The sequence below is a fragment of the Ramlibacter sp. WS9 genome (assembly GCF_003797765.1).
GTDB lineage: Bacteria > Pseudomonadota > Gammaproteobacteria > Burkholderiales > Burkholderiaceae_C > Ramlibacter.
Genome location: NZ_RKMB01000001.1, coordinates 392,371 through 507,713 on the forward strand (window position 1 = coordinate 392,371; position 115,343 = coordinate 507,713).

The following is a 115,343-nucleotide window of genomic DNA, read 5'->3' on the forward strand; positions in this document are numbered from 1 at the left end:
CCTTCGCACGGTCAAGGCCGTGGCATGGTCGTTCGTCGGCATCCGCCAGAACAGCGAGTACGAGCAGGACCAGGGCCGCCTCAACCCGTTCCACATCATCGCCGTCGCCCTGGTGGGCGTTGCGCTGTTCGTGGGCGCGCTGGTGCTGCTGGTGAACTGGGTCGTGGCCAAGTAAGAAATTAAAGAGAGTTTCGGAAATCAGGAGTTAGAGATGAGTACAAGCACACCAGGCACCACGCCCTACTACTTCGTGCCCCAGCCGTCGCGGCATCCGGTGATGGCCTCGTTCGGGCTGCTCTGCATCATCTTCGGTGCCGGGCAATGGATCAACGGCGCCGACTGGGCCAAGTGGGTGATGTTCTTCGGCTTCCTGTGGCTGTTCTTCGTGCTGTTCCAGTGGTTCAGCCAGGCCATCGGCGAGAGCGAAGGCGGGATGTACGGCCACAAGGTCGAACTGTCGTTCCGCTGGAGCATGAGCTGGTTCATCTTCTCCGAAGTGATGTTCTTCGGCGCCTTCTTCACCGCGTTGTGGTGGATGCGCGCGCACTCGGTGCCCGCGCTGGGCGGCCTCGAGAACGCGCTGCTGTGGCCTGATTTCAAGGCCGTGTGGCCGACGGCGGCGGCAGGCGCCACCGCATCGCCGGCCGGCATCATCGAGCCTTTCGAAACGATGACGCCGTTCTGGCTGCCGACCATCAACACCGCGCTGCTGCTGACGTCGGGCGTCACGCTGACCATCGCCCACCACCTGCTGCGCGACAACAAGCGCGGCCCCACCATCCTGTGGATGTGGATCACTGTGCTGCTCGGCGCGACGTTCGTCGGTGTCCAGGCCTACGAGTATTACCATGCCTACACGGGCATGAACCTGAAGCTCACCTCCGGCGCGTATGGCTCGACGTTCTTCATGCTGACCGGCTTCCACGGTTTCCACGTGCTGGTCGGCATGCTGATGCTGCTGTTCATCACCCTGCGCCTCATGAAGGGCCACTTCACCGCGGACAAGCACTTCGGTTTCGAAGGTGCTGCCTGGTACTGGCACTTCGTGGACGTGGTCTGGCTGGGCCTGTACACCCTGGTTTACTGGCTGTGACCTGCGGCACCACCGCCCCCACAAAAAGCGCCGCAAGGCGCTTTTTGTTTTGTGTTCCGGCCGGCTACTTGCCCACCGGAATTCCGGTCGGCTGGATGTAGCCGAACTTCCAGGCCAGCAGGATGCAGACGAACAGCAGGATGGAAAAGCCGACGCGAAACGCCAGCGCGCGGGCCATGTTGCTGGTCTTGGGCTTGCCGTCCCGGCCGTCGCGCATCATGAAGAACAGGGCCGAACCCAGGCTGCCGATGATGGCAATGAATGCGAGCAGCACGAGGTATTTCATGCCGGAGATTATCCCGTGAGTGCGCGCGGCACCAAGCGCTGGTGGATAGCCACCTTGGCCGCGCTGGCGGGCATCGCCGCCACGCTGGCCCTGGGCGCGTGGCAGTTCGGCCGCGCGCATGACAAGCTGGCGCTGCAGGCCGCGATCGAGCAGCGAAAGGCCATGGCGCCGATCGCGCAGGAGTCGCTGCCGGCCACCGGCCCGTCGGGCGAGCTGCTCCACCGCCCGGTCGTTCTGCGCGGGACGTGGGTGGCAAAGCACACGGTGTTCCTCGACAACCGCCAGATGCAGGGCAAGCCCGGCTTCTACGTGGCGACGCCGCTCAAGCTCGAAGGCAGCGACCGCGCCGTCCTGGTCGAACGGGGCTGGGTCCAACGCAATTTCATCGATCGCGAGAAGCTGCCGGCCATCGAAACACCCGACGGGCCGGTTGAGCTGCACGGGCGCTTGGCCCCGCCTCCCGCCAAGCTATATGAGTTCGCCGGCGCAGGCCGGGGCCCCATCCGGCAGAATCTCGACTTGGCCCAATTCCGGGCCGAGACGGGCTTGGCTTTGCTGGACCTGGCCGTGCAGCAGACGAGCGCTCCTTCCGAGGGCTTGCTGCGCGACTGGCCGCGGGCCGCCAGCGGCGTCGAGAAACATTACGGGTACGCCTTCCAGTGGTGGGCCTTGAGCGCCCTCATCGCAATCCTTTATGCCTGGTTCCAATTCATCGCCCCGCGCCGGCGGGCATCACGTGGCTGACGAGCCGCTGGGCCTGACCGTGCATTCGCTGCCGGTGCCTCAGGAGGCGCTGGCAGGCGACGCGCAGCGCACTGTGCGCGGTCGCGTGCGCATGTTCGCCGTGCTGCTGGTCTGCGCGGCGCCGGTGATCGCGTCTTACTTCACCTACTACGTCATCCGTCCCGAAGGCCGGCGCAATCACGGCGAGCTGGTCGAGCCGCAGCGGCCCGTGCCGCAACTCGCGGCGCAGGCGCTGGACGGCAAGCCGGTGCCGCTGCCATCGCTCAAGGGCCAGTGGCTGCTGGTGAGCGTGGCCAGCGGCGACTGCGATGCCGCGTGCGAGCGCAACCTGTACGTGCAGCGCCAGTTGCGCGAGGGACTCGGCAAGGAGAAGGATCGCCTCGACCGGATTTGGCTGGTTCCCGATGCGAGGCCGATCCGCGAGGCGCTGCTACCGGCGCTGGCCCAGGCGACCGTGTTGCGGGTGAATGGCGAGCAGCTTTCGCAATGGCTGCAACCGGCGCCCGGCCACCAGTTGACGGATCATCTGTACCTGGTCGACCCGATGGGCAACTGGATGATGCGTTTCCCCGTGCCGGTTGCGCAGCCCGACGCCGCGGCCGTGCCCGGCGTTCCGCAGGGTATCGACACGGTTGCTGCCGCCAAGACCAAGCGCGACATCGAGCGGGTGCTGCGCGCTTCCGCTTCGTGGGACCGCGCCGGCAGATGACGATGAACCCGCAACCGCTCTACGATCTTTCGCCCGCGCTGCGCCTGATGTTCATGGGCGTGGTGGTGGCGCTGGGTCCGCTGGCCTGGGTGTGGCTGCGCAATGCGCAGGCCGCACCCGCGCGCCGCCTGCAAGCGCTCACGGTGCTCACGCTGTTCCTCACTTTCGACCTCGTGGTGTTCGGTGCATTCACGCGCCTCACCGATTCCGGCCTGGGCTGTCCGGACTGGCCTGGCTGCTACGGCAACGCCAGTCCCAGCGGCGCGCAGGCGGAGATCAGCCGCGCGCAGGCCGAAATGCCCACGGGCCCGGTCACCCATGGCAAGGCCTGGATCGAGATGGTCCACCGCTACCTCGCGACCGGCGTGGGTGTGCTGATCCTGACGCTCGCGGCGGCGACCTGGCTGCAGCGCAAACGCGGGGCGCCGGTGAACCCGTGGTGGCCGACGGTGACGCTGGCCTGGGTCTGCCTGCAGGGCGCTTTCGGCGCATTGACGGTCACAATGAAACTCTTCCCCGCCATCGTCACCCTGCATCTGCTCGGCGGCATGGTGCTGCTGGCCTTGCTGTGCCGGCAGACCGTGGTCTATGAACACGTGCAGCGCGGCAAGGGGCCGTCAGCCATCTCGCCGCGCGCGATTGCACTGCTGTTCGCGGCCGTGGCCCTGCTGTGGCTGCAGATCGCGCTGGGCGGTTGGGTCAGCACCAACTACGCGGTGCTGGCCTGCCGCGAGTTTCCGACCTGCCAGGGCAGCTGGTGGCCGGCGATGGATTGGCGGCACGGTTTCGAGCTGTGGCGCGAGCTCGGCAAGACGGCGGCCGGGCGGCACCTCGACTTCGCCGCGCTCACCGCGATTCACTATGCGCATCGATTGCTGGCCTATCTCGTGCTGGCCGTTCTGCTGGTGACCGCTTGGCAGCTTCACGCCGGTGGTGCATTGCGTAGGCAGGCACGCTGGATCGCCGGCCTGGCGCTGTGGCAGCTGGCGAGCGGCCTGTCCAACGTCGTCCTGGGCTGGCCGATCGTGGCCGCGCTGGCGCATACCGGCGGCGCCGCGGCACTGGTGGTGGTGTTGACCTGGTCGCTCTGCGAGAGTCGCGTGGGGTCCATGCGTGCCAGCCCTCACCCCCACCTGCACCCCGGGAAGCAAGCTTCCCGGGGACCCCGCGACCCTCTCCCAGAGGGAGAGGGAGTAACTCAATGAACCGCCTACGCCAATTCCATGCCTTGACCAAGCCGCGGGTCATCCAGCTCATCGTGTTCTGCGCGTTGATCGGCATGGTGCTTGCCGTGCCGGGCCTGCCCGCCTGGCCCCAGGTGCAGCTTGCGCTCATCGCGTGCTTCGGCATCTGGCTCGTCGCCGGCGCGGCGGCCGTCTTCAATTGCCTCGTCGAAAAAGGCATCGACGCCAAGATGCGCCGCACGGCCTGGCGTGCGACGGCCAGCGGCGAGCTGAGCGACTGGCAGACTTTGCTGTTCGCCGCGGTGCTCTGCGGCATTGGTTCGTGGGTTCTGTACCGCTGGGTGAACCCGCTCACGATGTGGCTCACCTTTGCAACGTTCGTCGGGTACGCAGTGATCTACACGGTGATCCTCAAACCGCTGACGCCGCAGAACATCGTGATTGGCGGCGCCTCGGGGGCGATGCCGCCGGTGCTGGGCTGGGCGGCGATGACGGGCGACGTGGCGCCGGAGGCGCTGATCCTGTTCCTCATCATCTTCCTGTGGACGCCGCCGCATTTCTGGGCGCTGGCGTTGTACCGCGTCGAGGACTACCGCAAGTCCGGCCTGCCGATGCTGCCGGTGACGCATGGCAACGAGTTCACGCGGTTGCAGGTCTTCCTGTACACGCTGGTGCTGTTCGCAGCCTGCCTGATGCCCTTCGCGTACGGCATGAGCTCGTGGCTGTACCTCGGCGCCGCGGTCCTGTTGAGCGCCGGGTTCTGCTGGTACGGCTTCCGGTTGTGGCGCAACTACTCCGATGCGCTGGCGCGCAAGACTTTCCGCTTTTCGCTCATTCACCTGAGCCTGCTGTTCGCCGCGTTGCTGGTGGACCACTACATCTACTGAAGGCACCATGAACCGCCGCAATGCACTTCAATCCATCGCATCCTGGGCGCTCGCAGCGGGTGGCGCGGGCCTGCTGGCCGCGTGCTCGGAGTCCAAGCCCCAATTCAAGTCGATCGACCTGACGGGGGCGGATTACGCGAAGGACTTCCAGCTCGCCGACCACAATGGCCAGCCGCGCAGCCTCAAGGATTTTCGCGGCAAACTGGTGGTGCTGTTCTTTGGCTACACGCAGTGCCCCGACGTCTGTCCGACCACGATGGCCGAGCTGGCCGAAGCGAAGAAGCTGATGGGGCCCGACGGCAACAAGGTCCAGGGCATCTTCGTCACCGTGGATCCCGAGCGCGACACCGCCGATGTGCTGAAGGGCTACATGGCCAATTTCGACCCGACGTTCCTCGCGCTGCGCGGCACGCCCGATCAGGTTGCGGTCCTGGCGAAAGACTTCAAGGTGTACTTCAAGAAGGTCGACGGCAAGACGCCCACCAGCTACACGATGGACCATTCCGCCGCCAGCTTCGTCTACGACACGCAGGGGCGGCTGCGCCTGTACACGCGCTATGGCAGCGGCGCGCAATCGCTGGCGTCGGACCTGCAGCTGCTGCTCAAGCACAGCGAAGCCTGACTCCGTGGTCCGGCATCTGCTCGGAGGCAAAGGTGAAGGTTTGCTGAGTCGCACAGGTGAAGGCTTGTTGAGTCGCACGGGTGCTCCACGGATCGCGCTGATCCCGCCCGAAGTGCTGGACGCGCTGAACGACGGGCTGGTGCCCACGGTCAACCTGAACGAATTCCTGGCGCTCGATTTGCCGCGGCTGGCACGCAACGTCGCGGGCCACATCGGTCTTGATCCCGCGCATGAGCGCATCACCGATACGCTGGCGATGCTGGGCGCATTCAAACCCGTCAAGCGCCACGAGCACGTCGCGCGCGCCCTGTACGACCTGACCGAGCCGCGCCCGGACCGCGATGACGTGGCGCAAGCCCTGGCCGACCATCCCAGCGACATCGCGCGGTGCTGGGCCACGCAGTGGATCATGTTCTCGGCGATGCCCTTGCAGGACAAGCTGCACTCGGTGGGGCGCTTCGCCGCCGATCCGCATTTCGGCGTGCGAGAGATGGCCTGGATGGCGGTGCGTGACGAGATTGCGGGCGCGGTCGACGATGCAGTCGGCCTGCTGCTTGCCTGGGCCCAGGACGCGAACCCCAATATCCGCCGCTTCGCCAGCGAGGCGACGCGCCCGCGGGGCGTGTGGTGCGCGCAAATCGAAGCGCTGAAAGCCGAACCGTGGCGCGCGTTGCCGCTGCTCGAACCCTTGAAGGCCGATCCCAGCCGCTACGTGCAGAACTCCGTCGCCAATTGGCTCAACGACGCAAGCAAGACGCAACCCGAGTGGGTCCGCGAGGTGTGCGAGCGGTGGAGCGCGGAGTCTCGTGGGGCCGAGACCGTGTACATCGTCCGCCGCGCGACCCGCAGCCTGACGTAAGGCGCGCGCGTCTTTCTACTCCGCCTTGATCCCGCGCATCGCGATGACGCCGCCGAGCAGGGCCGTGTCGGCCTTGATGCGATTGGCGAGGCCTTCAGACGAAGTGCCCGCAACCTGCCAGCCCTGCTGGAACAGTTTTTGCCGCACTTCCGGCGTGCGCGCGATCTCGCTGATCAGCTTCGACAGCTTGGCCACGATCGGCTTGGGCAGCGATGCCGGGCCCGCCGCCGCGGTCCAGATCTCCAGCTGGAAGCCACGGGTCACGCCGCCCTCGTCCAGGCTCGGGTACTCCGGCACCAGCGGGCTGCGGCCGGACGAAGTCACGCCCACCGCCTTGAGCTTGCCCGCGCGAATCTGTGCGGCGGCCAGGCCCGGCGGCAGCAGCGACAACTGGAGCTGGCCTCCGAGCAAGCCGTTGATCACCTGCGGGTTGCCGGGGTAGGGCACGTGCACAGGGTCGATGTTCGTCTTGGTCTTGAGCAGTTCCATGCCGATGTGGCCCACGGTGCCGATGCCGGGCGTGCCGTAGCTCCACTTGTTGCCCGCGTTGCGCGCGGCCAGGAAGAACTCCTGCGCGTTGCTGCCCGGCGCGTTCGCGGGCGCCGTGAGGAGCAACGGTGCCGTGCCGATCAGGCTGATCGGCGCGAGGTCCTTCAGCGGGTCGAACGGCGTCGCCGGGTTGAGCAGCTTGGCGATGGTCATGTTGCCGTTGATCATCACGCCGATCGTGTGGTCATCCGTCGCCTTGGCCACGATGTCGGCCGCGATGTTGCCGCCGGCGCCGGGCCTGTTCTCCACGACGACCGGCTGGCCGAGCGCCTTGGACAGCGGCTCCGCGATCGTGCGCGCGACCAGGTCGGGCGTCGAGCCACCCGGAAACCCGACCATGATGCGCAGCGGCTTGGTCGGCCACGCGGGAGCCGTTGCCCTGGTGGATTTCTGGGCGAATGCGCCGGCGGAAATGGCGGCGAGCGCGAGTGCGAGGACGGTGCGGCGCACCGGGTGCTTCTTCATGGGTACTTCCTTGTGGTGCCCGCGAGGGCGCTGCCGCAATGCTATTAGAAATTGAGCGGCCGGATCAGCTTGCGGGCATCCGGCGGCATTGCATTCACGCCTTCGAGCAGCCACTGCAAGCTGCCTGCGGCGTCCAGGTCGCGATCGGGCAGCATTGCCACGGCGACGTGAAACTTGAGTGCCGTGCCCGGCGGCAGCGCGCCCGGCGTGCGCAGGCCGCTGGCGACCAGTTGCTGGGCCCGGCTGAGCACGTTGTCGGTGGTGGTGGGGCCTTCGAGCAGCAGGATGAATTCGTTGTCGCCGGCTCGCGCGGCCAGGTCGATGTCGGTGATGGCGCGTCGCAGAAGCGAGGCCGTGACGACCAGCGCACGGTCGGTGGTTTCGCGCCCGAACTCGGCCGTCAGGGCGTCCAAGTTCGAGATCTTCACGGCCATCAGCGCGCAGGCATGCCTCAGGCTGCGAGCGCGCACGATCGCGCTGTCCAGCCGCTGCAGCAGCGATAGGTTGTGGGCCAACCCTGTGAGCGGGTCGTTGTGCGATAGCGCGGCGGCGCGAACCTGGGCTTCGCGGCGGCGGCTGCCACGCAGGCTCAGCGCGTAGAACAGGATGGGCATCTCGATCGCCGCGCCGATCGACAGCCCATAGCGCGTGAGGCCGCTGGCGGGAATCAGGTTCAGGCCGCGCGCCACCGGGAACACGGCCATCACGAGCACCGGCAGGAAGCCCAGTGCGATGAGGCGAATGTACGGGTCTTCGCCCTTGGCCCAGACCAGCACGATGAGCAGGGCCACGACCGCCATGCCAACGATCATCAGCACCATCACCAAGGCAAACGACGTGCGTGACGCGAGGAAAGTGTCCAGGGCGACTGCGGAAAGAAGCGCGGCAATCAGGCTCCACACCGCCAGGTCGAGCGCCCTCGAATAGCGCCCCGGTTCCGTGACGGTGCGTGTGAACCACAGCGCCGCCGCGCCCGAAATGCCCGGCAGCAGGAAGGTTGCCATCTCGTTCCATTGAAGCGCGTGGTCCCACAGGTGCTGCGCGCCCACGCCGAGGTAGGCGAGCTGGCCGGCAGCCAGCGTTGCCACGTAGACAGCGTAGACCGCGAAATTGCGATCCCGGTGGCCGACCGCGTTGGCCAAGGCCACCAGGGCGACCAGGGCCGCCAGCCCGAAATAAGCGCCCAGCAGGAACTGCTCGCGCTCCCGCGAAGCCAACAAGGCCGATTGGTCGTAGAGCGCGATGGGGGTTGCGAAATCGACGCGGACATGCTCGATGCGCAGCCAGTAGCGGACCGGTTTTCCCACTTCCGGGGAAAGCTCGAAAGCAGGGAAGCGCCCCGGCAGCGGCCAGTGCGATACCGGCTGACTGTCGCCGGCCTCTTGCTGGACCCATTGGCCGTTTGCACCGCGGTAGAAGAGCTGCACGCGGTCCAGGCCGGACGAAGCCAGTTGCACGAACCAGCGATGCCCGCTGCTGTTGGTTGCGTCGAACTGCAGCCACAGCGCCTTGCCGTCGATGTTGTGGCTCGTGCCCGGTTCACGGGGAGCCCATGGCAAGGTCTCGCCGGCAGCTTCCACCTGGTCGGCGGTGCGCACGCCGACGGGGTCGACCCAGAAGCGGCTTTGCCGGTCCAAGGGGACGACGGGCTGGGCCGCCGCCAGCATGATGACGCGGGAAGGCGGCACGGTGGGTGCGGGTGCGGGTGCGGGTGCGGAAACCGGTGCGGCTGCCGAAGCGGTTGTGGCTGGACTCGCCTCTTGCGCCACGGCGCCGCCGAGGCCCACAAGCCAGACTATCCCCGCCGCCAATCCGTGAATAAATCCCCGCACCGTTCGATTGTTGCAGCAAATGCATCCCTCATCCGGTGTGCATGCCAACAACGCAAAAGGCCCGGGGTTGCCGGGCCTTTCGAGAGGAGGGTGCCTGGGTTCAGGCGTAGGCGGCCAGCGCCTTCTTCATCTTCTTCATGGCTGCCGATTCGATCTGGCGGATGCGCTCGGCGCTCACGCCGTATTCGGAAGCCAGGTCGTGCAGCGTCAGGCCGCCCGAGCCGTCGTCATTGACCTTGAGCCAGCGTTCTTCGACGATGCGGCGGCTGCGCGGATCGAGCTCTTCCAGGGCCGCCGCGATGCCGTCGCTGGCCAGCGAATCGCGCTGGCGCGACTCCATCATGGCCGTCGGTTCGTGGCTCGCATCGGCGAGGTACGCGATGGGGCCGAAGGCCTCTTCGCCATCGTCGCTGGGCGATGGGTCGAGCATCACATCGCCACCGGACATGCGCGCTTCCATCTCGATGACTTCCTCGCGCTTGACGTTCAGTTCGCGGGCCATCACCTCGATCTGAGCGTCCGTCAGGCTGTCGCGATGGGTCTGTGCATCGGCGTCGTCCTTGAAACCCTGCTTCATCGAACGCAGGTTGAAGAACAGCTTGCGCTGCGCCTTGGTCGTCGCGACCTTGACCATACGCCAATTCTTCAGGATGTACTCATGGATCTCGGCCTTGATCCAGTGCAGCGCGTAGCTCACCAGCCGAACGCCCTGGTCGGGGTCGAAGCGCTTCACGGCCTTCATCAGGCCGATGTTGCCTTCCTGGATCAGGTCGCCGTGGGGCAAGCCATAGCCGAGGTACTTTCGGGAGACGGAGACGACGAGCCGCAGGTGCGAAAGCACCAGCTTACCGGCGGCCTCCAGGTCGTTGGCGTCGCGGAATTTGCGGGCGAACTCCTGCTCTTCCTGCGGGGTGAGCATGGGAAGGCGGTTGACCGCGGAAATATAGGCATCGAGATTGCCCAGGGACGGAACGACGGCCCAGGGGTTGGCCATCGCCAACGCGGTGCCAGGGGATGCCAGTGAGGTCATGCCGGGTTCCTTTCCAGATTTCATATATGGGTAATTTTAGCACTCTCGTCCAGGGACTGCCAAATGGTAAAAGGTCACCGCTTTAAGGATACCAATCTGCCGATATCGGGAGTGTCAAACGGTATGCTCATCCTTTTCGAGCCAGTTTCCGGTAGCATCTGATATACATGTAGTAACAATCGGGGCTTCCGCTCCGGTCAGGGCAGGAGGCAGTCCATGAAGGCGATGTTCAGCCGAGTTTTCTCTAAAAAAGAGCGACCTGTTCACAGGACGCCTGGCCATTCGGCCGTGTCCTCCGAGTTAACCACGGGCGACATCGAAAACTATTACCTGAAAATTATTGTCGACTGCCTCCGGCGCATGCTGGTGCCGGTGGACTACGTCGAGGTAGGCGTCAAGCGCGCGGGCACCGGCCCGACCGGCTTGATTGCGTTCGCAGGCTACGTCCGCATCAAGAAATGGGACCCGGTGATGACGCCGGTGCTGCTGCAGAACATGCCCGTGATCGACGGGCGCATCCGCAAGGTCGTCCGCGCCTCGGTGATCCTGGAAGGAACCCATTTCGCCGGGCTCTGGTTCCAGGCCACCAGCGATACGGAAGGCGCGCCCAAGGCGTTGCTGGGCCTGCCTTGCGAGCTGATCCACCAGCCCGGCGGACCGGTCGCCGCGTAAGGGCGCTTACCAGCGCACGCCGAGCTTGATGAACAGCCGGCTGGAAGGGCCCCTCATGCAAGACTGTAAAGAATTAGACATTGTGAGCATCGCCACGACCGTGGGTTCGCTGGCGGACGCACAACGGTTGGCCCGTGAAATCATCGCGCAACGCCTGGCGGCCTGCGTGCAAGTCGAGCAGGGAGTGGCGTCGTTCTACCGCTGGAAGGGCGAGCTGTGCGAAGAGAGCGAGGTGCGGCTGGTGATCAAGACCTTGCCTGGTTGCGAGGCCGCTTTGCAGGCGCTGTTCGCCAAGCATCACCCGTATGAAGTGCCGCAATTCCTCGCGGCAAGACTGATCGCCAGCCCGGCCTACGCGCAGTGGGCGCGGGCCGAAACCGAGGTCCCGCAGGCGTAATTCAGGACACCGAAAGGCGCACAGCCTCGCCGCGCGCCCCGACATGTCCGACCACCGCCGCGCCATCGAAGCCGTGCCTGCGGAACACCGCCATCACGCTGTCTAGAGCTTCAGGCACGCACGACACCAGGAGCCCGCCGCTCGTCTGGGGATCTGACAGAAGCGCCTGGTCCGGTGCCGCAAAGCCCGCCGGCAAAGTGATGTCGGCGCCATAGCCCAGCCAGTTGCGCCCGGAAGCGCCGGTGACCATGCCTTGCGCGGCCAGCTCGCGAACGCCCGGAAGCAAAGGCACGCCTGACCATTCGATATGGACCGGCAACTGCGCGCCGCGCGCCAGCTCGAGTGCATGGCCGGCCAGGCCGAAACCCGTCACGTCCGTCAGTGCGTGGACGCCGTCAAGCGCCGCGAGCTCCGGCCCGGGCGTGTTGAGCTTCGTCGTCGTCGCGATCATGCAGGCGTAGCCGGCGGCATCCAGTGCCTCCTTCTTGAGCGCGGCCGAGAGAACCCCGACGCCCAGGGGCTTGCCCAGCACCAGCACGTCGCCGGTCCGCGCATCCGCGTTGCGCTTGACACGGCCCGGGTGTACCAGGCCCAAGGCCACCAGCCCATAGATGGGTTCCACCGAATCGATGGTGTGCCCTCCGGCAATGGGAATACCGGCCTCGCGGCAGATGGACTCGCCCCCGGCCAGGATCTTGCCGATCGTCTGCGTGGAGAGCACATTGACCGGCATGCCGACCAGCGCCAGCGCCATGATCGGCCGGCCGCCCATGGCGTAGACGTCGGAGATAGCGTTCGTGGCAGCGATGCGCCCGAAGTCGTACGGATCGTCGACGATGGGCATGAAGAAATCCGTGGTCGCGATCAGCGCCTGCTCGTCGTTGAGCTTGTAGACGGCCGCATCGTCCGCGGTCTCGATGCCGACTAACAGCTCGGGCGGCATGGGCATGCGCGCCGTGCCTTTGAGGATCTCCGACAACACGCCCGGCGCGATCTTGCAGCCGCAGCCGCCGCCGTGCGAAAGCGACGTGAGACGCGGTTCGGCGGCGGCGCTCATGACAGTAATGCGAGGGCGAACTCGCGCGCGTTGAAGGTTTCAAGGTCTTCGAGTTTCTCGCCGACGCCAATGAAGTACACGGGTATCGGCCGCTCCTGCGCGATGGCCGCCAGAACGCCGCCCTTGGCCGTACCGTCGAGCTTGGTCACGATCAGCCCCGTCAGCTGAAGCGCATCGTCGAACGAGCGAACCTGCGCCAACGCGTTCTGGCCCGTGTTGCCGTCGATCACCAGCAGCACCTCGTGGGGTGACGTGGAATCAGCCTTCTGCACCACACGCTTGATTTTCTTGAGTTCTTCCATCAGGTGCAGCTGCGTGGGCAGGCGGCCGGCCGTGTCGACCAGTACGACGTCCTTGCCGCGCGCCTTGCCGGCCGTCACCGCGTCGAAGCTCACGGCGGCCGGATCGCCGCCTTCCTGGCTCACGATCTCCACTGTGTTGCGATCGGCCCATACGGTGAGTTGCTCTCGCGCCGCCGCGCGGAACGTGTCCGCCGCCGCCAGCAGCACCGACGCGCCTTCGCCCGCCAGGTGCTTGGTGAGCTTGCCGATGGACGTGGTCTTGCCCGCGCCGTTCACGCCGGCCACCATGATCACCGTGGGCTTGTACTCGCCGATCACCAGAGCTTTCTCCAGCGGGCGCAGCAGTTGCGCCAGCGAGTCCGCGAGGATGTTCTTCACCTGCACCGGCCGCGTCGCGCCGCTCGCCTGCACGCGGCGCTTGACCTCGTCCAGCAGGTATTGCGTCGCCTTGACGCCCGTGTCCGCCATCAGCAGCGCGGACTCGAGTTCTTCGTAGAGCTGGTCGTCGATCTGCCCGCCGGTGAACACCTGCGAGATGCTGGAACCGGTCTTGCGCAGGCCCGAGCTGAGCTTTTCGAACCAGCGCTCGCGCTCCGGAGCCACCGGCGCGAGCACCGGAATTTCCATCGGCTGCACCAACGCGCTGCCGATGAGGCTGCGTTCCTCTTTGGCGGGTGCCGGCGCTGCAGTCGGTGCGGGTGTGGCCGCGGGTTTTTTCTTGAAGAAGCTGAACATTGGGGGGTTCTTAGAATCACAGGATTCTATGAAACACGTCCTTCAACTGGCCCTGTGCTGTTTTTCCCTTCTGGGATTCATCCCCGCAGCGCACGCGCAAGCCCCCGCCCCGGTAGAACAATTCAAGCTCGGCAACGGGATGTCGGTCATCATCAAGCCGGACCGCCGGGCGCCCACGGCCGTGCACATGGTGTACCTGCGTGTGGGCTCGATCGACGAGGTCGACGGCGCCAGCGGCGTGGCGCACGTGCTCGAACACATGCTGTTCAAAGGCACCAAGCAGCTCAAGCCCGGTGAGTTCTCGCAGCGGGTCGCCGCCCTGGGCGGGCGCGAGAACGCATTCACGATGCGCGATGCCACGGGCTATTACCAGCAAATTCCCGCGGGCAAGCTCGAAGACGTGATGAAGCTCGAGGCCGACCGCTTCGCCAACAACCAGTGGCCCGACGACGAGTTCAAGCGCGAGCTGGAGGTGGTGAAAGAAGAGCGGCGGATGCGTACCGAGGACCAGCCGCGGTCCCTGATGTGGGAGGCCCTGAACGCCACGATTTTCCAGGCATCGCCGTATCGACGTCCCATCGTCGGCTGGATGAGCGACCTTGATGCGATGACGCCGCAGGACGCGCGCGACTTCTACAAGCACTGGTATGTGCCCGCCAACGCGGTCGTCGTCGTGGCAGGCGACGTCGAGCCGGCTCAGGTCCGCCGGCTGGTGGAAAAATACTATGGCGCCATCGCTGCCCGGCCGGTCCCGCCTCGCAAGCCCCGCACCGAGCCCGATCAGGTGGGCGTGCGCCGGCTGGAGTTCAAGGCGCCCGCCGAACAGTCGTACGTAGCGCTCGCATTCAAGGTGCCGCAGTTCACTTCGTTCGAGCCGGGCGCCGCCAACGACGATGCGCTTGCGCTCACGGTGCTGGCAGCCGTGCTCGACGGCTACCCCAACGCCCGGCTGGACCGCGCGCTGACGCAGGGTCCGGACAGGCTCGCCGACAGCGTTGGCGCGGGCAACGGCTTTTCCGGGCGCGGCCCTCAGATCTTCACGCTAGACGGCGTGCCTGCCAAAGGCAAGACGCCCGAGCAGCTGGAAGCGGCCTTGCGCGCCGAAGTGGCCAAGGTCGCACGCGACGGCGTCAGCGAAGCCGAGCTCACGCGCGTCAAGACGCAATGGATCGCCGCCGAGGTCTACAAGCTGGATTCGGTGATGAACCAGGCCAGGGAATTGGGCGAGTACTGGGTGGAGGGCCTGCCCCTGGACTCCAGCGAGCGCCTGATCCAGCGCCTGCGCGCCATCACGGCCGAGCAGGTCAAGTCGGTCGCCGCGCGCTACTTCGGCGACGACCAGCTCACCGTCGGCATCCTGCGGCCGCAGCCGGTCGATCCCAATCGCAAACCCCGCACGCCGCCTCCGGGCTCGCGCCATTGAACGGTTTGCACACCATGACTCATTCCATGACCAGCCCCCGCCATTCCATACGCGCCCTTGCCGCCGTCCTGCTGATGATTTGCGGGCAGGCGATGGCCGCCATCCCGATCCAGCATTGGACCCAGCCCAGCGGCGCCAAGGTCTACCTGGTCGAGAGCCCGTCGATCCCGATGGTGGATTTTCAGATCGACTTCGACGCCGGCAGCCGCCGGGACCCGGCCGACAAGGCGGGCCTGGCCCGCGTGACGGCGACGATGGCTTCCAAGGGCATTACCGCCGCGCGCACGCCGGGCGCCGGGGCCTATGACGCCGCGCTCGACGAAAACCAGCTGAGCGAAGCCTGGGCCGACCTGGGTGCGGGCTTTGGCGCCAGCGCCAGCAGCGACCGCATGAGTTTTTCGCTGCGATCGCTGAACTACCCGGACTTGCTTCCCAAGGCGATCCAGCTTGCGTCGCGGCAGCTGGCCGATCCGTCGTTTCCCGACGCGGTGTGGCAGCGCGATCGCCAGCGCATGTCGGCGTCGATCCGGGAAGCGAACACGAAGCCCGCCACGATCGTCGGCCACGCCTTCGCGGCCGCCGTCTACGGCACGCACCCGTATGGCTACGAGACGACCGAGGCGACCTTGGCGCGCATCAGTGTCGACGACATGCGCCAGGCGTACCGCGGCGGCATCGAGCCTTGCCGGGCGAAGATCAGCATCGTGGGCGCTGTCACCCGCGCCCAGGCCGACGCGATGGTCACGCAGTTGCTGTCGCGGCTGCCCGACGCGACCACCGGCCGCTGCGAGCCCCTGCCGCCCGTGGCGGAGGTGGTGACACTGGCCGACCCGGTGGTTCGCGCCATCCCGTTCGCGTCGGCCCAGGCCCACGTGCTGATCGGCCAACCCGGCTACAAGCGTAGCGACCCCGACCATTTCGCGCTGGTGGTCGGCAACTACACCCTCGGCGGCGGTGGATTCGTCTCGCGGCTGACGGAGGAAGTGCGCGAAAAGCGCGGGCTGAGCTACAGCGTCTACAGCTATTTTTCTCCGGGCCTGCACGCCGGTGCCTTCACCGTGGGGCTCCAGACCCGCCCAGACCAGACCGCACAGGCGATACAGGTTTCTCGCGACGTGTTGGCGCGGTTCGTCGCCGAAGGGCCGACTCCGGCGGAGCTCAAGGCCGCCAAGGACAACCTGATCGGCGGATTCCCTCTCCTCATCGACAGCAACCGCAAGCTCCTGGACAACGTCGCCAACATCGCCTGGAACAATCTGCCGCTGGACTACCTGGACACCTGGACGCGCCAGGTGGAGCGCATCACGGCGGCCGACGTCAAGGCCGCCTTCGCGCGCAAGCTTCAGCCGCAGCGCATGGTCACCGTGACCGTCGGCGCTGCAGCCGCGCCCCAACAGTAATCGTCTGTTACGTTTGCTACCCTGTCAAGGTTGACAGGGGTTGGCAACACAGGTCTTTTTTCTGCCTCCAGAATGGCTTCATCGCTGTCACACGATGCCAGAAGCGCCAGGGAGGCGTAGAAAAAGAGGGGCAAGCCGGTCGCGCGGCCGCGGTTCAAAAGACCGCGCCGCGTCGATCCGGGCATATCGGCAAACATCCTTGCGGGTGCCTCTTCTATGATCGGCGGGCCATGAATCGACGCCCCCCGCCTGCCAAAAAAGTCCCCACCCGCCGCCCCACACAGGTTCCACGCGAAGTGCGGATCATCGGCGGCCAATGGAAACGCACCAAACTGCCGGTGGCGGACAAGCCCGGGCTGCGGCCCACGCCCGACCGCGTGCGTGAAACCCTTTTCAACTGGCTGGGGCAAGACCTCACCGGCTGGCGCTGTGTCGATGCATTTGCCGGCACCGGCGCGCTGGGGCTGGAGGCCGCCTCGCGCGGCGCGGCCGATGTGCTCGTGGTGGAGCAGGACGCACAGCTCGTCGACCAATTGCGCGCAATTCAGGCCAAGCTCGGCGCCGCGGCCGTCAAGGTGGAGCGGGGGAACGGGCTTTCCGTGCTGGGCCGGCTCGCGCCGGGCTCGACCGAGCTCATCTTCCTGGACCCGCCGTTCGACGCCGGCCTCTACGAAAAGGCGCTCGCCGCTGCGGCACAGGCACTCTCGGCCGAGGGGCTGATCTATCTCGAGGCGCCCGTTGCGTGGGACGATGCCGCGCTGGCGCCCTATGGCTTGGCAGCGGTGCGCCACCTGAAGGCTGGAGCCGTGCACGCGCACCTGCTGCGCCGGGCTGCATAATGCACCGCAGCAAATGGCGAAAAGCCGACCGTTGAGGAGACAACATGGCGCAGAGCGTGATTGCCGTCTATCCCGGCACCTTCGACCCGATGACCCTGGGACATGAAGACGTGGTGCGGCGCGCCACCCAGCTGTTCGACAAGGTGATCGTCGCCGTTGCGGCGGGCCACCACAAGAAGGCCATGTTTTCGCTGCAGGAACGCATCGACATGGCCAAGATCGTGACCGCGGGCTACCCGCAAGTCACGGTGGAAAGTTTTTCGGGCCTGCTGCGCGACTTCGTCGTGGCGCGCGGTGGCAAGGCCATGGTGCGCGGCCTGCGCGCGGTGACCGACTTCGACTACGAGTTTCAGCTGGCCGGCATGAACCGCAGCCTGATGCCCAACGTGGAAACGGTCTTCCTCACGCCCAGCGACAAATACCAGTTCATCAGCAGCACCTTCGTTCGCGAGATCGCCGTGCTGGGCGGCGAAATCGAAAAATTCGTTTCGCCGAAGGTGCAGGAGCGGCTCATGGAAAAGGTCCGGAACCTGGCCCAGGATTAGTTTCTGTCATTGCGGGCTTGACCGGCAAACCATGTCCCGGTTCCTGCGACCCTCCACGCAGGCTTAAGTCTTTAACGACTTTAACGACAAGCTTTCCAGCCACGCCACGAGCTCGGCGTTCACGACATCCGGCCTTTCCATCGTCAGCATGTGGCCGCAGCGCGGCACCCATTTCAACTGCGCACCGGGAACCAGCGCCGCGATCTCCAGTGAGCATTCCGGCGGTGCCAACTGGTCGCTGTCGCCGCACATCACCAGCGTCGGGCAACGCACTGCCGCAAGGTGCGTCCGCGCATCGGGCCTGACGATCACCGCGCGGTTTTGCCGGATTAACTGGTCCGCGCCGGCGCGCAGCACGAAGTCGATGTAGGAGCGCACCAGCACGGCGTCGCGCGCCTGGTCCGGGTGGAAGGCAAAGGCGACGTTGGGTTCGATCACTTCGGCGACGCGGCCCTGCGCGAACAGCTCGATGGCCCCTTCGCGCAGCTTGCGCATGTCGGGCGTTTCGGGCCGTGCGGATGTGCCCAGCAGTGCGAGGCCGGTGATTCGCTGCGGCGCCTGGCGCGCGGCTTCCATCGCGATCATCCCGCCCATGGAAGCGCCGCAAAGAACCAGCGGACCTTCGTGAGTCACCAAAAGGGCCGCGGCCATTGCCTCGATGGTTTCGTGAGGCTGGGCGTGCACATCTGCGACGATCGGCGCCCACGGGGCCAACGCGGGAACCTGCGCCTCCCACATGGTTTCATCGGCGGCCAGGCCTGGGAGCAGGATCAAGCGGGTCATCTGTTCGCGCGCTGCGCACGTGCCACCGCGTCTCGATGCACACGGACGAACAGGTCGCGCTGGGCGTGGCTGCCGCCGATCTCGGCCAGCCTCGGCAGGGCTTGGCCCAGCTCGTCGGCTGCACGCTGATAGTCACCTCGCGCATGCGCGAGCAGCCCCCGGCTGGCCGGCACGCAAACCTGCTGCCATGCCGGCGTGGCGTGGTCGGGCGCGTTGGCCGCGTGCGCCTCAATGTTGCGCATCAGTGTGTCGGCCTCCGGCCGTTTTGCACGAGCAAGGCCATAGAGGTACTGCATGTCGAGGAAGGGCAGCGCATGATCGTCCAGGCGCCCGGCGAGATAGCCGGCAACATCCTGCCAACGATCGCCCACGTCGGCGCCCGCCAGTTCCAGGCGGGCGAGCAGCGACACGGCGTTGATCTGGTCCTGCGAGTAGTCCTTGGCCACGCCCCACACCTGCTGGTCGTACAGCGCCAGCACTTCATCGTGGCGTTCCAGTTCGAGCGCGAAGAGCGCCTGGTGCCACCAGTTGTGCGTGACCATGAAGGAGTTGAGGCCGGTCCAGGTCTCGCTCACATCCTGCATGAACGCATGGCCTTCATCGATGCGGCCTTGGGTGAGCATCACGTGCGCCAATGCGTGATGGGCCCACGGTTCCTTGCGCCGCATCGAGATGGCTCGGCGCGCGGCCACCTCCGCCTCGTCCAGTTGATGGCACTGCTCATGCGCGAACGCCAGCATGCCGTGCAGGTAGGGGACGTCGCCCGAAGCGGGCGCCGCAGCGCTGGCCATGCGCAGCATGCCCGGCGAATCACCCACATTGAAGAGGTGGTAGTGGCCGAGCTTGAGCGATGCCAGGTCGCGAGGGAACTCGCGAGCCTGCTCGTCGTGCAGGGCGATTGCGCGCGGGATGTCGCCTTCGACCCAGGCCTTCACCGCATGAATGAAGCGGCGCTCGCGCGGCGTGCAGCGGGACTCGCCCGCCAGCGCACGATCCAGGAACGGCTTTGCGTTGGCCGACGCATCCCGCGACTCCGCAAACATGTGGACCGCGGCCGAGCAGGCCTGGACGATGGGGCTGGGGTCGCGTTCAGCCGCGGCCAGGATGTTCACCGCCCGCGCTTCGCTCGCGATGAATCCTTCGACGAAGTCGTTGAGCGCCGCGAGGCTGCTCTCATCCTCCAGCGTCGCGGCATTGCCCAGGCTGTCAGTCCACATGGTGCAGCGCTTCGGACGGCGGCTGCGGCCAGGGCCGTTGCGGATCGCGGATGATCTCGAACGCGCGCGAGACTTGCAGCACGCCCAGGTCGTCGAAGCGCTGGCCGGCGATCTGCAAGCCGATCGGCAACCCGGTCGACGTGTAGCCGCAGTTGATCGACGCCGCCGGCTGCTCCGACATGTTGAACGGAACCGTAAAGCCGATGTGCTCCAAAGGCCGCAGCGGATCGTTGGTCGGCGATGGCAATTCGGCCGCGAACGCGGGCATCGGTGAAGTGGGCGAGATCACGTAGTCGAATGCGCGGCAGGCATTCACCGTCGCCACGCGCGTCGCATGGAACTGGCTGGTCGCCTTGTACAGCGCTTCGCCATCCATCCCCGCGGCGCTGTCGGCCCACTGCTGGATGTAGGGGAGCACCTTGGCCTTGTTCAGCGTTGTCAGGCTCTTCATGTCCACGTGCGAGCGCATGCGCCAGAAGTGGTCCATGCCATCGAGCATGGTCTGTGTCATGAAAGGCTTCATCGGCGCGACCACGGCGCCCGCCCGTTCGAAGAGTCGAGCGGCGTGCTCGATCGCCGCGCGCACCTCGGGCTCCACCGCCAGGCCGCAACCGGCTTCCAGCAGCAGGCCGATGCGCAGGCCCCTGAGCTTTTCAACGCCCGCGTCGAAACGGTCCCAGGCAATCTCCTGGTGCGGCAGGCTCATGCTGTCGCGCGGATCCGGCAGCGACAGCACCTGCATGAACCAGGCCGCGTCCGCAACGCTGCGCGTCATGGGGCCGGCTGCGCGGCCGGTATACGGCGGATCAATCGGGATGCGGCCCAAGCTGGGCTTGAGGGTGTAGATGCCGCACCACCCCGCCGGCAGGCGAAGCGAGCCGCCGATGTCCGTGCCGATGTGCAGCGGCCCATAGCCCGCAGCCGCTGCCGCGCCGGCGCCGGCACTCGACCCGCCGGGCGTGCGCGACAGGTCCCAGGGGTTGCGCGCCAGCTTGTGGAAGCTGGACAAGCCCGACGAGAGCATCCCGTAGTCGGGCATCGTGGTCTTGGCGACGACGACGCCGCCGGCTTCGCGCACGCGAGCCGCGGGTGGTGCATCCGCGGCAGCGGGCACCAGATCGGCGGCGGCAGTCCCCAGCGGGGTCGGGTCGCCGTGCGTGGCGATGTTGTCCTTGATCGTGACGGGCACGCCGTCCAATGGCCCCATCGGCTCACCGCGATTCCAGCGTGCTTCGCTGGCGCGCGCCTGCTCGAGCGCGAGCTCGGGCCGCAACAGGTAGAGCGCGTGAACATGGTGTTCCCAGCGCTCGATGTGGCCGAGTACCGATTGCGTCACTTCCACCGGCGAGAGGTCGCGCCGGCGGTACGCGTCGATCAGGGTAGGGGCCGAAAGCTCATGCAATGCACCGTGGTACTGCTCAGACATGCACGCAACCCATCATCCCCACGAAAGCAAGGAAAGGTCGTTGCAGAAGATCGGCATGTCCTTCCACAGGCCCTTCACTTCCTTCTTGGCGATGGTGGGGAACTGCGGCTGGAACAGGAAGCCGTTGGCGGCGTCGGCAGCCAGCAGCTTCTGCGCGTCGCCCAGCAGCTTGGCGCGGTCCTTGGCGTTGCCCGTGGCCTTGATCTTGTCGAACAGGTCGTTGAAGGCCTTGGACTGGTAGCCCCAGTAGTAGCCGGGCTTGGCGTAGTTGCCCAGGTCGAACGGCTCCACGTGCGAAATGATCGTCAGGTCGTAGTTGTTGGGGCCGCCGTAGGTGTTGGACAGCCACTGCGCCCACTCGACGTTCTGCGTCTTCACCGTGATGCCGATCTTGGCGAGCTGCGACACAATGACCTCACCGCCTTGGCGCGAATAGGGCGGCGGCGGCAGCGTCATCGTGAGCTCGAGCGGGGTCTTCACTCCGGCCTCGGCCAGCAACTGCTTGGCCTTTTCGACGTTGTAGGGATTGACGCCCGTGGTGTCGACAAAGCCTTCAGCGCCCGGCACGTAGTGGCTGCCGATAGGCGTGCCGAAGCCGTCCGCGGCGCCGTCGATCACGGCCTTGCGGTCGATGGCCGAGAGGATCGCGCGGCGCACCCGCGGATCGTCCAGCGGCTTCTTCTTGCTGTTGATGGCCAGGATGGTCTTGGCACGGGAGCCGCCCAGGATCACCTGGAACTGCGGGTTGTTCTTGAACTGCGGAACGATCCGCGTCGCAGCGCGCGGGAACGCATCCACGTCACCCGACAGCAGCGCCGCAGCTTGCGCGGCAGGGTCCGAAATGAACCGGAAGGTGACCTTGTTCAGCTTGGCCTGGCCGGGGTTGCGAAAGCCCTCCCATTTGGTCAGCACCACCGATGATCCCTTGGCCCAGCTTTCCAGCTTGTAGGGGCCGGTGCCCACGGGCTTGGTGGCGTTGGTGTCGGCACTCTTGGGGTCCACGATCACGGCCGTGGCCTGGCCCAGGATGAACGGCAGGTCGGGGTCGATTTCCTTGTTCAGCAGCACCACGGTGTAGTCGTCGATCACCTGCACGCCCAGGTTGGCGAAGGTGCGCTTGTCCTTGTTGGTGCTCTTCTCGCCGCCGGCGCGGTCGAACGAGAACTTGACGTTCTGGGCCGTGAACGGCTCGCCGTTCTGGAACTTCACGCCCTTTCGCAGCTTGAAGGTGTAGGTCTTGAGGTCGGGCGAAACCTCCCAGCTTTCGGCCAATAGCGGGGTCACCTTGCCGTCGGAGTTGATCTTGGTGAGCGTCTCCAGCACGTTGTACTGCACGATCTCGGCGATGGCCGCGGCCGCGCCCGCCGTCGGGTCCAGTCCCGGCGGCTCTAGCGCCATGCCCAGCACGATCGCGTTCTTCTTGCCCTGCGCCAATGCGCTTTGCGAAACCGCCAGCGGCACGGCGGCCCAGGCGGCCACGGTGGCCGATTGCGTGAGGAGGGTGCGACGTTTCATGATTCTTGACTCCAGAGAGGGACCACAACGAAAGTTCGACGTCCCTTCTTCGGGGGCGCGCTTGCCATCATCCCCGAGATTGGCCGGACGTGGCAAGAGGGGATTGCTGGGGCGGTGCCGCGCGCGTGCGGCGTGCCGGTTCGGCCTTCGGCACCGCTTCCAGCAGGGCCTGCGTGTAGGGATGCTCGGCCGCATGAAAGAGACGCTCGGGCGGCCCCTGTTCGACAATGCGGCCCTGCCACAGCACCGCGACGTCGTCGCAGAGGTGGTGCACCACCGCGAGGTCGTGGCTGATCAGCATGTAGGTGATGCCGAATTCGGTCTGCAGGTCCTGCATCAAATTCAACACCTGCGCCTGCACGGAAACGTCCAGGGCGCTCACCGGTTCGTCCGCCACGATCAACCGCGGGCGCGTGATCAGCGCGCGCGCGATGGCGATGCGCTGGCGCTGGCCGCCGGAAAATTCATGCGGATACTTGCCCAGGTCGTTGGCGCGCAGGCCGACGGAGGCCAGCGTGTCGATGGCCCGCTCATGCCGTTCGTCGCGGCTGGTGTCGCCTTGCGCGGCCAGAGGCTCGGTCACGATGCGCTCGATGGTCTGGCGCGGATCGAGCGAGCCGTACGGGTCCTGGAACACCATCTGGATGTCCCGCCGGGCTTCACGCAGTTCTTCGCGGGGCAGTGCATGCAGGTCGCGGCCCAGCAGCTGGACCGTTCCCGACGTCGGCGTATCCAGCGCCATCACCAGCCGCGCCAGCGTCGACTTGCCCGAGCCCGACTCGCCGACGATGCCCAGGCTGCGCCCCGCCTCGATGCTGAAGCTCACGCCGTTGAGCGCGTGCACTTTGGGCGGCGGCCCGAACAGCTTCTCGCGCGGCATCGTGTACTCGCGCACCAGGTTCTCGACTCGAAGCAGCGGGGCTTCCGTCATGCAGCGGCCCCCTCGCGCTTCGCCGCCTCGACGGCCTCGAGGCGGATACAGCGTGCGCGGTGATCCGGAGCCACCTCGATCGGCGGAGGCGCGGTGTCGTGGCACGCTGCAATGGTGAATTTGCAGCGGCCCGCGAACGGGCAGCCGGCAGGCAGGTCCACCAGCTCGGGCACGGTGCCGGCGATCGTTGCCAGCCGCTGGCCCTTCTGCGAGCGCAGCCCGGGCCGCGCGGCGAACAGGCCCAGCGTGTAGGGATGCATACGATTTTCGAAGACCGATTCGGTGGGCCCGTTTTCCACCACGCTGCCCCCGTACATCACCAGCATGCGATGCACGTTCTGCGCGATCACGCCGAGATCGTGGGAAATCAGCATCAACGCCATGCCGCGCTCTTCCACCAGGTCGGCGATCAGGTCCAGGATCTGGCGCTGGATCGTCACGTCGAGCGCCGTGGTGGGCTCGTCGGCGATCAGCAGGTCGGGTCCGCAGGCCAGCGCCATCGCGATCGTGATGCGCTGGCGCTGCCCGCCCGAGAACTGGTGCGGGTAGGCGTCGATGCGGCGTGCCGCGTCGGGAATGCCCACGCGGTCCAGCAGCGCGATCGCTTCCTTGCGCGCGGCATCCGCCGACAGGCCGCGGTGCAGGCGCAGCGGCTCGCCCACCTGGCGGCCGATGCTGTGCACCGGATTCAGCGCGGTCATCGGCTCCTGGAAGATCATGCCGATGCGGTTACCGCGGATGCGGCACATCTGCGCGTCCGTTTGCGTGGTGAGCTCCTGCCCGTCGAAGCGGATGCTGCCCGTCACCTCGGCGTTCTCGGGCAAAAGGCCCATCAGCGCCATCACGGTGATCGACTTGCCGCAGCCCGATTCACCCACCAGCCCCAGCGTTTCGCCACGCTCCAGTGAGAAGCTCACGTCGCGCACTGCATAAGCCGGGCCGCGGTGCGTTTGCAGCTTGACGTGGAGGTGTTCGACTTCGAGCAGTGCCATCAAGACTCCCGACGGGCCGCCCCTAGGGAGGCTTGCGCCCCCTCGGGGGGCAGCGAACGAATGTGAGCGTGGGGGCCCATTTATCGTTTCCTTGCCAAGCGCGGATCGAACAGGTCGCGCAGGCCGTCACCGAGCAGGTTGAGACCGAGCACCGCGAGCGCGATGGCCACGCCGGGCCACACCGCCAGCAGCGGCGCCTGGAACAGCATGGATTGCGCTTCGCTCAGCATGCGTCCCCACGACGGCTGCGGCGGCTGCGTACCCAGGCCCAGATACGACAAGGCCGCTTCCGCCAGGATGGCGATGGCAAAGCGGATCGTCGCCTGCACGATCAGCACCGACAGGATGTTGGGCAGCACGTGTTCCATCGTGATGCTGAACGAGCCCTTGCCGCAGGCGCGCGCCGCCAGGACGAATTCGCGCGACCACACGGCGTTCGCGGACGCGCGCGTGATGCGCGCAAAGGTCGGGATGTTGTAGATGCCGATGGCGATGATGGCGTTGACCATGCCGGCGCCGAACACGGCCGTGAGCATGATGGCCGAGAGGATCGTCGGAAATGCGAAGCCGAAGTCGGCCAGCCGCATGATGATTTCTTCAACCCACCCGCGGCGCGCGGCGGCGAGCAGCCCGAATGCGGTGCCGATGATGAGGCCGATGCTCACCGCAATCACGCCGACGACGATGGAAGCGCGTGCACCCACTAACAAGAGCGAGACGACATCGCGGCCGTACGGGTCCGTGCCCAGCCAGTGACCGGGGCCGGGCGGCAGCAGCTTGTTGCCCATCACCACTTCGTAAGGCGAGTGCGGCGTCCACACCAGCGACAACAGTGCCGCCAGCACCAGCAGCAGGCTGAGCACGGCGCCGACGACGAAGCTGCGATGGCCAAACGCGCGCTTCCAGAAACCCGGGGCATGGATCACTGGTGGGTTCGCGACGGGCACGTCGTTGGCGCTCATATGTCGCTCGCCTTCACCCGCGGGTCGATCACGGCGTACAGCATGTCGACCACGAAATTGACGATCACCACCATGGCGGCCAGCAGCATCACGCAGTTGCGCACCACGATCAGGTCTCGGTTGGAGATCGACTGAAAAATCAGGCGACCGAGGCCCGGCAGGTAGAACACGTTCTCGACCACGATGGTTCCCGCCAGCAGCTCGGCGAACTGCAGGCCCATGATGGTGATGACGGGGATCAGCGCGTTGCGCAGCACATGGCCCCACATCGCGCCGCGCTTGGACACGCCCTTCGCGCGCGCGGTGCGCACGAAGTCTTCGCGCAACACTTCCAGCACGGCCGAGCGCGTGATGCGCGCAAGGATCGCCGACTGCACCACGGCCAGCGAGACCGCCGGCAGGATGAGCGCCTTGACGCCTTGCAGGATGCCTTCGTCCCAGCCCGAAAACCCGCCGGCGGAGAACCACTTCAGGTGCACCGAAAACAGCAGGATCAACAGGATGGCGAACCAGAAGTTGGGAATGGCGATGCCCACTTGCGACAGGCCCATCACGCCCACGTCGCCGAGCTTGTTGTGGCGCGCCGCCGCGTAGATGCCGGCGGCCAGCGCCAGCACGGCTGTGATGCTCATCGCCATCAAGGCCAGCGGCACGGTAAGGGCCAGCCTTTCGAGAACCAGTTCCGAGACGGGCGTACTGTAGGCGTAACTCACGCCCAGGTCGCCGGTCAGCATGCCGCTCACCCAATGCCAGTAGCGCTCGAGGGGCGGCCGATCGATGCCGAGCTTGGCGGCCAATGCGTGGACTGCTTCTGGCGAGGCATCGGGGCCCATGAGGATCTGGGCCGCGTTTCCGGGCAGGATTTCCAGCACCAGGAACACGACCACCGATGCACCTACCAGCGTCGCAATCAGGGTGATCAGGCGCTTGAACAGGAAAAGGCTCATGAAGCCGCCGATAATGCCAGAACTATGCCAAGCAATCGTGCAGAGGTTCCAGCATGGCGTTGATGATCACCGACGAGTGCATCAATTGCGATGTGTGCGAACCCGAATGTCCCAACCAGGCGATCTACCTGGGGCCGGAGATCTACGAGATCGACCCGGCGCGGTGCACCGAGTGCGTGGGCCACTTCGACGAGCCGCAATGCGTGCAGGTGTGCCCGGTGTCGTGCATCCCGCTGCATCCGCAGCACATCGAGGACAAGGAGACGCTGTGGCAGAAGTACCAGCGTCTCACGGCGCAGGCCAAGCAGGAAAGCGGGACCTGACGGCCGTCATTGGTCCTTCTTCGCCTTCTTCTTGACGGGCTCCTCGCCCGGCTTCTTCGGCGCGACAGCGGTGAAGTGTTCGTCCTTCTTCGATTTTGATTTCTTCGTTTTGCGCTCGGACTTCTTGGTGTCTTTCTGCGCTGATGCCGGCTTGTCCGCCGGCATGCCCACCGGCACGGGCTTGGCCTCTTCCTTGACGCGCGCCTTCTCCATCGCGTCCGCCGCCTTGGAGTCGCGTTTGGTGGCTTCGTCGGTTTGGGATTTCTGGGCGGCGCTGCGCGAGTCGCTCGCGGCTACCAGCTTTCCGTCCGCGCAGGGTTGCTGGCTGTACGTGTTGCCGCAACGGTAGACGTTTTGCGTTCCTTGCGCCGCCGCGGGCGCCACCCAGGCCAGGGCAGTGCAAACCAGGGCGACAGTCATGTAGTTGTTCATCTTTGCCTCCTCCTTGTGTCAAACGCTCAGACGCCTTCGGGCCGCGGTGGCTTGGGCCGGGGCGGCTTGCTGGTGTGCACCAGCAGCGTGGCCTTTTCCATTTCGCCGGCCAGCATCGCGGGCACGGCCTTGAGCGTGCGGTCCATGCATTCCTCGATGGCGGCGCGCTGTTCCGGCGCCGGCTTCTTCAGCACCCAGTTGACCACCTCGGCCTTGACGCCGGGATGCCCGATGCCCAGACGCAGCCGCCAGTAGTCACCGGTGCCCAGTTGGGCGTGGATGTCGCGCAGCCCGTTGTGGCCGGCATGGCTGCCGCCGAACTTGAGCTTGGCCTGGCCGGGCACAACGTCCAGCTCGTCGTGGATCACCAGAATCTCTTCCGGCGCTATCTTGTAGAAGCGGGCGAGTGCCGCGACGGACTTGCCCGAAAGGTTCATGAACGTCTGCGGCTCGAGCAGCCACACGGTCTGGCCGTGCAACGCGGCGCGCGCGACGAGGCCGTGGTAGCCGCGGTCACTGACGAGGTTGACCTTGAGGTCGCGCGCCAGCGCGTCCACCCACCAGAAACCCACGTTGTGCCGGGTTGCTTCGTACTCGGTGCCGGGGTTGCCCAGGCCGACGAACAGTTTGATCATGGGTGGGGATTATCGCGGCGTCTCGCCAAAGCAAACGGCCCACCGAGGTGGGCCGCGAGATGGGTCGTTCAGGTTGCCGTTGCGAAGAAGTTACTTCTTCTTGGCGGGGGCGGCTGCCTTGGCGTCCTTGGCCGGGGCGGCCTTGGCGTCCTTTGCGGGAGCAGCTTTCGCGTCCTTGGCCGGAGCGGCCTTGGCGTCAGCGCCAGCAGCAGCGGCTGCATCGGCGGCGCCCGCCTCGACGGCTTCTTCGCCACCGATCTGCACCACGGACACGAGCACCGGGTTCGGCTTGCCGCGCGTCACGGCCGTCACGCCCTTGGGCAGCGTGATTTCGTTCAGGTGCAGCGACATGCCCTTCTTCATGCTCGACAGGTCGACTTCGATGAACTCGGGCAGGTCGGCCGGCAGGCAGGAGATGTCGAGTTCGGACATCACGTGGTTGACCACGCAGCTCTCGAACTTGACGGCTTGCGATTCCTCGGCCTTCACGTAGTGGAAAGGCACCTTCATGTGCAGCTTGGTCTTGGCGTCGACGCGCTGGAAGTCGATGTGCGTAACTTGCTGCTTGTACGGGTGGTACTGCACGTCACGCAGAAGGACCTTGGCTTCCTTGCCGGCCAGTTCCATGTCCAGGATGGACGAATGGAAGGTTTCCTTCTTCAGGGCGTGCCACAGCGCGTTGTGATCGAGTTCGATCAGTTGCGGTTGGCCTTCGCCACCGTAGACGATGCCCGGGGTCTTGCCCGTATTGCGGAGACGGCGGCTCGCACCCGTGCCCTGCTTTGCGCGCTCAAAAGCGACGAATTTCATAATCAAACTCCAATATAGGAATCCACCGCGACCAGTGTGATTCCGCCTTTAAAAGGCCCGCGCTGAATGCACGAGCCGCTCGATGCCTCAGAACAGGTTCTCTTAAAAGAGATTTTCCTGGTCGGAGAACAAACTCATCACCGACTCTCCCTTGGCGATGCGCTGGATCGTCTCGGCGATCAGCGGGGCCACGGAGAGCTGGCGGATTTTCTTGCAGGTATGAGCGGCGTCGGACAGCGGAATGGTGTTGGTCACCACCACTTCGTCCAGGGCCGAGCCCTTGGCGATGCGCTCGATCGCCGGCCCCGAGAAGATCGGGTGCGTGCAATAGGCGTAAACCTTCTTTGCGCCGCGCTCCTTGAGCACCTCGGCAGCCTTCACCAGCGTGCCGGCGGTGTCGATCATGTCGTCCATGATCACGCAGTTGCGGCCGTCGATCTCGCCGATCACGTGCATCACTTCGCTCACGTTGGCGCGCGGGCGGCGCTTGTCGATGATCGCGAGGTCAGTGTCGAGCTGCTTGGCCAGGGCGCGGGCCCGGACCACGCCGCCGACGTCGGGCGACACGACGATCAGGTCTTCGTAATTCTTCTGGCGCAGGTCGGCCAGCAGCACCGGCGACGCGTAGATGTTGTCGACGGGGATATCGAAAAAGCCCTGGATCTGGTCGGCGTGCAAGTCCATCGTGAGAACGCGCGACACGCCCACCGTTTCCAGCAGGTTGGCCACGACCTTGGCCGAGATCGGCACGCGCGACGAACGCGGGCGGCGGTCCTGGCGGGCATAGCCGAAGTAGGGGATGACGGCGCTGATCCGCTCGGCCGAGGCGCGCTTGAGCGCATCGACCATGATCAGCAGTTCCATCAGGTTTTCGTTCGTCGGTGCGCAGGTGGACTGGACGACGAAGACGTCTCGTGCGCGAACGTTGGTGTTGATCTCGACGGTGACTTCACCGTCGGAGAAGCGGCTCACGCTGGCGGCGCCGAGCGAAATGCCCAGATGCCCCGCAATCTCCGCAGCCAGGGCGGGATTGGCGTTGCCCGTGAACACCATGAAATCGGGATGTGGAACAACCTGCATTGCAGAACCCAGCGCTTAGTAACCTGTCTTTGCCTTGACGCCCGGCACCGCGGCGGCTGCCGCGTGCCTCACATTTTGGCAGGGGAGGAAGGATTCGAACCTTCGAATGCCGGAATCAAAATCCGGTGCCTTAACCAACTTGGCGACTCCCCTACACGGGTTGACGGCTGAAATCAGCCGCCCACCGATGAATCGTCGCTGGGTGCCCACCCTAACAGAGGATGAGCCTCCAAATTACTGCATATCCGCACTTGCCAACCTGTTGGCGCCTTGATCAAGGTCCGCTCATGAGCGATTTTCGCGAAAACCGCACTGCCCGAGCCCGTCATCCGCCCCTGCAACCCCTGCGATTCCAGCCATTCGAGGGCCTGGGTGACGCCGGGACAGAGACTTTGCGCAACGGCTTGCAAATCATTGTGGCCAAAGCCCCAAGGGTTTGCAGCAAAGCCTGAAATTATAGCAGGCTCACTGTCTCGCTTCAGCAGTGGGTCGGCAAAGATTGCCGCGGTGGCCAGGCCTTCGGCCGGTTTGACCACCAGGAAACGGGCGCGCGGCAGCGCCAGAGGCTGCAATTCTTCGCCGATTCCCTCGGCCCAGGCATTGCGGCCACCCAGGAAAAACGGCACGTCGGCGCCCAGTTGCAGGCCGATTTTTGCAAGTGCCCGCACCGGCAGGCCCAAGCCCCACAACCGGTTGAGCGCCAGAAGACAGCTGGCGGCGTCCGAAGAGCCGCCCCCCATCCCGGCTTGCTCGGGAACGCGCTTCTCGATGGAGATGTGGGCGCCGTGAGCACAGCCCGAGGCGGCTTGCAGGAGCCGTGCGGCCCGTAGTACCAGATCATCGGCCGGTAGCGGGCGCGTGACGTCTTCGCGGCTCAGCGCGCCGCCGGGCCGCAGCTCGAAATGCAAGGTGTCGTGCCAGTCGATAAGCATGAAAGCCGACTGCAGCAGGTGCATGCCGTCCGCGCGGCGGCCGGTCACATGCAGGAAGAGGTTCAGCTTGGCCGGGGCCGGGACATCGTAGATCGCCTTCATGCGTGACGGGCCCTAGCGGTCGAGCACCACCCGCAGGTCGGCCGGCGGCGTCGGGTGCAGGCGCTGCGCGCGCAGCCGGCCGCTTTCCAGCTGCGACAAGTCGGCTTGCCAGCCAGCAACGGGGGTATTGGTTCCGCGCAGCCAATCGAAAAGGGCCGCCACCGGAAGGGCGGAGCCGGTGGCCTGGGCCACAAGGGTTTCGACCGAATCGAATTCCTGAGCCGGTCCGTTGGTGCGCAGCGTGGCCGACCCGGGGGCCCAGGCCAGCACGGCAAGGGTGCCGCCCAACGGGTGAGACAGCGTCAGCTCGCCGGTGCGCGCGTCGCCTTTGAGCTGAAAGCTTGCCGAAAACGATTGGCTCTGGCGGTCTTCGACCTGCAGCGCCAGCCGGCCGCTCCAGGGGCCCATTTCCGCAGATACCGCCTCCGCGGTCTTGGGCGGCGGGCTCGCGCAGCCCGCCAAGAGCACGGCGGCCAGGAGCCAGCCCAGCGACCCCACAGCGATACGGATCATGGCTTGACGCGCAGGCGCTTCAGGGTTTCCTGCAAGGTCTCGTTCTCGGCATTGAGCAGCAGGCCCTCCTTCCAGATGGCGTGTGCGCGCTCGCGCTGGCCCAGGCTCCACAGCACTTCACCCAGGTGGGCGGCGATGTCGGCGTCCGGCCGGGCCTTGTAGGCGATGTCCAGGATGCGCAGCGCTTCCGCGCGATTGCCCATGCGGAACTCCACCCATGCCAGGCTGTCGCTGATGAAAGGGTCGTCGGGCGCAAAGGTCAACGCCTTCTGGATCAGCTCCTTGGCCTCCGGTAGCCGCACATTCCGCTCGGCGAGCGAGTAACCCAGGGCGTTGTACGCGTTGTGATAGTCCGGTTTGGCGGCGATCACCTGGCGCAGGAGCTTTTCCATCTCAACCATGTTGCCCATCTTTTCGGCGAGCATTGCCTGGTCGTACACCAAGTCGGCGTCGAAGGGCTGCTTGGCAAGGGCCTGGGTCATCACCTCGTAAGCGGCCTTGTACTGCTTGTTCTCGCGCAGCAGTTGCACCTCGGCCATCATCTTCATCCGCCCGTCCTCGGGGGTACGCTCCGGCAGCGCGCGCAACAGTTTGCGGCCCTCTTCCAGCTTTCCTTGGCGAGCCAGCAGCGATGCGCGGCGGTTCTGCGCGGCCACCAGGTCCTGCGGGTTCTCGATCTTGTCGAGCCAGGCGCCGGCCAGCGTGAAATCCTTGCGCTTCTCGGCGATCCGCGACAGCGACAGGTAGGCCTGCGCCAGGCCACGGCTGCGCTCGTCGCCGCTGCGCTGCGCCTGCACGAGTTCGATGTAGCGCTTGAGCGACGCCTCGGCCGCTGCATCGCGGTTGTCCTGCAGCTGCAGCGTGCCCTGCACCAGCCACGCTTCGGGATAGTCGGGCTTTTCGGCCGTGACCACCTGCAATTGCTGCGACGCTTCGGCGTAGCGCTGCGCATCCAGCAATGCCCGCGCATAGCCCATCCGCAGTTCGGGCAAGGGCTTGCCCTCCATGTACTTCTTGACGATGGGTTCCGCTTGGGGCAGCTTGGGGTCCATCAGTTCAAGTGCCAGCAGGGCAGGGCCCTCGGCCGTTGGGCTGCTTGCCTGGCCGCGCCGGGCGGCGTCCAACGCACCGGCGCTGTCGCCAGCAGCCAGGCGCATGCGCCCGATGGCCGTCCACGCGGCAGGGGCCATGGCCGGCTGCGCCAGGTAATCGGCCAGAGCCTGTTCGACCACTGCGGCGGCCAGCTTCTTGTCGCTCACCCGCGAGTACGCGCGCGGAATGACCGCCAGCACGGCGCCGCGGTCTTTGGCGTCTGCCAGGGCGAGGTCGGACTTGAGCGGCTCGGCCGTGTCGGCGATGCGGTTGAGCGCCACCAGAATCTGCAGCACGTAGCGATTCGCTTCGCGCGAAGTGGGATGCGCCAGCTTCCAGGCGCGCGCGGCCTGCAGCGCCGAATCGCCCGACCGCGCCTGGAAAGCGACATCGACGGCCCGCTGGTAGAGCGCGGGGTCGTTGGTCTTGCGCGCGGCGTCCATGATGAGGGAGAAGCCCGCACCTGGCTCGGTGCCGCGTGCGGTGAGCTCGCCCAGGAGCAACTGATAGAACAGCTCGGCGTCGAGTGCGGTCTGCTCATTGGCAGCCGTGCTCTCGGGGGTTTGAGCAGGCACGGCCTGGACGAGGGCCAGCAACAAAGCACCGGCCGCGAGGGGAAATCTCTTGGAGGGTAGGGCCAGGACCTTTCGGCCCTGTCCCCCCCAAAGAACCGGACGTGCGCCTTTCAGCGCATCCGGCTCCCGCACGACCACTGGTTTCGTAGAGTCTTCAGGTTGCATAACCCTAGTCTACGCGCCAGATTAAAGTCCCCGTGCTGGGACCGGCTTGGTGACCTCCAAACCAAGGGCGTGTACCCGCCGGTGACAGACCGGATGCAGGAGCACCCGATTGGCGAGAGCGTTGCTCCCCCCGTGCATTCGATAGACGATGTGGTGGTCGTCCGCCTCGCCTGCACTGTCCAGCAATTGCTCACACAGGGCGCAATTGCCACCCTGCTGCATCCACAGCGTCAAACGCTGGCCGTCCCAAATTTCTTGCGATTTCTGGGCCGCATGACGTTGTTCGCCATAGATTTCCCACTGGGGATCAAAGGGGTTGTAGGCCCCCATGACTTTCTGGTGCCGGACAATTTTCGTGTCCGCAAGCTGGTACAAGACCAGCGTCACCTGTTCGTCCTGTCGGTTCCGGGTCGTGGTGGCAAACGCCCGGCGTGAGCCGAGTTGCTGCCAGTAGTGTTCGTACACCCACTTGCCGGACTTTCTAGGATGCCTGCGCAAGCCCCAGCGCATTAACCGCCAGTAAATCTGTTGGTCAAGGCGCGTGAAGGCCGCTTTGGCGACTACCCCTTTGTGGTACTGCGCCCAACCCCGAAGAATTGAATTGAACTTCTTGATGAGCCGTGCCGTTGGAACTGACAGCAAATCTTCGATGACCTCCCGCACCTCGCGGTAGAACGCTTTCACGTTCTTCATGCTCGGTTTGATCAGCATCTTTCCGCGGTACTTGCGGAAGTTCCACCCAAGGAAGTCAAAGCCGTTGTCGATGTGCACGACCGTGGTCTTTTCCTCGGACAGCTTCAGCCCCCGCTCGTGCAGGAATTCCACTATCCATGGTCGAACCACGGTCTCCAGCAGCTCTTGCGAGTCGCCGGTGACGACGAAGTCGTCGGCATACCGGATCACGTTAACCTTTGCTTTCTGAGCCTTGCAAAATCCCAGCGCGGCAACGATGTGCCGCTGCAGGCCTGCTTCCAGCCCATTCAGGGTGATGTTCGCCAATGTCGGCGAGATGATTCCGCCTTGCGGCGTTCCCATCTCGGTGCGGTGCAGTTGTCCTCTGTCGATGACGCCTGCTTTCAACCACTTGCGGAGAACACGTCGGTTCATGTGAACGTTCGCTAGCAGCCACTGATGATTGATGTTGTCGAAGAACCCGGTAATGTCCGCATCCAATATCCATTGCGCGGAGGCGCGTTTGGACAAGGACAAGAACAACTGGGCTCGTGCATCGTGCGTGGACCGCCCTTTCCGAAAGCCGTAGCTATTCGGATCGGACGCGCATTCCGCGACGGGCTCCAGCGCGAGCAGGTACAGGGCCTGCATCGCCCGGTCGAACACGGTCGGAATGCCCAGGGGGCGTTCCTTCCCATTCGCTTTCGGTATGTAGGCGCGCAGTAAGGGCCGCGCCCGGTATTCCGATTTATTCAGTCGGCACACCGCGTTCCATTTGGCCTCTGGTGTAGGCCAGAGTTCGCGATCGACGCCACTCGTTCGCTTCCCTCGGTTCTCGGTAACTTTCCTGACGGCCAATGCCTTGGCTTGCCAGGATCGGACGAGGCTTCTCTGGAGTCGTTTGACTCTTCGATAGTCCTTGTCCTGTTCTGCCTGCGCTATGCGCATCTGCGCCTTCCTGACGAATTGCGTCACCAGTCCCCAATCAATGAGGTGCCAGTGAGCATCGCCTGGAGACGCAGCGTCGGGGGCGCGAACGCCTTCGACTGTTTCCATACCTTCTCCAGTTAAAGAGGTCCCACAGGCGGAGGTTGACCCTTGCGGGTGAACCACCCGCAGGGCCGTGTTGAAGTTCGCAGCGCTCTCACGCTGTCGCTTGAAGCAAGTCAGCCTGCTTTCGCGCGGGGGCAAATCTTGAACCCCTATCCGGCCCGTTACAGGCCGGCATTCGCTTTTTGCTTCTTCCTCTGCCCGCTACACCATGGCCGTTACTTACGCTTCGGTTGCCACCCCGTACTGGCGGTGGCGATGCATCGGGTTTACCTCGTTTCCCAGGGTGCCCAATCCGGCCGGCAGGCCGGAAGATGGGGTTAGGGACGTTCTATCCGCCGCGCATTCTTAGGGAACGGACCAACGTCGATGACAGTTGATCCCAGACGCGTTGCCTTTTGGCCGCAGCTCTCCGAGCGAACCCGGAAAACAAGAGTTAGCTGCACTATGTTTACGACGGTTCTGACGAACGTTCACTTGTGTTTCCCATACCCTTTACCCCGGCATCCCCTCATCGTCTTGCTCGATGTGTCGCGCCCCATTGCTGGTGCGCTGCGCGCCGGAAGGCGCGGGATGTTTATCCGTAGCTCCGCACACCCCAATTGCTCGAGATGCACTAACGGACGGGGTCACGCCGTTCCAGACGTGGTTTCGGTTTATAGAAACAAGGCACCTTGAGCGGCACGCTTCGTTAACCGCCCAGAGAGGCGGCTGCTACGGTGCAAATTTCTTTGCTGCTGTAGCTTTCAGGCAACGAAAATCCAATCCGCGAGGGCGAAATTCGTTGCGAAAGCACCCTAGGTGGGGCTTTCAAGTCGTTGAAATGCAGGCATTTCAAGCGACCTTCTGATGAGATTTCCGGGGAGGAAATCGTCGTTTCTCCGAGGAGAAACGCTCTGTTGAATGCTGGCACTAGGCCAGCTATGAAGCGACATCGAGTCGCACCATCGAACCATAATAATCCAAGGCCCCTTAACCGAACCTTATGCCGGAACTGCCAGAAGTCGAGGTAACACGCCTGAGTCTTGCCGACCGCATCGCCGGGGCGACGATTCAATCCGTCCGGATGGGCAAGCCGCTGCGCTGGCCACTGGGCCTGCAGCCGGAAAGGCTGGTCGGGCGCACGGTGAGCAGGGTGCGCCGGCGTGGCAAGTACTTGCTGCTGGACCTGGACGAGGGCCTGCTGCTGTTACACCTTGGCATGTCGGGGAGCCTGAGCTTTGCCGACTTTCAGCCCGCCGCCGGAGCCCACGACCATTTCGACCTGAATACATCGCGTGGGGTTCTGCGCCTGAGCGACCCTCGCCGCTTCGGGGCGGTGGTCTACGCGGCGGCCGAAGACTCCGCCGAGGCGGTCAAACTGCTGGGCCGCCTGGGCGTCGAGCCGCTGACCGAGGCCTTCGATCTCGCCTCGTTCCACGCCGGCCTGAAGCGGCGCAACGCGCCCGTCAAGCAGGTGCTGCTGGCCGGCGACCTCGTCGTGGGCGTGGGCAACATCTACGCGTCCGAAGCGCTGTTCCTGGCCGGCATTCGCCCTACGATGCGAGCGTCGGGCATCAGCCGGCCACGCGCGGAAAAGTTACGCATTGCCGTGCGCGACGTCCTGGCCCGGGCAGTGGCCAAGGGCGGCAGCACCCTGCGTGACTTTTCCAATGCGGATGGGCAAGCCGGCTACTTCCAGCTCGAGGCGATGGTTTACGACCGGGCGGGGCAGCCGTGTCGCGTGTGCGGGACCGGTGTCAAAAGTATTCGCCAGGGGCAGCGCGCTACCTATTTCTGCCCGCACTGCCAGAAATCCTGAAGCCGCGCTCTGCACTGCAATGCTATATTCAAAGCCACTCCGGGGGCATAGTGGGCACTTCCTTTAACGAACAATTCGACCAGCATGGCGCATGGCGGCGTGAATTCGCGCTGCGCCTGAAATTGCTGTCGGAATGGCTGAAGGACCATGAGCTGCTCGACTCGGCCGTGGAAGAGCGCCTGCGCCGCCTCGAAACGCAGATGCGGTCCGACAAGGTCATGGTGGCCTTCGTCGCCGAGTTCTCGCGCGGCAAGTCGGAGCTGATCAACGCGATCTTCTTCGCCGGCTACAAGCGCCGCATCATGCCCGCCAGCGCCGGCCGCACCACCATGTGCCCGACCGAGCTGGGCTACGACAGCGAAGTCCCTCCTTGCCTGCGGCTGTTGCCCATCGAAACCCGCCTGTTGCCCCAGGCGCTGATGGAATGGCGCGGCGCGCCGGAAAAATGGACGCGCGTCGATCTGGACGTGAACGACCCGGTGCAGCTGGCCAAGGCTTTCGAAAAGGTTGCCGAGGTTCGCTACGTCACCAAGGACGAGGCCAAGGCCCTGGGCTTCTGGCACGACGATGCACCGCAAGACAACCCGATGCTCAACGCCGAGGGCAAGGTCGAAGTGCCGCGCTGGCGCCACGCCCTCATCAACATCGCGCACCCGCTACTGAAGCAGGGGCTCGTGATCCTGGACACGCCCGGCCTCAACGCCATCGGCGCCGAGCCCGAGCTGACCGTCAACCTGATTCCGCAGGCTCACGCCGTCGTCTTCATCCTTGCAGCCGATACCGGCGTCACCAAATCCGACCTGTCGATCTGGCGCGAACACCTGATCACCGAGTCCGACAACATCGACTCGCGGCTGGTCGTGCTGAACAAGATCGACACGATGTGGGACTCGCTCTCCACGCCGGCGCAGGTGCAGGCGCAGATCGATCGCCAGCGGACCACGTCGGCCGAAATCCTCGGCCTGCCGCGCGAACAAGTGATCCCGGTGTCGGCGCAAAAGGGCCTGGTCGCCAAGGTCAACGACGACAAGGAATTGCTGGCGCAAAGCCAGTTGCCGGTGCTGGAGCGCGCCCTGAGCCAGGGCGTGATGGGCCAGCGCCAGAGGATTCTTCGCACGGCAGTGGCCGGCGGCATCGCCGAATTGCGCCAGGAAGCGGGCCGCGCGATCCACATCCGCCGCCGCGACCTGGCCGAGCAGATGCTCGAGCTCAAGGGGCTGCGTGGCAAGAACACTTCGGTCATCAAGCACATGCGCTCGCGCATCGAGCAGGAGCAGGGCGACTTCGACGTCAGCGGCGCGCGCATCCACGCCGTGCGCTCCGTGCACCTCAAGCTGCTGCGCGATGTGTTCACGCTGCTGGGGACCAGCACGTTGAAGACAGAGATGGCCGAGCTCACCGCGGCGCTGCGCCAGCCGGGCATCAAGCTGGGCGTGCGAAAGGCCTACGCCTCGACATTCGAACGCCTGCGTGCGGGCTTGCGCACGGCCCAGACCACCAGCGGCGAAATCCAGTCGATGCTCACCGGCACGTTCCGCCAGCTCAATGCCGAGTACGGCTTCTCGCTGCAGGCTCCGCGCGAGCCGGACCTGGCCCGCTACGAGCGCGACCTTGATCTGGTCGAGCGCAGCCACAACCAGTATCTCGGTGTCGGCAATACATTCCGCCTGGCCCAGCCCGAATTCGCGGACCGGCTGGTGCGCGCACTGGCGACGCGGCTTCGCGTGGTTTACGAATCGGCGCTCGGCGAGGTCGAGCTGTGGAACAAGTCGGCGGCGGCGCAGCTCGACGCCCAGCTGCGTGAGCGCCGGCGCAACTTCGGTCGGCGCATCGAAGCCATCGAGCGCATCCAGCAGGCCGCTACCGGCCTCGACGACCGCATCGCCGAAATCAACGCGCAGGAATTGGTGATCGACCAGCTCGACGCCAAGCTCACCGAGCTGACCGGGCACCTGGTCGACATTCCGGAAGCCGGCCCGGCGTCGAACGAGCCGATCCTCCAGACGGCGTGACCCGCTGGGCCGCTCCCGAGGGTCACAGCACCGCAGTGCGCAGCACGGAGGTTGGTCAATGAGCGGTTTGCCGGCGGGATTCGCCGGCCGCGTCGTGCGTTGGCAGCGCACCCATGGCCGCAACAGCCTTCCCTGGCAGAACACCCGCGAACCGTATCGCGTGTGGCTCTCCGAGGTGATGCTGCAGCAGACGCAAGTGTCCACGGTGCTCGACTACTACGCCCGTTTCCTCGCGCGCTTTCCCGATGTGCGCGCACTGGCCGAGGCGCCGGAAGATGACGTGATGGCCCTGTGGAGCGGGCTGGGCTACTACAGCCGTGCCCGCAACATGCACCGATGCGCCAAGGACGTGGTGGCTTTGCACGGCGGGGAGTTCCCCGGTTCGGCCGAGGTGCTGCAAACCTTGCCCGGGATAGGCCGTTCAACCGCGGCTGCGATTTCTTCCTTCTGCTTCGGTGAGCGGGTCGCCATTCTCGACGGCAACGTGAAGCGCGTGCTGACGCGCGTCCTCGCGTTCGATGCGGATCTTGCAGTTGCCGCGAGCGAGCGCGAACTCTGGTCGCACGCGCAGGCGCTGCTGCCAACGCGCGGCGTCGCCGAGTCGATGCCGCGCTACACGCAGGGCCTGATGGACTTGGGCGCCACAGTTTGCCTGTCGCGTAACCCCAACTGCCTGATTTGCCCGGTGAGCGATGTGTGTGCGGGATCACGCAACGGAAACCCGGAAGACTATCCGGTCAAGACGCGCAAACTCAAGCGCACTTCCCAGGCACTCTGGCTGCTGCACGCGCGCAACGCCGAAGGCGCGACCTGGCTGGAGAAGCGACCGTCCAAGGGGATCTGGGCGGGCCTGTACTGCCTGCCCGTGTTCGAAAGCCGTGACGCGCTGCAGTCCGTGCTGCCCGCGAAGGCGCGGCCGCACCTGCAAGACGGCGAATCGTTCCTGCACGTTCTCACGCACAAGGACTTGCACCTGCATCCCGTCGTGGTGGAGTTGGGCGGCAACGCGCTGGGCACAGGGCAGGGCGGCTGGTTCGCCGGCGGTGACTGGGGCCGTCTCGGTTTGCCGGCACCGATCCGCCGTTTGCTGGAAGGCTAGACGTCCAGCTCGCGGTGGCGTTTGAGCGCGATCCAGCGCTTGCCGAAGGCAGCGGCCAGCTGCTCCACCAGATACACCGAGCGGTGCTGGCCACCCGTGCAGCCGATGGCCACCGTCACGTAGCTGCGATGATCGCGTGCCAGATGCTCCAGCCAATGGTCGAGGAAGCCTTCGATGTGGCCGTACATCACAGCCACGTCGGGGCTTTGTTTGAGGAATGCGATCACAGGCTCGTCGCGGCCCGTCAGGTCACGCAGCGCGGCCTCGTAATGAGGGTTGGGCAGCATCCGCACATCGAAGACGTAGTCGGCGTCGACAGGGATGCCGCGCTTGAACGCGAAGGATTCGAACACCAGTGTCAGTTGGCTCGCCGGCGCCGAGAGCAGGGACTTCACGTGAGCTTGCAGCTGCGCGGGGCGAATCACGCTGCTGTCGATCACATGGGCCTGCTCGCGCAGCGCGGCGAGCAGTTCACGCTCCAGCTCGATCGCGTCGACCAGTGCGTGCTGCTGGTCGTGGGCCAACCCGCTGTCTTGCGCGCCGGGCCGGTTGCTGGACAGCGGATGCCGCCGCCGAGTTTCCGAGAAGCGCCGCACCAGCGTGTCGGTGGTGGCGTCCAGGAACAGCGAACGGACCACGACGCCCTGCTGGCGCAGCTGCCGCAACTGCTCCGGCACTTGCGGCAACGACGTGGCGCTGCGCACGTCCATCGCGATGGCGACGCGCTCCGCGCTGGCCTGCTGTTCCAGTGCGACGAACGAGAGCAGCAGTTCCGGCGGCAGGTTGTCCACGCAGTAATAGCCGGCGTCTTCGAGCGCGCGTAGCGCCACGGACTTGCCGGAGCCCGACATGCCGGTGATGAGGACGATTTCGAGTGTCATGGGACCGGGGTTCTTGTCGCGCGCAGCTCAGGGCTTGGCTTTGGCCGCGTTGTGCCCCAGCATTTCCTTGGCGTGCGCCACCGTGGTGCCCGACAGGTGCTCGCCGCCCAGCATGCGAGCGATCTCGGCGACGCGCTGCTCACCGTGCACGGCCGAGACGGTGCTCGACACGCCCGACTTGTCGCTCTGCTTGGCGACGACGAGGTGGTGATCGGCACAGGCGGCCACCTGCGGCAGGTGCGTCACCGCGAGCACCTGGCGATCACGGCCCAGCTGCTTCATGAGCCGGCCCACCGTCTCCGCCACGGCGCCGCCGACACCGGAGTCCACCTCGTCGAAGATCAGCGTTTGCGCGGTGCCGAGCCGGCTGGTCGTCACTGCGATGGCCAACGCGATGCGCGACAGCTCGCCGCCCGATGCCACTTTACCCACCGGGCGGGGCGTGTTGCCTGCATGGCCGGCGACAAGAAAGGACACTTCCTCCAGCCCGCCTTGCGTCGGTTGATCCACCTTCTGCAAGGCCACCTCGAAGCGACCACCTTGCATGCCCAGGCCCTGCATCGCCTGCGTCACGGCCTTGGCCAACTGCGGTGCGGCCCTGGTGCGGGCCTTGGACAGCGCTTGCGCCTCGGCCATGAAAGCTGCGAGCTCCTTTTGTTCGGCCGCCTCCAGCGCTGCCAGGTCGGCCGCCGCGTCGAGCTGCGCCAGCTCCTGCTTCCACGAAGCCAGCAAACCCGGCAGGTCAGCGGGCGTGCGCTTGTAGCGGCGTGAAAGCGACATCCACAGCGACATGCGCTCATCGAGTTCGGCCAATCGCTGCGGATCGAGCTCGGTCTTGCGCAGGTACGCATGCAGCGAATGCGCCGCATCCTCGGCCTGCGCGAGGCTCGACGCCAGCACCTGGGCCAGATCGCGAAACGCCGGCTCCACGTGTTCTTGCGCTTGCAACAGTGACAACGCCTGCGACAGGCTGCGGGTGGCGCCGCCTTCGTCGCCTTCCAGCACTTGCAGCGCGCCCTGCGCCGCCTCGAGCAGCGACTGCGCATTCGCCAGGCGCCCGTGGCTGGTGTTCAGTTCATCCCACTCGTCGGCGCCAGGCGCGAGCTTGTCCACTTCGCCGATCTGCCAGGCGAGGCGCTCGCGTTCGCGCTGTAGCGAATCCTGCGCGGCTCGGGCATCGGCAAGCGACTTCTGCGCGGTGCGCCAACGCTGCCAGAGCTGTTGCAGCGCCTGCGTCGTCACGCCGGCGTAAGCGTCGAGCAGGCCGCGCACCGCATCCGGGCGCGTCAGGCTCTGCCAGGCGTGTTGGCCGTGGATGTCGACCAGCTGGTCGGCTAGCTCCCGCAATTGCGTGGCCGTTGCCGGTGTGCCGTTGATCCACGCGCGGCTCTTGCCCTGGCTATCGATGCTGCGGCGCAGGAGCAGGCTGTCTTCACTCTCGAACCCTGCTTCCTCCAGCCAGGGCGCCAGGCCCGCCGGAAGATCGAACTCGGCGCTGATGTCGGCACGCACCGCGCCTTCGCGCACAACGCCGCTTTCCGCGCGGGCGCCCAGCGCCAGTTGCAGCGCGTCCACGAGGATCGATTTGCCCGCGCCCGTCTCGCCCGTGAGCACGCCGAAGCCGTCGGCCAGCTCCAGATCGAGTTCGCGCACGATCACGAAGTCGCGCAGCGCAATCCGCTTCAGTCCCATTTCAATTGCCCTCGTTCCAGTGCAGCTTCTTGCGCAGCGTATCGAAGTACGTCCAGCCGCGCGGGTGAAGAAAGCGCACGCGATGTTGTGACCGCCTCACGGTGATGCGGTCGCCGTGCAAAAGCGATGCCAGCGACTGCATGTCGAAATTGGCGCTGGCGTCGCGCCCGGATACGACCACGATGGCGATCTCGGACGCGTCCGGCAGCACGATGGGCCGGTTGGACAGCGTGTGCGGCGCGATCGGCACCAGCACCCAGCCGGGGGTGGACGGATGCAGCAACGGGCCGCCTGCCGACAGCGCGTACGCGGTCGATCCCGTGGGCGACGCGACGATCAGGCCGTCTGCACGCTGGTTCGCGACGAAATGCCCATCCACCTCGACGCGCAGTTCCACCATGCCGGACGTGGCGCCGCGGTTGACGACCACGTCGTTCATGGCCAGCGCGTCGAAGACGCAGTGGCCGTCGCGCACCACCCGTGCATGCATCAGGCTGCGGTGGTCTTCTTCGTATTCGCCCACCAGCATGGGCGGCAGCACGTTGCGGTAGTTGTCCAGCGGGATGTCGGTGATGAAGCCGAGCCGGCCCTGGTTGATGCCGATCAGCGGGACGCCGTATTGCGCCAGCTGCCGGCCAATGCCGAGCATGGTGCCGTCGCCGCCGACCACCAGCACCAGGTCGCACTGCGCCCCGATGGCGGGAACGTCGAGCGCCGTGTACCCTGTGATGCCGGCGGTGGCCGCCGTTTCGCGTTCCAGGACGACCTCGCAGCCCTGGGACGTGAGGAAATGGGCAATATCCTCCAGGTCCTTGCGCGTGGAAGCGCCGACGGCTCCCGAAACCGCGGCATGGTATTTACCGATGAGGGCAACCTGGCGGAACTGGGATTTCATTGGCAAATTACATCATTAAAAGGCCGTCATCAAAACTTCGCCCTTTCGTCGCAGCGAAACAACTGCCCTCAGGCCGTGAGAGCCATGGCTAGAATTGCCCATCATGCTCGATGACCGCGCCAAGTTGTTGTTGAAAGCCCTGGTCGAGCGCTACATCGCCGAGGGGCAGCCGGTGGGCTCGCGCACGCTGTCGCGCGCGTCCGGACTGGAGCTTTCGCCCGCCACCATCCGCAACGTGATGTCCGACCTGGAGGAACTGGGGCTGATCGCCAGCCCCCACACCTCCGCCGGGCGCATCCCCACGGCGCGCGGTTACCGGTTGTTCGTGGACACCATGCTCACCGCGCAGCGCGAGCAGCTGACCCCGCCCAGCCTGGCGCCCGACCAGCCGCAGAAGGTCATCGCCAACGCGGCCAATTTGCTCTCCAACCTATCGCAGTTCGTGGGCGTGGTGATGGCGCCGCGCCGCAACTCGGTCTTCCACCACATCGAATTTCTGCGCCTCTCGGATAAGCGCTATCTGGTGATCATCGTGTCGCCCGACGGCGACGTGCAGAACCGCGTGGTGTTCACGGACACCGACTACACCCAGACGCAGCTGGTCGAGGCGGCCAATTTCCTCAACGCCAACTACTCGGGCATGGAGATCGAACAGGTGCGCGAACGCCTGAAGGGCGAGGTGCAAAAACTCCAGGGCGAGATCGCCACTCTGATGCAGACGGCCGTGCAAGCCAGCTCGGATGCCATTGCCCAGCAGGACGAGGTGGTGATTTCCGGCGAACGCAACCTGCTGGCCGTGAGCGATTTTTCCAGCGACATGAGCCACTTAAGGCGCGCCTTCGACCTGTTCGAGCAGAAGACGCAGCTGATGCGCCTGCTGGACGTTTCCAGCCAGGCGGCGGGCGTGCGCATCTACATCGGCGGCGAGAGCCAGGTCGTGCCCTTCGAAGAGCTGTCGATCGTGAGCGCCCCGTACGAGGTGGACGGGCAGGTGGTGGGCACGCTGGGCGTGATCGGCCCGACGCGCATGCCCTACGACCGCATGATCCAGATCGTGGACATCACGTCCAAGCTGGTGAGCAATGCGCTGAGCCACAAGCAGTAGCCCTCTTACAATCGGCGTTCGGTTGGGGCGTTAGCTCAGTTGGTTAGAGCAGAGGACTCATAATCCTTTGGTCGTTGGTTCAAGTCCAACACGCCCTACCAGTTGCACGGGTCCCGCGCTATCGCAAAGTCGGCAACCGATACAACGCATGCCCACATTGCGACATGCGGTCGGCGGCGGCCTTCCATGCTTCAAAGGCCGCCGCATACGCTGCGTCCGTGGGCTTCAGGTTGTTCATGGGCAGCCATGCCGCGCGTTCAGCGCGTATCGCCAGGGTGTATTGGCCGCGCGGGCCGTCTGCATCGGCAACAGTGCTGCAGGTAACGTCGATGTGTGTCCGGGTATGAACTGTCATCGAGTCACTTGCCCAGGGCGCGCAGAACAGCGTCGCGTGACGGGCCGCGGACTTTCATGGCGTTGAGTACCTGCACACGGCTCCTGCCGGTGGCGCGGACGAGCGAATCGACCTCGTGTTCGCGCTGCATCGCCAGTTTTTCGCTTTCGGCCTTCTTCGCCAGGTCATCGTCGCTTGCGTTCATAAGGCTTCCTAGTTTGATGGACCACTATGACAGCTCTGAGGGAATGTGTCATCGCGGACTACCCGCGCATGCGGGCCAGATGGCAGAATGATTCGATGATGTTTGCACGAACCGCCATCGCATTGGCCGCCATGTTGCCGCTCACGGCGTTCGCGGAACTTTCCAACGATACGTTGCTCGGCCCCGGTTTGCGGTCGCGGCCCGCATACGATGGCTCCGATTCGCGCAAGGCAGAGTTCGTGCCGGTGGTTCGCTACCTGGGCCGTCCTTGGTTCGCGCGTTCAACGCAGGGCGTGCTCGAAGGAGGGCTGCGCGCAGAGCTGGCGCCCGGACTGCATGTGGGTGCGCAGCTTGCGTACGAGCCGGGGCGTCAAACCGGCGAATCCGGTTTTCTGGAAGCGCACAACCTTCCCGACATCAAGCGCGGCGGTTCGGTGGGCCTGCACCTGGAGTGGGACCACAAGTTCGGCCCCATGCCCGTGACGCTGCTGGTCCGCGGGCGCAAGAACGTCGACGCCGATCTGGGTGCGCAAGCGGACGTACGCTTGAGCGCGGGCGTGTTCCAGGGCGGAAGATTCAATGCCGGTGTTTTCACGCAGGCAGTGTGGGCGTCTTCCAAATCGGTGAGTGCTTTTTACGGCGTCACGCCGGCGCAGTCGGTCGCATATGGGCTGCCCGCGCACGACGCTGGTAGCGGCTGGCTCAACACCAGCTTTGGCTTGCTGTGGTCAATCGATCTCGCGCCCAAGTGGGTGGTGGTTGGAAGTTTCGAGCAGCGCCGGTTGCGCGGCGATGCGGCGAACAGCCCGCTGGCCGAACGCGTGTCGAACGGTTACGCCACTGCCGGGCTTGCGTATCGTTTCTGAGTCGCGCTTTTGCGCTTGATCCTCAGGCTGCGTTGATGGCAAAACGGATTCGCAAGTCCCCCTGGACGAAGGTCTTTGAGCGCAGCTTCGCGCAGATGACGCGCGAGACGCTCAAGGCCGGGGCTCGCGCGGCCGAGCAGACATTGAAACTCGTGGCGGAGAAGCGCAAGCCGCCAGCAGGCGAAGGGGATTGGATTTCCGGGCTGGCGATAGGCGCCGGCGGCATGCGCCGCTATCGGCTCTACCGGCCCCCTGACGTCCTGTTCGGCGAGCGATTGCCATTGGTGGTGATGCTGCACGGATGCGGCCAGGACGCAAAGAGCTTCGCCCAAAGCACCCGCATGAACAAGATCGCGGCGCGCGAGCGTTTTCTGGTGCTCTATCCCGAGCAGGACCGTCTGGCCAATGCCCAGGGCTGCTGGAACTGGTTCGACACACGATCCGGACGCGCCTACGCCGAGGCCGAACTGATCATGCGAGCCATCGACCAGGTGTGCCTGCTGTACCAGGCGGACCGCGCGCGTGTCGCGGTGGCGGGTCTTTCCGCGGGCGCCAGCATGGCGGCGTTGCTGGTCACCCGGCATCCCGGGCGTTTCAAGGCGGTGATGATGCATTCGGGCATCCCGCCCGGCACCGCGCACTCGCCCCTGTCGGCGGTCGGCGCGATGCACGGCCTTCGCTCCTCCCGGCCGTTGATGGCCAGCCCGGTTGCGATGGCCGCGTTGTGGCCGCCGCTCTTGGTCGTGCACGGCGGTCTCGACCGCGTGGTGTTGGCCAGCAACGGCCAGGCGGCTGCGCGCGTCTGGGCCGGCGCCGCGGGCGCGCAGCCGGCCGCGGGCCGCAACGTGCAGCGCGGCAAGCGGTATCCGATGACCGTGACCGACTACAGACTCAGGAGGGACACAGTGGCTACCCTGGTCGAAGTGGCACAGCTAGGCCATGCCTGGAGCGGTGGCGCGGCCAAGCAGCCCTTCAGCGACGCGCAGGGCCCCGACGCGTCGCGCATCATGTGGCAGTTCGCGGCGAAGCAATTCCAGCGGTGACGCCACGGCGCCCGGTTCAGGCGTCGTACTTGAACGACAGGGACACCCGCGCCCGGTAAGCGACGACCTTGCCGCCATCGACCGTCATGTCGAGCTTGGTGACTTCTGCCACGCGCAGGTCGCGCAACGATTTGGCGGCGGTCTCCACCGCTGTCTTGGCCGCGTCCTCCCAGGAAACCTTGCTGGTGCCGATGATCTCGGTGACGCGGTAGACGCTGGCTGCGGTTTCTTTCTTGGCCATGGTGCTCTCCTTCGGGGTTGTGAGGCGCGGGTGCCGCACCTCGAACTCTGCGATGCGCTTGCCTACAGCATGGCGATCGGGATGCCGTGTTCCTGCGGAATATCGGTCATGCCTGCCTTCTAGACGCCCGAATGATAGCCTTGCGCGCATGAAAATCCTCATCCTGGGCAGCGGCGTCATCGGCACCACGGCCGCGTACTACCTCGCGCGTGCGGGGCACGAAGTCACCGTGCTCGATCGCCAGAACGGCCCGGCGCTGGAGACCAGCTTCGCCAACGCGGGCGAAGTGTCGCCGGGCTATTCCGCACCTTGGGCCGGGCCGGGCGTGCCGGCCAAGGCTATCAAGTGGATGCTGATGCACCACGCCCCGCTGGTCATTTGGCCGATGCTGGATTGGGCGATGTGGCGCTGGGGCGCCGCGATGCTGCGCAACTGCACAGAGGCACGCTACAAGGTCAACAAGGCACGTATGGTGCGGCTGGCCGAGTACAGCCGCGATTGCCTGCGCAAGCTGCGCGCCGACACGGGCATCGGCTACGACGATCGCGCCCAGGGCACGCTGCAACTTTTCCGCACGCAGAAGCAGCTGGATGCGACAGGCAAGGACATCGAGATCCTGCGCCAGTACGGCGTGCCCTATCAACTGCTGGACCGGGAAGGCTACCTGCAGTACGAGCCCGCGTTGGCATTGGTGAAGGAGAAGTTCGTCGGCGCGCTGCGGCTGCCAGGTGACGAAACCGGCGACTGCTTCATCTTCACGCAGAAGCTGGCGCAGATGGCGCAGGCCGAAGGCGTGCAGTTCCGCTGGCGCGTGAACATCCAGGCGTTGCGGCGCGAAGGCGATCGCATCGTCGGCGTGCAGACGGATGCCGGCTTGCTCGAAGCCGACAGCTACGTGGTCGCGCTGGGAAGCTATTCACCGCTGCTGCTGAAGCCGCTGGGCATTGATCTGCCCGTCTATCCGGTGAAGGGCTATTCGATTACCTTGCCGATCGATGACGCGGCGTGCGCACCCGAGTCCACCATCATGGACGAGACGCACAAAGTCGCGGTGACGCGCTTGGGTGACCGCATCCGCGCCGGCGGCACCGCGGAACTGGCCGGCTACAGCCTCAAGCTGCGCGAAGCGCGGCGCGACACGCTCAACCACGTGGTGAGCGACCTTTTTCCGCGTGGGGGTGATGTGAGCAAGGCCAGCTTCTGGACGGGCCTGCGCCCGATGACGCCGGACGGCACGCCTGTGATCGGGCCCACGCATCTGGAAGGGCTGTGGTTGTCGACGGGCCATGGGACGTTGGGGTGGACGATGGCTGCGGGGAGCGGGCAGTTGTTGGCGGATTGGATGGGAAATCGGATGCCGGCCATTGATACGGCGGGTCTGTCGCTCGGCCGATACACGGGCCGTATCAAAACAAATTGATACAAGGACATTTGCAATGTCTGGTTGCAATTAGTACTTAATTCGGCGAATATCCGATCGCAAGAAAAAAAGTAGCTAACTAGCACCATATGCATAGGTGGCTGGCACCGCAGGGAGGCCCGCGACAACGATGCGTGTGATGTGCGGAGGAACACATCATGCGAAAGCAAATTGCCGCGCTGGCCGCGGGTGGACTGCGTTGTGCGTTGCGTTTTCAACGTGTCCTGGTCGTAGGTCTGGCCCTGGCGGGGACTGCACTGGTCTTTGGCGCCCCGGCAGACGTCGCGCGCGGGCTGGCCTGGCTGCAGTTGCAAGTGCAAACCAGTGGCGCATTGCTGTCCGGTTCGAGCACGGCGGCCACGGCACAAGCCCAGTGTGAAACCGCGACCACGCTTCTGCGGCTCGCCGGCAACAGCAGCCAAGTCGCCTCCCTCATTGCGGCAATCCAACCCCAGGGATCGAGTGGCGTCACCGAGTCGCTCGGCTGTTGGCAGCAGTTGCGCCAGCAGTTGGGGCAAAGCATCCTCGGCTCGGACATCGAATCACGCCGCATCGGCCAGCAAGGCTATGCGGCCTATGCCGATTTCGGTGTTGCCAACGCTTTGGACAGTGGCTGGGCGCTGGGCGCACAGCTGAAGAACCTTCCTGCAACCGACAAGGCCACGCTGCTTGCATGGCTGCAGGCCAGCCAGCACGCTAACGGCAGCTTCACCGCAGCCGGCCGTGCCGACCTGCTCGCCACAGCCGTGGTCTTGCGCGGCCTGCAAGAAGAAGCGTCGAAAAGCACCGTCGCCGCCGGCATCGCGTCGAAAGCGGCTGCATGGTTGCTGGCGCAGCGCAATGCGCAGGGCAACTGGCTCGGAGATGTGGCAACCACCGCCGTGGTTTTCGAAGCGGCCCATCCTTACACGGGTGTCGACGCCGCAATCGCAAGCGGAGTCGAGGCTTACCTCGTCGGCCTGCAACAGCCCGACGGTTCGTGGCAGGGTGACGCGTACGTCACCGCAGTCGCGTTGCGCGCGTTGGCGCTGACAGGCGTGCAGCCAATCGATCCGACGCTGGCCGCCGCAGCCACCGTTCGGGGCGTCGTCACGCTCGCATCGAGCGGCCAGCCGCTGGCTGGCGTCGTCGTCAAGGCGCAGTCGGCTTCCGGTGCTGGCAAGTCCGCCACGACCGATTCGCAAGGCGCATACCTGCTTCAAGGCATCGCCCCGGGGGCCATCAACCTGGCGGCGTCATCGAACGGCTACCAGACACTTACGGCGCAGGTCACGCTCGACGCGGGCATGACTGCAGTCTTCTCTCCGGCGATGTATCTTGCAGGCGGCACGGCCCCCACCGAAGCACACATCAAGGGTCGGCTGCTTTCGTTCGGCAGCAACGTCGCGTTGGCTGGCGTCGCGGTACAGGTGACGGGTGCAACGCAGGCCAATGCACAGACCGATGCGCAGGGCGCCTTTGACATCGCCGTCTCTGGCGGCGCGCATACCGTGACCTACACGCTCGCGGGATACGTCACCCAGACGCAGCAGATCATCTTGTCGGGAGGCGCGACTGCCGATGTCGGCAGCATCGTCTTCAAGCCCACGCGCACGACGAGCAGCATGCGCGGTTCGGTGACCGACTTGCAGGGCCAACCGGTGCCCGGCGCGATCATTGCCATCCAGGGTGGGCCATCTGCCACCGCCAACGCGGCGGGCGCCTACTCCATCCCCGAATTCACTGGACTGCAGCTGTCCGTGAAGGTCAGCGCGAGCGGCTACACCACGCGCGACTTCAGCCTCACGCTCACTCTGCCAGGCGACGTGGTGCAGGACTTCAAACTGCCCAGCTTGACGGCGGCGTACCTCAATCTGTCGGACCTGACACTGGCGGTCCCGTCCGCGGGTTTGCGCAAGGACGTGACCGCGACGGCGATCGTAAGCAACACTTCGGCCGGTGAAGCCGCCGCCGTGGGCACGGCCATCGTCGTCGACCCGCAGGGCCAGCGCATCGCAACGCTCGCGGCACTCGACGCCACGGGACAGCCGCTGTCGACGATCACCTTGCAGGCCGGACAACAACAAACGGTGTACTACAAGTGGAATACCGGCAGCTTCGCGCCGGGCAGCTACCAATTCACGGCTCGTTTGCTGGTCCCGCAGTCTGCAACGCGGGACGAGCCCGATGGCGTCATCTTGGCCTCGCAGCAGCGCGCGTTGGCGATCACCTCGGGCGCAAACTTCATCGGATCCGTCACGGCCAATCCGCCGGTGCTGCGTGCGGGCACCAACACGCCGGTCAAACTGTCCGCTCTGATCCAGAATGACGGCAACGTTTCCCTGCCGTCGCAGGACTACAAGCTCGCCGTCATCGACACCAAGTCCGGCGTCACGACGTTGACGCGGACGGTCAATGGCGCCGAGCTGCCGGTCGCGCAACTGGGCAACCTTGCCTTCAGCGACTGGACGCCCCTGGGCGGTGGCAACTTCCGCCTGGAGCTGACGGCGCCTTCCACGCCCGGTGCGCTCGTGACCACCACGCTCTATGTGGGTGACGCAGGTTCGGCAGCGTTCACTGTCGACAAATCCTTTGTGCCCGCAGGCGACCAGAAAGTACGCGGCACGATCAAGGTCACAGGCCAGAGTGTTGCCAACGGCACCATCAACGATCCTCTGGTCCCGCTGGTCAAGGCGGCCATCGTCAAGGCTGTGAACTATGCCGACAACTACGCGGCCAACCACTACTTCAATGACCTGAAGTGCTTCGCCTGCCACGTGCAAACGCAGGCGGTGGTCGGTGGCGAGCGCAACCTGAAGTACTTGTCGCCCGCCAATCCGTTGCAACGTGCGGTGCTGATGCAGGGCATTACACAGGGCGTGGCCAACGAGAACGACACGGCGACCACGCAAACCGGCCCGACAACGGACGCCGGTCCCGTGGTCTACAGGGATTCTCCAGGCTCGTTCAAGATCACCAACACCACCTTGGGCCTGTGGGCCGCCTCGCAGTGGCACGACCCTGCGGCCGTCAACTATTCCAGGGTGCGGATGGGCAAGTTCTTGATGAAGTACCAGTCGGCCAACGGCTCGTGGCCTGTGGACCACGCTTCCGCGTGGTGGCGTACGAGCTCGCCGCTTACCGCGCTGAACGTGGGCAGCCTGTCCGCCCTCAAGACCACTTTGCAAAGCACGCCCATCGCCGGCAAGAAACTGGTGCCGTACAGCGTACCGGGCTTGCCCGCGGGCGACATGCGGATGACCGCGGACGCATCCGGCACGATGTACGTGACGATGTTCGGCGGCCAGGTCTGGTCGGTGCCGCCGACGGGCACCCCCAGCGTTGTGGTAACAGGCCTGGCTGCGCGCAGTGCCTGGCCGCTGGGCGATGGCCGCCTGCTGGTGGGCGCCAGTACGGGCGTCTACATCCGCGAAATCAACGGCACTCTGACGAAGATTTCATCGCTCAACGTGTTCGAAGCGCAGCCATGGAAGAACGGCAACTTCCTCGTCACGTTGTGGGGCGGGAATTCGCTCTACATGATGACGCCCACAGGCGCCATAACTGTGGTCGTTTCGGACGGCCGCATGGCCGGCACGATGGGGCCGACGATCATGCCGGACGGCACCATCCTTGCCTACGCGCAGTCTCTGTCCAGCGTGCTGCGCTTCAACGCCAATGGGCAGTTGCAGGACTTCCCGATTCCCGCGAATCCTTTCGGCGGGTTGATGAATTCCATCCCCTACAACGGCGGTTTCCTGCTCAGTACGCAGACTGGCCTGTTCTTCTACAACAAGGACTGGGTGGCCGAGCGCTGGAATCACGAGCGCGTGTTCGGCTCGGTGCAGCTGCCCGACGGCCGGTTGCTTGTCAACTACAAGGGCAGCCTGCATGAGGTGCAGAACAACACGCCCATCAACGTCGCCACCACGGTCGCGGATATCGAAACCACCGTCAGCAAGTCGGCGACATGGCTCAAGGCGGGCGTGGGCATCGACAACAACAACAACATGGATGTCGCCTTCCGCTTGATGGGCCTGGGCTCGTTGAAGCAGCACTACCAGGGGACAGCCCGTGCAACCGAGTTCGATGCGCTGATGCAGACGTTGGGGACGACGCTGCGAAGTCGCCAGCGCGCGGACGGCGGCTGGGTCTGGGTACAGGGTTCGTATAGCGTCAGTGATTCGATGATCACCGCGATGGTCGGCCTTGCGCTGGACACACTGAACCCATCCAAGGACTCGCCTGAGGTTCGAAGTGCCATTCAATTGCTGTTGAACCGCCAGAAGCCTGACGGCACCTGGGCATCGGAGAACGGGGTTTCCAGCGTTCCGCTGATTTCCTCGACGTGGGTCGAAATCTGGCTGCCCACCATGCTGGAGCGATTGGGCGGCATCGACACCAACCTGAGCGTGGACCTGCCCGCGACCGTGACCCTGAGCAATCCGGACCGCACACCGACCAGCAGTGTGACTGCGGCCGATGGGTCGAGCAGCTATCTCTGGAAGCTCGTGGGCGTGACCGAAACGAGCCAGCAGGTGAACTTCGACCTGATGCTCAAAGGCATGCAGATCGACGAAGTGCGGCCGGTGGCGCAGGAGGCCAAGCTGATCTTCACGAACAGCTTCGTCTCCGGAAGCGTTACTGCGTCCATTGAAGTGCCGAAGGTCGCCGTGGGCACCAGCATGACACCGGCGGTCAGGACAGACAAACCGGTCTACACCGAGGTGGACCAGGCTGTGTTCACCGGTACGGCCACCAACGCGGGCACCGTCGTCCGTGATGGGCAGGTGCGCTTCAGCGTGTTCGATGCCGCAGGCCAACTGGTCGAGGTGTTGCCGTTGGGGCCGACCATCAGCGTTCCTGGCTCGGGCACTGCGAGCATTGCTGGTCTGTGGCCTGTCTCCGGCATCCTCTCCGGCAACTACCAGGTGCGAGCCGACCTGTATTCACCTGCGGGGTTGTTGTACGGCAGTGCGACGGCGAGTTTCGTGGTCAGCGCGAGCCAGGTGCAAGCCACCAGTGCGCGCATCAACGCAGATCGATTGAGCTACAGCACAGCGCAAAGCGTGCAACTCACCTCGCGCGTTGCCAACAACACGACCAACACCGCGATGGACAACCTGCAAGCCCGCACCGAAGTGCGCACCGGCGCAGGCCAGAGCGTCATGGTCAGGACCGAGCCCATTGACCAACTCGCGGCCAGCGGCTTCCGCCAGTACGGCTACAGCCTGGGCGCAGGCACCCTGGCGCCCAGCAACTACGGCGCCACCTTGCAACTGCTGGCCGGCAACGGCTCCGTCCTCGCGCAAAGCACCACCAGCTTCAGCGTCCTGGGCGCAGACCAGACAGGTGTCGGCATCACAGGCCAACTGCAGGCCGTGCCCGACATCCTCTTCGTCGGCCAGAACTCGCACCTGACCCTGCAAGTCACCAACAACTCCACCATGAGCTTGAGTTCGGTGCCCCTGACCGTGCGCGTCGTCGACCCCGTCCTCGCAAGCGTCGTCGCCACCTTCACCACGACAGTGGCCGACTGGACCGCCGGCGAGGCCCGCAGCTTCGGCTTCGACTGGAGCGCGCTGGGCGAGCACGGGCAGAACCTCGTCGCTGTCGCCAGCGCCGTCGTCGCCGGCAAGGACATCCCGCTGGCCCAGGCCAACCTCAAAATCCTGGGCATCCTGTTCACCGGCACCATCGCCGCCGACCCGCGCGAAGTCGAAGCCGGAGACCAGACCAGCCTGGCCTACGGCGTCACCAACCCGACCCCCGTGGCCGGCCGCATGACAGGCAACGTGGCGGTGCAAACCCAGGCCGGCCAGACCCTCACCACCTGGCCGCTGGACCTCGCCATCGCGGGCATGGCCAACTTCGCCGGCAACCAGCTCTACACCACCGGCGAGCAGTTGCAGACCCTCACCGCCGTCCTGAGCCAGCACCTCGGCACCAGCACCTCGGTATTGGCCACCACCACCTTCACCATCATCGACCGCCCGGTGCCGCTGGGCGTGGCCACCGGCTTGAAGGGCCAGGCCCGCATCCTCGTGCTCGTCTCCTGCCCGCCGGGCCTGGGCGCCGCGGACGAAGCCGCCTGCGTGGCCCAGCGCAGCCAGGCCATCGTCACCTACTTCAGCGGCTTGGGCATCACCGCCAAGACGGTAACAACGCGCGACGCCTTCGCAGCCGAGATGTGCTGCGGCTCGTACAACACCTACTGGTTGAGCGGCGGAGCCACCAAGCTCGACGCGCAGACCGTGGGCGAACTCGAGCAAACCGTCTACCGCGGCGAAGCCCTGTGGATGGACGGTGTGCACGACTCGCGCAACCAGCTGCTGCACCCGGCCGCTGGCGTCAAGGAAATCGGCAAGCTGTCCACCAGCAACCAGGTCGAACACTCGCTCGAGCCGGGCCTGTACGGCGCGGGCGACCTCCCGACCCTGGGCCAGCCCACGAAGTTCGAGCTGACCACGGGAGCGGCGCAAGGCCTGTTCACGCAGGTGCCCGGCCAGCAGGCGCCGGTCCCCGCGATCGTCAGCAACGACCATGGCCGCGGCAAGAGCCTGCTGTTTGCCTTCGACCTGGCGGCCATGATCACCGCCGACGTGGTGCAGGCCAACAGCCAGCTGGCCGGCTTCGTGAGCACCTCGGCCAGCTACGGCGTCAGCGGCAGCCCGACGCTGACACTGGGCGACATCACGCAGCTGAGCGCGAGCACCAACAACCAGGGCACCCGCACGGTCTCCTTCAAGGCCGAGGCCACGCTGCCGGCGGCGCTGGCATCGATCTCTACCGCACCGCAGGCGCAACTCACCGTCAACACCGACGGCAGCACGCTGGCCACCTGGAACTTCACCCTGGCCGGGGGCGCCACGCAGGAGCTCAACTGGCTGGTGCGCGCGACGCAGGCGGGCAGCTACAGCGTGCCGCTGTCGATCTACAGCATGCCGAATGTGGGCAGCAGCTTGCCGCCCAAGCTGCGGGTGACCACGACGTTCGTGGTGGATGTGAAGGACGCGGCGAGCCTGGTGCAGCAGCCGCTGCCCACGGCCAATGCGCTGGAGCCCACGGCCAGTTCGGACAAGAGCAACAAGACCAAGGCGCTGAGTGCGATTGCCAATGCACAGAGCCTGCACGCGCAAGGCAGCTACGAGCAGGCCATCGTGCAGTGGCTGGCCGCCGCCGATGCCCTGACCGGCATCACCTCGGTGGACACCACAGCCGCACGTCAGGCCGTCGCACTGGCACTCGAGGCGAGCACCGATGCACTTTGCATCCAGCGATGCGGCACAGCCGCTTGCCAGTGAGCCGAAGGAGGAAACAACAATGACAACCACCAGCATCATCCGCCGCACCGCCCTGGCCGCTCTCCTGCCCATGGCCCTGGCGTTCGCGCTGCCCCTGGCCGTCCAGGCCCAGGGCAACTCCGGCAAGCAAAACCAGATCGACACGACCAAGTCGCAAGCCGCCGCGCACCGCGGCGGGCTGGCTGCCCAGCGCGCCTGGCTGCAAGGCAAGTCGTTGCCCGCCACCGCGCTGGCCCGTCATGACCAGCTCGCCGCCGAGTTCGAACGCCGCGCTGCGGAGTTCGAGCGCGTCTCCAACGCCTGGAAGGCCGATCCGTCGGAGGCCAAACTTCGCGAACTCGATGCGCTCCTTGCGCAATACAAGGCCAGCGGCAAAGCACCGGTGCTACCCGCCAAGCTGCCCTGGGGCGCACCGGTCACCAACCCGCGCCTGCCCGCGGAAACCAAGACCGCCTGGTACCGCATCCTCACGCGCGACGAGCGGGTGCAGCTGGCACAAGCGGGCCTGACGACCGTCGGCGGCATCCGCTTTACCACCGTGCCCGAAGCCGGCGAAGCGCCGCAGGACGCCGACCTGGCTGAGACCGGCGAAGTGGTGCTCACCGCCGCCATCCGCGCCAAGGCGCAGGAGCTGGGCAAGAACCCGGTCAACATCTTCAACTGGGTGCGCGCCAATGTGCAGTTCGCCCCCACCTGGGGTGCGACCCAGACGGCCGACGCCACGCTGCGCAGCCTGCGCGGCAACGCCACCGACACCGCGAGCCTGACCATCGCGTTGCTGCGCGCCTCCGGCATTCCTGCTCGTTACCAGTTCGGCACGGTCGACGTGCCGGCGGCCACGGCGATGAACTGGCTGGGCGGCCTCGCGCAACCCGAGGCAGCCATTGGCCTGCTGCAGCAAGGCGGCATCGCCGCGCGCGGCATCAGCGAGGCCGGTCAGATCAAGACCATCCGCATGGAACATGTGTGGGTGAGCGCGTATGTGAACTGGGCGCCCTCGCGTGGCGCGCGTGATGGCGGCGCGGCATTGAGCCCGCCCCAGCATCCCAGCCCCAATGCGCCGCTCAACCTCTGGGTGCCGCTGGACGCTTCCTTCAAGCAGCACCAGTTCACCGCCGGCCTCGACCTGGCGACCGTCGCGCCCTTCAATGTGGCCGGTGCGATCGACACCGCGCGCCAAGGCGCCACCTGCACCGCCGCTTCCGCCGCGCAAGTGAACCAGGCCGCGTTGGCCGCGCAGTACGCGCAGTTCAAGACGCAGGCGCAGCAGCAACTCACGGGCCTGGGCAACGACAGCCTGGTCTCGCAGATCCTGGGCAAGAGCGCGATCGGGGTGCAGCCGCAACCCTTGCTCGCCGGCACCCTGGCCTTCCCCACGGTCGCGGCCAACACCGCCGTACCGGCCCTCACGCCGTCGTTGCGCTGGCGCCTGCAACTGAGCCTGACCCAGGGCCTGGACTCCGTCCTCTCCCTGGACAAGCCCTTGCCCGAACTCGAAGGCCAGCCGCTGAGCCTGTCCTTCGTTCCCGAGACCGAAGCCGACGCCCAAGCCCTGGCCGCCCTGCTGCGCCCCGGCGCAGGCGGTGACGCCGCCACCGGCCTGCCCACACGCATCGCCGCCTACCTCGTCAAAGTGAAAGCGCAACTGCGCCTGGGCAATCAGGTCGTCGCCGAAGGCGGCAGCTTCACCCTGGGCCAGCCGCTGACCTTGCGCACCCTCCTGCAAAACCCGGAAGGCAACGCTGGCGCTTCCGAAGCCACCGTCACCGCCGGTGAAACCCATGTTTGGGCGGTGCAAGGGCAAGCCCAAAGCGCTGCCATGCCCGCGGCCGCCGCGCAGCGCCTCGCAGCCCTCCGCACGCAACTCGATGGTGCGCAGCTGCCTTCCGGCTTTGACCAGGCCAGCCAATTGCTGTGGGGCACGGCCGCCGCCTTCCAGGCCAGCCTGGATGCCAAGTCGCGCCTGTACCAGCGCGCTGCCGGCGCTGTCGAAACCCGCTTGCCCGGCGTCACTCGCGCTTCTTCCCGCTTCGAAACCGAAGAAGCCTTCGGCTTGGTCCTGAACGTGCGCCCGGCCGGTGTCGGCTTGCACGCTGACCGCCTGGGCGCCGCCGTCGCATCGCGCACCGCCGCCACCGCTCCCGGCTACAGCCGGCAAAGCCTGGAGCGCGCCAGTGCCGAATCGCACGCGCTGCTCAATCGCCTGTTCGGCGCCGGCGGCGCCGGTGCCCAATCGGCCCTGTCGGGCCTGGCCGCCGCGGCGGCGCAGGGCCAGACCATCTGGCGCGCCGATGCGACGACCATCGACCAAGTGCGCACTGCTCTGGACCCCGAATCCACCGTACGCGCGCAAGTCGACCAGGCCGTGGCCAACGGCATGCAGGCCCTGGTCGCGCAAAACTATGCAGACCTGGGCGGCCTGCCCATGGACCCGCTGGTCGTGCTGGATGCCCAAAGCGGTAGCGCCGGCTACAGCGTCACCTCGCGCAATATCCCCGTGGTGCAGCTCGCCGCCCAGCGCCCCGGCCTCACCGGCTGGCTCGGCCTGGCCGATGCGCAAGCGAGCAAAGTGCTAACGGCGCCTGCGCTCGACGCCGCCGTGGCCCAGCTCAACACCGCCCAGTCGCTGCTCGGCGACATCGACACCCAGCGCTGGCAAGCGTTTGCCGGCCAGGGCGAGGTGCTCGACGGCGTGTACACCAGCCGCTTGGTCGAAGCCGCGTCCACCGCCAACGCCTGCGACTGGCTCATCTCTACACTGGGCAGCCAGCTGGGTTCGGGCCTGCCGGGCACGTCGGCGTTGAACCGCGCGCCGGTCATCGCCAGCACACCCGTCACCACCGCGCAGGCCGACCTGGCCTACAGCTACGCCGTCAGTGCCAGCGATGCCGATGGCGATGCGCTGGCCTACAGCCTCAACGGCGCACCCAGTGGCATGACCATCAGCAACACCGGCCTGGTCAGCTGGCCGCGCCCGGTGGCCGGCAGCTTCGCCCTCACGCTGCAAGTGAGTGATGGCAAAGCGATCGCACAGCAGAACTACACCCTCACCGTCAGCGCCGCCGGTGCCGGCTTGAACGTGGGCCTGGCGCTGAACCCGAGCATCGCCAACCCAGGCCAGACCGTCACCCTGATCGTGTCGGCCGCATCGACCAACGGCGCTGTCACCCGCACCGCCACCATTGATGGCGTGAACCTGCCGCTGGACGCGCAAGGCGTGGCGGTGTTTACCGCTCCCGCCTCCGGCGCCCACCCGATCGTGGTCAATGCCAACGATGGCAAGAGCACGGTGAGCCGCGAAGCCATCCTCACCGTCAAGGACGCGAGCGATACGGTGGCGCCCACGGCAGCCATCGCCAGCCCCGAGGCTGACGCCGGCCTGCGCGGAGTGGTCAACATCACCGGCACCGCCACCGATGCGCGCTTCGCGTATTACAAGCTGCTGCTGCGCCGCGTCGGCGAGAGCGACTTCGCGTGGCAGGAGATCGGCCGCGGCTTGACGCAAGTGAGCAACGGCACCCTGGGCCAGATCGACACCAGCCGCTACCAGAACGGGCTGTACCAGATCGGGCTGTTCGTGGTGGATGTGAACGGCGCGCAGAGCAGCGCCAGCGTCACCGTCGAATTCCTGGGCAACCTGAAGCTCGGCCAGTTCCGATTGAGCTTTGCCGACGTGCGCGCAGAAGCGCCGGGCGTGCCGCTGATGCTGACCCGCACCTACGACAGCACCAAGAAGGACGTGTTTGGCGACTTCGGCTGGGGCTGGAGCGCAAGTGGCCAGGACATCACCGTCAGGAAGAACATGGCGCTGGGCCTGAGCTGGGTGGTCGAAACCCGCACCTTCCAGAACTGCCTGTTCCCGCTGGGCAAGCGCCGCATCACCATCAGCCTGCCCGATGGCGGGATGTACCGGTTCGACGCAAGGAACGCCGTGGAATGCAGCTTCGCCGTTGTGCCCGAACCGGACGTGCAGTTCGACCCCGTACCCGGCCCCATCGGCGGCTCCAGCGGCGGCGTGAACGCGGCCGGTCAGCTCAAGGTCATCGACGGCGCCTTGGTCCAGGCCCGGGGCGGCATGCTGATCGACGAAGAAGGCAACCCGTGGAACCCCAAGGACTTCGAGCTGACTACCGGCGAAGGCTTCAAGTACCAGCTGCGCGAAGGCGTGGGCATCCTGAACGTCACGGACCCGTACGGCAACAAGGTGACCTACGGCGCCAACGGCTACAGCCACAGCGCCAATCTGAGCGTCACCTTGACGCGTGATGCGCAGGGCCGCATCACCCGGGCGACGGACCCGAACGGTAAGAGCCTCGCCTATGCGTACAACAGCCAGGGCGAACTGGAATCGGTGACGGACCGGGACGGCAAGGTCACCAAGTTCAGCTACGCCACCGTGGCCGGCGCCAACACGGGCGCGACCAGCGGCAATGCCGACATGAAGCACCTCTTGGCCAGCATCACCGACCCGCGCGGCCAGGTGGTGATGAGCAACCAGTTCGATGAGTACGGGCGCTTGACGGGCACGGCCGATGCATTGGGGCAAGCCTCGAAGCAGGAGTTCGACGCTGCGAACTTCAAGCAGACCGTCACAGACCGGCGCGGCAACAAGACGGTCTACACCTTCGATGGCGACGGCAACATCACTCAGAGCGTGAATGCGCTGGGGCAGACGACGACGTTCACGTTCGATGCCAACGGCAACGAGACCCGCGTGACCAATGCGTTGGGGGAGAAGACTGAGCGGACGTTCGATCCGGTGACGGGCACGCAGACCAGTGAGAAGAACCATCTGGGGCACACCACGAGAACGGGCTACTCCATGGGTAAGACCTGGCAGCGGCTGAATCCGGTCTCTACGACTGACGCGCGTGGCAATACCACGTCCATCAGCTACGTCGATCCTCAGCAACCGGGGGCCACGCCCATACAGATCGGTGAACCGTTGGGACGCATCACCGGAATCGGCCAGGACGTCAAGGGCAATCCGGTGAGTCTGAACGTGGCCGGTGTGCTGACTAGCTTCAGTTACGACGGCCAAGGACGCAAGACCCAGGAAACCAACGGCCTGGGCCAGAAGACAACGTATGCCTACGACACCAACGGCAACGAAACCAGCCGCACGGTGTTCAAAAGCGTCAATGGTGCCACCGTCACCTTCACCACGACCAAGAAGTACGACAGCGAGAAACGGGTCATCGAGGAAACTGACGCGCTGGGCGGCAAGAGGACGACCACATACGATGCAGCCGGCAAGGTGGCGACCCAGACCGATGCCAAGGGACAGGTCACGACCTACGCCTATGACGCTAACGCAAGATTGACCAAGACCACTTACCCGGACGGCACGAGCGACAACACGGCCTACGATGGCGAAGGTAATGAGATTGTTAAGACTGACCGCCAGGGCCGCAGCACGCGCATGGAGTACGACGCGCTGAACCGGCTAGGCAAAACCACGTACCCGGATGGCAGCAGCGACAGCATTGAGTACGACGCCGCAGGACGGACCGTCGCCACGGTGGATCGCAACGGCAAGCGCAGCACCATGGAATATGACGCAGCCGGACGCCAGACGGCCAGCGTCGATGCTACCGGCCGCAGAACCAGCCAGACCTATGACGAGAACAGCAACCGCACCAGCGTCACCGTGGATGGCCGAACCACTGGTTTCATCTACGACGCACTCAACCGCTTGACCAAGATCACGTTGCCGGACGGCAGTACCCAAACTACGGCATACCGGACGGACAACCGCAAACAGAGCGAAACGGATCCCCGCGGCGTGGTGACCAGCTATGGCTACGACCTGGCCGGACGCTTGACTAGCGTTGCGCAGTCCTTGAGCGTGACCGCCACCGCGACCACGACCTACGGCTACGACGAAAGCGGCGCCAAGATCAAACAGGTCGACGCGCTGGGCCGCACCACCACCTGGAGCCTCGATGGCAATGGCCGCATCACCGGGCGCACTATCCAGGACGGGACGACGGAATCGAGCCAGTACGATATCGAAGGCAATCGCCTGACCAAGAAGACGTTTGCCGGCGAGACCCTGACCTTTCAGTACGGCCCCGAAAACCGCCTTACTGGTCAGGTTGTGCCCGCAGGCACGGGCGGCAACAGCGCGGTCCCCAGTGCGGCGATCAGCTACAGCTACACCGCCGGCGGGCAGTTGGAAAGCCAGCAGGAGCAAGGCCCCACTACGCTGGGCGGCACGCAAACCTATCGCTACGACGCCAATGGCCGCCTGGTGCAGGTCAAGAGCCTGATCGGCCAGATCAGCTACTCGCTGGACGCCAACGGCGCCGTTGTGGAGCGCAGCATCGACGGCGTCGGCACGACGAAGAACGAATACGACGCCGCGGGCCGCTTGGCCAAAGTTGCCGCTTCGGATGGCAAGCAGGCTCGCTACACCTATGACCAGGCCGGACGCATCACGACGGTTGAGCGGGACCTGAATGCCAAGGACGGCCAAACCCAGGTCCTTGTCAGCTACAACCGTTACGACGGCGCGGATCGTGTCGTGGCGCTCGCTGAGGTCAAGCGGATCGGCATGGCGGAAACGCTGGTTGCCGGACAGGCATTGACGCGGAATGCCGGCGGCACGATCAGCAAGATCGAGACGCATCGCGCGGGCAGCAGCTACGACAGCGGGACGGGCCAGTTCACCGGAGTGCCGGCTACCACGCAGGCGTTCGAGTACGACGGCAACGCACGCCTGACCAGAGAGACTCGGGTGCAGGGCAGCATAACCGTGGACACGGCGTATGAGTACGACGCCGTGGGCAACCGCACGAAGAAGACTGTGAGCACGGCCGCCGGCACTGAGATCACGACTTACACGTACGACGCCGCTGACCGGCTGACTCAGGAGAGCACCAGCCTAGCCGCCGGCGGCAACCGCCTCACGGTGTACACCTGGGATGGCAATGGCAATCTGGCGAGCAAGGCCGAGCCGGGCAAGGTCACGCTGAATCGGTTCGATCCGGAAAACAGGCTGATTGACATGCGCAACGGTGCCACCCTGGCGCAAGCCCAAGCGGCTGCACCGGGCGTGACCTACGCGTACGACGCCGCCGGCAATCGGGTTAAGAAGGGCGGTGCTCTCGCGACGAGCTACCTGATCGATAGCAGCCATAGTTATGCGCAGCTCGCGCTGGAATCCCGTGCCGGTGAGACCACGGCCTATGTGCGCGGAATACAGCTCGTTCGACAGACAAAGATTAATGGCTCGGCAACGCAGGATCTGTTCCCCTTACACGGCCATCTCGGAACGAGCATGGGCGCGATTGATGCAGACGGCAACTCAGTTGAGCAGATAGATGTAGATGCGTTTGGCAATCTGTATCAATCTGCAGAACCACAGCAGACTCACCTGTATACCGGCGAATACTGGGATCAAGACGCCCAGTTGGTGTATCTCAGGGCGCGGTGGTATGACCCCCGGATTGGGCGGTTTGTATCGGCCGATCCCTTCGAAGGAAAGCAGCAGAATCCGAGGTCTCTCAATCGGTACTCATACGCCGATGCAGAACCAATCCATCATATGGATCCGTCGGGCAAGATGAGTCTTGGCGACGTTGGCTCTGCCATGTCGACTATGGTCAGCTTGTCGATGAGGGCGTACGACATTTATAGCTTTGTGTCGATGTTGGTGCCGGATGAGGACGATGACACTCCTGACGGTAAGCCCACGCTCTGGGACGGCATGATGGCCGAGGTGATCCGTTCGACGTTTGGGAGTGCGAGCTCAATTCCTGATATTGGCCTGGCCGCCGCCTTTGGCGGTGGGTGGTTGCAGCCTAAGCATCACACGATTCCCGAATACATGTGCGGGGCGGGCGCCCAGGAACGTGTAAAACTCAGCTTCTCCGACCACTCCCGGCTCCACACGCAACTGTACGGTTTGCACCTGAGCGTCAAAGTTTTGTCCACTGCGTATGACCTTCTCTTCCGAAAGAAGAAGAAAAAGGAAAATATGTCGCCGATCGCTCAAGTTGCAAGAACCCATCTCGGACGGTATGCTATTTCGGAAGGATTGCATGCGTTCTATGAAGCGGAAGGGTATTGGACAATGGGGGTCAGCGAGACAGGCCCCGCCTTTGGCCACCTGGGATCAGTCTTCCTGCGGGAAAGGGCGCGATATATCCGGAATCATCATTCCTTTCCGGCGTGCAAGAAGCAATGACCTATGCAATTTCGTCTCAGGCCACGTCTCTGGGCGATTTCCAGACCCATGGGCCAGGCTGGCTTGGCCGTATCCTGCAGAGATCAGATAGCGTTTCGGTCACATTCACGGAACTCGCCAGTCTTCGTGGCTCCTCCGTTCTTGTGGCAGCACCCAAGGATCATGTTTTCTGCTCGCTACCGGAGAGCATCTATAGCTGTGGGTTTGGGCACTGGCCTGCTGGACCGAGCCCACGGCGCGCTTGGTTGGAGCGCTCATTCATGCGTCCGGACGTCGATCGGGATTTCTTGAAGGAACTGAGAAGCGCGCGCATCTCTCCTAAGGCTATTCCGTATGGAACGTTTCCATACGTTGGGGGAACGTCCACGGTATCGGACATGGGCTATGGCAAGGGTTTAATGCCACTGCAGCCGCAGTGGTTCAGGAATTACTTAATCCCTTCGCACAAGCGCGACGAATTCCTTAAGGTCTTGGAGGGATTGCTAGTCGAGCGTGGCCGGTTCGCCTGTAGGCAATTCTCCGATCAGGCCATACCGGCGGACATCGACTCGCACTTTAGCGAATCAGATATGAGAGAAGAGGCGCTCATTTGGTCTTACTACGCTTGGACGGGTGCGTCGTCCGGGCAGCCGCCGCTTAAATTGCAGGAGCGCGCGATCGAACTACTAAGCCAGGCTGTGCTTTCCGCCGAGTCCGATATCTTGCCAGTATTCGATTGCCTGAGTCCGGCTTTTGGCGAATTTACGGCGCGCTTCGAACTAGCCGATTCCAAGCCCCAATCGACAGGGCATTTCAATGCAGAAGTTATCTCGAGTTATCGATTGAGGCTCGCGAGACTGAGTGGGTGGCCGATATTTTTCCCCGCTGTCAAGCCCATTCCGGAGCGCATGCGGTTGCGAATTACCGGGTTTCCCCAGAATCCCAAAACGATGCCTTACGAAATACTGTCCGAGGCAGAATCCTATTTGGATGAAACTCTTGCTCGGTTTCCCAGCTATGCGCAAGATCCCATGGAGGAGCTGTACAAATAGAAAGCTAGCGCAAGTACGTTCTGGAGCACCAATTGCATGCGATAGCGCCTACGCCGATCGAGTGGCGAGATGTCCAGGAGTTGTTTGGGCCGAACCTGGTTCGCTTTCAAGCGCCATCGCAGGCGCTGCTGCTACGCGCAGAGGTTCGTGATGTCGGCTTCGCAGTTCACTGGCTCGTTGCGGCTGTAGGGCACTACCTCTTTTTCGCGCCGCGCTACAGGTACATCGCATGGAGCGACCTAGCGCAATGGCATCGCTTATTCTTCCTACCCGAACGTGTTCAACAGATCAAGCAATTCGCACGCGGCCAAAAATGGCCATTCCGGATGATTCCTGTGCTGGAGGGCATCAGCGAATCGTTGGTGGACTTTGGCGCCGATTTCGACGGTAGGAACGAGTTGATCGCTGTCGAGGAGTACGTGCTCCCGGCGGAGCACGCCGCGGAAGATCGACTCCTGTCCTACTTGCGCGAGTGGGAGCAGACGTTTGCTGCCTACATGTACAGGGATCTGTCTCATTCTTTACATACGGGGCCAGGGGCGCGGCTGATGACTGCGCTGCATACGAACCCCCTCGTGGTGCAAGAGGCAGCGATGAAAAGCGAAGTGAAGCGTTCGACCAAGCTGTTAATTGATGTGCTTGATCGTTGGTCAGCAGACGAGGTATTGACCCACCTTGCCACCCAGGACACATTCCCCGGATTGCTTCGGCATGATCTTGTGCCGGGTGTGCCGACGCCCGACAGCGCGAGAAAGGACTGGCAGGGACTTTACGAGCTTAGGGTGGCGTTCCTCGAGAAATTTGCCTTCCCGTGGTTCTACCGTCCTGCACTCGCGATGCTTGGCGCCGAAGGGCCGCGGCACTCATTGACGGCGTCGCAGCTCGTGGAGCAGGGAGCCCGACCGCTTAGCCAGCCAGTTTGCCCCGAGGAGTTTCGAGCGCGCGTCGGTTTGGTAGCGCTCAGGCTAGAGCAGACTTACCCAATTCTGGCCCGTGAGCCAGTGGCGCCCTGAAACCCGCCAGGAGACGAGTTTGGGGGTTGGCTTCAACATCTCACCACGCCCGGTTTCGCAAGAGGGTTGATGACCGGAATTTGCTGCCCTCCTTCGGGAACCAGGTTACAGGTTGACGATCACGCGACGTGGGTGACATTCATGTTGGACAAGAAGGAAGCGAGGGTTCGGCAATGACCTGCCCATCGATGACGTTCTCGCTATTCGATAATTAACGTTCTTTACCAAAATGAATCCCTTTGGCAGAGCCACCAAGAATTTTTTGGTCGCGCGTGGATACCAGTACAAAAGGATTTTTTCGAAATTCCTCCCCGACTCTGGGCTCTTGCTGGAAGTGTCGTTCAGGCCTGTGAAAGACGCATTTAGGGAGGGTCAGGCCTACGGCCACGCCATTTGCTTAAAAGTTTACTATCCGCGCGCGAAAGATTTCTTCTTGGTATCACCGGACGAGTTTCGGGATCTGAGAAAAGACGGAACGTTACGGCATGTGTGCTACACGACCGAGACTTCCGGCATCTATAGCAAGGCAGAAGGCGATTTGGTCAGCTCGGTTCTCGAGAGATGGTTCGATTTTTGGGAGGAGAAGCTTTCGACACCAAGGTACGCGCTGGAAATACTCACGGCTTTGCGCGGGCGTGCCCCATTCCCTGCATACCTTTCCTGCATTAACGAGTACGTCGCCAAGGATGAAGCCGACAAGGTTCGCTTCGAGATGGCAAAAGAAGGGTGTGTATGGCCGTTCGACGGAGGAATCAATCTGAAGGCCTATGTCGCATTCTTGATCTCAGGTGGACTCTATTCAGAGGCCACCAGTTTGATCACCGACGCGCTGGATGAGCGATATTTCAAGGGCGTCAGGTTTGCGCGTGTGGTGATGGACGATCTCATGCTAAAACTACAAGCCGACGCTATGTGCGCGAAGGTTAAGCTGAGCGAAGCCAACATCCAAACGCTCAAGGAATTGGGGCATCTGACATGATCGGTGGCCCGGCCGGCGGCTGAATTCGTTCTTACGGCCGTATGGTGAAAATATTCAGCGAGTGCATCCGTAAAGCGTTTGCCGAGCGGATGTAGCGGTCCGACAAACTCCGCAAGATGAAGCTTCCTGTTGAATACTCCGGGGATCTGGCGAGTTCGCAGGTCTATCAATGGAAGAGCGAGGGCGCGTAGTCTTGGCTGCCCTGGTCTTGGCCTCGGGAAGCTCGGCCTCGACTGGGCTGCGGGGGACGACTGGTCGACCGTCTCCGTCTACTGATGCCCCCTGAAGAATTCCTCCTTCCCACAAGCGATCACTTGATGGCTGGAACAAGTCACTGACACGAGTCGGTCACCGGGGACGGCCGCCCAGCCTCTGGAAGTGCGTCTGACGCAAAACGCCTTGTCTTCGCGCGTAGAGAAGTAATAATCCATGCGTGAAATAAGCAAAAACAAGCACTGATTTCGTACAGCAGCGCCGCGGCATGCCGTGGCGGCCGCGTGACGTGCATGTGCGGAGGAAAACATCATGCGAAAGCGGCTTGCTGCCTGGGCGGCATCGGGGTGGGATAGCGTGCGCGCACTCAAGCGCGGGCTGCTGGCTGCATTGGCACTCACGATGGCGGCGGCGGTCCTGGGAGCGCCTGCCGATGTGGCGCGTGGCTTGGCGTGGCTGCAGTCGCAGGTGCGAGCCGACGGCAGCTTTCTGGGCCAGCCACTGGACGGCGGCCAGCAACTGGCGCGCTGCGAAACCGCCACCACCCTGATCAAACTGGCGGGCAACAGCGCTCAGGTCGCATCCCTGCTGGCCGCCCTGCAGTCATCCGACGGCGCCACCGAAACCCAGGCTTGCTGGCAACAGCTGCGCCAGCAATTGGGGCAAACCATTCTCGGCTCCGACGTCGAGCAGCGCCGTGTGCCGCAGCAGGGCTATTCAGCCTATCCCGCGTCGACGGATCCCAATGCGCTGGACAGCGGCTGGGCCCTCTCGGCCCAATTGCAAAACCTAACCCCCACCGACAAGACCAGCGTGTTGGGCTGGCTGCAAGGCATCCAGCGCGCCGAAGGCAGCTTCGCTGTCGCGGGCAAGCCCAGCCTGCTGACCACAACAGTGGTGCTGCGTGCGCTGAAAGTAGAAGCATCCAACAACACCACGGCCGCCTCCATCGCCAACAAAGCCGCTTCCTGGCTGCTGGCCCAGCGCAATGCGCAGGGCAATTGGCTGGGCGACATCGCCACCACCGCCGTCGTGTTCGAGGCCGTTCACCCCTACACCGGCGCAGACGCCGGCATCGCCGGCGGTGTGCAAACCTACCTCCTGGCCCAGCAACAGCCCGACGGTTCATGGCAAGGCGACGCCTATGCGACCGCAGTGGCATTGCGCGCGCTGGCGCTGACATCGGTGAGTCCGCAGGACCCGACCCGCGCCGGCCTGAAGATCAAGTTCGCCGACGCCCGCACCGGGACTGCCGTGCCCGGTGTGCGGCTGGAGTCGATCAACCCGGCCGTCTCGGCGTTGGCCGACGGTGCGGGCCAAGTGCAATTGGCCGGCCTGCAACCTGGCGCCTATCAATTTGCCGCCAGCCTGAGCGGCTACGCCACCGTCACCATCAGCGCCACGCTGGCGGCGGGCCAGACGCTGGACCTGGGCGTCATCCAGCTGATCTTGCCCACCGGTTCGACGGCGTCCGTCGTCAGCGGCACCGTCCGCGAGCAAGGCAGCAACCTGCCGGTTCCCGATGCCACCGTGACGGTCGAAGGCCAGGCGCGGTCGGCCGTCAGCGCGCCCGATGGCAGTTACCTCATCTCCAACGTCACGCCCGGCACGGTGACGCTGGTTGCCACTCGCACGGGCTACTTGGCTGCGTCCGGCAAGGGAACGGTCGCGGCGGGGCAGGTGCTCAACTTCTCGCCATGGCTCAGTGCCGATCCAGGGAACGTCGGCGCCACGGACTGCAAGATCGTGGGCGTCGTGCTGGATGCGGCCACCCAGCAGCCCATGGCCGGCGTGTCCGTCAACGTCACCGGCTCCAGCGCCGCGGCGGTCAGCACCGACGCGGCGGGGCGCTACGCTACGCCGAACCTCGTCACCGGCGTGGTCACGGTCAAGACCAGCAAAGCCGGCTACGACAGCGTGACGGCCACCACGCAACTGATCTGCACCAACCTGCGATCCACGGTGGTGGAGTTCTCGCCGCGCATTTACGCCACCGGCCAGACGCCGGCGGGCGGCAACAGCGCCGGGATGTCGGGCGTGGTAATGGATGCGGCCACCAACCAGCCGATCGCCGGGGCGCAGCTCACCGCGACCCCAAGCTTTGGCGCTGCCAAGTCAACGCAAAGCGCCGCCGACGGCAAGTTCCAGTTCAGCGGGCTGGATGGTGTCAGTGCGCAATTGCAGGTGACGGCTTCGGGCTATGAAGGCGTGACGCAGAGCTATGCGCTGACCCCGCTGCAAACCATTGACATCGGGCAGCTGCGATTGCGCGCACCCAAGGTGCAGCAATTGCTGCCGGATCTGAAAGTGGTCCAGGTTCAGCGCGACACGGCACGCACGGATGCGCAGACATTGGCGCTTTCAGGATCGGTTCAGGTGCAGGTTGCCAACGTCGGAACGCAGGCATCTCCAAGCGAAATCGCCCTCACGGCGTTTGTCGATGCCGATCGCAACAACCGGTACGACGCGGCAACCGATCCGGTTGTGGGCATGGCCACGCTCGCGATCACGCTTCCGCCAGGAGGTACTTCCAGCGTCGCCATCAGCGTGCAGGGCGTCATGCCATTCCGCGACGCGCCGGTTCATGTGATGGTCGATTCCGCGGCCGCCGTTGCTGAAGTCGACGAAACAAACAACGTCCGGTCGCTTGCTGACGAGGCGCTGCTCCTGCCGACATCCAAGACATTCGATCCGGTCTTGAAGTGGTCGTGGTCCGGCGGCGGTGTGCTGCCGCTTTCCAAGGACGTGATGATGGCCCCAATCGCCGTGCCAACCCGTGACACCAACGGAGACGGAAAGATCAACGGCGATGATGTTTCCAACGTGATCTTCACCAGTTACCAGGGCTACTACTCCCAGGCTGGCAGCGGTGTGATTCGCATCCTGGACGGCCGCACCGGTGCGGAGATCAATACCCTGAGCAATTCCCCTGTCGCGACCGTCGGCGGGCTGGCGGCGGCGGATCTGGACGGCGACGGCGTGCCGGAGATCGTCGGGATGAGCGCTCCTTCGGCCAGGCCCATCGCGCTGCGGCCGGACGGCAGTGTGCTCTGGGCCGCAACGACAGGCACCGTTCCGTATTGGGCCGCCAACGGCGGCAACTGGAGCGCGCCCCTCATCGCGGACCTCGATGCCGACGGCATACCGGAAGTGATCTCCAGCAACAACGTCTACAACGGGAGAACCGGCCAGTTCAAATGGAAGGCGAGTGGCCCGCACATCGGAACTTCTGATACTCAATTCCCGGCGTACTACTCCATTCCGGTCGTGGCCGACCTGTTCGGGACCGGGAAGCAAAACCTGATCCTCGGGGCCAGCGTCTATGAGGCTGACGGAACACCGGTGTGGATCAAGACTAATGCCGTCGATGGCTATGGCGACGGCCATATCGGCATAGCGGATTTCGATAGGGACGGTTTCCCTGAGCTGGTGCTGGTGTCGGCCGCGAAGGTCTGGCTGCTGGACCGGTTCGGCAACAAGATCTGGGGGCCGATCCAGATTCCCAACTCCAACATCTGGGGCGGCCCTCCCACCATCGCCGACTTCGACGGTGACGGCGTTCCCGACATCGGCGTGGCGACAACCCGGTCGTATGCGGTGCTCAGGGCCAACGGCACCATCATGTGGACGAGCGCAGCCAAGGACTTCGGCTCGGGCATGACCGGTTCGACTTCATTCGATTTCCACGGCGATGGAAAGCCGAAGGTCGTCTATTCGGACGAGTCTTCGATCTTCGTGCTGGATGGTGCGACGGGCGTCGTTTCGCTTCGAATTCCTTCCAGTTCCGCCACGACGTTCGAGTACCCCATCGTGATCGACGCCGATCGCGACGGCCATGCCGAATTCGTCACCATCCGGAACAACTACGCCGGGCACGCCGATTCCGCACCTGGGTCCGGTATTCGTGTCTATCAAGACAAGGACAACTCCTGGGTGGGCACGCGAGGCATCTGGAACCAGCACGTGTACAGCATCACCAACATCAACGATGACCTGACGGTTCCCCGCGTCCCGGTTCAGTCCTGGAAGTCGCACAACACGTACCGCTTGAACAAGCGGCTCGAAGCCGATGCGCGCGCAGTACCGGATCTCACGGTCGGCTATGTGCGCGTGGCCGACGGGGGCTCGTCCGGCTCGACGCTCACCGTGCGGGCCGGCAACGCAGGCGGCTACAAGGTGGCCGTGGGCGCGAAGTTGGCCGTCTACGCCAGCAACCCGGCCTTGGGCACGCCCACGGCTTCGGCCTTGGTGGGTACGGCAACCGTGCCGTCTGAACTGCAGCCCAACGAATGGCGCGACATCGCCATCCCCGTCAACAAGAACCTGGCCAGCCTGAACGCCCTGGGCCAGATCTGGATCGTCGGCGACGACGACGGCACCGGCAAGACCGCCTTCATCGACTTCGACCGCAGCAACAACACTGTGGCCGGCGACCTGCCCTTGATCGCGGCGAACCTTGCGCCGATCGTCTCCACTGATAAGCCCGTTTACTCCGAGGCCGACCAAGCGGTGTTCACGGCCGTCGGGCGCAACTTCGGCAGCTTTGCGCACGATGCGTATGTGCGCTTCAGCGTGCTCGACTCGGCGAGCCTCACGGTCGACACGCTGCCCGTTGGAGTCACCGCGAGCCTTCCCGCGTCCGGCACCGCGAGCATTGCTGGCTTGTGGCCTGTCTCCGGCATCCTCTCCGGCAACTACCAGGTCAGGGCTGATTTGTACTCACCGGCGGGATTGCTGTACGGCAGTGCGACGGCGAGTTTCGTGGTCAGCGCGAGCCAGGTGCAAGCCACCAGTGCGCGCATCAGCGCAGATCGATTGAGCTACAGCACAGCGCAAAGCGTGCAACTCACCTCGCGCGTTGCCAACAACACCAGCAACACCGCGCTGGACAACCTGCAAGCGCGCACCGAAGTGCGCACCGGCGCAGGGCAAAGCGTCATGGTCAGGACCGAGCCCATCGAGCAGTTGGCTGCGAATGGCTTCCGCCAGTACGGCTACAGCCTGGGCGCAGGCACCCTGGCGCCCAGCAACTACGGCGCCACCTTGCAACTGCTGGCCGGCAACGGCTCCGTCCTCGCGCAAAGCACCACCAGCTTCAGCGTCCTGGGCGCAGACCAGACAGGTGTCGGCATCACAGGCCAACTGCAGGCCGTGCCCGACATCCTCTTCGTCGGCCAGAACTCGCACCTGACCCTGCAAGTCACCAACAACTCCACCATGAGCTTGAGTTCGGTGCCCCTGACCGTGCGCGTCGTCGACCCCGTCCTCGCCAGCGTCGTCGCCACCTTCACCACGACAGTGGCCGACTGGACCGCCGGCGAGGCCCGCAGCTTCGGCTTCGACTGGAGCGCGCTGGGCGAGCACGGGCAGAACCTCGTCGCTGTCGCCAGCGCCGTCGTCGCCGGCAAGGACATCCCGCTGGCCCAGGCCAACCTCAAAATCCTGGGCATCCTGTTCACCGGCACCATCGCCGCCGACCCGCGCGAAGTCGAAGCCGGAGACCAGACCAGCCTGGCCTACGGCGTCACCAACCCGACCCCCGTGGCCGGCCGCATGACAGGCAACGTGGCGGTGCAAACCCAGGCCGGCCAGACCCTCACCACCTGGCCGCTGGACCTCGCCATCGCGGGCATGGCCAACTTCGCCGGCAACCAGCTCTACACCACCGGCGAGCAGTTGCAGACCCTCACCGCCGTCCTGAGCCAGCACCTCGGCACCAGCACCTCGGTATTGGCCACCACCACCTTCACCATCATCGACCGCCCGGTGCCGCTGGGCGTGGCCACCGGCTTGAAGGGCCAGGCCCGCATCCTCGTGCTCGTCTCCTGCCCGCCGGGCCTGGGCGCCGCGGACGAAGCCGCCTGCGTGGCCCAGCGCAGCCAGGCCATCGTCACCTACTTCAGCGGCTTGGGCATCACCGCCAAGACGGTAACAACGCGCGACGCCTTCGCAGCCGAGATGTGCTGCGGCTCGTACAACACCTACTGGTTGAGCGGCGGAGCCACCAAGCTCGACGCGCAGACCGTGGGCGAACTCGAGCAAACCGTCTACCGCGGCGAAGCCCTGTGGATGGACGGTGTGCACGACTCGCGCAACCAGCTGCTGCACCCGGCCGCTGGCGTCAAGGAAATCGGCAAGCTGTCCACCAGCAACCAGGTCGAACACTCGCTCGAGCCGGGCCTGTACGGCGCGGGCGACCTCCCGACCCTGGGCCAGCCCACGAAGTTCGAGCTGACCACGGGAGCGGCGCAAGGCCTGTTCACGCAGGTGCCCGGCCAGCAGGCGCCGGTCCCCGCGATCGTCAGCAACGACCATGGCCGCGGCAAGAGCCTGCTGTTTGCCTTCGACCTGGCGGCCATGATCACCGCCGACGTGGTGCAGGCCAACAGCCAGCTGGCCGGCTTCGTGAGCACCTCGGCCAGCTACGGCGTCAGCGGCAGCCCGACGCTGACACTGGGCGACATCACGCAGCTGAGCGCGAGCATCAACAACCAGGGCACCCGCACGGTCTCCTTCAAGGCCGAGGCCACGCTGCCGGCGGCGCTGGCATCGATCTCTACCGCACCGCAGGCGCAACTCACCGTCAACACCGACGGCAGCACGCTGGCCACCTGGAACTTCACCCTGGCCGGGGGCGCCACGCAGGAGCTCAACTGGCTGGTGCGCGCGACGCAGGCGGGCAGCTACAGCGTGCCGCTGTCGATCTACAGCATGCCGAATGTGGGCAGCAGCTTGCCGCCCAAGCTGCGGGTCACCACGACGTTCGTGGTGGATGTGAAGGACGCAGCCAGCCTGGTGCAGCAGCCGCTGCCGGCGGCCACTGCGCTGGAGCCCACGGCCAGCGCGGACAAGAGCAACAAGACCAAGGCGCTGAGTGCGATTGCCAATGCACAGAGCCTGCACGCACAAGGCAGCTACGAGCAGGCAATCGTGCAGTGGCTGGCCGCGGCCGATGCCATTGCGGGCATCACCTCGGTGGATACCGCAGCCGCACGAGCCGCCGTCGCCTTGGCACTCGAGGCCACCACCGATGCCCTTTGCATCCAGCGCTGCGGCACCGCGGCTTGCCAGTGAGCCGAAGGAGGAAACAACAATGAATACGCAAAGCACACCCATGACCATCAATACGCGTAAGGCCTGGCGTCCTGTCCTTCGGCCGGTTGCACGGTTGCTAGTCGTCGCGCAATTGGCGCTGGTACTGCAACCCTTGAGCGTGCTGGCACAGGAGGCGGGCACGCCAGCGTTCAACCCCGCTGCACAAGCCCAGTTGCAGCGATTCGCTGCGATGAACCAGACCATTGAGCAGGCCAAGGCCAATAAAAACAAGTCTCCTGCAGACTTCGTCAGCGACAAGTTGGGCCAAGCGCAGGAGTTGGTGGCACAGCTCAAGGCGCCTAACACGCCGGACAAGCCGGTCAGGCATCAGCAACTCAAGGATTTGCTCGCTGCAATACAGGCCGGTGCGGCCGACGTGCGCGCCGAGTTCGCGGCGACTCGGGACGAGTTGCGCGCGAAGAATTTGCCCGTCGAAATCCTGGCCCGTCATGACGAAGCGGCGGGACAGTTCGAGCAAAGGGCAGCTACCTTCGGCAGTCTCATCTCGCAAGCGGCCGGCGACGAAGACAGAGTCGCCAAACTATCGGAATTCTTCGACAACTTCCCGGCCAAGCGCAAGCCCGGCAAGACCGATCCCAAGAAGCTGCCCTGGTCTACCCCGAAACCCACAACGCGCATGCCGGCCGAAACCCAGACCGCCTGGTACCAGAATGCATATGGAGACCAGAAAATCCGGCTGGCCCAGGCCGGCGGCACCAACATCGGGCCGCTGCAATTCAACATCGCCCCTGAGCCGACCCAAGCCCCAACGTTGGCCGACTTGGCGGAAACTGACGAAGTGCAGCTGACCCCGGCCATCCGCGCCAAGGCGGCGGAACTTGGCAACAACCCGGTCAACATCTACAACTGGGTGCGCAATAACATCGAATTCGCGCCCACTGCAGGTGCGATTCAGAGCGCACAAGATACCCTGGACAAGAAGCGAGGCAACGCCACGGACACGGCCAGCCTGCTAGTGGCGCTTCTGCGCGCGGCGCACATCCCGGCGCGGTATCAGTACGGCACGATCGAAGTGCCCGCTGCACAAGCGATGAACTGGGTGGGTGGCGCCACGGTCCCGCAAGCCGCACTGCAAATCCTGAATCAGGGCGGCATCGCTGCGCGGGGCATGGCCAGTGGTGGACGCATCACTGCCATCCGCATGGAACACGTCTGGGTGCGAGCCTACGTCAATTGGAGCCCCAGCCGCGGCAATCGCAACGCCACACCCGCACAGCACCCGAACCCCAACGGCCCCTTGAACGCGTGGGTGCCATTGGATGCCAGCTTCAAGCAGTACACATTCAGCCCGCCGATGGATCTGAAGAGCACGGTACCACCTGACGTGAACGCCTTGGTGGCAGCGGCGACACAGGGTGCAACAACCAACGCCGCTCAAGGCTGGGTGCAGGGACTGAACCACTCGGCCCTCAAAGCTGAACTTGATGCCTACGAGGCGCGAGTAAAGACGTACGTCAGCAACTCTTCCACCGGAGTCAACAGCACAGCCGCCGACCTTCTCGGCAAGCAGATCATCCCGGTAATTGCACCGTCGCTCCTGGCTGGCACAACTGCAAATCACGTGATTGCGCTGGGAAGCCAGAGCTCCGCGGTCCCAAGCGCGCAACAACACAAGTTCACCTATCGTCTTTATGCGAGCGACGCCGAACGCGCCGACGAAAGCCCGTTGTTGAGCTACACCGAGAAGGTGAGCAAACTTGCGGGTAGACGCGTGACGCTGAACTATGTTGCCGCAGACGACGCCACCGCCAGCCTCATCGCCAGCTATTTGCCTGGGCCGCACGCCGATGGCAGTCGCATCCAACCCACCGAGTTTTCCGGGAGCTTGCCGGCTTATTTGATCCGATTGAAGGCTCAGATCAGTCTGGATGATGCGGTGGTTGCCTCATCATCCCAGGCCATTGGAATGGGAACCGACCTGTACAGCACTGGCGGTTTTACGCACCTCCACGACCCAACCCAGTGGGACCTTACGAGTGAGGAATCCAACGTGGCGGGGCAAGTGACGGCCATAGGGATCAGCGCCACCGGCGTCGGGCAAGGCCAACTCACCAGATTCAAGGGCGAGCTCACCCGAATGCAACTGGAACTGCAGGACCCTTCTGCCGTGCCTGGCAGCGTGAAGGCCAAACAGGCCTCCGGGCTTCTCCTTGCATCGGTAATTGCAAGCTGGTTCGCAGTATCTGAGAGCAGCAGCCGGATCAGCCAGCTTCACACCGGTGTCGTCGAGTATCCCGGCCTGAGTTATGGTCTGTTTCACGCGGTAGTCAACCCGATTATCAGCTGGGGAATTGTGCGTTCGGTTTCCTTTCCCGGCGTCAATCTGGATATTGGCCATGTGAGGATCAACACATGGTCGAACGACAACGACAGCAAGAAATGGATCCAATACAACCGTATGCGCGGCCAATACATGAGCACTCTGGAGGCCGTGGTGCCTGAGCGGTTCTTCAATGACACCGTGCGCTGCAACCTGTCAGGTGCGACCGCTCCCCTTCCGGGCCTACCGACCTGCCCGCAAGGAATCAGCGCCACCAAGGCGCTGGCATCTGCGGCGATGCAGGGGCAAAAGGTTTACACCATCACTCAGGCCACCTATGCGGACAATCCCAGCGTATTGAGCACTGGACTTTCGGCACAAAGCGCAAGCATTCGCGAGCGGGCGCGACAAGCGCTGGAGGTGGGTTTCGAGGTCACAGCGCATGAAGCCCCAGTCTCTCAAGGTGGCCTATGGGGGTCAGGGATCGTGATAGTTGACCCGACAACTGGAGCCGGTGCCTATCTCATTGATGGGGTAAGCAACGGAGGATCATTCGAGACCACGGCCGACCGCGTTTTCGTTATGCTCGGGTTTGGTAGTGAACCGGTCGTCAGCGCTGTGCAGCCTGCGCTCGTTGCAGCCACGTCGGCTGTGGCAGGCGCCTATATGGCGCTTGTCAACGTGTTCGAATGCAACGCCCAGGCGATCATCAATGTCTTGCTTATTGCGCTGGTAGTTGCTGCGGTGATCGCGGCGATAATCTTGGCTGGACCCGCTGTTGGCGCGGCGATAGCGGCACTTATCGCCGCAATGGCACCGGCAAGCGCATTCGCTGCGCAGGAGAACAGTTGTCCGAAGGCCACCTGCAGCGCAGAGCGAACGGCATGCTTTGGGACCAGCCTCAATGACGGTGTTGGCGGATCACCCGGCTCCGGGCGCTGCCAGTTGTGCTACGAAACGTGCATGCAACTGGACGGAAAATGGCCTTCCCGTTCCCATACCGGAGACCGCTGTGACTACTGGAACTTCAACTGAAACAATGCCACCGGACTCGAACGAATACCGGACCGTGGCTCGAAATATCGATCTCACTACAGTGCGTCTTTCCGACTGCGGATGGCAAGACGCGGTTCAGCAGTATGGCGAACTTGAAGAGGAGATGGTCCGCCTGTTTCAAGCAGAAGCGGACATACAGGAGGTTCGACGCCGGATATCCGAGGCCATTGTTTCGAATATCTCTGTGGCCGACCCCGCGCCTGGGGAGTCCGCCTATGAGCCGATCTGGCAAAAGCTGGTGAGCCTTGGCTTCTCGAGCGACGAGCGCAAGATGTCAATGCATTTTTTCCGTCTCAGTTACCTGATGAGCAATTCAAACGATCTGAATCGCATCAGATCAGAGCTGGCGGCGTTTCGTGACGGGGCTGAGCGGCTTTTGAAGCGGCCCGATCCGGGCATGGGGGAGCACTTTGCAGCCGTTGCAGCGCTCCTTGAACATAGACTCGCACAACGGCGTGGCGCTGTGTAAAGCGCGCAAGCTTGGGAGCAAAGCGGCCAACGCCGCATACGCTTTGGGCTTCGATTTAGCGCGGCAGAGGTCAGCGCCGCACGGCCCCCGCGAGTCCGAACACCCACTGCCGATAGGTGTCCGCATTTTCCAGCGCGGCGAACTGAGGTCCGAAACCAAGCTGGCGGATCGGTTTGCCCTCCGCGAGACTGTGCACCCCGGCGATCCGCCCCTGCGCATCCAGCACCAGCCCCCATTCACTCTTGCCCGTCAAGGGGTCTGCGTATAACTGCCGCAGATGCCTGCGAATGCCCGGTACGCGCGGGTCCTTCAACAGGTCATCCAGCGTCCTGGGTCCCTGGCCCATGGTGGGCGTCACCGCCCCGGCCGGTACGCCGGCGTAGCTGCGCAGCGCTTGTTGGAACTCAGCGCCTATGGCCAATAGCTCACGCTCGGCATCTCTTCTCGCCATCGTTGCACCAAGGCTCACTGCCGCAGTCGCCGCGATGGAGATCAACGCAACCGCAAGCAGTAGCAAGACATAGGCAAACCCGCCCTGCTTGAAGTGCGGCGGATGCTCACCAGTCCGCATACTTCTTTCCGTCGCGGTCCATGCCCTGCGCACCGCTGTGCACGTCGTACACCGTGCCCTTGTAGCCCTCGGGCACAGGCACCAGCTGCCATGTCGCAGCGGATTCGGTGATCGGGTCTACCGGAAGCGCGCGCAGGTATTTCTTTTCCACCAATTCCTCGAGCGTCTCGGGATAGCGTCCGTTGTCGCCGTAAAACTTGTCGATCACGTCGCGCACGCTGCGCAGGTTGTCGCGCAACACTGCTTCCTTGGTCGCGTCTACCTTGTGGAAGTAGCGCGGCGCCACCAGCATGAGCAAGGTGGCCACGATGGCGAGCACCACCAGCAGCTCGATCAGCGTGAATCCAAGGCGAAAGCGGCGCGGTTCTGTCATGGGCTTACCAACGTCTCAGCGCCACGCCGTTCAAGCCGATCAAAGCCGACTGGGTGTGCACGTCGTACACGTCGTCGCCTTCCTGCGGATCGGCGGCTTCGCTGGCATAAGACCGTTTGCCCCAGGTGCCCGCGTCATCCACCGACGCATCGCCATGGAACGGGTCGCGCGGGACCCTGCGCAAAAAGAACATCTTGCGGCGCTTCGGGTCGCGCTGGTCGTCGGCGCCTTCCACCAGCGCTTCCAGCGTCTTCGGGTAGCCCGTGCTGCCGATTTCCTTGCGGATACGGCCTTCGTCCGATGCGCGCTTATAGGCATCGATGGCCGTGCGGATTTCGCGCAGCGCGGCGCGCAGCTCGACCTCCTTGCCGCGCTGCACCTGAACCTGTGCAACGGGGATGACGAGCGTGGCGAGCACGGCCAGGATGGCCAGCGTCACCAGCAGTTCGATCAACGTGAAGCCGCGACGCATCGAAGGCGAGTTCAGTTGGTCACGCGCAGCACGTGGGCCGGGGCTGGCGACGGTGCCACGGAACGCCCTCCCAAGCCTACCGGCGCGACAGTCAGCAACTGCACACGCGTCTCCGGGTTGATGGCGGCTGTGGCGCGGAAGTTGATGGTGGCAAACACGCCCAGCGCCGTGGCGCCGGCATCACCCGACCGCGTGCCAGTCACCAGCACTTGGCCGCTGGGGTCCACGCGGCTGGCGAAGCTGGTTTGCGAACCGCCCTGGCGCAGGAATTCGCCTTCGCTCACCGAGGTGGCCTGCAGCATGCGCGGATCGAACCCCACGGCCAGCGGCACGCTGACGACCGGCTGGTCCGACTGCATCAACAACTGCACGGCAAAGATGTCGCCCACCTTCACTTCAGCGGGGCCTTGCCATCGCAGTGTCGCGCCCCCGCTCGGCGCGGGCGTGACGCTCCCGACGGCCGACGTTAACGGAGCTGTGGTGGCACTGGCCGTGGTCGTGCCTGCCTGGCTCTGCGTCGCTTGGGAAGTGACCGCAGGCGAAGTCGAAGCGCCGGGGACAGCGGGAGATGACGGCGCCGTCGCAGGCCGCGTTCCAGGCGCTGGAGCAGGCGCGGCACCTGTCGCCGCGGGCCGCGCGCCAAAGCTGTTCTCCGTGCCGGACTCGAACTCGGTCAGTGCCGCATCGGGCCGGCGCACATTGCGGACAATCCGCGGCGTGATGGAGAGCACGATCTCCGTCTTGCTGGCGTCGTCCGACTGGCTGCCGAACAGGCGGCCCACCACCGGCACCTCGCCCAGGCCTGGCACCTTGTTGGCCGAGCGGCGGTCTTCGTCGTTGATGAGGCCGGCCAGAACCTGGTTCTCGCCGTCTTTCAGGCGCAGCACGGTCTGCGCTGTGCGCGTGCCGATCTGGTAGGCGATGGAGCCGGACTTGGTCTGCACCTGGCTGATGATGTTGCTGACTTCCAGCGCGATCTTGATCGCCACTTCGCCATCGAGGTAGATCGTGGGTTCGACGTCGAGCTTGAGGCCCACGTCCACGTAGTTGATGGACTCCGCCACGAAGCCGGTCGACGTCGACGTGGAGGTGATGTTGGGCACGCGCTCGCCGATGAGGATCTTGGCCTTCTCGCGGTTGCGCGCGCGGATGCGCGGGTTGGCCAGGATGTTGGCGTCGGTGTCGGTCTTCTTGGCGTTGATGTTGACGGCGCCGATGGCGGCGCCGATGCGGGCGCTGTTGAGGCCGCGCAGGTCCGCGACGGTGAGGGCGCCGCCGGTGGTGCCGGACGTCGAGCCGTCGGTGGCGGCCGCGCCGATGGCCAGCGGCGTCAGCGTCAACTGATCGGGCCAGCGAACACCCAAATCCAGCAGGCGCGTCCGCTTCACCTCCAGAATCTCGACTTCCAGCATCACTTCTGGTTCGGGCACATCGTGCAGCGCCACCAGTTTCTCGGCCAGGCGGATGGCCTCGGGCGTGTCGCGCACGATCACCAAATTGAGCTTGTCGTCCACCACGACGTCGCGCGACTTCAGCAGGGCCTTGAGCGTCGCCGCCACCGTCTTCGCCTCGGCGTTGGCCAGGTAGAAGCTCTTGACGGTCAGCAGCTGGTAGTCCTTCTGCTTGGCCTGCGTGTTGGGATAGATCAGCACCGTGTTGCCATCCAGCACGCGCTGCTCCAGCTGGTTGGTCAGCAGCGTCAGGCTCACCGCGCTTTCGATGGTGGAGTTTTTCAGGAAGATCGAGGTCTTCTGATCGGTGCGCACATCCTTGTCGAAGAGGAAGTTCATGCCCGAGGTGCGCGAGATCACCTCGAACACGGTTTTCAACGCCACGTCCTTGAACTCGATGGTGATGGGCTTGCGGTAGGCGGCGGCCAAAGCCGTCTCCGGCGTGGGCCGCGCCGCCTGGTCGTCGAGCTTCTGCAGCAACGCGCGTGCGCCTTCATGCAGCGGCTCTTCCATCAGGACGGTCTTGAGCTTGGTGCGGGCCGTGTCCAGGTCCTTCTTGGCCACGGCGGCCTCTGCGTCTTTCATCCACCCGGCCGTGCGCCGGTGCTGGTCCACGGCGCGTAACCCGGCCAGTGCGCGATCGTTGCTGCCGTGCACGCTGAGCACTTGGCGAAAGACCTGCTCCGCGTCGTCCAGCCGGCCCTGGCGGCGCAGCGCTTCGGCGCGGTCGATCTGTGCGGCAATGTAGCGGTCGCGCGTCTGCAGCACCGCGACGCGGTATTGCGCGACGCCCGGGTCCAGCCGGCTGGCTTCCTCGAGTTTGACCAGGCCTTCGGTGACGCGACCCTGGTTCACCAGGTCCTGGCCGTCACGGTAAGCCATTTGGGCCGCGCATCCGGCCAGGGCGAGGAGGGCCGCGGCGGCGCCAAGGCGCAAAGGCAGGTTCAGAAAGCTCAACGAGGGTCTCCAATCGAAAGGGTCTGCGGCAGGCCCAGCGGCAAGTAGGTCAATGTGAGGGTGGGCGGCGCGATCTTGTCCACGCGCCAGGCGTTTTCGAGCACCTGGCCTTCGCGGGCGACAAACGTCTGCTCGGATTTGGACAGGAACACTTCCCACGTGTCGCCTTCCAGCTTCTTGCCCAGGAAAGCGTAGGGCAGGGGCGGCGCGACAGGCGGCGGCGCCGGTTGCTCCGGCGGCGGGGGTGGTGGCGGCGGGTTCCAGCTGCGTGTGGAGAAGAGATCGCGCGCCGCCTTCTTCTCGGCGCTCGCCGTGTCGCCGGCCTTGGCGAACAACTGGTCGCGCGGCACCAGCGCAAAGGTGGGTTCCAAGGGAGCAGCCCTCGGCCGCTCGACCGGCGCACCCGCAATGGGCTGCGCTGACATGGGTGCGGTTTGCGGCTTGGCGGGCAGGCTCACGGCGGCGTCACCGGCCGGTGACTTGTCGCCGAACAGCGCCAGCCAGCCACCCACCAGCAACAGGGGCAGCCACAGGAACCAGCGCTTGTGCGTTCCGGCTGGTTTGCTCATTTGACGTTTCTCCCCGCGTCGTCGGCCTGGCCCGCTTGGTCCTTCTGGATCCAGAAAGACCAGCGCAAGCGCGCCTCCAGTTGTGCTTGCCCCACGTTTTCGCGCCGCGCCGCGACCTGGTCGAGCGAGGCGTTGGGCACGGTGCGAAGCACGGACTCGACATAGCGGCGCAGCTGCGGATAGCTCGCACGCACCGGCTGCGTGACGTGCACCTGCATCAGCCGGGTGGTGGTGTGCAGTTGTTGCTGGTAGTCGCCTTGCTGCAGGGTAATCTGTTCGGCCTGGGCCAGTGCAGACATCTTGCGAACCAGTTCCGCGGGCTCGGGCGACGCGCGCAGCACCGCCTGCAGCACGGCCAGTTCCTGGCCTTCCGACAACGGCTCCACAGTGACACGCTTGGTGCTTGCGGCCGACCGCTCATGGGCCAGTTCGGCCTGGGTGACGGCGAGGCGAGCGCGCAGCGGATGCAGCAGCATCAACTGCATGGCGCCGGCGGCCGCCAGCAGCAACAGCGCCACGGGCCACGCCCAGCCGCGGCGCCACAGCAGGATCTGAAGGCGCGTGCGCACGATCGAGAGAGCGGTGAAGCGGTTCATCGTGCCGCTGCCTTCAATCTCAAATCCAGGCTCAGCCGCATGGGCTTGTTGCTGTCTTGATCGTTGGTCTCATGCTTGATGAGGGCAACGTTCTCGAACAGTGGCAGCGTGCCCAGTTCTTTGGCGTACGCCAGCAGCGTGTCGAGGGTCTTCGCCTCGACCTGCAACCGGACGCTGCCCACACGCGCATCAGGTTCGATCGACACCAGTGCGACGTTGTCGGGCGTGTTGGCCTCCAGCGTGTCGAGCAATGCAGCCCAGGGCGTGTTGAGCTGCCGCGCCACCAGGCTCCAGGCTTGACGCTGCTGCGCGGTGAGTTGCGGCCTGGCCGCGTCGGCAGCCCGGTCCACACGCTGGCCCTTTTGCCTTTGCACGGCGGCGAGCGACGCGCGGACTTGCGCGAGTTCGTCATCGGTCTTCCACGCCTGCCACGCCACGGCCGCGCCCCACGCCATTGCAGCGATGAGCGCGACAAGTGCAACAGCTCCCGAAGGGCTCGGCACATGGCCGAAGAATTGCTGGCGCAAGGTTGCCGCCGGCGCTTCGAACTGGAGGCGCACCGGCTTCATGACAGAGCTCCTTCGAGAAGTTTGCCCAGGCCGAGCGCCGCGACGGCCTCGTTGGCCTGGAGTTCGTCCCCGCTGCCCAGGTTCACCCAATGCAATGATTCGCTCGCCAGCGATGCATTGCGCATGCCTTCGATCCGAACCTGCCGCAGCACCTGGGCATTGGCGTCTTCATCGGTTGTGCCCGGTGCAACGCCTTGCATGCTGAGGCAATCGACTCGCCCATCCCGGCAATGCCAGAGCAGCACGCGCTGGGGGCTGCGCAATGCGCTCCAGCCGTCGGCTGGGAAGGTATTCGCGTCGGAGGAACCGCAGGCAACACCCCACGCTGTGTGCCAGCGCGCCGAAACGCCGGCCGCAGCCAGCTTTTGCTGGAATGCCATCACCACCGTGTACGGCAGTGCCGCGCAGACAAAGGGCGCGTTCGCGTTCCAGTCAGCGGCCACCCACCAGTCCCGCGGCGTTCCGCCGTACAGGTGCGCGCAGCGCGCGGCGGCGACCAGCCGCAGTTCGTCGAGTGAGGCCACCGATGACGGCGGCGTTTGCAGCCAGTGCACCGCAACGTCGTTGCCGGCGATCACGTCCACGCCCGTGTTCGGCGCGAGATGCGACAGCGCCTGCGGCAATGCTTCGGGATGGCCTGCATGCCGCACGGTACCCGCCGGGCCTGTGGGCGACCACGCCAGCTCGCGCGCATCCAGGCCCCAGGCTGCGCGCCGGGAAGTCTCAGGCCGCCACAGTGACACGACGCACCTCCTCCAACGTGGTGACACCCGCGCGCACCAGGTGCAGCGCCGCTTCCGTCAGGCTGCGCGTGCCTTTACGCCGCGCCGCTTCCTTGACCTGCCGCACCGGCTGCTTGGCCACGATCATCTCGCGCAGTTCGTCGTCCAGCCGCAGGATTTCCGCCACGGCCTGCCGGCCCTTGTAGCCGGTGCCGCGGCAGTCGCCGCAGCCTTCTCCCTTGCGGAAGTCGTAGTCCGCGGTGTCGGCCGCGGTGAGGCCGAGCCGCGCCAGCTCGTGCGCGTCCGGCTTGCAAGGGCGGCTGCAATGCGGGCAGTTCAGGCGCAGCAGGCGCTGCGCCCAGATGCCGTTGAGCGCGGACACCAGCGAGTAAGGGTCCAGGCCCATGTGCGTGAAACGGCCGAACACATCGAACACGTTGTTGGCGTGAACCGTGGTCAGCACCAAGTGGCCGGTGAGTGCGGACTGCACCGCGATCTCCGCCGTCTCGCGGTCGCGGATTTCGCCCACCATGATCTTGTCCGGGTCGTGGCGCAGGATGGAGCGCAGGCCGCGCGCGAAGGTCAGGCCCTTCTTCTCGTTCACCGGAATCTGCAGCACACCGGGCAGCTGGTATTCCACCGGATCTTCGATGGTGATGATCTTGTCGCGGCCGGTGTGCGTCTCCGACAGCGCCGCGTAGAGCGTCGTGGTCTTGCCGGAGCCCGTGGGGCCGGTCACCAGAAGCATGCCGTAGGCCGCTTCCATCAGGTCGCGCAAGGTGGCGACCGATTCGGCCTCGAAGCCCAGCGAGTCCAGGCTCAGCTTGCCGTGCGCCTCGATCATGGCGCGCTTGTCGAGGATACGGATCACCGCATCTTCGCCATGGATGCCGGGGATGATGGACACGCGCAGGTCGACCTCGCGGCCCTGCGCGCTGACACGAAAGCTGCCATCCTGCGGCACGCGCCGCTCGGCGATGTCCAATTCGGCCAGCACCTTCAGCCGCGAGATGGCCTGCTCGGCGACAGCCTGACCGGACACTTCGGTGATGGCGTCGAGCACGCCGTCGATCCGGTATTTCACGGCCAGGCCCAAAGGCGTGCTTTCCAGGTGCACGTCGCTCGCGCCGGCGCGCAGCGCGTCGTACAGCGTGGAGTTGACCAGCTTGACCGCCGGGCTGCTGGCGTCCGACACGCGGGCCAGCGACAACTCCTCGATATCGTCGCGCGGGCCGGCGCCTTCGTTGGCCGCGCGGTCCAGGCTGTCCACCGCGCGCGAGCGGTCTTCCTGTTGATTGAGGTAGGCGTGGATGTCGTCGGGGCTGGCCAGCACGAAGCGCACCGGCGCCTGCGCCCAATGCGACAGCTGCGTCCACAGGTCGCGGTCCAGCGGGTCATGGACCACGGCGATGAAGCCGCCCGCTTCGTCGTTGAGCAACACGGCCCGCAGGCTCTGCGCGCGAGCCAACGGCAAGCGGTCGAAGGCGGCCGCTCGCTGTGCCATGTCGGCCGTTTCCCAGCAATCCAGGCCCATCGTGTGCGCCATCTTCTGCGCCGCCTCGCGCTGCGTGCATTGCAGCAGCTCGGCCAGCTTCACCGCCGGTGCCTGGCCGCCTTCCTGCGCGGTACGCACGACGCCCCAATCGATCGCGGCGCTCATTGGAGGCTCCCGGCCAGGTCGAAGATCGGCATATACAGAAGGATCACGATTAGCCCGATCACCAGGCCGATGGCCGCCATCAGCACCGGCTCGAAGGCCTTGCTGAAGCGTTCGACCCACCGCGTCGTCTCTTCGTCGTAGAAAGCGGCGGTGCGGCTGAGCATCAGGCCCAACTGGCCGGACTGCTCGCCCACGCGCAACAGGCGCAGCGCCACCGGCGTGCTGAGGCTGTGCTTGAGGAGCGATTCGGACAGGTTCTGGCCCGACTCCACATCGTGACGAACAGCGTCGAGTTGCTCGCGTGCGGCGGTATCCACCACCGCGGTGCACAGCTTCAACGCATGCTGCACAGGGATACCGCCTTCCAGCAGCATGCCCAACGTGAGGTACAGGCGCGAGAGCTGCAGGATGTGCAGCTTGGGCTGCGCGCCGGGCAGCAGCCGGATGATGCGCCACCAGCCGCCCTGCGCGACCAGGCGGCGCAGCCACCAGACCAGGGTGGCCGCGCCTGCGCCAAAACCCACCAACATCTCTACGGTGTGCTGGCCCGCGAACTGGCCCCAGTTCATCAGCACTTCCGACGCCCACGGCAGGCTGCGCCCGCTGCCCTGGTACACCGCCGAAAACCGCGGCACCACATATCCCAGAAGAAACAGGCTCACGACCATGCCCACCACCAGCAGGATGGCCGGATAGATCGCCGCGCTGGTGACTTTGTGGCGCACCGATTGCACGCGCGTTTCGTATTCGAGGAAGCGCGCCAGCGCCTGCGGCAGATCGCTCGTTCCTTCTGCGGCCTGGATAACACCCACGAACAGCGGCGGAAAGATCTGCGGCTGGTTGCGCAGCGCCGACGACAGGCGCTGGCCCTGCCGCAGCTGCTCGGCCAAACGCGCCAGCACCGCGCGGCGTGAGGCCTGCGTGTCTTTTTCGATCAACGCTTCCAGCGACTCGATGACGCTCAGACCCGCGTGCAACAACGCATGCAGCTCCTGCGCGAACATGAGGAGCGGAAACTTTTCATCGCGCTGCCATGCTGCGCCGCGGCGGCGCGTGACAGACAACGGGCTCAGGCGTTGCGCACGCGCCTGCGCATGCGCGTCGGCTTCGTCCAACGCGTCCAGCACCAGCGTCTGGATCTGCTGACCGGGGTCGAGGGCCCTGACGACGTACTGCATGGCCGCGAGGTCTATTCGCCGATGTCGGCGGCGTCGCCACTGCCGCCGGGCTGACCGTCCTTGCCGTAGGACAGCAATTCATAGTCGCCCTTGCTGCCCGGCGCGCGGTACACATACGGCTTGCCCCACGGGTCGAGCGGCACGGCCTTGCTCAAATAGGGCCCGGCCCACTTGGCAGCCGATGCGGGCTTGTTAAGCAGCGCGTTGAGCCCGTCTTCCGTGGTCGGGAAATTGCCCACGTCCAGCCGGTAGCTGCCCAGCGCCTTGTGGAAGCTTTCGATCTGCGCCTTGGCCAGCGCCTGTTCCGATTTGCCGATCTGCCCGAAATACTTGGGGCCGACATAGGCGGCCAGCAGGCCGATGATCGCGACGACCACGAGCAGTTCGAGCAGGGTGAAGCCGCGGAACGTGGCGGGCAAACGAAGGCGGCGAGCCGAAGGCGAGGTACTGCGATTCATGGGAGTTCAGGGAGCGGAGATGGATGCGGACTTGGCCAGAACGGCCGGCACGTAAAGCATGGTTTCCCGGTAGGGCGGGATGCGGGCCTGGTGGCGGGAGACGGCGCCCGCGCCCGCGTTGTACGCGGCGAGCGCAAGCGCAACGTTGCCTTGATGTTGTGACAGCAGGTCCTTGAGATGACGCACACCGGCGTCGATGTTGCGCTCCGGGTCGCGCCAGGAATGGGCGCCCGTCAAGCCATAGCGCTCGCCCGTTGCGGGCATGAGCTGCATGACGCCACGTGCACCTTTGGGTGAAACTGCATGAGCGTTGCGCCTGGACTCGACGTGGGCGACGGCTTGGACCAATGCGGCAGATACACCATGGCGAAGCGAGACGCGATCGATGATCGAGTGCAGGGGATCAGAGCCAGAGCTTGGCCGGCGCGTCGGCTCCGTTGCCGCGGCGTTCGGTTGTGGCTCGCGGTAAGCGATTCGATAAGATGGATCGAGTGCCTGGGTCGCGTAGCGAGGAGTCCCATCCTCCGACATCGAGAGGAAAACGTCGGCTGCGGCGCACACTCCGGGCGTGGCTAGGGCGAGTGCTGCGCCGACTGCGGCCCAAATGCACCGACCTTTGTGTTGCTGTTCTGCGTCCACCGACTCCCTCCATGCTGTGCCCCTGCCCCCGGATATGTTCCCGCTGGGCTTACAAACCGCAACAGTGTAGCGCGACCGCGTAGAACTTAACGCTCAATCTTGTAAACGATCGAGAATGCCTGCCTGATAGTGGCTTCCAGCAAACACCTGTACTAGAGATTTGCCCATGGCGGCTAAGATGTAGCCCTAAAGTAACCGGGACCGCCCTGCCTCGACGCAAGCGCGCCCGCCGGAGGAGCCCATGAACGACGAACTCGAAGTCAAGTACCACCAAGGCAACATCACGCCCTTCTGGAAGAAGCTGCCGTTCTTCTTCCTGTTCCCCTTCAGCCGCATGAGCCCGCTCATCTTCATGGTCTGCATCGTTGCGGCCAGCGGGCTGGCCGGCATTGCCTTGGGCGCGTTCGGCCTGATCTTCAAGGGGTTCCTGGTTTACCTGGGCCTGCGCTATGCATTCAACGTCCTGGAGCTGTTCGCCAAGGGGCGCTTCGAAGGTGAATCGGTCGACCACACGCTGTGGGGACCGGAGAAGCGACCCGCCAAGCTGGGGCTGGTGATCACGCTCTTCGTCGTGTTCGGCATCAACTTCGGCAACGTGATGCTCGATTCCCGGCTGGCCAAGGACTCGCGCGCGCAAGACGTCATCATCGAGCGCTACAACAAAGAGCACGCCGCGGAGATCGCCCAACGCGAAGAGGCGATGGCGGCATACAAGAAGCACCTGGCCGATGTGCAAGCCGCGCCGACGCGGGCGCCCAAGCCCGCCGCCTATTCCGGCTCGGGCGATGAGGATTCGGACGCGCCAGAGTCCGCCGCCGCGGCGATCGCCGAAGCCGAAGCGATGCTGGAGCGGGCGCCCGAAGCCGGCCCCAGCCGCTCAGAAATCCTGCAGGGCAACACGCCGACCCCGGGTGACCCGCTGTGGACGCGGCTGCAGCCTGTGTCGTTCTGGCTGGTGATGCTCGTCCTCAGCCTGCTGCTGCCCGCGGCGGCGATCATCATTGCGCTCGAAGACAAGTTCTTCAAGGCGCTCAATCCGCTCAACGTCGTCTACCTCGTGCAGACGATGGGCAGCGCGTACTTCGTTTTGTGGGGCTTCTTCCTGGCGATCGCCGGTACGCGGCAGATGGTGCTGTCTGCCGGTTCCGGCTGGCCGGCGGCCGTGAGTTTCCCGCTGGAAATGGCCGTCGCCACGTACCTGGGGCTCGTGCTGTTTTCGATCATGGGCTACGCGCTCTACCAGTTCCACCAGGAGCTGCACCTCGACGTCGATGTTGACTTCGAAGACCACCGCAAGGCGGGCGGTGCCGAAGCGATCGCGAAGGTCGGCTCGGCCCGCGCCGCCGTGATGCAGGCCGAGCCCAAAGACCCGCTGGAGCGCAAGCTGCAGCCGCTGCTGGCTGAAGGCAAGATCAAGGAAGCCATCGCCGAGGTCAAGGACTTCATGCGCTACGACAAGCTCGACCCGGCGCTGAACAAGCGGCTGCATGGCCTGTACGTGCAGCAGGGCGACATGCCCGTGATCCTGACGCATGGGCAGCAGTGGCTCACGAGCCTTGCGCGCGCGGGCCAGGCCAAAGACGTGCTGGCGGCATTGCGGGCACTGCAGGCCATCGACCCGACGTATGTCATCGAGGACGGCGACGTCATCCTGCCCGCCGCCACGGCTGCCACGCAGGCGCACGACGCCGCGCTCACCGCGAACCTGCTGCGCAACTTCGACAAGCGCTTTCCCAAGCACAAGGACACACCCGCCATCTACTACCTGGGCGCCAAGCTCTTGAGCGAGCAAAGCCGCCAGCACGAGAAGGCGGCGAAGATCCTGCGGGCGGTGTTGGCGCACTTCCCGGACCACCCGGTGGCCGGTGAGGCCAAGACATATCTGACGGTGTTGGAGTCGATGTTGGCCAAGGCGCCGGCGGCGGGCTGAGAGGGTTTCAATTCAGCTGATATAATCGTCGGCTTAGCGGCTGTAGCTCAGTTGGATAGAGTACTTGGCTACGAACCAAGGGGTCGTGGGTTCGAATCCTGCCAGCCGCACCATATGAATCAAGGCCTTAGGTCAGAAATGACCTAGGGCCTTTTTCTTTGCTGGGGGACTTTTGCTCCCGAATCTGCGCTATCGAATGTTCATCGCGATATTGGCCGGGCAATAGTTGGCCAGCGCATGACGCTTGAGCCAGCCCTGCAGGTACTCCACCGCGACATGCCGTGACAAGAGGGGTGAAACTCATTAACCTAGTGAATCCAGGACCGAACGATGACATTGACGCCTGGATAACGTGCAGCGGTATCGATAGGCACTTGCATTGACTGCTGAGTTGACCCCTGAGGTCGTTCATCAAAGCCTGACCTCGCTGATCGTGCGCCTGCCCTTGGCCTCGGGGGAGAGCATTGTCCATAAGGCGCCACTCGGGCCGAACGCCATGGAGCGGCTGCGGCATGAGAGCCGCATGCTCGCGCGCTTGGCCGGCGTCGCGGGCGTGCCGCAACTGGTTGCCGTGGCCCATCCGCCCGACGTCATTGCGATGCAGGACTGCGGCGGCCCGACGCTGGCGCAGGCGATTCACGCCGAGCCGACTGCCCTGCCTTTGCTGCTCCAATTAGCGCTGCAGTTGGCGCAGGTCATCGCCGCGATGCACGAGCGCGGCGTATTGCACCGAGACATCAACCCGAACCATATCCTGCTGTGCGGCCCGCAGCAGCGGCCGGTATTGATCGATTTCGAGCTGGCCACCACAGTGGCCGATGGGCAACCCGGTTTCATCCACCATCGCGAGATTCCCGGCACCCTGGCCTATCTGGCGCCCGAGCAGACCGGGCGGACGGGCCGCAACGTGGACCAGCGGTCCGACTTGTATGCCTTGGGCGCGACGCTCTACGAAGCCGCGTGCGGCCGTCCTCCATTCGAGGCCTCGGACCCCCTGCAGTTGATACACGACCACTTGGCGAAGTTACCGACCCCGCCCGCCGAGTTGGAGCCCCGGGTGCCGCGGGCGCTGTCCGACATCATCCTGCGCCTGCTGGAAAAGGAGCCGGATCACCGTTACCAGAGCGCGGAAGGATTGGCTCATGATTTGACCCTGGCGATGCAAGCCCGCGCGCAGGGGAACGACGGGCCGCTTTCATTGGGTGAACGCGACTTTGCGTGGCGCCTGTCGCCTCCCTCTCGCCTGGTCGGCCGGGAAAGGGAGATCGCGGCGCTGCGCCGGTCCCTGGACGAGGCCATCGGAAACAGCGGCAGTGTCGTCTTCGTGGCGGGAGGGCCGGGGGTCGGAAAGACATCGCTGATCAACGAGTTGCGGCCGATGGTGGCGGCCCATCGCGGCTGGTTCGTGTCCGGAAAGTTCGACCAGTACCGCAGCGACGCTCCATCGGCCACCATTCAGGCCTTGCGGGCGCTGGGGCAATTGTTGCTGGCCGAACCGCAGATGGAACTGGCCAGGCAGCGCGAGCGCATTCTGGAGTTTCTTGGAACGAACGCAGGATTGATCACGGGCGGCTCGCCCGAGTTCGCTCTGTTGCTCGGGCCCCAGCCCGAAGTCATTGCTGTTGACCCAGTCCAGACAGCAACCCGGGCACTGCTCAGTATCCTGGATCTGCTGCGGGCGCTCGTTTCTCCTGACAGGCCGCTGGTGATGGTGCTCGACGACGTGCAGTGGGCGCACGGCATTTCGATCCGCTTCATCGACACCGTGCTGCATGCAGAGAAGATACCGGGCCTGCTATTGGTCTGCGCCTTTCGCGATGCCGAGGTGGAGGCGACTCACCCTCTTTCGGCCGCGCTGCCGCGTTGGGCCCGATTGGAACATGCGCCCGTCTTGCTGCGGCTTTCGAACCTTCCGCAAAGCGACCTGGGCGTGCTGTTGGCAGAGATGCTGAGAATGCCGATGGCTCAGGCCGCCCTGCTTGCGCAAGCCATAGAACCTCACACCGGCGGTAACCCCTACGACACAGTAGAGCTGCTTAACGCACTGCGACGTGAGGGCGCGCTGCTGGCGGGGCCTACGGGTTGGCGATGGGACGAGGCGAGGGTACGCAACTACATCGGGCAGGGTAGCGTGGTTGACCTGGTGAGCGCGCGCATCGACCGGTTGCCCCCAGAAGGCGCTGCGCTGGTCCAGGCCGTGGCGTGTCTGGGCGGCGAAGTGGCATTGAGCCTGCTTCGAACAGCAACGGGTGTGCCGGCCTCAATGTTGGACGAGCAACTGGCAGCGCCGCTTGAAGACGGGCTCTTGATATCGCAGGCGGGAGATGACGGCCCCCTGCGCTTGCGGCACGACCGGGTACAGCAGGCTGCATATGACGCTCTGCGGCCGGCCCAGCGTCTTTCCATGCACCTGAGTTTCGCGCGGCGGCTCGCTCCCTGGCCCGCCTTCAGAGCGCAAGCGGCGGCACAGTACCTCACGGCCATCGCAGCGGTTCATGCTCCAGACGAACGCCGCATTGTGGCGCGCCTCTTGCACGAACAGGCTATCCAGACACGCCGCCTCACCAACTACGTGACGGTGGAGCGCTATTTGACTGCGGCGATCAGGCTGCTCGATGGACTGGATAACGCAGCGGACCGGGAGTTGCGTGCGGTGCTGGAGATCGAGCAACATGCCGCGCTGTACAGCCTGGGGCGTCTCGAGGAAGCCGATGCGGTCTACCGCTCGATAGAGAGCCGTGGCGGTGATGCTCTGGACCTGGTTGAGCCTACCTGCGTGCAGGTGAGCAGCTTGACCAACCGCAAACGTCCCCGAGACGCGGTGAATCTCGGCCTGACGCTATTGCGCCAGCTGGGGCTGGACGTACCGATTGAAGACATGGGTGCCAACGTAGCGGCCCGGCTGGACGCCTTTTGCCGATGGGTCGAACAAGACACCCTGGAAGAGGACCTGAAGAAGATTGAAACCCACGATCGCCGGGTGATTCTCACGGCGAAACTCATCGCACGCCTGGTGTCGCCGGCGGTGTTTTGCGATCAGATGGTGCTGGCTTGGCTGACGATGGAAAGTCAGCGGCTGTGGACGGAGACCGGCCCTTCCGCGGCGGCGATGGGCCTGATGGGTTGCACGCCCTTCGTCTCCATCTCATTGCGGCAGGACTACCGGGCCGGCTACAACGCCGTACGCCGCGTGCTGGCCGTGGGCCGAGCGCGTGGTTATGAGGCGGCAACATCCATGGCCTTGTTCCGATTTGCGACGTATTGCGCCCACTGGTTCGAGCCACTCGAAAACACCGTTCCACTTTTACGAGAATCCAGGGAGGGGCTGTTGCGGGCAGGCGATCTCCAACTGGCTTGCTTGACCCATTACACAGCGGTCAAGGTGCTTTTTGATTGCGCGCCGACTCTCGAAGAAGTTGACAGCGAGATCGAGTCCGGACTGGGCTTTGCGGCGCGCACAGGCAACGATCACGCCAACGCGGTGATTCTTCCTCACCGGCAATTGGTGAATGCCTTGCGCGCCGAGATGCCGCCAACCGGTCACTTTACTGACGTCTGTTTCGACGAAGCCACGCGTCTCAAATGCATGGGCGCCGGACCCGCCGCGGCCTCCAACTTTCACATTTTCAACGCGCTCGGGTGTGTCCTGTTTTCGGACATGCCGGGACTCACGCAGCACGTGGCCGCGGGCTTGCAGGTACTGCCCTATCAGCACAGCATGTACGCGGTTGCGCTGGCGCATTTCTTGCGGGCAATGGCCTTGGCTGAACGGGTCAAGGCGGCCGGGCCCGGTGAGCGAAGTGAACTGCTTGGCGAACTGGAGCATTGCCATCGTTGGCTGGCTCTGCGAGCGGCCGATTGCCCCACCAATTTCCTGCACCTCCTCAAGCTGGTCGAGGCAGAGCGCGCCTGGAGCGTTGGCGATCCATGGAGTGCCGCTTGCGCCTTCGACGCCGCAGTGCGCGAGAGCGAGGCGAGCCGGCGGCCGTGGCATGCGGCGCTGATCAGCGAACGCGCGGGATTGTTCCACATGGCCCAAGGGCAGGAACACGCCGCCACGCAACTTCTGGGGAGAGCGTGTAGCCAGTACAGCGCCTGGGGAGCCAGTGCGAAGGTTCGGCAGCTTGAGCAAACTCATGCATTCTTGCAGGGAAAACACCCGACCAAGAGCGGGCCTGATCCAGACAGCCGCACCTATTCCGCCGATTCCATTGACGCGCTGGCGTTGCTGCGCGCTTCGCAAGCCCTCAGCTCCGAAACCAGCCTGGCACAGCTCAAGGCCAGGGTGGTCGAGTTGCTGCGCACGCTGACAGGCGCCACGGCGGTGCAGTTCGTCCACTGGAGCGAAGACGCCAAGGGCTGGTTGGTGTCCGACCCACACGATCACACTTTGATCCGCGTCGAGGAAGCAGGCCGCCGCGGGCTGTTGCCGCTTTCGGCCTTCCGCTACGCTGAGCGCACCCGCGAGCCACTGGCGGTGGATGACGCGAGGCGCGACGACCGCTTCGCGCGCGACCCCTATGTGGAGAAGCTGAGCTGCTGCTCCCTGCTGATCGTGCCCATCCTGAACCAGGGCGTTTTGCGCGCCATACTGCTGCTGGAAAACCAGCTCAGCCGCAGCGCTTTCCTGGCCGACCGGCTGGAGGCAGTGATGCTCATCGCTGGACAGCTTGCAGTCTCGCTGGAGAACGCGTTGCTGTACGGAAACCTGGACATGCTGGCCCAACAGCGGCAGCTGGCCCTGGACGCGGCGCGCATGGGGTCGTGGCATTACGACGCATTGACCGGGTCGAGCCGCTGTGACAAACGCTTCAGCGAAATCTATGGCGTTGACGCCAATGAACTGACGCACGAGCAGATCAGCGAACGCCTGCATCCGGAAGATGCTCCGGCGCTTTGGGCCGCGGTGGCGGCCGCGCTGGATCCGGAAGACCCCAAGCCTTATGCAATCGAATATCGCGTCAACCGTCTCGACGGCGAAATGCGTTGGGTCGAGGCGCACGGGCTGGCGGTTTTCGAGGAAGACGCCCAGGGCAGGCGCCGGGCCACCAGCATGGTTGGAACCGTGGCCGATATCACTGAGCGCAAGCGCGCCGAACAGGTGCTTCGGGACAACCAGCAGCTGCTGCAAAGCACGATGGAACACTTTCCTACCGAAATTGCGTACAAGGACAGCGAAGGCCGCTACCTGGACGTGAACAGCGCGGTCGAGAAAGTGGTGGGCATGTCCAGGGACCAGCTGCGCGGCCTGACCGCCTACGACGTGATGCCCGAGGAGGCGGCCGACGTTCTGAGGCAGCGCGATGTCGAGGTCATGCGGTCCAGGCGCGCAACGCAGGAGGAGAAGACCAGGCAGCTGCCCACCGGTACTTACATCTACTTTGACACCAGCTTCCCCTTGATCGACGCGCAGGGGCAGGTTTACGGCACCGGTCACATTTCGCACGACATCACGAGCTTGAAACGTGCCGAGGTCGCCCTTCATGCGCTGAACGAGCAGCTGCGCGAGGCCGACCGGAGAAAGGACGAATTCCTGGCCATGCTGGCGCACGAGCTGCGCAACCCTCTCTCGGCCATTTGCACCGCAGCCGAAGTCATCCGTCTGCGCGAACCGGCCGACTCCGCGATACAGCGCGCCCGTGGCGTGGTCCAGCGCCAGGTGTTGCATTTGAGTCGATTGGTCGACGACCTGCTGGATGTGTCGCGTATCACCAGAGGCAATGTACAGCTGCGCCAAGAGACGCTGGATCTGGGCGATGTCGCTATGGGCGCGGCCGGTTCGCTCACGTCGGCACTGCAAGCGGCCGGCCTGACTTTGGAGCCGCGCATCGGACGGCCACCGCCGGTCGTGCGCGGCGATGCCACCCGGCTGGCGCAGTGCATCCTCAACCTGCTGGACAACGCGTTGAAGTTCACGCCGCGCGGTGGCCGCATCATCCTGCGGGTTCTGCAAGAGGGGCCGCTGGCCGTCGTAGAAGTGTCGGACAGCGGCATCGGGCTCATCCCCGCCAGCCTGGAGAGAATCTTCGAGCCGTTCGTGCAGGAGCAGCCCAGCGGATGGAACGGCAATAGCGGGCTGGGCGTTGGCCTGGCACTGACGAGAAAGCTGGTAGAGCTCCACGGTGGCACCATCCGGGCTGCAAGCGAGGGGCTCGGCCACGGCAGCGTCTTTCGCATCGAGCTCCCCATTGCCGACGCCGCGTTGCTCTCGCATTCGCAAGAACCGATTGCAGCGCTGGAGGGGGCGGGCGTGCGCGTCCTGGTGGTGGATGACAACGCCGACGCGGCCGAGATGCTGAGCCAAATGCTCGTTATGAGCGGCTTCGACTGCACCGTCGCGTACGATGGTGAGCAGGCCCTGTGCAAGGCCGAGCTGCTCCTCCCCGATGCGGCCCTGCTGGACATTGGCCTGCCCGATTTCGACGGTTATGAACTGTGTCGCCGTATCAGGCGCGCCAGCTTGAAAAAGCAACCGGTTCTGATCGCGTTGACCGGTTGGGGCCAGGACAAGGACAAGGAGCAGGCGGTCGCCGCCGGCTTCGATGGCCATCTGACCAAGCCCGCCGATCCCGGCAAAGTGGAAGCCTTACTTGCCAAATTGCTGGCGCAGCCAGCCAGGTAAGACCGAGAAGATCGACGCTAGGCCCTAGCTGCGCGACTTTTGCGCGACTCTTGCTCCGGTCACGGCGGGGGCCAGTCGCCGCGGTATCCAAGCTTCGTCGACAATTTTTTGGCTGCATCGGTGACGGCGACGATCGACTGTTCGACCATCGCCTCGGGGACCCGATTCTCGGGCGCCGACATGTTGATCGCCGCATGGAGCTTGCCGCCGGGCCCGAACACGGGGGCCGACACTGAAATCAGGTCGTCGCTCACCTCACCGCGGCTGACGTCGTAGCCATCGGTGCGAATGCGCGCCAGCCTCGCGCGCAAATCGTCGGCCGATGTGGGCTTGTTCTTCTTCAAGGCATCGAGCGGCCCGGTGATGATCGTTTCGCGCAGCTGCGGATCGCTGAATGCGAGCAGGATCTTGCTCGAACCCGTGTACAGCGGGCGCCGGCGCCCCAGGCGTGCGCTGACCTTGATGGTCCTGTTGGGCTCCCAGATGGCGACGCAAACCGACTGAAGCCCGTCGAGCACGCGCACCTGCGTGGTTTCGTGGACCTTCTCGCCGAGCTCCGCCAGAACCGGTGTCGCCATCGCCACGAGGTTGATCTGCACGGTCGCGGCACCGCCCAGCGTCAACATCATGTAGCCGAGCCGGTAGGTTCGCCCGGGCTCCCCGCAGGTGATCAGCCCCCGGCCTTCGAGCGTCTTGATGAGGCGGAACACACGAGCCTTCCCCAACCCGGCGCGCCGCGCGATTTCGGACAAACCGAGGTCCGGTTCGTTGGCCACGATCTGAAGCAAGGTCACAGCGGCGTCGACCGATTCGACGGTGTATTTGGCCTGCTCAGCGGCGTAATTTGGTGATTCCATAGGCAAATCTTAACCCTGAATGACTGTTTTGTTTTGTCTATCGAACCGACAGTTCGACTGAGTTGACGCGGCCGAAATTTTCGCCGATGCTTACGTGCACTTGATGGAGCTTTCAAATTGGAAAATGCATATCTCCGGCGTGATTGGATGAAGATGGCTGCGGGCATGGCGCTGCTGCCTGGCGCGGCAACCGTCGCTTGGGCGCAGCCCGTCAAGCGCCTGCGCATCGGCTTGGCCGCGCCCAATACGACGATCGATCCTCACCTGCAAAGCAATGCGCCCAACAACGCATTGGCGACGCACATCTTCGATTCGCTCGTGGTCAACGACGAAGCGTCGCGTTCCAAACCGGGACTCGCGTCTTCGTGGAAAACCATCGACGAGACCCATTGGGAATTCACGATGCGACCCGGCATCAAGTTCTCCGACGGCACGCCGTTCAGCGCCGAGGACGTGAAGGTATCGATCAATCGCGCGGGGACGATCCCGAGCGTCGCGTCGTTCCGCACTTACACGCGCTCGGTCAAGAGCATCACCGCGTCGGGCAACAAACTGATTTTCGAAACCACGGCGCCGGACCCGCTGCTTCCCAACTCGCTGAGCCGCATCCGCATCATCAGCGCGAAACACAAGGACACGCCCAGCGCGGAATTCAACGCAGGCCGGGCCGCGATCGGTACCGGGCCGTATGTCCTCAAGGAATACGTGCCGGGCAGCCACGTCCTGCTGGTGCGCAATGAATCGTACTGGGGCGAGAAGAGCCCGTGGCCCGAAGTGCAACTTCGCATCGTCACCGATGCGGGCGCCCGCGTCGCGAACCTCCTGTCCGGCGAGCTCGACCTGATCGACGAGGTCCCGTATGAAGCGCTGGAGCGCATCAAGGGCGACAAGCGCTTCCACCTGATCACCGGCATCTCGAGCCGGGTGGTCTACCTGGCCTTCGACCAGAGCCGGGACGTGACGCCGTTTGCGTTCGACCTGAACGGAAAGCCGCTGCCGAAGAACCCGTTCAAGGACCCTCGCGTACGCCAGGCCATCGATCTGGCGATCAGCCGGCGCGCCATCGTCGACCGCGTGATGGAGGGCAATGCGGTGCTGGCGGCGCAGTTCTTGCCCAAGGGATCATTCGGTACTTCGCCCAAGATCGAACCCGCCTTGTACGACCCCAACAAGGCGCGGGCGCTGCTTGCCGAAGCGGGCTTCCCCAACGGTTTCAAGCTGACGATCCACGGCCCGAACAACCGCTACGTCAACGATGCCAAGATCGTGCAGGCCGTCGCGCAGATGCTCACCCGCGTGGGCATTGCCACCACGGTGGAAGTCATGCCGTGGTCGGTCTACGCAGGGAAAAGCGCGAACGCGGAATTCAGCTTCTGCCTGGGTTCGTGGGGCGTCAACACAGGCGAGACCTCCAACCCGCTCGTGGCCCTCGTGACAACCTTCAACAAGGAAGGCGGCACCGGCGCCAGCAACATGGGCCGCTACTCGAACCCGCAACTGGACGCGAAGGTGATGGAAGCCACGCGGACGATCGACAACGCCAAGCGCGGACAACTGCTGGCGGATGCGAGCGAAATCGTGTTCACCGATCGCGCCCTCCTGCCGCTGCATTTCGAAAAGGGCCTGTGGGCTGCGCGCAAGGAACTGGGCTACGTGGCGCGTGCGGACCAGTACACCCTGGCGATGAGCGTGAAGAAGACCTGAAGGATGAACACGGCAACTTCGGACCGCGGCCGGGCGACCTACGATCTGGGCCCGACGGCCATCTTCGCATCGCGCGTCGACCCGCGCTTTCACTACTGCCTCTACGTGCCGCCTCAGGTGGACGAGGGCGTTCCAGTCGAGCTGCTCGTGGCCATGCACGGTTCGGGCCGCACTTCGTTCATGGACTTCCGCGACGGCTTTGCCGACTTCGGCCGGTGGAACAACTGCGCGATCCTCTGTCCGATCTTCCCGATCGGCGTGTTCGGCGACGGCAAGCGCAACGGCTACAAGTACATGGCCGAGCGAGACGTGCGCTATGACGAGATCGTGCTCGGCATGGTCGACGAACTGGCCGCCAAGTACAGGCAGGACTGGTCGCGTTTCGCCATCTTCGGCTACTCCGGCGGCGGTCATTTCGCGCATCGTTTTGCGATCCTGCATCCGGACAAGCTCTGGGCGGCGTCGATCGGCGCACCCGGGTCGGTCACGCTGCTCGACGCCGACAAGGACTGGTGGGTCGGCATCCGCGATCTCTCGGCGAGGTTCGGCATCACGTTCGACGCAGCCGCGCTGGCGAAGGTGCCGGTGCAGATGATCGTCGGCGACGCCGATCTCGAGACGTGGGAGATCACGCACAAGGAAGGCGGCGAACACTGGTTGCCGGGGGCCAACGATGCCGGCGCCACGCGCCCCGAACGCCTCGCGACGCTCAAGGCATCGTTCGAGCGCGCGGGAGTCAACGTGCGCTTCGATTTGCTGCCCGGCGTGAGCCATGACCGGATGAAGACGCTCGCGCCGGTGCAGGACTTCCTCGCCTCGGTGCTCACGATGCGGCGGGGCCAGCGATGAGAAACGGGATGGTCGTCGCGCCGCAGCCCGAAGCGGCGGAGGCGGGCGCCGCCGTCCTGGAGCGCGGCGGCAACGCGATCGACGCGGCCATCGCCTGCGCGTTCATGCAGGGCGTCGTCGATCCGATGATGTCGGGCATCGGCGGCTTCGGCTCGATGCAGGTGTACATGCCGGGCAAGGGCGTGCACGAGATCGTCGAGTTCTATGCGAAGGCGCCGCTCGCGGTAACGCCCGAGATGTGGGAACACAAGGTGCAGGGCCAGACGCGCGACGGCTTCGCCTTCCTCGTCGAAAACCACATCAATGAAATCGGCCACCTGGCGGTGTGCACGCCGGGCAGCCTCAAAGGCTACGAGTACGCGCTCTCGCGCTACGGAACCATCGCCTGGAAGGACGCCATCGCCCCGGCAGTGGCACAGGCACGGCGCGGGTTCATGGTCCGCCCGCACGTGCACTGGTTCTGGTCGCAAGACCAAGCCGGCTCGGGCCAGATCAACACGGCGGACAAGCTGCGCTACAGCGCGACGGGCAGGAAGCTGTTCTTTCGCCAGGACGGCACGGTGAAGCAGCCGGGCGACATGGTCGTCAATGGCGAACTCGCCGACACGCTGGAACGCATTGCCCAATCCGGCGGCTCCGACATCTTCTACCGGGGTGACATCGCGCGTGTCATCGCGGCCGACATGGCGGCGAACGGCGGCTTGATCGGCCACGAGGACCTCGACACCTACGAACTCTCGGTGGCGCCGCCGTTGTGGGGCTCGTACCGCGGACGCCGCATCGCCACCAGTGGGCCACCGGCGAGCGGGATGTCGATGCTGCAAGTGCTGCACATCATGGAGAACTTCGACGTTGGCGCGCTGAAGCACAGCGGCACGGACCATGTGCGGCTGCTCGCCGAAGCCATGAAGTACATGACGATCGACAAGGACCAGCACATGGGAGATCCGGCCTACGTCGACGTGCCGGTCGAGCGGCTCACATCGAAGGCCTACGCAGAAGGACTCGCGGCGCGCATGCGCCGCGGCGAGCGCGCGGTGGTCAAGCGGCTGGGCCAGCCTTCGAGCCGCGACACGACACAGGTTTCGGTGGTCGACAGGCATGGCAATGCAGTGTCGATGACGCACACCCTCGGCAGCCCGTCGGGAGCGATTCCCGACGGCCTGGGGTTCATGCACAACGGAACCATGAGCCGCTTCGATCCGCGGCCGGGCCGCGCGGCCTCGCTCGCGCCCGGCAAGCGACGCGCGAGCTCCGCCGCGCCCACCATCGTCTTCGAAGGCGAGACGCCGCGCATCGTGATCGGCGCGCCCGGCGGCAGCTACATCGCTCCGGCGATCGCGCAGGGGATCATGAACGTGATCGACTTCGACATGTCGATGAGCGATGCGGTGGCCGCGCCGCGAGTCGTGGCCGTGTCGGATTCGATCGACGTGTCGAACCGAATCGCGATCCGCGTGACCGATGAACTGCAGGCACTGGGCTACGACGTCAAGCGGTCGTCGCAGAGTTATGCGTTCGCGGCGCTGCACGGCATCGCGATCGACAACGACACGTGCCGCGGCGGCGCGGATCCGCAGCGCGATGGTCTCGCGGTGTCCGTACCGGCAGAGCCGCCGAAGGCAGCGAAGCCATGACCGGCTGGCTGTTTCGCCGGATGCTTCAGGCGTTGCTCGTCGTGATCGCGATGACGGTGATCGTGTTCGCCGCGATCAACGTGATCGGCGATCCGGTGGCGATCCTCGTGGCGCCCGACGCCGACCAGGCCGAGCGCACGCGGGTCATCGCCTCGCTGGGCCTCGACCAGCCCCTGTGGCGGCAATACTTCACGTTCATCGGCGGCGCATTGCGCGGCGACATGGGCAAGAGCTTCGTGTTCGGCGAGCCCGCGCTCCAGGTGATCCTGCAGCGCATGCCGGCCACGCTCGAGCTCGCCATCAGTGCCATGGTGCTGGCGATCCTGATCGGCATTCCGTGCGGCCTTTACGCGGGCCTGCGACCCGATTCACCGGTTTCCAAGACGCTCATGGCGGGATCGATCCTGGGCTTTTCCTTGCCCTCGTTCTGGGTGGGCCTGCTGCTGATCATGGTGTTCGCGGTGCAATTCGGCGTGCTGCCGGCCAGCGGCCGCGGTGAAACGCGCGAGCTGTTCGGCATCCAGTGGTCGTTCTTCACCGAGGACGGTTTGAAGCACCTCTTGCTGCCCGCATTGAATCTCGCGCTGTTCAAGATCTCGCTGGTGATGCGCCTCGTGCGAGCCGGCGTGCGCGAAGTGATGCCGCAGGAGTTCATCAAGTTCGCGCGCGCCAAGGGGCTGACCGAGACGCGGGTCATCGGTGTGCACGTGCTCAAGAACCTGCTGATCCCGGTGGTGACCGTGATCGGGCTCGAATTCGGCTCGGTGATCGCGTTTTCGGTGGTGACGGAAAGCATCTTCGCGTGGCCGGGCATGGGCAAGCTCATCATCGAAAGCATCAACCACCTCGATCGGCCGATGGTGGTCGCCTACCTCATGATCGTCGTGCTGCTGTTCGTCACGATCAATCTCGTGGTCGATTTCCTGTACACATTGCTCGATCCGCGCGTGCGGATCGACGCCGGCAACTGAAAAAAGACGGAAAAACCATGGCGTCCTCAACCTCCGCACTCGCGATCCGCCCGGACATCGAGACGCCCTTGCGGCGCATCGTCCGCGAATTCGCAACTTCTCGCATGGCCATGGCCGGACTGGTGCTGCTGGTGCTGATCGTGGCGATCGCCCTGTTCGCGCCGGTGCTCGCGCCGCAGAATCCGTACGACCTCAATCAGATCGACATCATGGACGGCCGCCTGCCGCCGGGCTCGCATTCGTTGTCGGGCCAACTCTTTGTGCTCGGCACCGACGACCAGGGCCGCGACATGCTGTCGGGAATCATGTATGGCTTGCGCATCTCGCTGAGCGTGGGGGTGGCTTCGGCCCTCGTCGCCGCGATGATCGGCGCATCGCTCGGCTTGATCGCGGCCTATGCCGGCGGCCGGATCGAAAGCGCGATCATGCGCCTGGTCGACCTGCAGCTCTCGTTCCCGTCGATCCTCGTCGCGCTGATGATCCTCGCGTTCCTCGGCAAGGGGGTGGTGAACGTCGTCATCGCGCTGATCATCGTCGAATGGGCGACCTACGCGCGGACCGCGCGGGCCACGGCTTTGGTGGAGCGTCGCAAGGAATACATCGAGGCGGCCGAGTGCCTCGCACTTTCGAGCCGGCGCGTGATCTTCAGGCACTTGCTGCCCAATTGCCTGCCGCCGCTGATCGTGATCGCCACCGTGCAGGTGGCGCGCGCCATCGCGCTCGAAGCCACGCTGTCGTTCCTCGGCCTCGGTGTTCCGGTGACCGAACCCAGCCTGGGGTTGCTGATCGCCAACGGCTACCAGTACATGCTCTCCGGCAAGTTCTGGATCAGTTTTTACCCGGGCATCGCGCTCTTGATCGCAATCGTGTCGATCAACCTGGTCGGCGACCAGCTGCGCGACGTGCTCAATCCGCGGGCCCACTCATGAGCGCGGCCGAAGAGACGGTGCTCGAGGTGCGGGGCCTGCGCACCTGGTTCCCGAGCCGGCAGGGCGAGATCAAGTCGGTCGACGGCATCTCGTTCAGCGTGAAGAAGGGCAAGGTGCTGGGGCTCGTGGGGGAGTCCGGGTCCGGCAAGTCGATCACAGGTTTCTCGATCATGGGCTTGCTCGAGCCGCCGGGGCGCATCGTCGAGGGACAAATCCTCTACAAGGGACAGGACCTCGCAGTGCTCGACCGCGAAGCGATGCGGCGCCTGCGCGGCCGGCACATCGCCATGATCTTCCAGGATCCGATGATGACGCTCAATCCCGTCCTGCGTGTCGACACCCAGATGGTCGAGGCGCTCAAGGCACACGAGCGGATTTCGACCACCGATGCCTGGAATCGCGCTTGCGGCGTGCTGGGCACAATGGGCATTCCCAGTCCGCAGGAACGGATGTCGGCCTACCCGCACCAGCTGTCGGGCGGGATGCGGCAACGGGTGGCGATTGCGATCGCCTTGTTGCACAAGCCTGAGCTCCTGATCGCCGACGAACCTACCACGGCACTCGACGTGACGATCCAGGCGCAAATTCTTGCGGAAGTCCAGAAGCTGGCGCGTGAGCAGGAGATGGCCTTGATCTGGATCACGCACGATCTTTCGGTCGTCTCGCGCCTGGCCGATGACCTGGCCGTGATGTACGCCGGCAGGATCGTCGAGTACGGGGCGGTGGCCGACGTCGTCGATCGGCCGCGCCATCCCTACACCGCCGGCCTGATCGATTCGGTGCCGAGCCGCAATGCCATCGGCACCCGGCTGCGCCAGATTCCCGGCACCACGCCCAGCATCCTCGACCTGCCCGAAGGCTGCTCTTTCCGCACAAGGTGCGCGCGCGCTGACGATGCCTGCCTGAAGATGCCCGATCTCGCAGCCGCGGGGCGCCAGGCCTACCGGTGTTTCCATCCCGTCGAGGTGCCCGCAGCATGACGACCGAAACGACCCGTGTGCCCGTCGTCGAACTCAAACAGGTGTCGCGCCGCTTCGGCGCGACGCCGGATGCGCTGGGCCGGTTGGCGGTGCGCATGGGTTTGAGCAAGCCGCCGCCCGTCGTGCGGGCCGTCGATCGGGTGGACCTGTCGGTCTACAAGGGCGAGGTCGTGGGGCTCGTCGGTGAATCCGGCTGCGGCAAGTCGACGCTGGGGCGCATGGTCGCCGGCCTGTTGCCCGTTTCCGATGGCGATGTCTTCTGGAACGGGCGCGACGTGGCATCGCTCGATGCCGAAGAAAGGCGCAAGGGCAGCCTGCAATTGCAGATGGTGTTCCAGAATCCGTTTGCCTCCTTGAATCCCCGCATGCCCGTCTCGGAAATCGTCGGTGAAGCGCCGCGGGTGCACAACCTGACAAAGGGAATCGACCACGACGCCTACGTCGACGAGCAACTGCGTCGCGCGGGCCTCGATCCAGCGTTGAAGGGGCGGTACGCGCACCAGTTCTCGGGTGGCCAGCGGCAACGCATCGGCATCGCCCGCGCGCTGGCCGTGAACCCCGATTTCCTCGTGTGCGACGAAGCGGTGGCCGCGCTCGACGTGTCGATCCAGGCGCAGATCCTGAACCTGTTCCTCGACCTGCGCGAGCAATTGGCCCTCACTTACCTGTTCATCAGCCACGATCTGGGCGTGGTGCGGCACCTGTCCGACCGCGTGGCCATCATGTACCTCGGGCGTATCGTTGAAGAGGCGCCGGCGGCCGAAGTGTTTTCGCGGCCCAACCATCCCTACACGCAGGCGCTGCTCGAGGAAATGCCGCGTATCGACACGCAACAGCGCGACTTCCCGGCGTTGAAAGGCGAGTTGCCGAGCCCGTTGAATCCGCCGACGGGATGTCACTTCCATCCAAGGTGTCCGCACGCCTTCGAGCGCTGCACGATCGAAGCGCCACAGGTGAAGTTCGTGGCGCCTGGGCACCGCTCGGCGTGCCATCTGAATGACCAGATCTGAGAGGGTTTGCGTTTACCCCTTCAAGCCAGGCCCGGCGTAGCGAGCAATGTCAACTTCCAGGGAGGTGGTCGATCTCCGACTTGTACGCGGCCAAAAACGCGTCGGAAGCCACCTGGTCGGCCAGGGCCCTCAAGCTCGCAGCCGAGGCTGGGCCCAGAACGGCTTCCACTCGGTCGTTTGCCGCGGCCCAGAGCACCATGGCTTCTGAAAGCCGGGCCTTGCCCAGCGGGGTGAGAACGCCACGTTTGGTTCGCCGGTCCTGGGCGTCCTGGCGCAACTCGACGATTCCATCGCGCACCAGCGGCCTTAGCGCATGGGTCAGGGCCGAAAGCTGGATAGCGAGGCGGGTTGCCAGATCCTGCAGCGTCGGCCCTTGCTGATCGGCGCCCATCAGGCTATGAATTTTCACCATGAGGCCGACCTGCGTGGACTTGAGGTTCACCGGCGCCAGCGCTTCGTCGTACAGCTGGCCAAGTCTGCGGGCCGCGAGGCGCAATGCTGTGTTCGTACAGACCCGTTCGCCCAACGTGCCCGGGTCAAACGTAGGACTGTCCAGACTGGACTCCGCATCGGCAAGATTCTTGGTAATTCCCATACGCTGTAAATGGTTGAGTACTGTCACCTTCAACGGCTCGCAGGCCATCAGCCGTACATTTGAGCCCTCAACCTTTTTAGTTGAGCACTCAATTTTATCGGGAAACCTGCCAATGAATAGCCCCAGCCCCAAGAAAGTCGCCCTTGTCACAGGGGCTTCGTCCGGCATCGGAGCCGTGTATGCGGACCGCCTCGCTGCGCGCGGATACGACCTCATCCTCGTCGCCCGGCGCGCTGATCGCCTGGAGGCCCTCTGCGCCCAGGTCTCAAAGACGCACCGTGTCAAAGCCGAACCGATCATGGCCGACCTGACCCAAGACCAGGACCTGGCGCGGATCGAGACGATTCTGTCCACGAATGGCGACGTGCGCGTCCTGGTGAACAACGCCGGTCTTGCGCGCCTGGCGCCAGCCGCCCAGATGCCTGCCAACGACGTGGCCTCCCAGATTGCCCTCAACATCACGGCGCTGACGCGCCTGACGCAAGCCGTGGTGCCCGCGTTCGTCGCGAGGAACCAGGGATTGATCATCAACATCTCGTCCGCCTTGGCCATCCAGTCGCTGCCAATCAGCGCTACCTACAGCGGCACCAAGGCCTTCGTCTTGCAATACACGACCGGCCTGCAGCAAGAACTCGCCGAGACCGGGGTGAAGGTTCAGCTGGTCCTTCCGGCATCGACGGCTACCGAAATCTGGGATTTGTCGGGCGTCCCGCTGGCGGCCCTCAACAAGGAGTCCTTGATGACGACCGAGAACATGGTCGACGCGGCGCTCGCGGGCTTCGACCAAGGCGAAACGATCACGTGGCCGTCAGTTGCCGATGCAAGCCTGTGGGAAAAGTACGAGGTAGCTCGCGCCAATCTGTTTGCGAACACCCAGGCTGGAAAGCCAGCTCCCCGCTACGCGATCGCCTGAGTCAGCCGGTTGACCCTGCCGGCACTGCATTCCTCTTTCTCCATTCCATTTCCCAAGGACAGCCCATGCTTTTCGAGTCTTTCTCCCTGCGTTCCACCCAGCTCAGCAACCGCGCCGTGATGTCGCCGCTCACGCGCAGCCGCGCGGTCGACAACAACACGCCCAACGCCCTCATGGCCACCTACTACGGCCAGCGTGCGAGTGCCGGCCTCATCATCACCGAGGGAACGTCTCCGTCGCCCAACGGCTTGGGCTACGCCCGCATCCCGGGCCTGTTCAATGACGCCCACGTGCAAGGCTGGAAGCTCGTCACGGACGCGGTGCATGCCAAGGGCGGCAAGATCGTCGTGCAGCTGATGCACACCGGCCGCGTGGCCCACCAAGCCAACCTGCCCGTCGGCGCCGAAGTGCTGAGCCCGTCCTCCGACACATGCCCCGGCGAGATGTGGACCGATAGTCAAGGCATGCAGCCGCACACGCCGCCGCGCGCCATGACCGAGGCCGACATCCAGGCCGCGATCGGCGAATACGCAACGGCCGCGAGACTCGCCATCCAAGCGGGCTTTGACGGCATCGAGCTGCACGCGGCCAACGGCTACCTGCTCGAGCAATTCCTCAACGCGAACATCAACCGCCGCACCGATGGCTACGGCGGCACGGCCCAGGGGCGCAACCGGCTGATTCTCGAGGTCGCCCGTGCTGCGGTGAAGGAGATCGGCGCGGAACGCGTCGGCATCCGCCTGTCGCCCCATGGTGTGTTCAACGGCGCCGGCGCATTCGAAGGCGTGGACGATCAGTACGTGGCGCTGGTGAAGGAACTCTCCACCCTCGGCCTCATGTACGTTCACGTGCTGGACCACTCGGCGATGGGCACCCCGCCTGTCCCGGCGAAGCTGAAGACCGATCTGAAGGCTGCGTTTGACGGCCCCTTCATCCTTGCCGGTGGCCTCGACAAGGCAGGCGCACAACAAGCGCTGAGCGAAGGCCGCGCCGACCTGGTTGCCATGGGCAAGGCGTTCCTCGCCAATCCTGATCTGGTCGAGCGCATGCGCCTGGACGCGCCGTTGAACGCTCCTGCGGCCGACACGTTTTACACCCCCGGCGCCAAGGGCTACACGGACTATCCGACGCTCGCCGGCTAAGCGTCAACCGAAGCCGGCCGTTGCACAAGGTCGTCGCTGACTGCCCGAACGGGCACTGCGAGTTGACCCACAGCGCACTGGGCACTGCTTCCCTTGAAGCAGGCCGGCAGCTCGCTGACCATCCGCTCCGCATAGAACAAACAGGAGACAGATGGTGGAGACGAGCACATTGCGTTTGAACAGGCCGGCGATCCTTTCGCTGGCGCTATTGGCGGCCATTGCAGTTCAGGGCTGCGGGGGCAGCGGATCTGAAGCGAATGCCGTGCCCGGTCCACCCGCCGCGGCACTCACCGAAGTGAAGGTCGCTGGCACCACGCCGATGTCAGCGACGCCCGTTGATCTGGCTGCGGCTGGCTATGTCGCGCGGGAGTTCTATGCCGAGGGCAAGGCCAACCGCTATGCGGGGGTAGGAGGCGGCGCACCGGGCTTTGCAGGAGGCGCCTCGCTGCAGACTGCGACGGTCCTCGATGGAGGTTGGGCGTACCGCACGCGAGTGATGGTGAGGACGCCGGCGCGCGAGAAGTTCAACGGCACGCTCGTCGTCGAGTGGACCAACGTCACCGTCGGAGCCGACTTCGAGTTCGCAAACGCGGAGGCGTCGAAGTACTTGCTGCGCGAGGGCTACGCGGTGGCTGTCGTGTCGGCGCAGCGCGTCGGCGTCGAGAGACTGAAGACATGGAGCCCGACGCGTTATGCGGGGCTGTCAGTGGACGTGAACGCGTGCGGTGCCGACGGTACGCCCGCCACCACCGGCACTTCGCTGTGCGCCGGCGACCCGCTGTCGTTCGACATCTTCACGCAAGTCACTCAAGCGCTGAAGCAGAACGCAGGCGGAAGCAGCGCGCCCATGCCCGGGTTGGTCGTTGAAGACGTGATCGCCATTGGCCAGTCGCAGTCTGCCTTTCGGCTGCAGAGCTACTACAACTCGATCCAACCGCTGGCCGGCGTGATCAACGGCTTTGCCTACTGGGACATGTCGAATCAGTTGCGTTCGGATCAAAGGGTTCCGGCGATCAGCGTCCAGTCCGAGGCGTTTGCCGTGCTCATCGGCCAGTGGACGACGTCGGAGTTCACGCGCAGGTGGGATGTCGCCGGCTCGACGCACGCATCGCTCTACGGGTCGCAATACATTGACGCGATCGTCGCTCGCGATCAGTCCATCATCGGCCCGGCGGGACCGATCTCGTTCACGCAATGGGTACAGCCGACGTGCACTACGCTGCCACCCTTCACCACGGTGGATGTAGGACTCGTGTTCAGCAACGCGATCGATGCCGTGCGCCGCTGGGTCAGGACCGGCGCGCCGGCAGCGCCCTCGATCAACTTCGAACGCGATGCCTCAGGCGCGTTGGTCCGTGATGCCGATGGCAGGGTCTTGGGTGGAATTCGCCTGGCCCAGTTCACTGCACCCATAGCGGAGCAGAAAGCGCCGAATGGAACGGCGTTCCCGTGCAGCATTTCCGGATGGCATCGCGACTACACGCCTTCGGAGCTGAAGAGCATCTACGGCGACCATGGCAACTACGTTGCACAGGTCACCAATGCAATGGTCAAGGCGGCCACGGACGGCTACATCCTCGCGGCCGACGCAGTGGCGGCGATTCGCGATGCCGAGAATTCGGACGTGGCGAAGTAGTGCCAGTGCAAGCGACGATGAAAAATGCTTTGCAGGGTGTCGATCTCGCGTCGCGCCGCCGTATCGCATCCGGCCAACTCGTTGGCACGCGAGAAGCGGGCGGTGTCCATGCGTGGCGTGGCATTCCGTACGCGACGCCACCCACGGGCCCCTTGCGCTGGCGGGCACCGCGGCCCGTCGCGCCGTGGAGCGGTGTTCTCGAGGCCCGCGCACACGGCTCGATGGCACCTCAATACGCCGACCTGCTGGCCGGTGTGCCGGCAAAAGAACGCGGCAAGATCGCGGGTGATGAAGACTGCCTGACGCTCAACATCTTCGCGCCCGTTTTCGAATCCGAATCCATCCCCAGTGGCGCTCAACGCCGGCCCGTGATGGTCTGGATCCACGGCGGCGGCAACTCGGTGGGCACCTCGGCCACCTACGATGCAGCGCGCAACTACGCCATCCACGATGGCATGGTGGTCGTCACGGTCAACTACCGGCTCGGCGTGCTGGGGTGGTTCGCGCACCCTGCATTGCACGAGGCCGGCGACGCAACGCCCGAGGAACGCTCCGGCAACTTCGGCACCCTCGACCTGATTGCCTCGCTTCGATGGGTGCAGGACAACATCGCGGCCTTCGGAGGCGACCCCGGCTGCGTGACGATTTTCGGCGAGTCGGCCGGCGGGCAGAATGTGCTCACGCTGCTGGCGAGCCCGTTGGCCCAAGGCTTGTTCCACCGTGCGATCGCGCAATCGCCGGTGGCCGAGACGTTCAGCGTCGACCGGGCCGTCAACTGGACCGACGACGCGAATCCGGGCCATCCCGACAGCGCGTTCGAGGTCACCGCACGGCTGTGGGTCGCCGAGGGCAGGGCACCCGACCGCGAAAGTGCGAAGAAGCAACTCGCGACCTTGCCGGCGGCGGACATTGGAGCTTTTCTGCGCGCGCTCAGCCCAGCCCGGCTGATAGGTACTTTCACTCCCGGCAGCGTTGGCATCTACCGGGCTCCAGGTCCGGTGCGCGACGGTGTCGTGCTGCCTCGCGAGCCGTTGGCCGGAGTCTTCGCCTACGGCCCATGGAACCGCGTTCCGGTGATTCTTGGAAGCAATCGCGACGAGTTCAAGACCTTCAGTGCGGACAAGCCTGAGCACTCTCGCCTGCTTTTGGGAAAGCTGCCCGTGCTGCGCGACCGCCGCGCCTATCAGGTCGAAATGAAGTACATGTCGCTGGCCTGGAAGGCGCTATTCGTCGATGCCCCCGCGGATGCAATGCTGGCGGGCGGGCACAAGGAAGTGTGGACCTATCGTTTCGATTGGGACGAGGCACCCGCCGTGCCCTTCGTCCGGCCGGACCTGCTTCTTGGCGCGGCGCACGCCATGGAGATGGCGTTCGTCTTTCGTGACACGGCGGGCGAACTCGACATCTTCGGCGTCAATACGCCGTTCAATCTTCGCGGCAGGCGCGTGCTTGCCCAAGCGATGGGTGATGCATGGACCAGTTTTGCACGCACCGGCGTACCGGCGGTGCCAGACCACGAGTGGCCGCCGCGCACGACCGAGGAGGGACGGCCCGATTGCCTGCTCTTCGACACCGCCCGCGACGGCGGCATTCGCATGGCGCGGCTCAGCGCAGAGATGGGGGCTGTCAAGCAAGCGCTGCGAACGGATTCGCAGGCCGAGCCCGCCAGCTTGCGCTGCCAGATCTACGCTCGTCTCTTCGTATGGAACCCACTGTTCGCTGGCCATGGCAACGCACGCGAGTACGAGCTTTGGTGCCGTGAATTTGGCTGCGCTGTTCCAGCCGCGCGGTTCCGGCCACTTCTTGAAGTTTGATGGCACGCCGGTGGCGCTTTGCTTGACTTAGCCGATGTCGGCGCAACTCGCTCGATGCTGCGTCGGAGTGATTCCGTAACGCTGCTTGAACTCGCGGGCGAAGTGCGCCTGCGTTGAAAAGCCGCACCCCAACGCAGTGTCTCCGATCGACCGCGAGTTGGTGGGGTCGGCGAGTTGCCGATGTGCCAATGCCAGGCGTTCCTGCCAGATCCACTTGGTCAGGCTGCAGTTGTGCTTCTCGAACACGCGGCTCAGGTTGCGCAAAGACATTGCCATGTGGCAAGCAACAGCCTCCGCGTCCAGCTCGGGGTCCGTGAGGTGTTCGGCGATGAATCGTTCGGCCCTGAGCAGGCGTAGGGCCAACACATCGTCACCTCGCGGTGTCTCATCCAAGGACGGCCGCAGCAGCAAGCGCAACCTCGCGCGAATCTCATCCTGCACGGCGGCCGCGATGTCGGCGCGTGGGTTGCCGATGAAACCGAGGACGCGGTCACGCAGGGGTTGGGTCAGCATTTGCCCCGCGCGCAGGCCACCATCGATCTTGAGCACCGAGGCCGGTAGGACGCGGTCGCCGGACTGGAACAATTCATCTGCCTTGACGTCGATCATCAACTGGCGCATCGGCCGCGAAAAGCCATACAGATAGGGTTTGTCGGTCCCATAGATGATGAGGTCACCGCTACGCACGAGAGTGCAGCAGCCGGCCTGATAGAAGAAGGCTTCGCCTTCCAGCAGCAGGCATGCGAACAGCGAGTCCTTCGGATGCCGGCGAACGATGGGCATCGTGCGTTCCACGACGTGCTCATTCCCCACGATGTCGGCTATCCGGAGCGCCCCGAGGTCGAAGTTGCGTTCCCGCGCGTGGAGGCCTTCCTCGGCGAATGTGGAACACCGCAGGCCCACCAGTACGGACGCGTTGTACGAATCCCAGTAGCGCAGGCGATCGCGCGGCGGAGCGAAATCCGTCGAACCTTCGTTGAAGGGGACAAGGCGATCCTGTCCGGTGGTGAGTGCTCGCTGCATGGGGAGGCGAACTCATGTTAGCAGTCGTGCGGCCTGGGTCAACTTCGGGTGATCGGGAAATTCCCTCGCCCGCGTTGCATTGTCCAGGCAAGGCAAACACCTCGTCCGCGTTGGAACAGCGGCTTTGGCCGGCTGGCGCGAAGCTCGCCCCTTGTACAACTTTGCAAGGAGATGAGGATGAAAGCCGACGCCGAATTCTGGCGGAGCATTGCCCCGATCGCCGATGTGTTCAAGCCGGATGCGCAGCCCGAGGTGCACATCGCCAATGCGGCGACCGACGATCTGCGCTACTACGTGCCGTTCAGCGAAACCGTGTCGTCGCGCCCGCTGTGGATTTCTCCCAGTGCCAACAAGTGGGCCGATGTGCTCCGGGCCGACAAGCCCGGGCTCGTGAACCGCCACTACCACCCGCATGAGGTCTTCGCGTACACCATCTCCGGCAAATGGGGCTATCTCGAGCATGACTGGATCGCCACGGCCGGCGACTTCGTGTACGAGACGCCTGGTGAGGGCCACACGCTGGTGTCGTATGAGCACGCTGACCCGATGCGCGTGTTCTTCATCGTCAAGGGCCCGCTGATCTGGCTCGACGAGAAAGGTGCATCCGTCGGCCACTTCGACGTGCACGACTACATCAAACTGTGCCGCGAGCACTACGAGAAGGTCGGCATAGGCGCGGGCTACGTCGACACGCTGTTTCGTTGAGCGCGATGAAGGCATTGCGTTGGCACGGCCCACGGGACCTGCGCCTGGTGGAATTGGTGGAGCCAGTGTTGGAGACGGGCGAAGTACGCATCAGCGTGGCCTATTGCGGCATCTGCGGGAGCGACCTGCATGAATACGTCGACGGCCCGCATGCGATTCCTGTCGACTGCCCGCACCCCATCTCACGCCGGCGCGCACCCATGACCCTCGGTCACGAGTTCTGTGGCACGGTGGTGGAATCCGCCGACCCGGGCGTGCGGGCAGGCACGCGCGTGGCGGTCGAGCCCGAGTACCGCTGTGGACACTGCGACTACTGTCGCATGGGCCAGTACAACCGCTGCGTTGACATGGGTTTCGTCGGCCTCATGGGCGACGGTGCGTTCGCTGAAACAGTGGTGGTGCCGTCGTATACGGTTCATCCCCTTCCCGACGAGGTCAGCTACGTCCAGGCTGCTGCATTCGAGCCCGCAGCCGTGGCCCTGCACGCGGTCCGGTCGAGCGGATTGCGCGCGGGCGATGCCTGTGCGGTGTTCGGCATGGGCCCGGTGGGCCTGCTCACCGTGGCCTTGCTGCGCCAGTGCGGTGCCGGCGAGATCATCGCCGTCGATGTCGATGCCCATCGGCTGGCGCTCGCCGGCGCGATGGGCGCCAGCCGAGTCGTCGACGCGACGCGCGAGGACAGCACAAGCGCGGTCTTAGCTGCCACCTCTGGTCGAGGCGCTGCGATCGCGTTCGAAGTGGCGGGCGAGCAGGGCACGCTGGACGGGGCGCTCGCGTGTCTTCGCAAAGGGGGTGAGGCGGTGCTCGTCGGCTTGATGGGGAAAGCCCAGGTCGACATCTTCGACATCGTCAACCGCGAGTTGCGGCTCACGGGAAGCGTCGGCTACAGGGATGTCTTTCCGACGTTGATCGCATGGACCGCCGCAGGCCGCATCGACCCTTCGGCGATCGTCACCCGAAAAGTCCCGCTCGCGCAGGCCGTGCCACACGGTTTTGACGCACTACTTGTCGACAAGGGCCAGGTGAAGGTCCTTGTCTCGCCAAATGACTACCTGACCGTCTGAGCTCGAATGCCCGAGCGGGTACTGCGAATTGACTCACAGCGCACAACGCGCGTGTTCCCTTGAAACACACCGGCCGCTCGCCGACCATCCGCTCCGAGTAAAGCAATAAAGGAGACAGACGTTGGACACTCAAGTCGTCGACTACATCGTGGTCGGAGCCGGCTCGGCCGGATGTGTGATCGCGCACCGCCTGGTCAAGGCGGGCCACTCGGTGATGGTGCTCGAGGCCGGCCCGACCGATGCGAGCAAATTCGTGAAGATGCCTGCGACGTTCGTGCGTGTCATCGGAACCGAGCGCTCGTGGGTCTACGAAACCGTTGCCCAACCCCATGCCAATGGCCGCAAGATGTACGTGCCGCAAGGGCGCATGAACGGGGGCGGCAGTTCGCTCAACGCGATGGTCTACATCCGCGGCGCGGCGGCGGACTACGACGCGTGGGCCGATGCCGGCTGCGATGGTTGGGGCTGGAAGGACGTGCTGCCCGCGTTCAAGCGCGCTGAGAACAACATGCGCTTCTCCGGCGAGATGCATGGCACCGATGGGCCGCTGCATGTCAGCGACACGAAGTACCGCCATCCCCTGAGCCTGGCGTTCTTGAAGGCCGCGCAAGAAGCGGGCCTTCCCTACAACGACGATTTCAACAGCGGCAGCCAGGACGGCGTCGGTTTCTACCAGACCACGACGATCAACGGCTCACGCGGCAGCACGGCAGCGACATACCTGGCCGCGGTTCTTGGCGACCCGAAGCTCACTGTGG

At 64.9% G+C, this 115,343-nt stretch carries 88 protein-coding genes and 3 tRNA genes (2 of these 91 only partly in view); 48 read left to right on the forward strand and 43 right to left on the reverse strand.

The features are described from left to right. Positions 1–175, forward strand: the 3' portion of a protein-coding gene (locus EEB15_RS01900; protein WP_141508019.1) for a DUF2970 domain-containing protein. The gene continues 23 nt to the left of window position 1, outside the view; 175 of the gene's 198 nt are visible here — the last part of the coding sequence; the start codon falls outside the window, past its left edge; its stop codon occupies positions 173–175. A gap of 36 nt (positions 176–211) precedes the next feature. Next, complete coding sequence (locus tag EEB15_RS01905; RefSeq protein ID WP_141507827.1) at positions 212–1,093, forward strand: cytochrome c oxidase subunit 3; 882 nt, start codon at positions 212–214, stop codon at positions 1,091–1,093. 64 nt (positions 1,094–1,157) lie between these two features. Here EEB15_RS01905 and EEB15_RS01910 read toward each other — a convergent pair whose 3' ends face one another. Next, a complete protein-coding gene (locus EEB15_RS01910; RefSeq protein ID WP_141507828.1) occupies positions 1,158–1,379 on the reverse strand; it encodes a twin transmembrane helix small protein in 222 nt (73 codons plus the stop codon). 15 nt (positions 1,380–1,394) lie between these two features. On the opposite strand from EEB15_RS01910, the gene EEB15_RS01915 reads away from it, so the two are divergent. The 6 genes from EEB15_RS01915 (at position 1,395) to EEB15_RS01940 (ending at position 6,384) form a co-directional block, all read left to right on the forward strand. Continuing rightward, positions 1,395–2,123, forward strand: coding sequence for an SURF1 family protein (locus EEB15_RS01915; RefSeq protein WP_233259303.1), 729 nt, complete (start codon positions 1,395–1,397; stop codon positions 2,121–2,123). Then, positions 2,074–2,832 carry a hypothetical protein gene (locus tag EEB15_RS01920; protein WP_141507829.1) on the forward strand — a complete coding sequence of 253 codons (759 nt, stop codon included), beginning with the start codon at positions 2,074–2,076 and terminating at the stop codon, positions 2,830–2,832. Before EEB15_RS01915 ends, EEB15_RS01920 begins: the two co-directional genes overlap by 50 nt. A gap of 2 nt (positions 2,833–2,834) precedes the next feature. After that, complete coding sequence (locus EEB15_RS01925) at positions 2,835–4,037, forward strand: heme A synthase (protein ID WP_370283275.1); 1,203 nt, start codon at positions 2,835–2,837, stop codon at positions 4,035–4,037. Further along, positions 4,034–4,903 (forward strand): heme o synthase, encoded by an 870-nt coding sequence (cyoE, locus tag EEB15_RS01930; RefSeq protein WP_141507831.1) that lies wholly within the window; start codon positions 4,034–4,036, stop codon positions 4,901–4,903. The genes EEB15_RS01925 and cyoE overlap by 4 nt, the downstream gene beginning before the upstream one ends. Positions 4,904–4,910: 7 nt before the next feature. Further along, a complete protein-coding gene (locus EEB15_RS01935; protein WP_141507832.1) occupies positions 4,911–5,525 on the forward strand; it encodes an SCO family protein in 615 nt (204 codons plus the stop codon). A gap of 64 nt (positions 5,526–5,589) precedes the next feature. Next, a complete protein-coding gene (locus EEB15_RS01940; protein ID WP_233259304.1) occupies positions 5,590–6,384 on the forward strand; it encodes a DNA alkylation repair protein in 795 nt (264 codons plus the stop codon). Positions 6,385–6,399: 15 nt separating this feature from the next. Here EEB15_RS01940 and EEB15_RS01945 read toward each other — a convergent pair whose 3' ends face one another. From EEB15_RS01945 to rpoH, 3 genes are all read right to left on the reverse strand, one after another. Further along, on the reverse strand, positions 6,400–7,398 hold the full coding sequence (locus EEB15_RS01945) for a tripartite tricarboxylate transporter substrate binding protein (RefSeq protein ID WP_141507834.1): 999 nt from the start codon (positions 7,396–7,398) through the stop codon (positions 6,400–6,402). Positions 7,399–7,442: 44 nt separating this feature from the next. Next, entirely contained in the window at positions 7,443–9,230 is a 1,788-nt protein-coding gene (locus tag EEB15_RS01950; RefSeq protein ID WP_158289962.1) for a 7TM diverse intracellular signaling domain-containing protein, read from the reverse strand. Between the two features lie 100 nt (positions 9,231–9,330). Beyond that, on the reverse strand, positions 9,331–10,260 hold the full coding sequence (gene rpoH / locus EEB15_RS01955) for an RNA polymerase sigma factor RpoH (protein ID WP_141507836.1): 930 nt from the start codon (positions 10,258–10,260) through the stop codon (positions 9,331–9,333). A gap of 216 nt (positions 10,261–10,476) precedes the next feature. On the opposite strand from rpoH, the gene EEB15_RS01960 reads away from it, so the two are divergent. Both EEB15_RS01960 and cutA read left to right on the forward strand, forming a co-directional pair. Continuing rightward, a complete protein-coding gene (locus tag EEB15_RS01960; RefSeq protein ID WP_141507837.1) occupies positions 10,477–10,932 on the forward strand; it encodes a hypothetical protein in 456 nt (151 codons plus the stop codon). A gap of 82 nt (positions 10,933–11,014) precedes the next feature. Next, positions 11,015–11,329, forward strand: a complete 315-nt coding sequence (cutA, locus tag EEB15_RS01965; RefSeq protein ID WP_233259305.1) for a divalent-cation tolerance protein CutA — start codon at positions 11,015–11,017, stop codon at positions 11,327–11,329. A gap of 1 nt (position 11,330) precedes the next feature. On the opposite strand, the gene selD is transcribed toward cutA, so the two are convergent. Continuing rightward, positions 11,331–12,386: a selenide, water dikinase SelD gene (gene selD, locus EEB15_RS01970; RefSeq protein ID WP_141507839.1), complete on the reverse strand. Its 1,056-nt coding sequence runs from the start codon at positions 12,384–12,386 to the stop codon at positions 11,331–11,333. Continuing rightward, positions 12,383–13,423, reverse strand: coding sequence for a signal recognition particle-docking protein FtsY (gene ftsY, locus EEB15_RS01975; protein ID WP_141507840.1), 1,041 nt, complete (start codon positions 13,421–13,423; stop codon positions 12,383–12,385). Before ftsY ends, selD begins: the two co-directional genes overlap by 4 nt. Positions 13,424–13,451: 28 nt before the next feature. Here ftsY and EEB15_RS01980 point away from each other — a divergent pair, with 28 nt between their 5' ends. From EEB15_RS01980 to coaD, 4 genes are all read left to right on the forward strand, one after another. Next, the gene (locus EEB15_RS01980; protein WP_141507841.1) at positions 13,452–14,846 is read left to right on the forward strand and encodes a pitrilysin family protein; all 1,395 of its coding nucleotides are present in this window, start codon (positions 13,452–13,454) and stop codon (positions 14,844–14,846) included. Between the two features lie 26 nt (positions 14,847–14,872). Beyond that, positions 14,873–16,246, forward strand: a complete 1,374-nt coding sequence (locus EEB15_RS01985; RefSeq protein ID WP_370283278.1) for a M16 family metallopeptidase — start codon at positions 14,873–14,875, stop codon at positions 16,244–16,246. A 230-nt stretch (positions 16,247–16,476) separates the two neighbouring features. Next, the gene (gene rsmD, locus EEB15_RS01990; protein WP_141507843.1) at positions 16,477–17,085 is read left to right on the forward strand and encodes a 16S rRNA (guanine(966)-N(2))-methyltransferase RsmD; all 609 of its coding nucleotides are present in this window, start codon (positions 16,477–16,479) and stop codon (positions 17,083–17,085) included. A gap of 44 nt (positions 17,086–17,129) precedes the next feature. Further along, positions 17,130–17,630 (forward strand): pantetheine-phosphate adenylyltransferase, encoded by a 501-nt coding sequence (gene coaD, locus EEB15_RS01995; protein WP_141507844.1) that lies wholly within the window; start codon positions 17,130–17,132, stop codon positions 17,628–17,630. 63 nt (positions 17,631–17,693) lie between these two features. On the opposite strand, the gene EEB15_RS02000 is transcribed toward coaD, so the two are convergent. The 8 genes from EEB15_RS02000 to EEB15_RS02035 form a co-directional block, all read right to left on the reverse strand. Continuing rightward, complete coding sequence (locus EEB15_RS02000; protein ID WP_141507845.1) at positions 17,694–18,413, reverse strand: alpha/beta fold hydrolase; 720 nt, start codon at positions 18,411–18,413, stop codon at positions 17,694–17,696. Next, positions 18,410–19,630, reverse strand: coding sequence for a tetratricopeptide repeat protein (locus tag EEB15_RS02005; protein ID WP_233259306.1), 1,221 nt, complete (start codon positions 19,628–19,630; stop codon positions 18,410–18,412). The genes EEB15_RS02000 and EEB15_RS02005 overlap by 4 nt, the downstream gene beginning before the upstream one ends. Beyond that, positions 19,620–21,056, reverse strand: coding sequence for an amidase (locus tag EEB15_RS02010; RefSeq protein WP_141507846.1), 1,437 nt, complete (start codon positions 21,054–21,056; stop codon positions 19,620–19,622). The genes EEB15_RS02005 and EEB15_RS02010 overlap by 11 nt, the downstream gene beginning before the upstream one ends. 12 nt (positions 21,057–21,068) lie before the next feature. Then, a complete protein-coding gene (locus EEB15_RS02015) occupies positions 21,069–22,574 on the reverse strand; it encodes an ABC transporter substrate-binding protein (protein WP_199236439.1) in 1,506 nt (501 codons plus the stop codon). Positions 22,575–22,638: 64 nt separating this feature from the next. Further along, on the reverse strand, positions 22,639–23,502 hold the full coding sequence (locus EEB15_RS02020) for an ABC transporter ATP-binding protein (RefSeq protein WP_141507848.1): 864 nt from the start codon (positions 23,500–23,502) through the stop codon (positions 22,639–22,641). After that, complete coding sequence (locus tag EEB15_RS02025) at positions 23,499–24,494, reverse strand: ABC transporter ATP-binding protein (protein ID WP_141507849.1); 996 nt, start codon at positions 24,492–24,494, stop codon at positions 23,499–23,501. Before EEB15_RS02025 ends, EEB15_RS02020 begins: the two co-directional genes overlap by 4 nt. 80 nt (positions 24,495–24,574) lie before the next feature. Then, a complete protein-coding gene (locus EEB15_RS02030) occupies positions 24,575–25,456 on the reverse strand; it encodes an ABC transporter permease (RefSeq protein WP_141507850.1) in 882 nt (293 codons plus the stop codon). Beyond that, a complete protein-coding gene (locus tag EEB15_RS02035; protein ID WP_141507851.1) occupies positions 25,453–26,403 on the reverse strand; it encodes an ABC transporter permease in 951 nt (316 codons plus the stop codon). Before EEB15_RS02035 ends, EEB15_RS02030 begins: the two co-directional genes overlap by 4 nt. A gap of 53 nt (positions 26,404–26,456) precedes the next feature. Here EEB15_RS02035 and EEB15_RS02040 point away from each other — a divergent pair, with 53 nt between their 5' ends. Then, a complete protein-coding gene (locus EEB15_RS02040; protein WP_141507852.1) occupies positions 26,457–26,726 on the forward strand; it encodes a YfhL family 4Fe-4S dicluster ferredoxin in 270 nt (89 codons plus the stop codon). Positions 26,727–26,732: 6 nt separating this feature from the next. Here the strand turns inward: EEB15_RS02040 and EEB15_RS02045 are convergent, their stop codons facing one another. From EEB15_RS02045 to ltrA, 9 genes are all read right to left on the reverse strand, one after another. Then, positions 26,733–27,158 (reverse strand): hypothetical protein, encoded by a 426-nt coding sequence (locus EEB15_RS02045; RefSeq protein WP_141507853.1) that lies wholly within the window; start codon positions 27,156–27,158, stop codon positions 26,733–26,735. 26 nt (positions 27,159–27,184) lie between these two features. Continuing rightward, positions 27,185–27,793 carry an aminoacyl-tRNA hydrolase gene (gene pth / locus EEB15_RS02050; protein WP_141507854.1) on the reverse strand — a complete coding sequence of 203 codons (609 nt, stop codon included), beginning with the start codon at positions 27,791–27,793 and terminating at the stop codon, positions 27,185–27,187. Between the two features lie 90 nt (positions 27,794–27,883). After that, positions 27,884–28,603 carry a 50S ribosomal protein L25/general stress protein Ctc gene (locus tag EEB15_RS02055; protein ID WP_141507855.1) on the reverse strand — a complete coding sequence of 240 codons (720 nt, stop codon included), beginning with the start codon at positions 28,601–28,603 and terminating at the stop codon, positions 27,884–27,886. 102 nt (positions 28,604–28,705) lie between these two features. Beyond that, positions 28,706–29,683, reverse strand: coding sequence for a ribose-phosphate pyrophosphokinase (locus EEB15_RS02060; RefSeq protein WP_141507856.1), 978 nt, complete (start codon positions 29,681–29,683; stop codon positions 28,706–28,708). Between the two features lie 76 nt (positions 29,684–29,759). Beyond that, a tRNA-Gln gene (locus EEB15_RS02065) sits at positions 29,760–29,836 on the reverse strand. A 20-nt stretch (positions 29,837–29,856) separates the two neighbouring features. Next, entirely contained in the window at positions 29,857–30,717 is an 861-nt protein-coding gene (gene ispE, locus EEB15_RS02070; protein WP_141507857.1) for a 4-(cytidine 5'-diphospho)-2-C-methyl-D-erythritol kinase, read from the reverse strand. A gap of 12 nt (positions 30,718–30,729) precedes the next feature. Beyond that, positions 30,730–31,230: an outer membrane lipoprotein LolB gene (locus EEB15_RS02075; protein WP_141507858.1), complete on the reverse strand. Its 501-nt coding sequence runs from the start codon at positions 31,228–31,230 to the stop codon at positions 30,730–30,732. After that, positions 31,227–32,918 (reverse strand): tetratricopeptide repeat protein, encoded by a 1,692-nt coding sequence (locus tag EEB15_RS02080; RefSeq protein ID WP_370283281.1) that lies wholly within the window; start codon positions 32,916–32,918, stop codon positions 31,227–31,229. Before EEB15_RS02080 ends, EEB15_RS02075 begins: the two co-directional genes overlap by 4 nt. A 165-nt stretch (positions 32,919–33,083) precedes the next feature. After that, positions 33,084–34,790: a group II intron reverse transcriptase/maturase gene (ltrA, locus tag EEB15_RS02085; protein WP_141507860.1), complete on the reverse strand. Its 1,707-nt coding sequence runs from the start codon at positions 34,788–34,790 to the stop codon at positions 33,084–33,086. A gap of 979 nt (positions 34,791–35,769) precedes the next feature. Between ltrA and mutM the strand changes: the two genes are divergently transcribed. The 3 genes from mutM to mutY are packed head-to-tail and all read left to right on the forward strand — an operon-like array spanning position 35,770 to position 39,696. Beyond that, on the forward strand, positions 35,770–36,585 hold the full coding sequence (mutM, locus tag EEB15_RS02090; protein ID WP_141507861.1) for a bifunctional DNA-formamidopyrimidine glycosylase/DNA-(apurinic or apyrimidinic site) lyase: 816 nt from the start codon (positions 35,770–35,772) through the stop codon (positions 36,583–36,585). 50 nt (positions 36,586–36,635) lie between these two features. After that, positions 36,636–38,597 carry a dynamin family protein gene (locus EEB15_RS02095; protein WP_141507862.1) on the forward strand — a complete coding sequence of 654 codons (1,962 nt, stop codon included), beginning with the start codon at positions 36,636–36,638 and terminating at the stop codon, positions 38,595–38,597. 58 nt (positions 38,598–38,655) lie between these two features. Next, positions 38,656–39,696: an A/G-specific adenine glycosylase gene (mutY, locus tag EEB15_RS02100; protein WP_141507863.1), complete on the forward strand. Its 1,041-nt coding sequence runs from the start codon at positions 38,656–38,658 to the stop codon at positions 39,694–39,696. Here mutY and rapZ read toward each other — a convergent pair. Genes rapZ through EEB15_RS02115 form a run of 3 tightly spaced genes read right to left on the reverse strand, consistent with a single transcriptional unit; the run spans position 39,693 to position 43,164 of the window. Beyond that, on the reverse strand, positions 39,693–40,577 hold the full coding sequence (gene rapZ, locus EEB15_RS02105; protein WP_141507864.1) for an RNase adapter RapZ: 885 nt from the start codon (positions 40,575–40,577) through the stop codon (positions 39,693–39,695). The genes mutY and rapZ overlap by 4 nt on opposite strands. A 27-nt stretch (positions 40,578–40,604) precedes the next feature. Next, a complete protein-coding gene (gene recN / locus EEB15_RS02110) occupies positions 40,605–42,269 on the reverse strand; it encodes a DNA repair protein RecN (protein WP_141507865.1) in 1,665 nt (554 codons plus the stop codon). A 1-nt stretch (position 42,270) separates the two neighbouring features. Next, on the reverse strand, positions 42,271–43,164 hold the full coding sequence (locus tag EEB15_RS02115) for an NAD kinase (protein ID WP_141507866.1): 894 nt from the start codon (positions 43,162–43,164) through the stop codon (positions 42,271–42,273). A 103-nt stretch (positions 43,165–43,267) separates the two neighbouring features. On the opposite strand from EEB15_RS02115, the gene hrcA reads away from it, so the two are divergent. Both hrcA and EEB15_RS02125 read left to right on the forward strand, forming a co-directional pair. Beyond that, positions 43,268–44,269 carry a heat-inducible transcriptional repressor HrcA gene (gene hrcA, locus EEB15_RS02120; RefSeq protein ID WP_141507867.1) on the forward strand — a complete coding sequence of 334 codons (1,002 nt, stop codon included), beginning with the start codon at positions 43,268–43,270 and terminating at the stop codon, positions 44,267–44,269. Positions 44,270–44,293: 24 nt separating this feature from the next. Then, a tRNA-Ile gene (locus EEB15_RS02125) sits at positions 44,294–44,370 on the forward strand. Between the two features lie 258 nt (positions 44,371–44,628). On the opposite strand, the gene EEB15_RS02130 is transcribed toward EEB15_RS02125, so the two are convergent. Next, positions 44,629–44,808, reverse strand: a complete 180-nt coding sequence (locus tag EEB15_RS02130) for a hypothetical protein (protein ID WP_141507868.1) — start codon at positions 44,806–44,808, stop codon at positions 44,629–44,631. Between the two features lie 95 nt (positions 44,809–44,903). Here EEB15_RS02130 and EEB15_RS02135 point away from each other — a divergent pair, with 95 nt between their 5' ends. Next, positions 44,904–45,674 (forward strand): MipA/OmpV family protein, encoded by a 771-nt coding sequence (locus tag EEB15_RS02135; RefSeq protein ID WP_158289963.1) that lies wholly within the window; start codon positions 44,904–44,906, stop codon positions 45,672–45,674. Positions 45,675–45,709: 35 nt separating this feature from the next. After that, a complete protein-coding gene (locus EEB15_RS02140; RefSeq protein WP_141507870.1) occupies positions 45,710–46,717 on the forward strand; it encodes a PHB depolymerase family esterase in 1,008 nt (335 codons plus the stop codon). Between the two features lie 16 nt (positions 46,718–46,733). On the opposite strand, the gene EEB15_RS02145 is transcribed toward EEB15_RS02140, so the two are convergent. Beyond that, on the reverse strand, positions 46,734–46,958 hold the full coding sequence (locus tag EEB15_RS02145) for a dodecin family protein (protein ID WP_141507871.1): 225 nt from the start codon (positions 46,956–46,958) through the stop codon (positions 46,734–46,736). A 148-nt stretch (positions 46,959–47,106) separates the two neighbouring features. On the opposite strand from EEB15_RS02145, the gene EEB15_RS02150 reads away from it, so the two are divergent. The 9 genes from EEB15_RS02150 (at position 47,107) to EEB15_RS02190 (ending at position 77,989) form a co-directional block, all read left to right on the forward strand. Then, positions 47,107–48,378: a D-amino acid dehydrogenase gene (locus EEB15_RS02150; protein ID WP_141507872.1), complete on the forward strand. Its 1,272-nt coding sequence runs from the start codon at positions 47,107–47,109 to the stop codon at positions 48,376–48,378. A gap of 158 nt (positions 48,379–48,536) precedes the next feature. Next, positions 48,537–55,661, forward strand: coding sequence for a carboxypeptidase regulatory-like domain-containing protein (locus EEB15_RS02155; RefSeq protein WP_141507873.1), 7,125 nt, complete (start codon positions 48,537–48,539; stop codon positions 55,659–55,661). Positions 55,662–55,680: 19 nt separating this feature from the next. After that, positions 55,681–63,852 carry an RHS repeat-associated core domain-containing protein gene (locus EEB15_RS02160; RefSeq protein WP_158289964.1) on the forward strand — a complete coding sequence of 2,724 codons (8,172 nt, stop codon included), beginning with the start codon at positions 55,681–55,683 and terminating at the stop codon, positions 63,850–63,852. A gap of 260 nt (positions 63,853–64,112) precedes the next feature. Next, positions 64,113–64,883 carry a hypothetical protein gene (locus EEB15_RS02165; protein ID WP_141507875.1) on the forward strand — a complete coding sequence of 257 codons (771 nt, stop codon included), beginning with the start codon at positions 64,113–64,115 and terminating at the stop codon, positions 64,881–64,883. Between the two features lie 32 nt (positions 64,884–64,915). After that, complete coding sequence (locus EEB15_RS02170; RefSeq protein ID WP_141507876.1) at positions 64,916–65,896, forward strand: hypothetical protein; 981 nt, start codon at positions 64,916–64,918, stop codon at positions 65,894–65,896. 229 nt (positions 65,897–66,125) lie between these two features. Beyond that, positions 66,126–66,875 (forward strand): hypothetical protein, encoded by a 750-nt coding sequence (locus tag EEB15_RS02175; protein WP_141507877.1) that lies wholly within the window; start codon positions 66,126–66,128, stop codon positions 66,873–66,875. A 525-nt stretch (positions 66,876–67,400) separates the two neighbouring features. Next, on the forward strand, positions 67,401–74,162 hold the full coding sequence (locus EEB15_RS02180; protein WP_141507878.1) for a carboxypeptidase regulatory-like domain-containing protein: 6,762 nt from the start codon (positions 67,401–67,403) through the stop codon (positions 74,160–74,162). A 19-nt stretch (positions 74,163–74,181) separates the two neighbouring features. Continuing rightward, on the forward strand, positions 74,182–77,499 hold the full coding sequence (locus EEB15_RS02185) for a transglutaminase domain-containing protein (protein WP_233259307.1): 3,318 nt from the start codon (positions 74,182–74,184) through the stop codon (positions 77,497–77,499). Then, positions 77,477–77,989, forward strand: coding sequence for a hypothetical protein (locus EEB15_RS02190; RefSeq protein ID WP_141507879.1), 513 nt, complete (start codon positions 77,477–77,479; stop codon positions 77,987–77,989). Before EEB15_RS02185 ends, EEB15_RS02190 begins: the two co-directional genes overlap by 23 nt. 70 nt (positions 77,990–78,059) lie before the next feature. On the opposite strand, the gene EEB15_RS02195 is transcribed toward EEB15_RS02190, so the two are convergent. From EEB15_RS02195 to EEB15_RS33560, 12 genes are read right to left on the reverse strand one after another with little or no spacing between them, the layout of a single operon-like run. Beyond that, the gene (locus EEB15_RS02195; protein WP_141507880.1) at positions 78,060–78,560 is read right to left on the reverse strand and encodes a type II secretion system protein; all 501 of its coding nucleotides are present in this window, start codon (positions 78,558–78,560) and stop codon (positions 78,060–78,062) included. Next, positions 78,547–78,933 carry a type II secretion system protein gene (locus tag EEB15_RS02200; protein ID WP_141507881.1) on the reverse strand — a complete coding sequence of 129 codons (387 nt, stop codon included), beginning with the start codon at positions 78,931–78,933 and terminating at the stop codon, positions 78,547–78,549. Before EEB15_RS02200 ends, EEB15_RS02195 begins: the two co-directional genes overlap by 14 nt. A 4-nt stretch (positions 78,934–78,937) precedes the next feature. After that, positions 78,938–79,405 carry a type II secretion system protein gene (locus tag EEB15_RS02205; protein WP_141507882.1) on the reverse strand — a complete coding sequence of 156 codons (468 nt, stop codon included), beginning with the start codon at positions 79,403–79,405 and terminating at the stop codon, positions 78,938–78,940. Positions 79,406–79,416: 11 nt separating this feature from the next. Continuing rightward, positions 79,417–81,813 carry a secretin N-terminal domain-containing protein gene (locus tag EEB15_RS02210; protein WP_233259308.1) on the reverse strand — a complete coding sequence of 799 codons (2,397 nt, stop codon included), beginning with the start codon at positions 81,811–81,813 and terminating at the stop codon, positions 79,417–79,419. Next, positions 81,810–82,382 carry a hypothetical protein gene (locus EEB15_RS02215; RefSeq protein WP_141507883.1) on the reverse strand — a complete coding sequence of 191 codons (573 nt, stop codon included), beginning with the start codon at positions 82,380–82,382 and terminating at the stop codon, positions 81,810–81,812. The genes EEB15_RS02210 and EEB15_RS02215 overlap by 4 nt, the downstream gene beginning before the upstream one ends. Next, positions 82,379–82,978, reverse strand: coding sequence for a hypothetical protein (locus tag EEB15_RS02220; RefSeq protein WP_141507884.1), 600 nt, complete (start codon positions 82,976–82,978; stop codon positions 82,379–82,381). The genes EEB15_RS02215 and EEB15_RS02220 overlap by 4 nt, the downstream gene beginning before the upstream one ends. Beyond that, the gene (locus tag EEB15_RS02225; protein ID WP_141507885.1) at positions 82,975–83,547 is read right to left on the reverse strand and encodes a PilN domain-containing protein; all 573 of its coding nucleotides are present in this window, start codon (positions 83,545–83,547) and stop codon (positions 82,975–82,977) included. The genes EEB15_RS02220 and EEB15_RS02225 overlap by 4 nt, the downstream gene beginning before the upstream one ends. Beyond that, a complete protein-coding gene (locus EEB15_RS02230) occupies positions 83,544–84,290 on the reverse strand; it encodes a hypothetical protein (protein WP_141507886.1) in 747 nt (248 codons plus the stop codon). The genes EEB15_RS02225 and EEB15_RS02230 overlap by 4 nt, the downstream gene beginning before the upstream one ends. After that, a complete protein-coding gene (locus EEB15_RS02235; protein WP_141507887.1) occupies positions 84,271–85,929 on the reverse strand; it encodes a GspE/PulE family protein in 1,659 nt (552 codons plus the stop codon). The genes EEB15_RS02230 and EEB15_RS02235 overlap by 20 nt, the downstream gene beginning before the upstream one ends. Next, positions 85,926–87,107, reverse strand: coding sequence for a type II secretion system F family protein (locus tag EEB15_RS02240; RefSeq protein WP_141507888.1), 1,182 nt, complete (start codon positions 87,105–87,107; stop codon positions 85,926–85,928). Before EEB15_RS02240 ends, EEB15_RS02235 begins: the two co-directional genes overlap by 4 nt. A gap of 11 nt (positions 87,108–87,118) precedes the next feature. Further along, a complete protein-coding gene (gene gspG, locus EEB15_RS02245) occupies positions 87,119–87,565 on the reverse strand; it encodes a type II secretion system major pseudopilin GspG (RefSeq protein ID WP_141507889.1) in 447 nt (148 codons plus the stop codon). Positions 87,566–87,571: 6 nt separating this feature from the next. Further along, complete coding sequence (locus tag EEB15_RS33560; protein ID WP_233259329.1) at positions 87,572–88,096, reverse strand: lytic transglycosylase domain-containing protein; 525 nt, start codon at positions 88,094–88,096, stop codon at positions 87,572–87,574. Between the two features lie 349 nt (positions 88,097–88,445). Between EEB15_RS33560 and EEB15_RS02255 the strand changes: the two genes are divergently transcribed. From EEB15_RS02255 to EEB15_RS02265, 3 genes are all read left to right on the forward strand, one after another. Continuing rightward, positions 88,446–90,134, forward strand: a complete 1,689-nt coding sequence (locus EEB15_RS02255) for a tol-pal system YbgF family protein (protein ID WP_141507891.1) — start codon at positions 88,446–88,448, stop codon at positions 90,132–90,134. Positions 90,135–90,170: 36 nt separating this feature from the next. Further along, positions 90,171–90,247 (forward strand) — tRNA-Arg (locus EEB15_RS02260). A gap of 278 nt (positions 90,248–90,525) precedes the next feature. Then, entirely contained in the window at positions 90,526–96,756 is a 6,231-nt protein-coding gene (locus EEB15_RS02265) for a PAS domain S-box protein (RefSeq protein ID WP_233259309.1), read from the forward strand. Between the two features lie 59 nt (positions 96,757–96,815). Here the strand turns inward: EEB15_RS02265 and EEB15_RS02270 are convergent, their stop codons facing one another. After that, complete coding sequence (locus tag EEB15_RS02270) at positions 96,816–97,613, reverse strand: IclR family transcriptional regulator (RefSeq protein ID WP_141507893.1); 798 nt, start codon at positions 97,611–97,613, stop codon at positions 96,816–96,818. Positions 97,614–97,760: 147 nt separating this feature from the next. On the opposite strand from EEB15_RS02270, the gene EEB15_RS02275 reads away from it, so the two are divergent. Genes EEB15_RS02275 through EEB15_RS02305 form a run of 7 tightly spaced genes read left to right on the forward strand, consistent with a single transcriptional unit; the run spans position 97,761 to position 105,693 of the window. After that, positions 97,761–99,317: an ABC transporter substrate-binding protein gene (locus tag EEB15_RS02275; protein ID WP_141507894.1), complete on the forward strand. Its 1,557-nt coding sequence runs from the start codon at positions 97,761–97,763 to the stop codon at positions 99,315–99,317. 3 nt (positions 99,318–99,320) lie between these two features. After that, positions 99,321–100,166 (forward strand): alpha/beta hydrolase, encoded by an 846-nt coding sequence (locus EEB15_RS02280; protein ID WP_141507895.1) that lies wholly within the window; start codon positions 99,321–99,323, stop codon positions 100,164–100,166. Continuing rightward, entirely contained in the window at positions 100,163–101,803 is a 1,641-nt protein-coding gene (gene ggt / locus EEB15_RS02285) for a gamma-glutamyltransferase (RefSeq protein ID WP_141507896.1), read from the forward strand. Before EEB15_RS02280 ends, ggt begins: the two co-directional genes overlap by 4 nt. Beyond that, positions 101,800–102,774 (forward strand): ABC transporter permease, encoded by a 975-nt coding sequence (locus EEB15_RS02290; RefSeq protein WP_141507897.1) that lies wholly within the window; start codon positions 101,800–101,802, stop codon positions 102,772–102,774. Before ggt ends, EEB15_RS02290 begins: the two co-directional genes overlap by 4 nt. Before the next feature lie 17 nt (positions 102,775–102,791). Continuing rightward, complete coding sequence (locus EEB15_RS02295) at positions 102,792–103,703, forward strand: ABC transporter permease (protein ID WP_141507898.1); 912 nt, start codon at positions 102,792–102,794, stop codon at positions 103,701–103,703. Beyond that, a complete protein-coding gene (locus EEB15_RS02300) occupies positions 103,700–104,683 on the forward strand; it encodes an ABC transporter ATP-binding protein (RefSeq protein ID WP_141507899.1) in 984 nt (327 codons plus the stop codon). Before EEB15_RS02295 ends, EEB15_RS02300 begins: the two co-directional genes overlap by 4 nt. Beyond that, positions 104,680–105,693 (forward strand): ABC transporter ATP-binding protein, encoded by a 1,014-nt coding sequence (locus EEB15_RS02305; protein WP_141507900.1) that lies wholly within the window; start codon positions 104,680–104,682, stop codon positions 105,691–105,693. The genes EEB15_RS02300 and EEB15_RS02305 overlap by 4 nt, the downstream gene beginning before the upstream one ends. 49 nt (positions 105,694–105,742) lie before the next feature. On the opposite strand, the gene EEB15_RS02310 is transcribed toward EEB15_RS02305, so the two are convergent. Then, the gene (locus tag EEB15_RS02310; protein WP_141508023.1) at positions 105,743–106,288 is read right to left on the reverse strand and encodes a MarR family winged helix-turn-helix transcriptional regulator; all 546 of its coding nucleotides are present in this window, start codon (positions 106,286–106,288) and stop codon (positions 105,743–105,745) included. Positions 106,289–106,400: 112 nt separating this feature from the next. On the opposite strand from EEB15_RS02310, the gene EEB15_RS02315 reads away from it, so the two are divergent. The 4 genes from EEB15_RS02315 (at position 106,401) to EEB15_RS02330 (ending at position 111,793) form a co-directional block, all read left to right on the forward strand. Further along, positions 106,401–107,201, forward strand: coding sequence for an SDR family oxidoreductase (locus EEB15_RS02315; RefSeq protein ID WP_141508024.1), 801 nt, complete (start codon positions 106,401–106,403; stop codon positions 107,199–107,201). A gap of 65 nt (positions 107,202–107,266) precedes the next feature. Then, entirely contained in the window at positions 107,267–108,343 is a 1,077-nt protein-coding gene (locus tag EEB15_RS02320) for an alkene reductase (RefSeq protein WP_141507901.1), read from the forward strand. Between the two features lie 262 nt (positions 108,344–108,605). Continuing rightward, positions 108,606–109,979 (forward strand): alpha/beta hydrolase domain-containing protein, encoded by a 1,374-nt coding sequence (locus EEB15_RS02325; protein WP_158289966.1) that lies wholly within the window; start codon positions 108,606–108,608, stop codon positions 109,977–109,979. Between the two features lie 17 nt (positions 109,980–109,996). Continuing rightward, positions 109,997–111,793: a carboxylesterase/lipase family protein gene (locus tag EEB15_RS02330; RefSeq protein WP_141507903.1), complete on the forward strand. Its 1,797-nt coding sequence runs from the start codon at positions 109,997–109,999 to the stop codon at positions 111,791–111,793. Between the two features lie 27 nt (positions 111,794–111,820). Here the strand turns inward: EEB15_RS02330 and EEB15_RS02335 are convergent, their stop codons facing one another. Continuing rightward, positions 111,821–112,816, reverse strand: coding sequence for a helix-turn-helix domain-containing protein (locus EEB15_RS02335; RefSeq protein ID WP_141507904.1), 996 nt, complete (start codon positions 112,814–112,816; stop codon positions 111,821–111,823). 171 nt (positions 112,817–112,987) lie between these two features. Between EEB15_RS02335 and EEB15_RS02340 the strand changes: the two genes are divergently transcribed. From EEB15_RS02340 to EEB15_RS02350, 3 genes are all read left to right on the forward strand, one after another. After that, positions 112,988–113,521, forward strand: a complete 534-nt coding sequence (locus tag EEB15_RS02340; RefSeq protein WP_141507905.1) for a 2,4'-dihydroxyacetophenone dioxygenase family protein — start codon at positions 112,988–112,990, stop codon at positions 113,519–113,521. A 5-nt stretch (positions 113,522–113,526) separates the two neighbouring features. Next, complete coding sequence (locus EEB15_RS02345) at positions 113,527–114,585, forward strand: 2,3-butanediol dehydrogenase (protein WP_141507906.1); 1,059 nt, start codon at positions 113,527–113,529, stop codon at positions 114,583–114,585. Between the two features lie 121 nt (positions 114,586–114,706). Beyond that, positions 114,707–115,343: the 5' portion of a GMC family oxidoreductase gene (locus EEB15_RS02350; protein WP_141507907.1), read on the forward strand. The gene runs 953 nt beyond the window's last position; the window shows 637 of its 1,590 coding nt (coding positions 1–637); the start codon lies at positions 114,707–114,709; its stop codon lies beyond the right edge, outside the window.

Coding starts and splice junctions, on each gene's coding strand:
- EEB15_RS01945 (WP_141507834.1), bottom strand. CDS start 7,398: ATGAAGAAGCACCCGGTGCGCCGCACCGTCCTCGCACTCGCGCTCGCC.
- EEB15_RS02180 (WP_141507878.1), top strand. CDS start 67,401: ATGCGAAAGCGGCTTGCTGCCTGGGCGGCATCGGGGTGGGATAGCGTG.
- EEB15_RS02130 (WP_141507868.1), bottom strand. CDS start 44,808: ATGAACGCAAGCGACGATGACCTGGCGAAGAAGGCCGAAAGCGAAAAA.
- rapZ (WP_141507864.1), bottom strand. CDS start 40,577: ATGACACTCGAAATCGTCCTCATCACCGGCATGTCGGGCTCCGGCAAG.
- EEB15_RS02280 (WP_141507895.1), top strand. CDS start 99,321: ATGAACACGGCAACTTCGGACCGCGGCCGGGCGACCTACGATCTGGGC.
- EEB15_RS02185 (WP_233259307.1), top strand. CDS start 74,182: ATGAATACGCAAAGCACACCCATGACCATCAATACGCGTAAGGCCTGG.
- EEB15_RS02345 (WP_141507906.1), top strand. CDS start 113,527: ATGAAGGCATTGCGTTGGCACGGCCCACGGGACCTGCGCCTGGTGGAA.
- EEB15_RS02215 (WP_141507883.1), bottom strand. CDS start 82,382: ATGAGCAAACCAGCCGGAACGCACAAGCGCTGGTTCCTGTGGCTGCCC.
- ftsY (WP_141507840.1), bottom strand. CDS start 13,423: ATGTTCAGCTTCTTCAAGAAAAAACCCGCGGCCACACCCGCACCGACT.
- EEB15_RS01935 (WP_141507832.1), top strand. CDS start 4,911: ATGAACCGCCGCAATGCACTTCAATCCATCGCATCCTGGGCGCTCGCA.
- mutM (WP_141507861.1), top strand. CDS start 35,770: ATGCCGGAACTGCCAGAAGTCGAGGTAACACGCCTGAGTCTTGCCGAC.
- EEB15_RS02200 (WP_141507881.1), bottom strand. CDS start 78,933: ATGACAGAACCGCGCCGCTTTCGCCTTGGATTCACGCTGATCGAGCTG.
- EEB15_RS02305 (WP_141507900.1), top strand. CDS start 104,680: ATGACGACCGAAACGACCCGTGTGCCCGTCGTCGAACTCAAACAGGTG.
- EEB15_RS02225 (WP_141507885.1), bottom strand. CDS start 83,547: ATGAAGCCGGTGCGCCTCCAGTTCGAAGCGCCGGCGGCAACCTTGCGC.
- EEB15_RS02010 (WP_141507846.1), bottom strand. CDS start 21,056: ATGTCTGAGCAGTACCACGGTGCATTGCATGAGCTTTCGGCCCCTACC.
- ggt (WP_141507896.1), top strand. CDS start 100,163: ATGAGAAACGGGATGGTCGTCGCGCCGCAGCCCGAAGCGGCGGAGGCG.
- EEB15_RS02045 (WP_141507853.1), bottom strand. CDS start 27,158: ATGAACAACTACATGACTGTCGCCCTGGTTTGCACTGCCCTGGCCTGG.
- gspG (WP_141507889.1), bottom strand. CDS start 87,565: ATGAATCGCAGTACCTCGCCTTCGGCTCGCCGCCTTCGTTTGCCCGCC.
- EEB15_RS02030 (WP_141507850.1), bottom strand. CDS start 25,456: ATGAGCGCCAACGACGTGCCCGTCGCGAACCCACCAGTGATCCATGCC.
- EEB15_RS02160 (WP_158289964.1), top strand. CDS start 55,681: ATGACAACCACCAGCATCATCCGCCGCACCGCCCTGGCCGCTCTCCTG.
- EEB15_RS02040 (WP_141507852.1), top strand. CDS start 26,457: ATGGCGTTGATGATCACCGACGAGTGCATCAATTGCGATGTGTGCGAA.
- mutY (WP_141507863.1), top strand. CDS start 38,656: ATGAGCGGTTTGCCGGCGGGATTCGCCGGCCGCGTCGTGCGTTGGCAG.
- EEB15_RS02060 (WP_141507856.1), bottom strand. CDS start 29,683: ATGCAGGTTGTTCCACATCCCGATTTCATGGTGTTCACGGGCAACGCC.
- EEB15_RS02155 (WP_141507873.1), top strand. CDS start 48,537: ATGCGAAAGCAAATTGCCGCGCTGGCCGCGGGTGGACTGCGTTGTGCG.
- coaD (WP_141507844.1), top strand. CDS start 17,130: ATGGCGCAGAGCGTGATTGCCGTCTATCCCGGCACCTTCGACCCGATG.
- EEB15_RS02290 (WP_141507897.1), top strand. CDS start 101,800: ATGACCGGCTGGCTGTTTCGCCGGATGCTTCAGGCGTTGCTCGTCGTG.
- EEB15_RS01985 (WP_370283278.1), top strand. CDS start 14,873: ATGACCAGCCCCCGCCATTCCATACGCGCCCTTGCCGCCGTCCTGCTG.
- EEB15_RS02020 (WP_141507848.1), bottom strand. CDS start 23,502: ATGACGGAAGCCCCGCTGCTTCGAGTCGAGAACCTGGTGCGCGAGTAC.
- EEB15_RS02310 (WP_141508023.1), bottom strand. CDS start 106,288: ATGGGAATTACCAAGAATCTTGCCGATGCGGAGTCCAGTCTGGACAGT.
- EEB15_RS01910 (WP_141507828.1), bottom strand. CDS start 1,379: ATGAAATACCTCGTGCTGCTCGCATTCATTGCCATCATCGGCAGCCTG.
- EEB15_RS02165 (WP_141507875.1), top strand. CDS start 64,113: ATGCGTCCGGACGTCGATCGGGATTTCTTGAAGGAACTGAGAAGCGCG.
- EEB15_RS02175 (WP_141507877.1), top strand. CDS start 66,126: ATGAATCCCTTTGGCAGAGCCACCAAGAATTTTTTGGTCGCGCGTGGA.
- EEB15_RS02235 (WP_141507887.1), bottom strand. CDS start 85,929: ATGAGCGCCGCGATCGATTGGGGCGTCGTGCGTACCGCGCAGGAAGGC.
- pth (WP_141507854.1), bottom strand. CDS start 27,793: ATGATCAAACTGTTCGTCGGCCTGGGCAACCCCGGCACCGAGTACGAA.
- EEB15_RS01905 (WP_141507827.1), top strand. CDS start 212: ATGAGTACAAGCACACCAGGCACCACGCCCTACTACTTCGTGCCCCAG.
- EEB15_RS02300 (WP_141507899.1), top strand. CDS start 103,700: ATGAGCGCGGCCGAAGAGACGGTGCTCGAGGTGCGGGGCCTGCGCACC.
- EEB15_RS02145 (WP_141507871.1), bottom strand. CDS start 46,958: ATGGCCAAGAAAGAAACCGCAGCCAGCGTCTACCGCGTCACCGAGATC.
- EEB15_RS02115 (WP_141507866.1), bottom strand. CDS start 43,164: ATGAAATCCCAGTTCCGCCAGGTTGCCCTCATCGGTAAATACCATGCC.
- hrcA (WP_141507867.1), top strand. CDS start 43,268: ATGCTCGATGACCGCGCCAAGTTGTTGTTGAAAGCCCTGGTCGAGCGC.
- EEB15_RS02335 (WP_141507904.1), bottom strand. CDS start 112,816: ATGCAGCGAGCACTCACCACCGGACAGGATCGCCTTGTCCCCTTCAAC.
- EEB15_RS33560 (WP_233259329.1), bottom strand. CDS start 88,096: ATGTCGGAGGATGGGACTCCTCGCTACGCGACCCAGGCACTCGATCCA.
- EEB15_RS01980 (WP_141507841.1), top strand. CDS start 13,452: ATGAAACACGTCCTTCAACTGGCCCTGTGCTGTTTTTCCCTTCTGGGA.
- EEB15_RS02055 (WP_141507855.1), bottom strand. CDS start 28,603: ATGAAATTCGTCGCTTTTGAGCGCGCAAAGCAGGGCACGGGTGCGAGC.
- recN (WP_141507865.1), bottom strand. CDS start 42,269: ATGGGACTGAAGCGGATTGCGCTGCGCGACTTCGTGATCGTGCGCGAA.
- ispE (WP_141507857.1), bottom strand. CDS start 30,717: ATGAAGGCGATCTACGATGTCCCGGCCCCGGCCAAGCTGAACCTCTTC.
- EEB15_RS01920 (WP_141507829.1), top strand. CDS start 2,074: ATGCCTGGTTCCAATTCATCGCCCCGCGCCGGCGGGCATCACGTGGCT.
- ltrA (WP_141507860.1), bottom strand. CDS start 34,790: ATGGAAACAGTCGAAGGCGTTCGCGCCCCCGACGCTGCGTCTCCAGGC.
- EEB15_RS02340 (WP_141507905.1), top strand. CDS start 112,988: ATGAGGATGAAAGCCGACGCCGAATTCTGGCGGAGCATTGCCCCGATC.
- EEB15_RS02315 (WP_141508024.1), top strand. CDS start 106,401: ATGAATAGCCCCAGCCCCAAGAAAGTCGCCCTTGTCACAGGGGCTTCG.
- rsmD (WP_141507843.1), top strand. CDS start 16,477: ATGAATCGACGCCCCCCGCCTGCCAAAAAAGTCCCCACCCGCCGCCCC.
- EEB15_RS02140 (WP_141507870.1), top strand. CDS start 45,710: ATGGCAAAACGGATTCGCAAGTCCCCCTGGACGAAGGTCTTTGAGCGC.
- EEB15_RS02135 (WP_158289963.1), top strand. CDS start 44,904: ATGATGTTTGCACGAACCGCCATCGCATTGGCCGCCATGTTGCCGCTC.
- EEB15_RS02270 (WP_141507893.1), bottom strand. CDS start 97,613: ATGGAATCACCAAATTACGCCGCTGAGCAGGCCAAATACACCGTCGAA.
- EEB15_RS02035 (WP_141507851.1), bottom strand. CDS start 26,403: ATGAGCCTTTTCCTGTTCAAGCGCCTGATCACCCTGATTGCGACGCTG.
- EEB15_RS02205 (WP_141507882.1), bottom strand. CDS start 79,405: ATGCGTCGCGGCTTCACGTTGATCGAACTGCTGGTGACGCTGGCCATC.
- cyoE (WP_141507831.1), top strand. CDS start 4,034: ATGAACCGCCTACGCCAATTCCATGCCTTGACCAAGCCGCGGGTCATC.
- selD (WP_141507839.1), bottom strand. CDS start 12,386: ATGAGCGCCGCCGCCGAACCGCGTCTCACGTCGCTTTCGCACGGCGGC.
- EEB15_RS02075 (WP_141507858.1), bottom strand. CDS start 31,230: ATGATCCGTATCGCTGTGGGGTCGCTGGGCTGGCTCCTGGCCGCCGTG.
- EEB15_RS02000 (WP_141507845.1), bottom strand. CDS start 18,413: ATGACCCGCTTGATCCTGCTCCCAGGCCTGGCCGCCGATGAAACCATG.
- EEB15_RS02025 (WP_141507849.1), bottom strand. CDS start 24,494: ATGGCACTGCTCGAAGTCGAACACCTCCACGTCAAGCTGCAAACGCAC.
- EEB15_RS02220 (WP_141507884.1), bottom strand. CDS start 82,978: ATGAACCGCTTCACCGCTCTCTCGATCGTGCGCACGCGCCTTCAGATC.
- EEB15_RS01960 (WP_141507837.1), top strand. CDS start 10,477: ATGAAGGCGATGTTCAGCCGAGTTTTCTCTAAAAAAGAGCGACCTGTT.
- EEB15_RS02275 (WP_141507894.1), top strand. CDS start 97,761: ATGAAGATGGCTGCGGGCATGGCGCTGCTGCCTGGCGCGGCAACCGTC.
- rpoH (WP_141507836.1), bottom strand. CDS start 10,260: ATGACCTCACTGGCATCCCCTGGCACCGCGTTGGCGATGGCCAACCCC.
- EEB15_RS01925 (WP_370283275.1), top strand. CDS start 2,835: ATGAACCCGCAACCGCTCTACGATCTTTCGCCCGCGCTGCGCCTGATG.
- EEB15_RS02195 (WP_141507880.1), bottom strand. CDS start 78,560: ATGCGGACTGGTGAGCATCCGCCGCACTTCAAGCAGGGCGGGTTTGCC.
- EEB15_RS02330 (WP_141507903.1), top strand. CDS start 109,997: ATGAAAAATGCTTTGCAGGGTGTCGATCTCGCGTCGCGCCGCCGTATC.
- EEB15_RS02320 (WP_141507901.1), top strand. CDS start 107,267: ATGCTTTTCGAGTCTTTCTCCCTGCGTTCCACCCAGCTCAGCAACCGC.
- EEB15_RS02005 (WP_233259306.1), bottom strand. CDS start 19,630: ATGTGGACTGACAGCCTGGGCAATGCCGCGACGCTGGAGGATGAGAGC.
- EEB15_RS02240 (WP_141507888.1), bottom strand. CDS start 87,107: ATGCAGTACGTCGTCAGGGCCCTCGACCCCGGTCAGCAGATCCAGACG.
- EEB15_RS02295 (WP_141507898.1), top strand. CDS start 102,792: ATGGCGTCCTCAACCTCCGCACTCGCGATCCGCCCGGACATCGAGACG.
- EEB15_RS02150 (WP_141507872.1), top strand. CDS start 47,107: ATGAAAATCCTCATCCTGGGCAGCGGCGTCATCGGCACCACGGCCGCG.
- EEB15_RS02255 (WP_141507891.1), top strand. CDS start 88,446: ATGAACGACGAACTCGAAGTCAAGTACCACCAAGGCAACATCACGCCC.